The organism is Cupriavidus sp. D39 (assembly GCF_026627925.1).
GTDB lineage: Bacteria > Pseudomonadota > Gammaproteobacteria > Burkholderiales > Burkholderiaceae > Cupriavidus > Cupriavidus ulmosensis.
The window spans coordinates 4115345-4230687 of sequence record NZ_JAPNLE010000009.1; the positions used below are offsets into that span (position 1 = coordinate 4115345).

Sequence of the window (115343 nt, forward strand, 5' to 3'; positions counted from 1 at the left end):
CTGCGCCTGCCGCCAGAAGGCCAGGCCCGCGTCGGTGGGCACGACCCCGCTCGAGGTCCTTTGCAGCAGGCGGGTCGACAGCTCGCTTTCGAGCCGGCTGATCTGCTGGCTCAATGCCGAGGTCACCACCCCCAGCTTCTGGGCTGCCTGCCCCATGCTGCCCAGTTCCACTACCTGCACGAAGTAGCGCAGCTGCCGAAGTTCCATGTTCCTTTCCCGCTTTCCATGCCCGTAAGACCGCCGTATTGTGCCTCGCGCGTGCGGCCGGGCGATAGGCATCTCGTGTCTGTTGCCGTTTTCATCGAATCATATAGATGAGTTAGTTGACTTGGGTAGGCGTTGCCTCCTATGATGGGACTGCCCCCGCATCGCTTCTTGCACGCCTATCTTGCTGATCGAATCCCTGCTGTCGCAGACCCAGCTGACTCCCCTCGAGCTCGCCTGCCTGGCGCCGATCGTGCTGTGGGCCTATACGATCTTCGGGCTCACCGGCTTCGGCTCTTCCATCATGGCGATGCCGCTGCTCACGCAGATCGTTCCGCTGCGCACCGCGGTGCCGATGATCCTGTTCTTCGATCTTGTCGCGGGAACCCTGCTGGGCATGCGCAGCCGTAGCCACGTGCATGTGGGCGAGTTGCGCAGGCTGATGCCGAGCGTGCTGGTGGGCATGATCTCGGGCCTGGCGCTGCTGATGTTCGCGCCGGAGCGTCCGCTGCTGCTGTTGCTCGGTTTGTTCGTGCTGCTGTATTCCGCATGGAACCTGCTGTTCAAGCGCGGCTTCAGCGAGCTGGACCCGCGGCTGTCGGTGCCATTCGGCGTAGTAGGGGGCATGCTGACCGCGATGTTCGGTACCGGCGGCCCGCTGTACACAATCTACCTGGCAGGACGGTTGCGGGACGCCGCGCAGTTGCGGGCCACTACCAGCACGCTGATCGTGCTGACGGCGTTCGGCCGGCTGATCCTTTTCGCGGTAGCGGGACTCTATGCCAATGCCGCGATCTTCATGCTGGCGGCGATGCTGATGCCGTGCGCCATCGCCGGCTACTTCATGGGCGGCTGGCTGCACCGGCGCATCGCCCCGGCCAAGGTCATCCGCGCCGTATGGGCCATCCTGATCGCTGCCGGCTTCGGCCTGGTTTATCGCAGCGCGCTGGGATAAGGCCCGGCGCGCCGCGCTTTTCACTTGCGTGCCACGACCGGCGCGGGCAGACCTTCCATTTGTACATTGACGCAGGCCGGCCGGCCCGATGCGATGGCGCGCTGCACGGCTGGCAACAGCTGCTCCGGCGCCTGCACGAATTCACCGTGTCCGCCAAATGCCGCGCAGACCTGGTCGTATCGCGTGGGCAGCAGTTCGCATCCCACCAGCCTGTCCTTGCCGTAGCAGTTGAGCTGGATCTGGTACTCCGCGTTCCAGCGCGCGTCGTTGCCGACCACGGCGACGAAGGACAGGCCGTAGCGGACCGCCGTGTCGAACTCGGCGATATGAAAGCCCGTGGTGCCATCGCCCATCATGGCGATGACCGGCGCGTCCGGCTTGGCCACCCGCGCCGCCAACGCCATTGGCAGGGCGCTGCCGATGGCGCCCGCCGGCCCGTTGATGACGCGGTGCGGCGCCTGCAGGCAGGCTTGCGCCCACTGCCCGAATTCGCCGCCGTCAGAGATCAGCACCGCCTCCGGATGACTGTCCAGGACCGGCTGCAGGGGACTGCACACCTGGACCGGGTGCAGCGCGCCCGTCGACGATGCGGTCTTCCATGCTTCGGGACGATAGCGGATGGCAGCCTTCACATCCTCAAGCCATGCGTCATGCTGCTTCCGGCCGGCCGCGCAGGCGATCAGCTGCGCGATGGCGCTGCCGACGTCCGCGCGCCGCGCGAGCTGCAAGCGGGCGCCAGCCGCACGGCGGCTGCGCTCCAGCTCGGCATCGTCCGCATCGATCTGCAGGAAGCTGCAGTCGGCCGCGAAGGAGGGAGACTGGCCGAACTTCAGCGTGAAGTCGAGGCGCTTGCCCAGCAGCAATATGCAGTCGGCCTGCGCCAGCATCTGCCCGAACGCGCCAAGGCTCGGATCGTGATTGCCGCGTGGGCTTTCCATGCCGACGACGGGAATGCCGGTGCGCGCTTCCAGCTCCGCCGTGCAGCTGCGCCCGCGCGCGGTGAGCCAGGCGGGGCCGGCGAGGATCAGCGGGCGCCTTGCCGCTGCCAGTGCCGCCAGCACCTCGGACGCTGTCCGCGCATCGAACGCAGGCGCTTCCTGCGGCGTAGCGATCGAGGCAAGTTCACCGGCGCGGGTCGCGGCATTCTCCAATGCATCGGTGGGCAGGCTCAAGTGCACCGGGCCGGGCCGCCCGGATTGCGCGATGCGCATGGCCAGCGCGATATCGGCAGCAACGGTGTCAGCGCTGGCGCTGGCCCACGACGCCTTGGTGACTGGTGCGGCCATCTCGGCCTGCCGCATTTCCTGGAAGGCTCCAAAGCCGCGCTGGCTGTTCGGCGCATGGCCCGACAGCAGCACCAGCGGCGACTCCGACATCTGCGCGGTGTAGAGCGCGGATACCGCGTTGGCGTGGCCGGGCCCGCCGGTGACCATCGCCAGGCCGACTTCGCCCGTGATGCGCGACCACGCATCGGCCATGTGCACGGTGGCGGCTTCATGCCGCGTGTGGATCAACGCGATTTCCGCGTCCAGGCAGGCGTCGAACACCGGCATGATGTGATTGCCCGACAAGGTGAATATGCGCCTGACGCCGGCCTTGGCCAGCGTGCCTGCCAGCGCATCGGCGCCGCGATGGGACTTCGCCATTGGAGTTCCTATTTGAGCTGGATGTTGAGGGACTTGCCCAGTTGCTCGTACATCGCAACCTGGGCTTCGACAAACTTGTGCGTCTCGGATGGCGACATGACCATGGGGATCGAGGCAATGGTCAGGACCCCGGTCTTCCACTGCGGATCGCTCGCGACCTTCGGCAGCACCGTCGCCCATTTTTCCACCAGGCGCGGGTCCATGCCAGGCGGGCCATACAGGGCGCTCCAGCCGTTGAGCGCTTCTAGCCGGGGATGGCCGGTCTCGCTCGCGGTCGGCACGTCGGGCAGGTCCGGCAGGCGCTGCGGCGAGGTGGTCACCAGCGCGCGCAGTTTCCCGCCCTTGATATTGCCGATCAATGCGGTCAAGTTGTTGCAGGTGAAATCGACCTCGCTGGAGAGCACCGCCGCGGTAGCTTCCCCGCCGCCCTTGTAGGCGACCTGTACCACGGCCTGTTTGTCGAGCCGCGCCGATTGCAGCAAGGCCTGGGTGGTCAGGTTCAGCACCGTGCCGGGGCCGGAGGTGCTGTAGTTCAGCTTGCCGGGCTGGCTGCGGATGGCGGCGAGCAGGTCGTCCAGCGTCTTGTAGGCGGCTGCCGTCCTGACCACGCAGACTACCGGGTTCAACTCCAGCAGGCCAAGCAGCGTGAATTCATTCCACTTGTAGCCCAGGTCGGCCTGCAGCGCCGGCAGGATCGCCTGCGCGCCGACGCGCCCGAGCAGTAGCGTCTGCCCGTTTGGCCTCGCGTCGCGCACGAACTGCGAGCCGATGGCGCCGCCGGCCCCGGCCTTGTTGACGACGACCAGGGTTTCGCCGGTCACGTTCCTGACCCCGACGGAGAGGTTGCGTGCCGACAGGTCCGCATCCCCGCCGGCGCTGTAAGGCACCACAACGGTAATCGGCCGTGCGGGGGCGCTATCGGCCGATGCAAGGCTGCCGACGCAGAGCAGCATCGCGGCGAATGCCGCCGCGCGTAATGTCTTCTTTTTGTTCATTGAGTCTCCTCCACCTGCGCACTACATCAGGCCGCCTCCTCCAGGATCGTCTCACCAGGAGCCACGCGGGTAAATTGCACGGGAGAGCGGGTCAGCTGCAGCATGCCGTCGCGCTGGCGCACCACGGTGAAGCTGGACCCGGGCAGGTCGCCCGTGGCCGGGAAATCCTCGCGGAAATGCGCGCCGCGCGAATCCTCGCGGGAGAGGGCGGCTTCCACGATGACCTGGCTCACGCCGATCAGGCTGCTCAGGTTCATCCAGTCGTGCCAGGTGACGTTGAACGCGCGATGGCCATCGGCGACGCCGGTTGCCTTCAGCATCTGCTCCAGTTCCGCCAGGCGTTCGCGAGCCCGCATCAGGCCGTCGCGCGTGCGCATGACGCCAACGTGGTCCCACATGCAATCGAACAGCGCCTCGCGGATCGGTTCGAGACTGCCTGCCTGTTTGCCGAACGGGGCCTCCATGGCACTGATGGCGGCGGCGATCGCGGCTTCGTCGGGCGCGCGCAGCGTGTTGTTGCGCCGCGTCCAGGCGGCCATGCTGTCGCCGGCGATGCCGCCGAACACGGTTGAGTTGGCGACGCCGTTGCCACCCAGGCGGTTCGCGCCATGCACGCCGCCCGTGTCTTCGCCGGCGGCAAACAGGCCGTGCAGCTCGGTGCTGCAGTCGGGGCGGAACTGCACGCCGCCCATCATGTAGTGCGCGGTGGGTACCACCTCGACGAGATCGCCGGCGAGGTCGAAGCCGCAGTCGCCGCAGCGCTCGACCATGCCCTTGAACTGCTTGCGCACCTTCTCAGGGCCGAGGTGCCCCATCTGGATATACACGCCGCCATTGGGCGAAATCCGGCCCGCGCGCATCTCGGCATAGATGCCGCGCGATACGATGTCGCGCGTGGCGCGTTCGCCGCGCGGATCGTAGTTGTGCATGAAGCGTTCCTTGTCGCCGTTGAGCAGGTAGCCCCCGGCGCCGCGCAAGCCCTCTTCCAGCACGGTGCCGGTCATGCGCGTGTCCTTGCCCGCCAGCAGCCCGGTGGGGTGGAACTGCACCATCTCCATATCGCGCAGGGGCAGGCCGGCGCGCAGCGCCATCGCCAGGCCGTCGCAGCTCTTGTCGCCCGAGGGCGTGTGGAACTTGTACATGGTCGGCCCGCCGCCGGTGGCCAGCAGCACGGCCTTGGCCTGCACGAACACGAATTCGCCGCTGCGCATGTCGATCATCAGCACGCCGGACAGTGACCTGCCATCCGGCGTCCTGATCAGCTCGACCGCGCGGTGTTCTTCCAGCCGGTTGATGCCGCGGCTCCAGACCTGCTCGGCCAGGCGGTTGATGATCTCGATGCCGGTCAGGTCGCCCTTGTGCACGGTGCGGTCGAAGGTCTGCCCGGCGAAGGCCTTCTGGTGGACCGTGCCGTCCGGGTTGCGGTCGAAGAAGCAACCCAGTTCGTTCTCGAGTTCGTGGATGCGCTCGACCGCCTTGGTGACCAGCGTCCACGCCAGCTCCTGGTCGGACAGCCACTTGCTGCCTTCCACGGTGTCCATGAAATGGCGCTCGACCGAATCGCCCTGCGCCAGCGCCACGTTGTAGCCGCCCTGGACCATGCGGGTGCAGCCGCACTTGCCAAGCAGCCCCTTCACGGCCACGGTGATGGACAGTTCCGGCGCCTGCTGGTGCGCATGCAGCGCGGCGAACAGGCCGGCGCCGCCGGAGCCGAGGATCAGCACGTCGGTCTGCAGCCGCTTGATGGTCTTCATGGCTTTGCCACTCCCAAGCTGGCCAGCACGGCGGCGCGCTGGTCGGCGGTGTTCTGTTTGACAGCCGTGTAAAGGCTGTTGCCGTGGCTGTCCATGGCCACCAGCAGCGGGCCGAAATCGCGGATGCGCAAGCGCCACAGCGATTCGGGATTGAGGTCGTCCAGATCCACGTCCTCGATCTGCTCGATCCACGTGGTCTCCAGCGCCGCCGTGCCGCCGATGATCGCCAGGTACACGCCGCCCAGTTCCTGGAATGCCTCCAGCGAGCCTTCGCGCATGCCGCCTTTGCCGACGATCATGCGTACGCCGTTGCGCGTCATCAGCGGGCGGGTGAAGCGCTCCATGCGGTCGGAGGTGGTGGTGCCGATGCAGACCGGCTGGTAGCCGGCGGGATGCTCGGCGCTGGCGGGCACCTTGCGCACATTGGGCGCGGTGTGGATCACCGCATGGCCGCAGAGATCGAAGCGCGTCTTGCGGCCGCGGTCGAACATATGGATCTGCGTGGCGTCGCGGATGCCGAACAGCGTCTGCTGCAAGGTCACGGTGTCGTTGACGCGCAGTTGACGGATCTGTGCCTCCGTCACGGGCGTGGAGAGTTCGTAGTGCGCCATGGTCAGAATCCGTAGCTGATGCCGCCAGCAGTGAAGGTGGCACTTGCGCGCCGCGCGGAATGGCACTGCATGTTGACGGCAATGGGGTTCATCGTGATATGCGTCGAGGCCAGCTCGATATGCACCGCGAAGGCAGTCGCATCGCCGCCCAGGCCCTGCGGGCCGACCCCGAGCTGGTTCACGGCGCGCGACAGCTCCGCTTCCAGCGCGGCGCCGTCGGGGTCGGCGCATTGCGTGCCGAGCGCGCGCGTGGCGGCGCGCTTGGCCAGCGCCACGCACAGGTCCGAGGTGCCGCCCAGGCCCACGCCGACGATGGTCGGCGGGCAGGTCTTGCCGCCGGCGGCGATCACGCTGTCGATGACGAAGGTCTTGATGGCATCCATGCCTTCGGCGGGGATCGCCATCTTGAGAAAGGAGTTGTTCTCCGAGCCGCTGCCCTTGGGCACCATCTCCAGCGTCATGCGCCCGGGCGTGTCGTCGAAGTCGATGTGGATCACCGGCACCTCGATGCCGCAAGACGTGTGGTTGTTCTTGCGGGTCAGCGGATGCACCACGGAAGACCGCAGCGGGTGCTCGCGCGTGGCGCGCTCGCAGCCGCGGCGGATGGCCTGCTTGAAGGCATGCCCGTCGACCGCGATGCCGGTGCCGATCGTCATGTTGTAGATGGGCACGCCGGTGTCCTGGCACAGCAGGTTGTCGGTCTCCTCCGCGATGCGGATGTTCTTGCTCATGGTGGCAAGGACACTGCGTGCCGTGGCGGAGGTTTCGTTCTCCTGCAGTTGTGCGATGCCGTCCTTGACGTCGGGCGGCAGTATTTTCAGCGCGCGGATATACAGTTCCCTGGCCGCGTTTTCCAGTAGGGAGAGATCAATGTTCATGCCTGTCCTCGATGCTCGGCTTGGATGTGTCTGGCTGGCGCTCAGTTGGCCGTCAGGTTGCGGTTCTTGACGATCTTTTCCCATCGCACTGATTCCGTGGCGATGGCCGCGGTCAGTTGCTGCGGGGTATTGCCGACCGGCTTCATGCCCTGTGCGAGCAGCCGTGCCTGGGTGTCGGGATCCGCCAGCACCTTGACCGTGTCCTGCTGCACCTTGCTGACGATCGCCGGCGGCGTGCCAGCCGGCATCACGAAGCCGAACCAGCCGGTTACGCTCTCCATGCCCGTGAGGCCGGCCTCAGCCACGGTCGGCACATCGGGCAGCATGGGCGAGCGCTCGGTGCCGGTGACCGCGAGCGCGCGTAGCTTGCCGCCCTTCACGAACTGCGAGGCCGCCGCGATGTTGCCCACCATCAGCTGCAGCTGGCCCGCCATCAGGTCGTTGTAGGCTAGCGATTCGCCCTTGTAAGGCACGTGCGCGATGTCGATGCCGGCGGCATCGGCAAAGGCCTCGCCCGCCATGTGCACCTGGCTGCCGGTGCCCGCGGAGCCGAAGTTGAGCTTGCCCGGCTGGGACTTCGCCAGGCTGATCAGCTCCTTCAGGTTCCTGGCGGGAACACCGGGATTGACGACGACCAGCATCGGGCCGCTGGCCACGTTGGTGATAAAGGTGAAGTCCTTGGCGCTGTAGGGAAGACGCTGGTAGATGAACGGGTTGACGGTAAACATGCTGCCCGAGGCCAGCATCATCGTATAGCCGTCGGCCGCCGCCTTGGCGGTGACCTGCGCACCGACGGCACCGCCCGCGCCCAAACGGTTCTCGACCACCACGGTCTGCTTCCACATCTCGCTCAGCTTCTGCCCGATCACGCGGCCGAGTACATCCGTGCTGCCGCCTGCGGCGAACGGGACGATCATCGTGACCGGGCGAGTCGGCCATGGATCCGCCTGCGCGGTGCCGGCTGCGAGCACGGCAGCTGCGCCGAGGCAGAGGGCAAGGCAGCGCCTGCGGCTGGCGGACTTCGGGGAAGGTGTCATGGTGGTCTCCTTTGGTGTTGTGGGAATGGCGCCGCTTCAGCCGGCGGCGCTCATCGTTGCGAACCTATGAAAACAGCGAGAGCATGAAGGCCAGCCCGGTGCACAGCCCGGCACCGAGACTGAATGCGACCCAGTCCTTGCGCAGGCCCGTCCACGGCCGGAACTCGATCAGAAGGAGCCGGATGCCGCCCATCATGTGCAGCGAGAGCAGGATCACCAGCCCCCACTCGGCGGCCTCGAACAGCGGGTTGTCGGTGAGTTTCAGGAAGCCGTCGAGCGCCGCCTCGCCCCGGATGGCATGGCCGAGCGCCCAGAAATGCACTGGCAGGAACAGCGCCAGCGCGAGGCCGGAAAGCCGGTGGATCAGGAAGGCCCAATAGGCGGCATGGTTGCGCGCGCGCATGTCGTTTCTCTTGTTTCTCTTCATGGCATCACCACCGCGTAGACGGCGCGCAGGCCCGCCAAGCCCAGCACGGCGGCAAACAGCCATGCCGCCGTCACCACGCTGCGCGCACGCCATGCCAGCCATTCCTCTGCGACCCGCATCAGGCCGATCGGCACATGCACCGCGCAGGCCAGCACGAAGCAGGCGTAGAAGACGCCGAAGGCCCAGTTGCCACGCGTGCGTGCCAGCACCTCGGCGCCGGAGAGTCCGCCGCGCACGGCGACCATGATGACGATGAGATGCCCCACCACGCACAGCGCCAGCACCATGGCGCTGATGCGCTGCCAGTACCACAGCCTGGCCTGGGTACCGACCGATATGGCTTTGTTCATAGCTCCCCCTTGATTGCGGCCTTGGCGACAATGCGCTTGAGCCCGGCGATGCCCGCTGTCGGCGCAAGCTGCTTGGGGCAACGCTCCGTGCAGGAGCCCTGCGTATGGCAGCTGTGGCAGCCGGCGTCGCCGGCAACGGCACGCAGGCGTTCGGTGCCCACCACGTCGCGCACATCGTTGACCAGCGTCCACGCGCGGTTCATTGCTGCCGGACCGAGATAATCGGGACGCCAGCCGACCACATCGCAAGAGGCGTAGCAGACGCCGCAGCCGATGCACTCGATACCGGCATCCGCGGCCTTGCGCGCGGGGAGGCTGGCTCGACGCTGGCGAATGCATCGTGGCGCGTGGCAGCGCCCTTGAACTGCCCCTTGGCGGCGGCCCATTTGTCGAAGAAGGCCGTCATGTCGGTGGCGAGGTCCTTGATGACAGGCAGGTTCGACAGCGGGGCGATCTCGAGTGCGCCGCCCTGCACGACCTTGGCGACGTGCGTGCGGCAACTCCAGCGCGCCTTGCCGTTGACGGTCATCGCGCATGAGCCGCACATGCCGACGCGGCAGGCGAAGCGGTAGCCGAGGTCCGGCTCGAGGTGACGCTGGATGTAGGTCACCACGTCCAGTACCGTCTGGCTGGCGTTGCGCGGCACCTGGTAGGAGACGAATTCGCCGTCCTCATTGCCGCGCCATACACGAACGTTGAGAGTAGTCATGGGGTCGATTGGGGGAGTTTTCGGTGCGCCGCTGCGGTGTCTGCGGCGCTTGTCGATACGGGCGGTCCGCTCGTATTGTTCCGGATTGCGCGGCAAGCAAAAAGCTAGTAATTCTCTTGTCCAGATAAAGAATTCCTTTCCCTGCTCGCGTGCCGGACCTGGCGCGACCGCTTCCCCGCACTGCCATCCCGGAGCCGCAATGCCTTCCATCCGCACCCTCAAGACGTTCCTCGCTGTGGCACGGTGCGGGACGTTTGCCGCGGCGGGCAAGCAGATCGGGCTGACGCCCGCCGCGGTCGGATTGCAGATCCGCGCGCTGGAAGAAGACCTGAACTGCCAGCTGTTCGACCGCAACGCGCGCGCGGCCATTCTCAATCCCGCCGGCCGCGGCCTGGTGCCGGAGCTGGAGGCGCTGGTGCAACGATACGAAGCACTGGCCTGCGGACGCGATGACGGCCTCTCGGGAACGGTAGCGATCGGCGCCCTGGTGTCGGTACTGATGGGCGCGTTCGCCGATGCCTTGTGGGCGATCAAGCAGGAGCATCCGCGCCTGGACGTGCGGCTCTTCGCCGGCCTCTCGGCCGATTTCGCGCTCAAGGTGGAACACGGCGAACTGGATGCCGCGGTGGTCACGCGCTCGCCGCGCCCGCTGGCAAGGAATCTGGTGTGGACCGAGCTATATACCGAGCCGATGGTGCTGATCGTGCCGCGCCACCCGCATTTCTTCCTGCCCGACGATAGCCGCGAGATGCTTGCCGAGGCGCCATTCATCCGCTTCGAGCCGGGCACGTGGACCGGCAACCTGGTGCAGGAGGTGCTGGACCAGTGCGGCGTGACCGTGAACGAGAGCATGCAGCTCAATTCGAACGAGGCGATCATCGAACTGGTGCGGCAGGGCTTCGGCGTCTCCATCGTGCCGCAGCTGGCCAACGTCACCTGGGAGGGCGACAGGCTGTTGCGCCTGGTGCCGCTCGACGGTGTCGACGTGCGTCGCCGCGTTGGCTTGCTGGAACGCACGACGCATGCGCGCCTGGCATTTACGGATGTCATCAAGGGATACTTCCGGCAAAGCGGTGCGATTCGCGGCGGCAGGCAGCCGGAGGCCGCACGCGATGAGCGTGCAGCCTCTTGATGGAGACTGAAGACTGAAGGACGAAGGCGCCGCGGGTCTTAGTCGGCGTGGATGTCCTGTTCCTTGATCAGCTTGGCCCAGCGTGCCACTTCGCCATTGAAGTAGGTGGTGAACGCCGCGCTGGCCATCGGTGCCGGCGTGAATCCGCTGGCGATGATGCGCTCGCGCACGCCCTTGACCTCCAGCAAGCTGGTCACCGAATTGCCAACCTTGTCGATCACGGCCTGCGGCGTGCCGGCCGGCATCATCAGGCCGGTCCAGTTCTCCACGATGAGATCGGGAAAGCCGGCCTCGGCCACCGTCGGCACATCCGGCATCAGCGGATGGCGCTCGCGCGTCGTCACCGCTAGGGCGCGCAGCTTGCCACCTTTGACGTTCTGCAGCGATTCAGGGAAGTTGGAGAACACCACGTCGATCTGGCCGCCGATCAGGTCGGTCATGGACTGCGTGCCGCCCTTGTAGGGCACGTGGGTGATGGTGGTCTTGGTGAGTCGTTCGAACAGTGCCAGCGCCAGGTGCGGCGGCGTGCCATTGCCGCTGGAGCCGGCGGTCAGGCGGCCCTTATGCGCCGCTTCCGCCAGGTCCTTCAGCGACTTGATCGGCGAGTTGGCAGGCACCACCACCATCATCGGCGACGAGGCGATGCGCGCCACCGGCACCAGGTCCTTCTGCATATTGAATGACAGGCGGGGAAACAGCGTGACGTTGGACGAATGCGCCAGCGTGACCGCCAGCCAGGTGTAGCCGTCGGCGCTGGCGCGGGCGACCTGCTCGGCACCGATATTCGCATTGCCGCCGGGCTTGTTCTCCACCACCACCGGCTGCTTCCATTCCTCGGCCAGGTACTGGCCGACCTGTCGCGCCGAGATATCGGTGAGGCCTCCGGCGGCAAATGGAACGACATAGCGGACCGGCTTGGCCGGGAAGGCTGCAGGTGTGCTGCTGGCTGCGGCCGGTCCGGCAAGCAGCGTGAGCATAAGCAGCGACGGGCCGGCTATGCGCCGGAGGAAGGTGCAATGCATGGTGTCTCCTTAGGTGGGACCGGCGCCTTCTGGCGGGCGCCGTGGATGCGGTGCGGTCAGGCTGCGGTCAGGCTTTGGCTAGCGTGCGCAACTCCTTTTCCAGGGCTTCGGGGATCTCGATGCCGCGCTCGCGCGCCTTGGCCCGCGCGTCGATGCGCCGTGTGCCGGGCAGGCGGGTGCCGCTGTCCGACAGCATGGCGGCGATCAGGGCTTCGAGGCGGGCGTGGTAAGCGGCATCTCCTGCGAAGCTGCCAGGATTGAAGGCCAGGAACAACTGGCCGATACGTGGCTGGTTGCCGGCGTCCTCGAAGAAGGAATCGGCTTCCGCGCCGAAGTGGGCGCCGGCCAGCGACACGATCAGCGTTTCCACCAGCAGGGCAAGCATCGCACCCTTGATGCCGCCCGCGGGCAGCATCGAACCGCGCAGTGCCGCCTGCGCATCGGTGGTGGGCTTGCCGTCGGCATCGAGCGCCCAGCCCAGCGGGATGGGCTTGCCTTGCTTGGCGGCGACCATGATCTTGCCGCGCGCGACTTCCGAGAGCGACAGGTCGATGACCAGTGGATCGGCGTCCTTGCGAGGAAACACTGCCGCGATCGGATTGGTGCCGAACAGCGGCGTGCGGCCGCCCCAGGCCGGCATTGCTGCCGGTGAGTTGCCCATCGCGATGCCGATCATGCCGGCTTGCGCCACCGGGTCCAGATGCAGGGCCGCAGCGCCGAAGTGGTGGCTGTTGGTCACCACGCCGGCGCCAATGCCGCATTCGTGGGCGCTGGCGATGGCGGCCGAGACCGCCTGCGCGCAGGCGGGAAAGGCGAAGCCCGCTTGCGCGTCGATCAGCGTGGTGCCGGGCGTCTGTCGCGCCACCGTGGGCTGGGCATCCCCGTTCACGCGCTGGTGGCGCAGGTGCGCCACATACATCGGCACGCGCGATACGCCGTGCGACGGCAGCCCGGCGAGGTCGGCCTGCACCAGCGCGTGCGCGGTGGGGCCTGCCTGCGCCGCGCTGGCACCCGCGCTTCTCAGCGCGTTCGCGGCGAGTTGTTCCAGTTCTTCTGCCCGAAAGGCGGTCATCCCTGCACTCCCAATGCGTTCTTGACTGCGTCCGCAATCATCATGGAAACGCGCACGTTGGCCTCAAAACTGACGCCGGCGATATGCGGCGTCAGCACCAGGTTCGGCGCGTCCGCCAGGATACCGCCCGCACCTAGCGGTTCCGCTTCAAAGACATCGAGCGCGGCGCCCGCCAGCGATCCCTGGTGCAACGCCGCGGCCAGTGCGGTCTCGTCGACCACGCCGCCGCGCGCGGTGTTGATAAGAACCGCGCCGCGCTTCATGCTGCGCAGGCGCTCCGCATTGATGAGATGGCGCGTGGCCGGCACCAGCGGCACATGCAGGCTCACCGCATCCGCGCTAGCCAGGAGTGCTTCCAGACTCATCGGCGCCACGCCGGTTTCGTGCCACACCGGATGATCGGCCGGCAGTGCCGGATCGTGCGCCACCACCTGCATGCCCAGCGCCTGCGCAAGCCGCGCGGTCAGCCGGCCGATATCGCCAAAGCCGATCAGGCCGAGCGTCTTGCCCAGAGTCTCATGCCCCTCCGACAGGCGCGCGCGCGGCCACTTTCCCGCCACCATGGCGGCGCCGCTCTGATAGGCGCCGCGCAACAGCATCAGCGCGCTCGTGACCACATACTCGGCCACCGAGCGCGCGTTGGCGCCGGTGGCCGGAATCACACGGATGCCACGCGCCTCGCAGGACTTGACGTCGATATTGTCCAGTCCCACCCCAAGCCGGCCGACCACCTGCAGCGCGGGCGCGGCGTCGAGCAGTTCGGCGTCGACCCGGGTGCGGTTGCGCACGATCAGCGCATCGGTCTGCGCCAGGGCGACGAGCAGGGCATCGCGCTGGTCGACCCAGGCTGGCTCGTAGCGCAGCCGGACGCAAGCGTCCAGCACCGCCACGGCATCGGCGTCCATGAACTCGCTGATGCAGACCTGTTTCATCAGGCGGACTCGTGGATGCGCGTGAGCACGAACTCGCGGTGGCCCAGCGCTTCCGCGGCGGTCCAGCGGCCGTTGATGGTGGCCATCATGCATTCGAGCAGCTTGTCGCCGGTCTGGTCCAGCGTCTGCTCGCGCTGCAGCAGGCCCGAGCAGTCCACGTCCATATGCTCGCTCATCAGGCGCACGGTGCGCGGATTGGCGCACAGCTTGATGACCGGCACGATCGGGTTGCCGATGACGTTGCCCTGGCCGGTCGGGAAGAAGTGCACGACATAGCCCGATGCCGCGCACAGCGTGACCATTTCAGCGGCGGCCGAGGACGAGTCCATGAACCACAGGCCGGGGCCGGTCGGCTCTTCGGCTTTGTCCAGCACGCCGTCGACGGTGCATTTCTTGCCGATCTTCTGGATGTTGCCGAGCGCCTTTTCCTCGATGGTGGTCAAGCCGCCGGCGATATTCCCCTTGGTCGGCTGCGATTCGGACAGGTCGGTGGTCTTCCAGCGGTCGATCATGCCCTGATAGCGGTTGAACATCGTCATGAAGTCGTCGCGCACCTTGTCGTTGACGCAGCGCGCGGCCACGATATGCTCGCCGCCGGTGAGTTCCGAGGTCTCGCCGAACACCAGCGTAGTGCCCAGCGGATGCAGCTTGTCGAAGGCGTTGCCCACGGTCGGGTTGGCGCCGCAGCCGGAGGTGGTGTCGGATTCGCCGCACTTGGTCGAGATCCACAGGTCGCTGATCGGGCATTCCACGCGCTGCAGGGCGGTGGCGTACTGCACGAATTCCTTGGCGGCCTTGGAGGCTCGCATGATGGTGTCGTGGTCGCCGTGGCCTTCGATGCCGAAACCCACCACCGGCTTGCCGGTCTTGGCGATGCCGTCCACCACCTTCTTGGTCCAGCCATCCTCGATGCCGATCACCACCACAGCCGCCACGTTGGGGTTGCTGCCCGCGCCGATCAGGGTGCGAAAGTGCAGGTCGAGGTCGGGGCCGAACTGCAGGCGGCCGTATGGGTGCGGGATCGCCATCGTGCCCTTGATGGCGACGGCAACGGCTTCGGCAGCGGCGTTGGAGAGGTCGTCCAGCGGCAGGATGATGACGTGGTTGCGCACGCCGACGCGGCCGTTGTCGCGGCGATAGCCTCGGAAGGTGGTCTGGTTGTCGATGACGGACATGGATGTTTTCTCAGTTTGGGGTATTGGGGGACGGGGCGCGGCGCGGCTTACCAGCGCTTGGTCTTGATGTTGTGGACGTGGGCGTGGTCGCCGGCCGTGATGGGCGCAACCACCTTGCCGATGTCGATGCCGTACTTGAAGACGGTCTGGCCCACTTCCATGTCGCGCAGCGCGACCTTGTGGCCAATCGGAATGGGCTGCTTGGCAACCACCGTGATGACCTTGTCCTCGTCCATGATCCAGGCGTTCAGCTCGGTCCCGGCCTCGATCCCCTCGACCACCGCTACGGCGACCGTGTCTTTTGCATCGTGCAGCACTACGTGAATCATTGCTCCTCCTTGGGTTTTTGTTACGGCGCAGCATGCGGTGAGCGGCAACCGATGGAACAAAGAATAGGTTCTGAATTCCTTCATGTCAACTATGTCATATGTATGAGATGGATGAGTTAATCTCTGGTACATTGCGGTCATTCAGAAAGAGTGCCAAGCCATGAGCAACCTACGAGAGATCCCTCCGCCGGGCGGCGTCCTGTACAAGGACGTGAAACGGCATGCATTGCAGGCGCTGGCCGATGGCGAATGGAAGCCCGGCGAGGCGATACCGTCGGAAAAAAACTGACCGAACGCTTTGGCGTGTCGATCGGTACGCTGCGCAAGGCCATCGACGAACTGGTGGCGGAAAACCTGCTGATCCGGCACCAGGGGCGGGGCACCTTCGTGGCCACGCACCGGCGCGACGATCATTTCTTCCGCTTCTTCAAGGTGGCCCACCTGGACGGCCATCGCGGCTACCCGACCGTGGAGCTGGAGTCGTTCCGCAAGATCAAGGCCGACAAGAGCGTGTGCACGCTGCTTGGGCTGGAGGCCGGCGCGCGCGCATTTCAGCTGACCAACGTGCTGTCGCTGGATGAGCGGCCGGTGATGATCGACGACATCGTGCTGCCGGAACGGTTGTTTGCCGGGCTCACTGAGGCGCAGTTACGCGGGCGGCCCAACACCTTGTACAACTTCTACCAGGAAGCGTTTGGCGTCAACGTGATCCAGACCGAGGAGCGGTTGCGCTCGGTGCTGGCCACGGAGCGGGAGCAGGCATTGCTCGGCGTGGAGCCGGGCGCGCCGCTGATGCGCATTCACCGCGTGGCGTTTTCCTACCACCGGCAGCCGGTGGAGTGGCGGGTGTCGACATTGAACACGGCGGAGCACGAGTTCATCGTGTCGCAGATGCCGAAGGATGAGAGCTGAGGGCAAACCTGACGCATCAGTCGAAGCCGACGGATGGGCCAACACCGCGCGTCACGAGGACGGCTGTCTCTCCCTCTCCCCTCAGGGGGAGAGGGCCGGGGAGAGGGGTGGCTTAGCCAGGAGCCACTTGAAGCGGAGCCTTCGGTTTTGTCCAGCACGATGGCGTAACGAGCGCCCGCCCTCTGCCCCGGCCCCTCTCCCACAAGTGGGAGAGGGGAGCTAACCGGCGGTCTGGAAAGGCGCCGACGGATTGGCCAGCGCCGCTGCTATGACGACGGCTGTAGCGCTTTCAGTGCGCCATGGCCGTGAAGTCCAGCGCGTTGGTCAGGTCGCCCATGGCCTTGCCCTTGTTGGCGAGCAGGGCGGTATCGCGTTGCTGCAGGCCCGGCAGGGTCGGCAGGACAAAGCGGCGGGTGATGAAGCGCAGGGCCGAGGCCGTGTCGTATTGCGTGTGGTCGACAAAGCCCTTCTTCACGTACGGCGACACCAGGATCGCCGGGATGCGCGTGCCCGGGCCCCAACGGTCGCCGGTGGGCACTTGCGCGTGATCGTAGAAGCCGCCGTTCTCGTCGTAGGTGACGAGGATCAGCATGTTCTTCCACTGCGGGCTCTTTTGCAGCTGCGCGATCACGCTGGCGATATGGGCGTCGCCGTCGGTCACGTTGGCATAGCCGGGGTGCTGGTTCAGGTTGCCCTGCGGCTTGTAGAACGCGACAGCGGGCAGGTTGCCGGCGGCGGCGTCCTGCAGGAACTGGCTGTCGAAGTCCTTCAGGTGCGCGCTGCGGTTGGCGGCCTGGCTGACCGGGTCGAAGTTGGCGTAGTAGTTGAACGGCTGGTGGTGTGGCTGGAAGTTGGGCACCGTGTTGTTGTAGATGGCGGTAGGGTCCTGCGTGGCCTTGGCCCAGGCGCCGGCGTACCAGGCCCAGCTCACGCCGCGTGCGTTCAGCAGGTCGCCGATGGTGGTCTGCGTCTGCGGCGGCAGCGTGGTTGCCTTGGTGGGATCGGCGTAGAGGCCCGTGGTATCGGTGGTGGCGGGCTTGTTGCCGCTCGGCTGGTAGTCCGGCTGCATGGTGTTGACGGCGTAGAACATGCCGCTGGCATCCTTCGGCGTCAGCGTGCTGTCGTTCTGGTACACGGCCTTGCCGGAGAGCACGGAGGTGGGATTGCCGGTGCCCGGGGTCAGGCGGACGAAGTTGCCGTTGGCGTCGACATCGATCGCCGAGATCGAGGCCTTGGCCGGCGAGGTGGCCGCGTCGGCGTTCGGGTACTGCGGCGCGCAGGCGCAGATCAGGTACTGGTGGTTCAGGAACGAGCCGCCAAAGGCACCCATGTAGAAGTTGTCGGCCAGCACGTACTGCTTGGCGAGTTGCCACATCGCCATATTGCTGCCGTCGTAGTAGCCCATCGACAGGCCGCCGGCGTCGGAGAACGCGGTGTATTTGTCGTTCTTGCCGCCGTTGATCTGCATCTGGTTGTTATAGAAGCGATGCACGAGGTCGCGCGTGGTGACCGATTGCGAGACCACCACGCCGGTGCCGTTGACGCCGGCCGGGTTATCGATCTGGAACGGCTTGTTTGCCCAGTTGGCGGTATTGGCCTGCGGCAGCTGCACGGTTTGGCCTGCCGCGGTGAGCCCGCCCCAGGTTGGCGGCAGCACCGGCAGCGCGGAGCCGTCGAAGTCCTTCTGCGGCTCGGCGGTGCCGGTCGAGGTGGGGTTCACACCGGGAACGCCGTTGGCGCCCGGGAACAGGCCGTAGAGGTTGTCGAAGCCGCGGTTCTCGGCATAGATCACCACCACGGTCTTGATGTTGTCGAGGGCGACGCGCTTTGCCACGCCGTCGCGCAGTGCCTGGGCGATGTCGCCGCCGCCGGCGACCGAGTCCGCGATCAGGTCGATGGTCTGGTCGATCTCTGCCTGCAGGGTTGCCTTGACGGTCTTGTCGGTTTCCTTGTTGTGGTCGGCCAGCAGCTTGTCCGCCGTCACGCCGATGCGGGTGGCCAGGCGTGCCTTGGCCGCGTTGAGGTCGCCGCCGTTGGACTCCATGATCGCGACCAGCTCGGTCGTGATGGCGCTGATCACGCCGTTGGCGCTGGCCGGTGCGCGGAACACCAGCGGGCGCGTCACGGCCGCGTGGCCGCCGGCGTCATCGTTGCGGAAGGCGTCGCTGCCGATCTCGGCGGCGATCGCGCCCTGGCCGGTCAGCGTAAAGGCGCCGTTCTTGTCGGTGTAGGTGCTGGTCTCGGTGCTATCGCACTTGCCATTGCTGTTGGCATCAATGCAGACCTTGGCGTGCTCGAAGTAGCTGCCGGTCACCACGCCCGAGGTGGTGACGGCGCTCCCGCTGCCGGAGTCGCTGCCGCCACAGGCGGCCATGGCAGCGGCGGCCACCGCTGCAAGGGGATAAAGTCTCAAGGCTCGGCGCATGGAGTTTCCTGTTTCGTTATTTGCGAGGCGGTTTTTCTTGTACAGCCGCGCGATTTTCGCGCTGCTCCATGTCAGATTGATGATGGCGCGGGGACGAAAGGAAGACATCCGGCCATGGATGACACGCCGTTGTCATGCATGCGTGCTAGCTTGGCGGCCCGTTTCCTGAATCTCCTGTGCCTGGGCTGGCGTAGCCATCCCGCCCTCGCCATTCACTTCGCCGCACAGATGCCACTGCGCTCCGTCCTGCCGCCAGTTCCTTCCCCGATCCCCCGTCTTGCCACCGGAGCCCTGCTGCTGGCTTTCGCGCTGGCTTTGGCGGGCTGTGACAAGTCCGGCCAGGAGGGAGCGGCAGTGGCTGCGGCACCGGCATCCGCGCCGGCTGCCAGCCAGGCCGCCGCGCCCGCGCGGCCGGCCTACGCCGATGCGTTCTACAACATGATGGCAACGCGCCGGCCCTCGGTGCCGGCGATGGCCGCGCTTGGCAAGGCGTTGTTTTTCGATCCCGCCTTGTCGGCGTCTGGCCGGCTAGCGTGCGCGAGCTGCCACAGCCCGGCACACGCTTATGGGCCGGCCAACGATCTCTCGGTGCAACTGGGCGGCCGCGACATGCTGCGCACCAGCGCGCGCGCGGCACCGTCGCTGCGCTATGTGCAGAACGTGCCGCCGTTCTCCGAGCACTTCCACGAGAACGACGGCAACGACAGCGAAGACCAGGGCCCCACCGGTGGCCACAACTGGGACGGGCGGGCGTCGTCCACGCACGAGCAGGCCAGTATTCCGCTGCTGTCGCCGCATGAGATGGCGAACGCGGACGCGGCGACGGTGGCCGCCAGGCTGCGCGCCGGCAAGCACGCGCAAACGTTGCGCGAGGTGTTTGGCGCCGACATCCTGGAGCGCGACGAGGTAGCCTTCCAGGCCGCGCTGATGGCGCTCGAGGTGTTCCAGGAAACGCCGTCCGAGTTCTATCCCTACAGCAGCAAGTACGATGCGTTCCTGCGGCGGCAGGTCAAGCTGAGCGAGCAGGAAGCGCGCGGCCTGCGCCTGTTCAACGACCCTGCCAAGGGCAACTGCGCGGCCTGCCACCCGAGCGCGATCAGCGCCGACGGCGTGTTCCCGGCCTTCAGCGACTTTGGTTTTATCGCGCTGGGCGTACCGCGCAACCGCAAGCTGGCGGTCAATGCCGATCCGGCCTTCTTCGACATGGGCCTGTGCGGGCCGGACCGTCCCGACCTGAAGGAGCGGGCCGAGTACTGTGGCTTGTTCCGCACTCCCGGGCTGCGCAACGTGGCGCAACGCAAGACCTTCTTCCACAATGGCGCCTTTCATTCGCTCGAGGAGGTGTTGCGCTTCTACGTGCAACGGGACAGCAATCCCGGCAAGTGGTACCCGCGCAAGGCCGACGGCAGCATCGACAAGTTCGACGACCTGCCGGCGCGGTATCGTGACAACGTCAATATGGAACCCCTGTTCGGCGGCGCGCCCGGCAGCAAGCCGGCCCTGTCGGAGGCGGAGATCCGCGACGTCATCGTGTTCCTGAAGACCCTCAACGACGGCTACCGGATTCCGGCGGCGCACTGAGCGTTCTGAACGGGAATGGCGCGCCCGGCTTTGCTCGGCGCGGGCAGCGCGGGGTGGCGCGACGGCCCCCGGCCTTGCCCGGCATGCGCCGCAAGCTACGCCGGGCCTTTCCTTTTCCGGATCCGTCCCCATTTCCTCCTGACAGCGTACTGTCAGGAGATGTCAGCGCCACACTTCGTCGCGCGGCACGCTGCCGTCCTTCGGGATAGGATAGCGGCCTGACCGTATCCATACCGCGACTTGCGGCGGCTTTTCACCGCGCTCCCGGCGCCCTGTGCCCAGCCCGCCCGCCCCGCAAGCCGCACGCCGCACGCAAGCAACCAGCTAGCCACTCGCAAGCCAAAAAGGACGCATCCCATGTCATCCGGTGTCATCCGTATCCGCGGAGCCCGTCAGCACAATCTCAAGAATCTCGACCTCGACCTGCACACCGGCGAAATGACCGTGGTGACCGGGCCGTCGGGCTCGGGCAAGTCGAGCCTGGTGTTCGATACGCTCTACGCCGAAGGGCAGCGGCGCTATGTCGAGACCTTCAGCGCCTACGCGCGCCAGTTCCTGGACCGCATGGACCGGCCGCAGGTGGACCGGGTGGACGGCGTGCCGCCGGCCATCGCCATCGACCAGACCAACCCGGTGCGCAGCTCGCGCTCCACGGTCGGCACGATGACGGAACTCAACGATCACCTGAAGCTGCTGTACGCGCGCGCCGCCGAACTGTTCGATCGCCAGACCGCGCAGCCCGTGCGGCATGACTCGCCGGAGACCATCTACGCGGAGCTGCAGGCACGTGCCGCGGACGCCGATCCGCGCCTGGTGATCACCTTCCCGGTGGAGCTGCCGGAATCCACCACCGAGGCCGAGATCGAGCAGTGGCTGTCGGTCAGCGGCTACACGCGGGTGCAGGCGCAGCGCGTGGTGGCGTCGCCCACCGGGCCGCGCAAGGTGCTCGACGTGGTGGCCGATCGCTTCCGCCTGGGCAATACAGAGAAGGTGCGGGCCCTGGAAGCCATCGAGGCCTCGCTCAAGCGCGGCAGCGGCCGGGTCAACGTCTACGTGCTCAATACGACGGACGAAGCCGCGGAACCGCAGGTGTGGCGCTTCTCCACCGGCCTGCACAGCCCTGAGAGCGATATCCGCTACGCCGATCCGCAGCCCGCGCTGTTCTCGTTCAACTCCGCCTACGGCGCCTGCGAGACCTGCCGCGGCTTCGGCCGCGTGATCGGCGTCGACCTCGGCCTGGTGATCCCGGACGAGCGCAAGACGCTGCGCGGCGGCGCCATCAAGCCGATGCAGACGCCGGCCTGGAAGGAATGCCAGGACGACCTGATGCGCTACGCCGCCAAGGCGGGCATCCCGCGCGACGTGACGTGGTCCAGCCTCACCCCGGCCGAGCGCGCCTGGGTCATCGACGGCTCGCCGGACTGGAACGGCAAGTGGAATACGCACTGGTACGGCGTCAAGCGCTTCTTCGACTACCTGGAGTCGAAGGCGTACAAGATGCACATCCGCGTGCTGCTGTCCAAGTACCGCAGCTATACGCCGTGCGAGACCTGCGGCGGCGCGCGGCTGAAGACCGAAGCGCTGTTGTGGCGCCTGGGCAGCAAGCCGGGTGCGGACGCCGTGTGCGCGCCCGGGAAGCGCTTCCTGCCGCGCGGTGTCGATTGGGACCGCACTCAACTAGAGGCGCTGCCGGGCCTCACCGTGCACGACCTGATGCTGATGCCCATCGAGCGCATCCGCAAGTTCTTCGACGACCTCACGCTGCCGAGCCTGATGCTCGACGACGCGCTCAAGCTGCTGCTGGCCGAAGTGCGCACTCGCCTGAAATACTTGTGCGACGTGGGCCTGGGCTACCTCACGCTGGACCGCCAGAGCCGCACGCTGTCCGGCGGGGAGGTGCAGCGCATCAACCTGACCACGGCGTTGGGTACCTCGCTGGTGAAGACGCTGTTCGTGCTCGACGAGCCCAGCATCGGCCTGCACCCGCGCGACCTGAACCGCATCGTCGAGGCCATGCATCGCCTGCGCGATGCCGGCAACACGCTGGTGGTGGTCGAGCACGATCCTTCGGTGATGCTCGCGGCTGACCGGCTCATCGACATGGGCCCCGGCCCGGGCGAGCGCGGCGGCAACATCATCTTCGACGGCACGCCTGCCGATATCCGTAGCTCGGGCACGCTCACCGGTGAGTACCTTGCCGGGCACCGCCAGGTGACCGATCTCTCTCGCTGGCAACCGCGCGCGGTGGACGCCAACACGCCGCGCATCGTGCTGGAAGGCGCGACCGAGCACAACCTGCGAGACGTCACGGTGGAGATCCCGCTGCAGCGCCTGGTGTGCGTGACCGGCGTCTCCGGCTCGGGCAAGTCCACCTTGCTGCAGGACGTGCTGTATCCCGCCATGGCGCGCCAGTTCGGCAAGTCCACGGATGCGCCCGGCGCTTTCCGCAGCCTGACCGGCGCGGAACAGGTGGCGGATGTGGTCTTCGTCGACCAGTCGCCCATCGGCAAGACCGCGCGCTCCAACCCTGCCAGCTACGTAGGCGCCTTCGACGAGATCCGCAAGCTGTTCGCCAAGGCGCCCATGGCGCTGCAGCGTAGCTATACCGCGGGCATGTTCAGCTTCAACTCGGGCGACGGGCGCTGCCCCACCTGCGGCGGCTCGGGCTTCGAGCACGTCGAGATGCAGTTCCTCTCCGACGTCTACCTGCGCTGCCCGGATTGCGATGGCCGGCGCTACCGCGCGGAAATCCTCGAGGTGAAGATCGAGCGCGCATTGCCGGGCCAGCCGCCGCGCGCGCTCAGCGTGGCCGATGTGCTTGAGCTGACAGTGAGCGAGGCCGTGGCGCATTTTGCTGGCGACGCAGCCGTGCTGCGCGTGCTGCAGCCGATCGTCGACGTGGGCCTGGAATATGTGAAGCTGGGCCAGCCGGTGCCGACACTGTCCGGCGGCGAAGCGCAGCGGCTGAAGCTGGCCGGCTACCTCGCCGAGACCGCGCAGGCGAGCACTGTACGCGTCAAGCCGATGCCGTACGAATGCAAGCTGTTCATGTTCGACGAGCCCACCACGGGGCTGCACTTCGACGATATCGCCAAGCTGATGCGCGCCTTCGGCAAGCTGCTGGATGGCAGCCATTCGCTCATCGTGATCGAGCACAACCTCGACGTGGTGCGCGCTGCCGACTGGATCATCGACCTAGGCCCCGAAGGCGGCGACGCCGGCGGTGAAGTGCTGTGCGTGGGCACGCCGGAAGATGTCAAGCGCTGTGCGCACTCGCATACCGGCAAGGCCCTGCTGCAGTACGACCGCGCCGTGGGCCACGCTTTCGTCGCGGAAGATGCGGGCGTGCCGCTGCAGGCCGCCTTGCGCGCCGCCCGCGCGCGCCGCGCCATCGAGGGCGAGGACGTGGTGCGCATCGTCAACGCGCACGAGCACAACCTGAAGGCGCTCAACGTCGATATCCCGCATGGCAAGTTCAACGTCATCACCGGCGTGTCCGGCTCGGGCAAGTCCACGCTGGCTTTCGACATCCTGTTCCATGAAGGGCAGCGCCGCTATCTCGAATCCCTCAATGCCTACGCGCGCTCCATCGTGCAGCCCGCCGGGCGCCCGGAGGTGGATGCGGTGTATGGCATTCCGCCCACGGTGGCCATCGAGCAGCGCCTGTCGCGCGGCGGCCGCAAGAGTACGGTGGCGACCACCTCCGAGGTCTGGCACTTCCTGCGGCTGATGTATGTGAAGCTGGGCATCCAGCACTGCATCCATGACGGAACGCCGGTCACTTCGCAAAGCCCGGAGTCGATCGCCGCGCAGTTGCTGCGCGACTACAAGGGCCAGCATGTGGGCCTGTTGGCGCCGCTGGTGGTCAACCGCAAGGGCGTCTACACGGACCTGGCCAAATGGGCCAAGGCGCGCGGCAACACGCACCTGCGCGTGGACGGTGAATTCCTGCCGGTGGACCCGTGGCCGCGCCTGGACCGTTTCCGCGAGCACACCATCGAGTTGCCGGTCGGCGACATCAACGTATCGGCGGACAACGAAGCCGCATTGCGCGCGATGCTCGGGCAGGCACTGGAAGCCGGCAAGGGCGTGATGCACCTGCTGGCCCCGCTCGATGGCCTGCAGCATGCGATGGGCAACGGCGGCACCGCCCGCGTCGGCAGCACCACCGTGTTCTCGACCAAGCGCGCCTGCCCGGTGTGCAGCACCAGCTATCCGGAACTGGATCCGCGCCTGTTCTCCTACAACAGCAAGCACGGCTGGTGCACCAGCTGCGTGGGCACTGGCCTGACCCTCACCCGTGAGCAGCGCGCCGTCTACGACGATACCGTGATGGCCGACGACAACCGCGGGCGCGAGCAGACCCTGCCCTCGGAGCAGCAAGAGCCCGATGACGTGGCCGATACGCCGTGCGCGGACTGCGGCGGCACACGGCTGAACCCGGTGGCGCGCGCGGTCACCTTCGACGCGCACCCCATCGTGGAAGTGGCGCAGTGGACGGTGTCCGACACGCACCGCTGGGTGCAGGGCCTGCACCTGGCCGGCCGTGAAGGCGAGATCGCGCGCGACGTGGTGAGCGAGATCCGCAGCCGCCTGCAGTTCCTTGAGGAAGTCGGCCTGGGCTACCTGAGCCTGGACCGCGCCGCGCCCAGCCTGTCCGGCGGCGAGGCGCAGCGCATCCGCCTGGCCGCGCAGCTCGGCAGCAACCTGCAGGGCGTGTGCTATGTGCTGGACGAGCCCACCATCGGCCTGCATCCGCGCGACAACCAGATCCTGCTCGACGCCCTGCGCAAGCTCGGCGAGAAGGGCAACACGCTGGTGGTGGTGGAGCACGATGAAGACACCATCCGCCGCGCCGACCACATCATCGACATCGGGCCCGGCGCCGGCAAGCGCGGCGGCACGCTGGTGGCGCAAGGCGGCGTGGCGGCATTGTCGGCCAGCCCCGATTCGCTCACCGGCCAGTTCCTTGCGCAACCCATCCTGCATCCGCTGCAGCCGCGCCGCGTGGTCAAGCCGGAGGGCAAGAACAGCGAGGCCGTGCCCGAGCGCTGGCTGACCGTGCATAACGCCACGAAGCACAACCTGCGCAACGTCACCGCCAGCATTCCGCTGGCGCGGCTGGTCGCCATCACGGGCGTCAGCGGCTCTGGCAAGTCCACGCTGGCGCGCGACGTGCTGATGGCCAACCTGCTCGACGCGGTGGGCCGCTCGGTGATGTCCTCGCCGGCCACGCGCCGCGCGCGCAAGGCCGCCGGCAGCGAAGCGCCCGCGCGCTCGCAGGCCACCGCGCGCGCCGAGCCGCGCCGCAAGCTGGAGGTCACGCACAACTGGCAGGGCTGCGAGTCCATCACCGGCTATGAAAGCATCGACCGCGTGCTGGAGGTCGACCAGACCCCGATCGGCAAGACGCCGCGCTCCTGCCCGGCCACGTATATCGGCGTGTGGGACACCATCCGCAAGCTGTTCGCGCAGACGCTGGAGGCCAAGGCGCGCGGCTATTCCGCCTCGCGCTTTTCCTTCAACACCGGCGACGGGCGCTGCCCGGCCTGCGAGGGGCAGGGCGTGCGCACCATCGGCATGAGCTTCCTGCCGGACGTGAAGGTGCATTGCGATGTCTGCCACGGCCAGCGCTTCAATCCGGAAACGCTGGCGGTCACCTGGCGCGGCAAGAATATCGGCGACGTGCTGACGATGGAGATCGACGAGGCGGTGGAGTTCTTCTCCGCCATGTCCAATATCGCGCACCCGCTGCAGCTGATGAAGGACGTGGGCCTGGGCTACCTGACGCTGGGCCAGCCCTCGCCCACGCTGTCCGGCGGCGAGGCGCAGCGCATCAAGCTGGTGACCGAGCTGTCCAAGGTGCGCGACGACATCACCCGCCGTGGGCAGCAGGCGCCGCACACGCTGTACGTGCTGGATGAGCCTACCGTGGGCCTGCACATGGCCGACGTGGCCAAGCTGATCCGCGTGCTGCACCGGCTGGCCGACGGCGGGCACAGCGTGGTGGTGATCGAGCACGACCTCGATGTGATCGCCGAGGCCGACTGGATCCTCGACCTGGGCCCGGAAGGCGGCGTGGCGGGCGGCGGGATCGTGGCCGCCACCGACCCCGAGGGGCTGGTGCGCGTGCGGGCCAGCCACACCGGCGCGGCGCTGGCGTCGGTGCTGGCGCGCGGCAAGGAGCAGGGCAAGGAGGCGGCCGAGAGTGGCAACGGCGGCAGGCGCCGCCTCGCGGCGGCGCAGTAAAGCCGCCGCGGCGGCCTCGCCACCCTCCCGGAAGGCGAGGCTGCAGGCCGTTTTCACCTGGCGGCCCCGGTAGCTGACACAATGACGGATTCAGCAACTGGCGGCCGCCGCCGGTCCAGCCGTGCGCCGCAGAGGTGGCGGCCGGGCGGGCCATGCGTAGCCGCCGCATGACAGCGTGACAGCAAAACCCCTTTTCTCCCTCCTCTCCATCGTGACGGCGCTATGGCTCGCCCTGGCCAGCACGTCCGTGCCGGCGGCGGCCGCTGGCGCATCGGACGCCAGCGGCGCACGCGCGCCTGCCAAGGCGGGCAAGCGTGCGGCCTCCGCGCCGACGCCAACATCCCGGGCTGCCCAGCAAGCCGCTGCCTTGCCGCAAATCAACCACGACCAATACGCACTGCGGCCCGAACGCGACGTGCAGCCGCGCAGCAGCTTCGGTCTGCGGATGAAGCCCGGCTGGCAGCCGCAGGACGATTCCGCCGGTCCCGGGCGTTAGCAACCCGGGGTTGCCTCAACGCGCGCCCGCGGCGCGCAGCAAAGCACTGACGGACTGGTAGCCGCGGCGTTGCGCCATTGGAGAGCAGGATGGCTTCGAGCAACGCGGTACGGCCTTCGGCGTCGCGCGCTTCCAGCACATCCAGCAGGTCATCCGCACGCACGGCTTGCGCGGCTTCTGCAACCCTGAGGCCTGTCATGCCGCAAGGCAGAAATTTCCGCAGCGCAGTGCAGCACGGGCGGCCGCCATGCTGCCGGGCATACCGGCGGGAGTGCCTTTGCGGTACGCTCTATGGATTCCGCAGTCCGACCCGCAGTCCGACCCTTACACCGCAAGGAGCTCAGATGTCCACCAGCCAGTCCGGCTTTGCGTCCGCCCCGGCCGCAGCCCGCGCCACCGTCCATCACCTGCGCGCATCGCGCATCCGCGAGGTGGCCAATGCCGGCATCGGCCTGCCCGACGTGCTGCCCTTCTGGTTCGGTGAGTCCGACCAGGTCACGCCCGCCTTTATCCGCGACGCCGCCAGCCGCGCCTTGGCCGGCGGCGCCACCTTCTACACGCATAACCTTGGCATTGCCCCGCTGCGCAGCGCGCTGGCCGGCTATGTCAGCGCGCTGCATGGCGCAACCGCTCTGGACAACGTGGTGGTAACCAGTGCCGGCGTCAACGCGTTGATGCTGGCGGCGCAACTGGTGGCGGGTCCGGGCGACCGCGCGGTGGCCGTCACGCCGCTGTGGCCCAACCTGGTGGAGATCCCCAAGATCCTTGGCGCCGAGGTGGAGACCGTCTCGCTCGATTACGGTGCGCACGGCTGGACCCTGGACCTCGACAAGCTTCTGGCCGCGCTCACGCCGGACACGCGGCTGCTGATGATCAACTCGCCCAACAATCCCACCGGCTGGGTGATGTCCCGCGCGGACCAGCAAGCAGTGCTGGCGCATTGCCGCCGCCATGGCATCTGGATCATTGCCGACGAGGTCTATGAACGGCTGTACTACGGCGACGGCGGCGGCGAAGCCGCCGTCGCCCCGTCCTTCCTCGACATCGCCAGCCGCGACGAGCGCGTGATCTGCGTGAACTCCTTCTCCAAGGCCTGGCTGATGACCGGCTGGCGGCTGGGCTGGATGGTGTTGCCCGCGGCACTGACCGACGATCTCGGCAAGCTGATCGAGTACAACACGTCCTGCGCGCCTTCCTTCGTGCAGGAGGCCGGCATCGTGGCGGTGCGCGAGGGCGAGGCCTTTACGCGCGAACTGGTAGGGCGGCTGCGCGCCGCGCGCGATCACCTGGTGGGGGCGCTATCCGAGTTGCCGGGCGTGGATGTGCATGCGCCGGACGGGGCCATGTATGTGTTCTTCCGGCTGGCCGGTGCCGGCGACAGCCTCGCGCTTTGCAAGCGGCTGGTGCGCGAGGCGCGGATCGGGCTGGCGCCCGGGAGTGCATTTGGGGAGGAGGGGGAGGGGTTTGTCAGGTGGTGTTATGCGTGTGATTTGGGGAGGTTGGAGGAAGGGGTCAGGAGGTTGAGGGGAGGGTTGGGAGTTTGATGCTTTGTAGTCCCGCTTGACGCGGGGGGTGTCTCTTGTTGGGTGGGGTTTTATTGCTTCTAAATTTTAGCTGCTGGCGCGGCTGGGCGATTTTGATGGTTGATGGGCTGGACGTGTTTTGGCGCTTCTAGCTGCTGTCGCGGCTGTACGGTGTTGCCGTTTTAGAACGTGTGAGATGTCACTTTTCTTTACTCGTAAAGAAAAGTAACCAAAGAAAGCGATCCTTGCAGGAGGCTGGCGTGGCGTCATTGGGGACCCCAATGATTTCGTCGTACGGCCCCGGGTTCTAATGACCTCGTGCCGTTACCAGTTTAGATCATCACGACGCTGCCAATGCCCAGGGTTTCGTGGTGGCCCCCACCGGTAGCCACCACCACGAATTTCAAGCCGTCTGTCGCTCGCGGCGCGGGCGGCCACAAGTTGCAAGCGTCCCGTTTTCGTCGTGGGCGCGGTGGCACCGAAAAAATAATGCCGAGGAGATTACCACCGCGCCCACCCCACCACGAAACCATCACGGCGTGATATATCGTGGCGCTTCGCACCGGTACCGGCAGATGGGTGAATTGGCAGGGATGCTGCTACCGAGCAGCCTCACCACGAAACCAGCGTGCTCCGCTGGATCGTGGCCTTTCAAACCGGTAACGGCATGAGGCCATTAGAACCCAGGGCCTGACGACGAAACCACCGGGCTACGCAACCCCGACACGCCAGCCTCCTGCAAGGATCGCTTTCTCTTGGTTACTTCTCTTTACGAGTAAAGAGAAGTGACATCTCACACGTTCTAAATCGGCCAACCCCGTACAGCCGCGCCAGCAGCTAGAAGCATCAAAATCCCGCCCACAAACGAGACCCCCGCGTCAGCGGGGCTAGTGGCGTGAAAACCCCACCATCCCACATGTTCCAAAACGGCAACACCGTACAGCCGCGACAGCAGCTAGAAGCAATAAAACCCCACCCAACAAGAGACACCCCGCGTCAGCGGGCTGCTGCATCCACCTGCCACCATCCACCCCCCAGCGCCTGCAGCAACGCCGCGGAATCCGTAAATCGGCTGGCGGTCGCCTGCGACAGCGCGAGAGCAGCCTGCCGGTACTGCCGCTCGGCATCGAGCACCGCAAGCTGGCTGACGCCGCCGAGACGGTACTGGCCGGACACGATGGACAGCGTGGCGGCCGCCTGCTTCGCACTCTCGGCGCGCGCCTGTAAGGTGTTGGCGTCGGCTTCCAGCGCGCGCAGTGAATCGGCCACTTCGCGCAGGCCCTGCAGCACCACTTGCTGGTAGGCCGCGAGCGATTGCTCGTAGGCCGCCTCGGCCGCACGCTTGCGCGCCACCAGTTCGCCGCCGCGGAACACCGGCTGCACCAGCCCCGCGGCCAGCGACCATACGTTGAGGCTGTCAAACAGATTGCGCGCGGACAGCGCCTGCGTGCCGGCGCTGCCGGATAGCGTGAGCTGCGGATAGAGCTGCGCGGTGGCGACGCCGATATTGGCCGATGCCTGGTGCAGGAGCGCTTCGGCCGCGCGGATATCCGGGCGCCGCCGCGCCATGGCGGAGGGCAGGCTCACTGGAAGCGTGGTGGGCAGCGTGAGATCTTCCAGCCGGAATTCGGGCAGCTCGGCGCTGGCGGGCGCCTGTCCCAGGTACACGGCAAGCTGATGCCGCGTGGCCGCAAGCTGCTGAGCCAGGCCCGGCAGCAAGGCCTGGCTCTGCGCCAGTTCATTGCGCTGGCGCTGTGCATCCACCTGCGCCACGCCGCCGACGCGCAAGCGCTGCTCGGTGATGGCGAGCTGGCGCTGCTGCGCCGCCACGATGGCCTCGGTGTCGGCAATCTGCGCGCGCAAGCCGGCTTCGCGGACGGCGGCCGTGGCCACGTTGCCGGCCAGCGTCAGGCGTGCGGCCTCCAGCTCGAAGCGTTGGTAGTCCACCGCTGCGCGCAGGCCTTCCAGCTCGCGGCGCTGGCCGCCGAACAGGTCGAGCGTGTAGGAGACTCCCACGCTGGCGCCGTACAGCGTGAACGGCCCGGGGCTGGGGAAGGCGGTGATGCCGAGCGAGTTGAAATCGACCTGTTGGCGCGTGGTGTTCAGCTTGGCGTCCACGCGCGGGAGCAGGCGCGCGCCGGTGGTGGCTACCAGCTCCTGGCGCGCCTGTTCGATGCGGGCCTGTGCCTGCGCCAGCGTTGGGCTTGCATCCAGCGCCGCGCGGATGGTGCGGTCCAGCGCCGGGCTGCGGAACAGCGCCCACCATTGCGCAGGCACTTCGGCGCCGCTCTCCAGCGTTTGCGCCTGGCCGTGCGGCACGTCGGCGGCGCTGGTGCGGGTGGGCTGCGTGCCGGCGGTATAGGACGGCGCGGCGGGCGTGGCCGGCTCGGTGAAGTCCGGGCCCACTGCGCAGGACGAAAGCATGGCGGCCGCCAGTGCGGCGAGGACCGTGTGGGATGTGGGCTTGCCCGGTGGCGAGGCTTGCATAGCAGGCTCCTCAATCCAGCGTGCGGCGATAAAAGCGCACTGCGATGGTCATGACGATTACCGTGAACAGCGCCATCGGCCACACGTTCGGCCAAAGCTCAGCCCAGCTGTTGCCCTTGAGCAGGATGCCGCGGATCAGGCGGTTGAAGTAGGTCATCGGCAGCACGTTGCCGATCGCCTGCGCCCAGCGGGGCATGCCCTGGAACGGGAACATGAAGCCCGACAGCAGCAGGTTCGGCAGGAAGTAGAAGAACGTCAGCTGCACCGCCTGCAACTGGTTTTGCGCAAGTGACGACAGCGTGATGCCCACCGTCAGGTTGGCGGCGATAAACAGCAGCGCCGCCAGGTAGACCGCCACCACCGAGCCGACGAAGGGCACGCCGAAGACCCAGCGCGCGGCCAGCAGGATGATGGTGGACTGGATCAGGCCGATGAAGATGTGAGGGACGATCTTGCCGCTGATCACCTCCAGCGGCCTGACCGGCGTGGCAAGCAGGTTTTCCATGGTGCCGCGCTCACGTTCGCGCGTCATCGCCAGGCCCGTCATCATGACCATCGTCATGGTCAGGATCACGCCCATCAGCCCGGGAATGATGTTGTACTGCGTGAGCCCCTCCGGATTGTAGAGGCGCTGCACCTGCACGTCGAACGGCGGCTTGCCGCCCGCCAGGTGCGCCAGCGCGCCCTGCAGGTCCTTGTCCGCGACCGAGACTGGCAGCTGCGCCAGCGCGGCGATGGCCGAGCCGGTGGCGGACGGGTCGGTGGCATCGGCCTCGACCAGCAGCGCGGGGCGCTCGCCGCGCAGCAGCCGGCTGGTGAAGTCGGGCGGGATGGTGAGCACGAACTGCACCTCGCCCTTCGTCAGCGCTTCGCGCCCGGCGGCTTCGTCGGGCAGGGTGCCGACCACGTTGAAGTAGGTGGTCGCCTGCATGCCGGCCACGAAGGAGCGGGTGAACTCGCTCTGGTCCGCGGCGATGACCGCGGTGGTGAGGTGGCGCGGATCGGTGTTGATGGCGAAGCCGAACAGCATCAGCTGCACGATGGGCAGGCCAACGATCATGCCGAAGGTGACGCGGTCCCGGCGCAGCTGCAGGAACTCCTTGAGCACGATGCTCCACCAGCGCTGCAGGGAGAGCGGGAAACGCGCGCCGTTGGTGGCCTTGGCAGGTGCGCCTGCGTCGCGCGTCATGCCCGGGCCTCCTTGCCGTCCTGCTTCTGTCTTTGCTTGCCGGCGCGCATATTGTCCTCAGCGCCGCTCATCATGTGGATGAAGACGTCCTCCAGGCTGGTCTCGATCGGCTCGATCCGGTGCTGCGGGCCGGCGATGCGGCGCAACGTGGCTTCCAGTGCGGGCGCATCGTGCCCGGTGACGTGCAGCGCGCTGCCGAACACCACGGTCTGCTCCACGCCCGGTGCGCCCCTTAGCTGATCCGACAGCGCGAAGAGCTGCTCGCCCTGCACGCTCCAGGTGACGAGCTGCTGGCTGGCCACCACTTCGCTCGCGGTGCCCTGCGCCAGCAGCTTGCCGTAGGCGATATAGGCGAGCTTGTGGCAACGCTCGGCTTCATCCATGTAGTGCGTGCTGACCAGCACCGAGATGCCGCGCGCGGCGAGCTGGTGCAGTTGCTCCCAGAAATCGCGGCGCGCCTTCGGGTCGACCCCGGCGGTGGGCTCGTCGAGCAGCAGCAGCTCCGGCTCGTGCAGCAGGCAGGCGGCCAGCGCCAGGCGCTGCTTCCAGCCGCCCGAGAGCGCGCCGGCCAGTTGCTGCGCGCGGCTGGCGAGGCCCAGGTCCTCGAGCGCCCGGTCCACCACCTCGCGGCGCCTCGGCATGCCGTACACGCGCGCCACGAAATCCAGGTTCTCGCGGATGGACAGATCGTCCCAATAGGAGAACTTCTGCGTCATATAGCCCACGCGCCGCTTGATCTCGGCGGTCTCGCGCAGGATGTCGTAGCCCAGGCAGGTGCCGGTGCCGGAGTCCGGCGTGAGCAGTCCGCACATCATGCGGATGGAGGTGGTCTTGCCGCTGCCGTTGGGGCCGAGGAAGCCGAAGATCTCGCCGCGCGCGACTTGCATCGTCAGGTTGTTGACGACGTGCTTGTCGCCGTAGTGCTTGTTGATGTCATGCACGTCGATGACCGGGGCGCTGGCATCGCCAGGCACGCCGTCCTGGGGAGCAACGGTTGCGTTCATGGCCTTGCCACCTCGACCGGCTGGCCCGGGTGCAGCTTCGGCGCGTCGGCCGCCGCGGGCCGTGCCTCCACCAGGAACACCAGCTTGCGGCGCGTTTCATTGCTGTAGATCACCGGCGGCGTGTACTCGGCCTGGCTGGAGATGTAGGTGACCGTGGCGGCAATGGGCGCGGCGCAACCATCGCAGCGCACGCGCACGGACTCGCCGTTCTTGAACGCGCCGAGCACGGTTTCCGGCACGTAGAAACGCACCTTGACGTTGCCCGGCGGCAGCAGCCGCACCACCGGGCTGCCCGCGGGCACCCAGTCACCGAGGCGGAAGGGCGTGTCATAGACCAGGCCCGCCTGGGTCGCGCCCACGGTCTTGCGCGACAGCTTCCACTCGGCCTGCGCCAGCGCGGCGCGCGCGGCGGCCACCTGGGCTTGCTGGGCCGCTTGCTGCGCGGTGCGTCCCGGCAGCCGGGCCACGTCGATATCGCGCTGCAGCTCGCGCACGCGGGCGGCATCGGAGGCGGCGGTGGCGCGGCTGTCTTCCAGCTGCGCCAGCGCGATTCCGCCGATGGCGTACTGGGCTTCATCGCGCTGGCGTTGCGCGGCGCTGCGCGCGGCGGCGGCTTGGGCCTGTGCCAGCTGCGCGCGGCTCACATCGATTTCCGGCACGCGCTTGCCGGTTTGCAGGTCGGCCAGCTGGGACTCGGCCGCGCGCACTTGTTCTGCCGCTTGTTGCCGGGCGGCGCGCTCGTCGTCGGCCTCCAGCGCGAACAGCGGCGCACCACTTGCCACCTGCTGCCCGCGCTGGACGGAGATCTGGTCCAGCCGGCCAGCAAAGGGCGAGGCCACGCTGACGAACTCGCCCTCGACATAGCCTTGCCAGGAGGTGGGCGCCGGCTCGCCACAGGCGGATAGCAACGCCACGCCGATCAGGGCGGCCGACGGCCAACCTGTACCCGGGCTCGGGGCGGGGCGGGGTGAATCAGGCTGAGCGTGGCGAGGCATGGGGGCTCCGTGGCGGGCAGGCTGGATTCAGGCAGACGGCGGCGCGGCCGACCCGGGCTGCAGTACCGGCGGTACGCCCAGGCCGTGCGCCAGCAGCGCGCTCACGTGGCGCACCAGCGCCTCGCTGTCGATGGCGCCGGCGCCGGGCAGGCGGCGCCAGATATGGGTGGTGGCCAGCGGCAGCGGCGTCAGGCCGATCAGCGACACCATCAGCAGCGCCGGCTCCAGGCCGGCGTTGATCTCGCCGCGCGCGCGCGCCGCCGCCAGCGGGCCGAGCACAAGGCCGGCGCGCTGCAGCGCGATCTTCTGCAGCACGCGCTGGTGCAACTGCCCGTTGGCGCCGACGATCTCGCGGATCCACAGCCCGGGAAACCACGGCGTGGCGGCAGCGGTGCGGATCAGCCTCCCGGCAATGCCCACCAGCATGGCGGCCGGGTCCGCGCTGTCGGCGGCGGCCGGCGCGAATACCCGTTCGACCAGGGGCTGCAGGCGCTCGTCGACCACGGCATCGAGCAACTGGTCGCGGTCGCGGAAGTAGTAGTGCACCAGCGCGGGCGTGACGCCCGCGTGGCTGGCAATGGTCTTGATCGCTGTGGCGGCAACGCCACGCTGGGCGAATAGTTCGGTGGCGGCGTCGAGCAACTGCTCGCGCTGGCCAGCGCTACCCGCATCCCCGGCGGCGGGCCGGCCCGGGCGTCGGCTTGGGGGCGGGTGGTCGGCAGCAGGTGGCATGGCGGCTCCTGAATCTGCAAATAATATTAATTTATGAATTAATTAATTCAAGGCCGATTACAACGTAATGTTGTGGCCACCCGCCTTTGCATCATGTTGCATCGCAGCAATACAAGGTAGACATGTCATAAAGGCTTGGCTATGCTTCGTCCGCCCGTCAGCCGGGCTTGACCCCTATTGCGCCCGCTGCCGTTCCCCGGATTTTTCATGCTGCTTTGTCGCTTCCCAGCCGCCCCAGTGCGGCCACGCCTGTTTTTTGCCACTCGCCTTGCGGGTGTGGCCTTGTCGCTGGCCGGCCTTGCCGGTATGGCGGCCATGCCCGCCCTGGCGCAGGAACAGGCCGGGGCAAGCAGCGACGCACCGGTGCAGGCCGAGGCCCCTGAGGACTATGCCTTCCACGGCCAGACCACCTATATCTGGCAGCGCAAGCCGTCCTTCGGCTCGGCCTACTCCGGCGCCAACAGCCTGACGGCGGACCGCGCCAAGAGCTACTCGTTCAGCACCACGCTCGATCTTGGCTTGCGCCTGTGGCGCGGCGCGGAGTTTCACTTCAACCCGGAAGTGACCCAGGGCGTGCCGTTCTCCGAGCTGCACGGCCTGGGCGGGCCGACCAACGGCGAGCTGGCCAAGGTATCGAGCACCAACCCGGTGTTCTACCGGGCGCGCGCGTTTATCCGCCAGACCTGGGGACTGGGCGGCGGCAGCGAACAAGTGGACGCCGATTTCAACCAGCTGGCGGGCAGTGTCGACAAGCGCCGCGTGGTGCTGACCGCCGGCAACTTCGGCGTGCTCGACGTGTTCGACCAGAACGAGTACGGCTCCGACCCGCGCACCCAGTTCATGAACTGGTCGTTCATGGCGCACGGCTCCTTCGACTACCCGGCCGATGCGCGCGGCTACAACTGGGGCGTGGCGCTGGAATACATCGGCGACATGTGGTCGGTGCGGCTTGGCCGCTTCCTGCAGCCGCTGGAGTCCAACGGGCTGGAGCTCGATACGCGGATGTTCCAGCACTATGGCGACATCCTCGAATTCGAGAAGCGCTACAACCTGGCCGGCCGGCCTGGCGTGGCGCGCCTGATGCTCTGGCGCAACAAGGCGCGCATGGGCGCGTTCAGCGATGCGCTGCAGCTCGGCGCCGCCACCGGCACCACGCCGGACGTGGCCAATGTGCGCGAGGAGCACGCCAAGCTCGGCGCGGGCTTGGCGCTGATGCAGCGGGTCAACGATTCACTCGGTGTGTTCGCGCGCGCCAATATGTCGGACGACAAGACCGAGACCTACGCCTTTACGGAAATCGGCCGCCAGGTCGCCGCCGGTGGCGTGCTCAATGGCAATGCCTGGGGCCGCCCGCGCGATGTGGTGGGGTTGGCGATGTCGGTGAATATGCTGGGGTCGCGGCACCAGGCTTACCTGGCTGCCGGCGGGCAGGGCGCTTTTCTTGGCGATGGCGCGTTGCGGTATGGGCCTGAGCAGATCGTTGAGCTGTTCTATAGCTTCCAGCCGGTCAAGTACCTGAGCATCAGCCCGGACTTCCAGTACATCCGCAATCCCGGCTACAACCGCGATCGCGGGCCGGCGAAGTTCTATGGGGTGCGCTTCCATGCTGAGTTTTGAGCAGGCCAGGATCTTTGCGTAAATAAAAACCCCGGCGTGCGTGCCGGGGTTTTTATTTGCTTCACGCCTTCGCGTTGCTCACTGCCGCGCGTTGCGCCGGTTGTCCGGCCACGGCGTGTTGAAGTTGGTGCGGAACGGATTGATATCCAGCCCACCGCGCCGCGTGTAGCGCGCATAAACCGCCAGCTTCACCGGCTTGCACTGCCGCATCACGTCGGTGAAGATGCGCTCCACGCATTGCTCGTGGAACTCGTTATGGTTGCGGAACGAGATCAAATACTTGAGCAGCCCTTCCTGGTTGATCGGCGCACCCACGTAGCGGATCTGCACGCTGCCCCAGTCGGGCTGGCCGGTCACCAGGCAGTTGGACTTGAGCAGGTGCGAGACCAGCGTTTCTTCCACCGGCGATTCGTCCTGGGTGGCATGCAGCAAGTGCGGCGCGGGCTCGTAGATGTCGGTCTCGATGTCGAGCCGGTCCAGCTGCACGCCGTCCAGCTCGCCCATCTTCTGCGTGCCGAGATCGGCCTCGGTCACCAGCCGCACCTGCACCGTGCCGCCGGTGGCTTCGGACAGGTCGTGGTGCAACAGTTGCTGCAAGGCTTCGGGCGAGGCGATCTTGCTCTGGTTGAACGAATTCAGGTAGAGCTTGAACGACTTGGACTCGACGATGTTCGGCGTGTCGGCCGGAATGATGAAGCTGGCCAGCGCGACCTGCGGCTTGCCCTTCAAGTTAAGCCACGATAGCTCGTAGGCGTTCCAGATGTCCACGCCGAAAAACGGCAGGGCGCGGCCTTCCGCCAGCCCGATCTCGGTGCGCTTGGGCTGGCGCGGGATCGGGAACAGCAGCGTGGGGTCGTACTCGGTCTTGTAGGCCGAAGGCTTGCCTAGCGGCGAATGTTCGGGAAGGCTCATGGTTGCCTCGGATGATCAGGACAAGAACAGCTTGTACACGGGGTTCTCGGTCTCTTCCCAGTGTACATAGCCCAGCGTGGCGAGGAAGGCGCGGAAGGCGCGCTTCTCGTTCTTGGGCACCTGGATGCCAACCAGGATGTTGGAGGTGTCGCCACCCTGGTTGCGGTAGTGGAACAGGCTGATATTCCAGTTCGGGCTCATGCTCGACAGGAAGCGCATCAGCGCGCCCGGACGCTCCGGGAACTCGAAGCGGTACAGCAGCTCATCATGCGCCAGCGCCGAATGGCCGCCGACCATGTAGCGGATATGCTGCTTGGCCAGCTCATCGTTGGACAGGTCCAGCGTATCGAAGCCGTGCCGGCGGAAACCGGCGGCGATCTTCTCGTTATCCGCGCGGCTCGCGATCTGCACGCCCACGAAGATGTGCGCCATGCTGTTGTCGGCGATGCGGTAGTTGAACTCGGTCACGTTGCGCGTGCCGAGCTGCTCGCAGAAGCGCTTGAAGCTGCCGCGTTCCTCGGGGATGCTGACCGCGAAGATCGCTTCGCGCGCCTCGCCCACCTCGGCGCGCTCGGCGACAAAGCGCAGGCGGTCGAAGTTCATGTTGGCGCCGCAGGCAATGGCTACCAGGTGCTGGCCCTTGAGCTTCTCGCGCTCGGCGTAGAGCTTCAGGCCGGCCACGGCCATGGCGCCTGCCGGCTCCAGGATGCTGCGGGTGTCCTGGAACACGTCCTTGACGCCGGCGCAGATGGCGTCGGTGTCCACCAGGATGATCTCGTCGACCAGCTCGCGCGTGATGCGAAAGGTTTCCTTGCCGACCAGCTTCACGGCGGTGCCGTCCGAGAACAGGCCCACTTCCTTGAGTTCCACGCGCTTGCCCGCGTCCACCGAGCGCTTCATCGCGTCGGAGTCCACGGTCTGCACGCCAATCACCTTGATCTCCGGGCGCACGGCCTTGATATAGGACGCAATGCCGGAGATCAGGCCGCCACCGCCGATCGCCACGAACACCGCGTGCAGCGGTCCCGGGTGCTGGCGCAGGATTTCCATGGCGATGGTGCCCTGGCCGGCGATGACTTCGGGATCGTCGAAGGGGTGGATGAAGGTCAGCTTGTGCTTTTTCTCCAGCTCCGCGGCGTGGTTGTAGGCGTCGCTGTACGAGTCGCCGTGCAGCACGATTTCCACCCACTCGCCGCCGCGCTCTCGCACCGCGTCGATCTTCACCTGCGGGGTGGTGACCGGCATCGCGATCAGCGCCTTGCACTTGAGCCGCGCAGCCGATAGCGCCACGCCCTGCGCATGATTGCCGGCCGAGGCGGCGATCACGCCACGCTTGAGCTCCTCCGGCGACAGCGAGGCCATCTTGTTGTACGCGCCGCGCAGCTTGAACGAGAACACCGGCTGGGTGTCCTCGCGCTTGAACCACACCTTGTTGCCGGTGCGCGCGGAGAGCAGGTTTGCGTAGGTGAGATCGGTCTCCTGGGCCACGTCGTACACCTTGGCGGTCAGGATCTTTCTCAGGTAATCGGGTTTGCGGGTCATCGTGGACAGCCGGGGCGGGGATTGGCGGAAACCGCTAATGATAAAGGATGGCGGGGTGCGTCGATGACTGCACCCCTGCGCAAGCGGCTGCGAAGGGCAGGCAAGTGCACCTTCAGGCGCTGGCGCGCGCTGCGCACCGCCGCGGCGCAGGCACCGTCGTGGCGCGCCGAAGGGGCGCTTGCGCACCTTGTAGGACGAAGCCCGGTGGACGCTGCCGGAACACTCGTGATACGGTGTAGCGCAATGCCTCCCCTACCTCTTATCGAACCGAACACCGCGCTGTTCCTGGATTTCGACGGTACGCTGGCCGACCTTGCGCCGCGTCCTGACCTCGTGCAGGTCGAACCGGAACTGGTGGGGACGCTGCGCGCCCTGCATTTGTATCTGGGTGGCGCGGTAGCCCTGGTTTCCGGCCGGCCGATCGCCGAGCTGGATCATTTCCTGCAACCGCTGCAACTGCCGTGCGCCGGCGTGCACGGCGCGGAGCTGCGCGACGCGGGCGGCCACCGGCTGCGCCAGCCCGACCCGGGCGTGCCCTTGCTGCTCCCGCCGCTCGAATTGCTGGTCGGCGCGCATCCGGGCTTGCAGCTCGAGCGCAAGTCGGTCGCGGTTGCGGTGCACTACCGCGCCGTTCCCCATCTTGAAGGCATGGTGCGCAACTTCGCGGCCGAGCTGGCGAGCGGCGTGCCCGGCATCGAGGTCCTGCACGGCAAGATGGTGGTGGAGCTCAAGCCGGCGGGCATCGACAAGGGCGGCGCCATCGATACCTTTATGCGCGGCCCGCCATTTGCGCGGCGCACGCCGCTGTTTGCCGGCGACGATATTACCGACGAGGCTGGCTTTGCCGTGGTGCGGCGCCTCGGCGGCGTCGGCGTGCTGGTTGGCGAGCGGCCCAGCGCCGCCACCGTCAGCGTGCCCGGCCCGGCCGCGCTGCGCTGCTGGCTGCATCGCTCCGCCAAGGCGCTCGAAGTCATGGCCGCCACGCAGGGCGCGCAGATTTCCGGAGCTACATCCACAACGACGTCTTGAGGGGGATTCGCTGTGAGCAACCCATCCACCGAGGGTATTCCGGCGCGTGCCGGAGGTGCCGGCCGCTACGCCGACCCTTCGCTATCGCTGGGCATGATCGGCAACTGCGCGATCTCCGCGCTGGTCGACGGGCGCGGCCGCATTGTGTGGTGCTGCCTGCCGCGCTTTGACGGCGACCCGGTCTTCAATGCCTTGCTCGATCCGGGCGAGAACGCTGGCCACTTTGCCATCGAGATCGAGGACTTCCAGGAAGCGCACCAATGGTACGAGCCCAATACGGCCGTGCTGCGGACCCGACTGACCGACCAGCATGGCAACTCCCTTGAGATCACCGATTTCGCGCCGCGTTTTTTCCGCCTCGGGCGTTACTTCCGCCCCACCTCGCTGATCCGCCGCATCCGGCCGATACAGGGCGCGCCGCGGGTGCGCGTGACGGTGGCGCCGCGTTTCGACTGGGGGCGCATCAAGCCCGAGATCACGCGCGGCAGCAGCCACGTGCGCTATATCGGCGACGGCACCACGCTGCGCATGACCACCGACGCGCCGCTCACCTATGTGCTGTCGCGCACGCCTTTCCTGCTCACGCGCGACCTCAACTTCATCCTCGGGCCCGACGAAACCCTGCAGGGTGGCGTGGAGGAAACCGCGCGCGACTTCGAGCAGGAGACCACCGCTTACTGGAAGATGTGGAGCCGCCGCCTCGCGGTCCCGCGCGAGTGGCAGGATGCGGTGATCCGCGCCGCCATCACGCTCAAGCTCTCGCTCTATGAAGAGACGGGCGCCATCGTCGCGGCCATGACCACCAGCATTCCCGAGGCGCCCGGCAGCGGGCGCAACTGGGATTACCGCTTCTGCTGGCTGCGCGACGCGTTTTTCGTGATCCGCGCGCTCAACAGCTTGGCCGAGGTCGGCACCATGGAGGACTACCTGCGCTGGTTGTCCAACGTGGTGATGCAATCCAAGAACGGCCATATCCAGCCGTTGTACGGCATCGGGCTTGAGCTCGAATTGCCGGAGAGCGTGCTCGATCACTTGTCGGGCTACCGCGGCATGGGCCCGGTGCGCGTGGGCAACCAGGCGCAGGAGCACTTCCAGCATGATGTCTACGGCAACGTGGTGCTGGGCGCGGCCCAGGCTTTCCACGACCATCGCCTGTTGCACCGGGGCGGGGCGGCCGAGTACCACGTGCTGGAAACCGTGGGCGAGCAGGCGGTACGCGTGTTCGGCACGCCCGATGCGGGCATGTGGGAGCTGCGTACCCGCGCCCGGGTGCATACCTCGTCCGCGCTGATGAGCTGGGCCGCCTGCGACCGCCTCGCCAAGATCGGCGATGCGCTGCGCCTGCCCGATCGCGCGGCCTACTGGCGCCAGCATGCCGACGTCATGAAGGAGCGCATCGTGCGCGAGTCCTGGAGCGAGGAGCGCCAGGCGTTCGCCGAGAGCTTTGGTGGGCGCGAGCTCGATGCCAGCGTGCTGCTGATGGCCGAAGTCGGCTTTATCGCGCCGCGCGACGAGCGCTTCATGTCCACGCTCAAGGCGATGGAAGCCTCGTTGTGCGACGGGCCGTACATGCGCCGCTACGAGGCGCCAGACGATTTCGGCAAGCCCGAGACGGCATTCAATATCTGCACCTTCTGGCGCATCGACGCGCTGGCCCGCGTCGGGCGCGCCCAGGAAGCGCGCGAGATCTTCGAGGCCATGCTGGCGGCGCGCAACCCGCTCGGGCTGCTGTCCGAGGATACGCACCCCGTGACCGGCGAGATGTGGGGCAATTTTCCGCAGACCTACTCGATGGTGGGCCTGATCAACGGCGCCGTGCGCCTGTCCGCGCCGTGGGATTCCGTGATTTGAAGGCGCGCGAGGCAAGGCTAGCGCAAAGGAATGTATGGGCAGACTAGTAGCGGTATCCAACCGCGTCGCCGATCCGCGCAACGTCGCCGCGGGCGGCCTCGCCGTGGCACTGGGCGAAGCGCTCAAGGCTACCGGCGGCATGTGGTTTGGCTGGAGCGGCAAGATCGTGGAAGCCGCGCAGGGCGGCACGCCGGGCGAGGGGAGCTGCATATCCAGCAAGCCGGCAATGTCACGCTGGCCACGGTCGACCTGTGCCGCGAGGACCACGACGCGTACTACCAGGGCTACAGCAACGGCGTGCTGTGGCCGGTGTTCCACTATCGCATCGACCTGGCGGATTTCGACTCCGGCTATCTCAACATCTATCGCCGCGTCAACCAGCTCTTTGCGCGCAAGCTCGCGCCGCTGCTGCGCCCGGATGATGTGATCTGGATCCACGACTACCACCTGATCCCGCTTGCTTCGGAATTGCGCGCCATGGGCTGTGGCCAGCGCATGGGTTTTTCCTGCATATCCCGCTGCCCCCGCCGCTGATCCTTGCCGCCATCCCGCAGCACGAATGGCTGATGCGGGCGCTGTTCGCCTATGACCTGGTCGGCTTCCAGAGCCAGCTCGACCTCGAGCATTTTTCGCGCTACGTGCAAAGCGAAGCGCAGGCCGAGCCCATGGGCGAGTATCGCTTCCGCGCCTTCCACCGCACCGTGCGCGCGCAAGCGTTCCCGATCGGCATCGACGTCGACGAATTTGCCGCGCTGGGCCAGTGCGAGGAATCGCGCGAGACGTACGAGATGATGCGCGGCCAGTATTCGACCCGCCGTCTGCTGCTTGGCATCGACCGGCTCGACTACTCCAAGGGGCTGCCGCAGCGGCTCAAGGCGGTCAGGACGCTGATGGCGCAGTATCCCGAGAACCGCCGCAGCGCCACGCTGATCCAGATTGCCGCGCCATCGCGCGAAACGGTGGATGCCTATGCGGATCTGCGGCGCGAGCTGGAAGGGTTGTCCGGGGCGATCAATGGCGAGTATGGCGAGCTGGACTGGATGCCGGTCCGCTACATCCATCGCACCACGGCGCGGCGCCGCTTGCCCGGGCTGTGCCGGGCGTGCCGCGTGGCGCTGGTTACGCCGCTCCGCGATGGGATGAACCTGGTTGCCAAGGAGTTTGTGGCTGCCCAGGATCCGGATGATCCTGGGGTCTTGGTGCTATCGCGGTTTGCTGGCGCTGCTGAGCAGTTGCGGGAGGCGCTGTTGGTGAATCCTTACGATATCAATGCTACTGCGCAGGCGATTCAGCAGGCTTTGCATATGCCTTTGGCTGAGCGGCAGTCTCGGCATCAGAAGCTGTTGGAGCGGATCCGGGCGCAGGATGTGCATTGGTGGAGGCGGGAGTATTTGAGGACTTTGGCGGAGACGGATGGGGGTAGGGGGAGGGGGGTTAGCTGCAACTGCAACTGCAACTGCAACTGCTTAACGTCAAAGTCAACTGCAGTTTCACCACCCCTGCGGGGCGGCGACCTACTTTTTTGTCTTGCCAAAAAAGTAGGCAAAAAAGGCGCGCCATACGGCCTAGGTAAACCTTTACGGCTCGCTTCGCATCGCGCATGGGTGATTCCCGCCTGACGGGCGGGAATCACGGCTAACCCACGGCTAACCCACGGCTAACCCACGGCTAGCCCAGATCTCCGGGGGTATCCACGTCCCTGAACGCGCCCTCGTCTTCCGTCAGAATCCGCATCACGGGCTGCGTCTTCAGCAACTCCCGGGCGCCTTCATCGCCATCGAGCTTCAGCAGCGCGTCTCGCCAGGCGGAGCCGAATCCAACCGGGTGCCCGCGGCGTCCGTCCCGCCACGGCGCGGCAATTGCGTCACGCGTCGTGATCGTCAACGCTACCGCTTGCACCAGTTCCGCCGGCAGCCAAGGCATGTCGGCGAGTGCCACCACCCAGCCGCTTGCGTCTGGCGTGGCGGCCACAGCCGCTGCCAGCGCGGCGCCCATGCCGGCCTGCGCAGCAGGGGTTTCAAGGACTTTGCAGCCTGCCGCTCGCAATTCGGCGGCCAGCGCGGGATTGCCCGGACGGATGACGGCGAGCGTGCCGGGCAGCACCGAGACCAGCGTCCTGGCGCTGCGGCCGGCTACGGTGCGGCCGTCGGGCAGTGTGGCCAGCAGCTTGTTGCGCTGGCCGGCGGGATCGAAGCGGCGGCCGTAGCCTGCTGCCAGCAGGATGCCGGTGGGGGGCTCGGCGCCGTTGGTGGCGCCGTTGATGGCGCCGTTGATGGGACCCGTCAGCGGGCTGGTCACGGGGAGGTGCTGCAGCTGCTGCCTTCGTTGGCGGCCAGCTCGCGCGCGGCCTTGGCGCCTTCTACCTGCAGGATGTCGGGCAGCGAGACGTGGTTCTTGGCGGCGATGACTTCGGCCAGGATCGAGATGGCGATCTCGGGTGGGGTGCGGCTGCCGATATAGATGCCGACCGGGCCATGCAGCCGCGCGAGCTGCAGGTCGTTGAGATCGAATTCCTTGAGCCGCTCGCGGCGCGCCTGGTTGTTGCGGCGCGAGCCGAGCGCGCCGACATAGAAGGCGCGCGTGCGCAGGGCTTCCATCAGCGCCAGGTCGTCGAGCTTGGGGTCGTGGGTGACGGCGATCACCGCGCAGCGCTCGTCGAGCTTCATGTCGGTCACGGTGTCGTCCGGCATGGTGCGCACCATGTTGACGCCGGGGATGTCCCAGGTCTCGGTGTATTCCTCTCGCGGGTCGCACACGGTGACCTGGAAGCCCAGGCCAACAGCGATCTGCGACAGGTACTTCGATAGCTGCCCCGCGCCGATCACCAGCATGCGATAGCGTGGCCCGTGGATGGTGAGCAGGGTGGCGCCGTCGAAGGCGAGGCCGTCGGTGGCCTCGGCCGGGCCGAGGGTGGCGCGGCCGCTCGCCATGTCGAGCGTGCGGGCTACCAGCTTGCCGTTTTCCACGGCGGCCAGCAGTTCGTCCAGGCGGCTGTCGGCGCTGAGCGGCTCGGTCACCAGTTCGATGGTGCCGCCGCAGGGCAGGCCGAAGCGGTGTGCCTCCTCGGCGCTGATGCCGTACTTGACGGCCTCGGGGCGCGCGCCGGCAATGCCTTCGCGCCGTACCCGGTCGATGATGTCATCCTCGATGCAGCCGCCCGAGACCGAGCCGACCACCAGGCCGTCGTCGCGCACGGCCAGCATGGCGCCTTCCGGCCGGGGCGAGGAGCCCCAGGTTCTGACTACCGTCACCAATAGCGTGCGATGGCCTTCTGCCAGCCACCGCACACTGCTCTTCAGGACTTCGAGATCCACGCTGTCCATGATCGTTTCCGCTTTGTTTCACCGTTTTGTTCATCGGGCGCGCTGCCTTCGCCGGCCGCCGCTCCGTCCTTGGCGACATTGTCATCGGTGCCTGGCTCGTCACCCTGCGCGCCGGACCCGCTCACCGCCGCCGTGAAGCGGTCGAAGAACGTATCGGCCATCTTGCGCGCGGCGGCGTCGACCAGGCGCGAGCCGATCTGCGCGATCTTGCCGCCAACCTGGGCGTTGACCGTATAGGTCAGCACCGTCGCGTCGCCTTCGGGCGCCAGGGTGACAGCCGCGGTGCCCTTGCCGAAACCGGCGACCCCGCCTTGTCCGTCGAACTGGATGGTGTAGCTGTCGGGCGCCTGGATGTCCTGCAAGGCCATGCGTCCCTTGAAGCGCGCCTTGACCGGGCCTACCGCGGCAGTCAGCGCCACCAGGTAGGCGTTGTCGCCGTCAGGCTCGATGCTCTCACATCCTGGGATGCATTGCTTGAGCAGCTCCGTGTCGTTCAGGGCTTCCCAGGCGGTTTGCTGCGCTATCGGCAGTTGCCGCGTCTGTGTCATTTCCATGGTGGGGCAGTCTCCTTGGGGTTCTTGATGTCCCTACGCGCCGAGGTGCCTTTTCGGGGATGCGGGCGATGGGAAGACGGGCATGGCCAGCGGCTCGCGCGCGGCCAGCAGGGATTCGAGCGCGAACAGGCTGTCCAGGTTATGGGCCGAGCGCAGGGCGTCCACGTGCGGCAGGATGGCTTGCACGCCACGCGCCTGCGGCACGAAGCCGGCATAGCGCAGCAGCGGGTTGAGCCAGACGATGCGATGGGCGAAGCGGCGCAAGCGAGCCATTTCGCTGCCCAGCAGGTCGATGTCTTCATGGTCGAGCCCATCGGTGACCAGCAGCACGGTGGCGCGACCGGACAGCGTGCGGCGCGCCCATTGGCGGTTGAACGTGGCCAGCGCGGTGCCGATGCGGGTGCCGCCGGCCCAGTCGCGCACCTGCCCGGTGATGGCGCCAACGGCTTCGTCCGGGTCGCGCTCGCGCAGCCAGCGGGTGATGTTGGTCAGCCGGGTGCCGAACAGGAACACGGACAGCCGCTCGCGCGATTGCATCAACGCATGGCAGAAGTACAGCACCGCGCGCGAGTACTGGCTCATCGAGCCGGAGATGTCGAGCAGCAGCACCAGGGGCGGGCGGCGCTCGGCGCGGCGGCGGTATTTCCAGCGCAGCCATTCGCCTTGCTGGCGCACCGCCAGCCGGGCGCTGGCGCGCAGGTCGGCATACGGCCCGCTGGCGGCGGCGCGCAGGCGGCGCGTGCGCTCCGTGGCCAGGCGCGCGTGGCGGGCGCGGATCATGTGCTGCAGCGCCCGCCATTCTTCCGCGCCGAGGGTTTCAAAGTCGCGTTGCGCCAGGCGCTCCTGCGCGGAGAAGGTGAGCGGCGCGGTGAAGCGCTCGATGTGGTCCTCGCCACGTCGGCCGGACCCGGGAGGGCGTTGGGCGGCGAGCGCGTCGGCCAGCCGGTTGTTGCGCGGCGGCGGCGGCGCGCCGGAGTCCACGCGCGGCAGCAGCAGGGCGCGCAGCTTGCCCTCCCAGTCCGGGTCGCGCCAGAACAGGTCGAAGGCGGCGTCGAACAACATGCGCTGGTCGGGCCCGTTGACCATCAGGGCTGCCATGGCCGCGCGTACCTCGTCGCGCCTGCCGATGTCCACGTATTGCAGCGCCAGCAGCGTATCCACAGCATGTGCGGGCGACAGCGCGAAGCCGGCATCGCGCAGCAGCCGCACGAAGTGCGTGACGTTGCGCGCCAGCATGGGCAGCGTGCCGGCGGGTGGCGCGGCGGCCAGCGGGGCGTCCGGATGGAGCCGGGGCATGGCTCAGGCTCCCGGCGCCCGGCTGGCGAGCAGCTCGGCCACGGTGGGGCCATCTACCCGGGCCAGGTCGTCCTGGTACTTGAGCAGCACACCCAGCGTGTCGCGCACCGATTGCGGATCCAGCTCGCTGACGCCCAGCGCGGCCAGCGCGCGGCACCAGTCGATGGCCTCGGCGATGCCGGGGGACTTGAACAGGTCAATGCCGCGCAGCCGGTGGATAAAGTCGATGGCCTGGTGCTGCAGCGCGGCGGCGGCCTCGGGCGCGCGCGCGGCCACGATCTGCAGTTCGCGCTCGCGTTGCGGATAGCCCATCCACTGGTACAGGCAGCGGCGCTTGAGCGCGTCATGCACCTCGCGGGTCCGGTTGGAGGTGACGATGATGAGCGGTGGTTGTTCGGCCCGGATCACGCCGATCTCGGGGATCGATACCTGGAACTCGGACAGCACCTCCAGCAGGAAGGCTTCGAAGGGCTCGTCGGCGCGGTCGATCTCGTCGATCAGCAGCACGCGTGGAATGCCGGGCGCGGCAGGGTCCGGCAGCAGGGATTCCAGCAGCGGGCGCTTGAGCAGGAAATCGTCGTGGTACAGCGATTGCGTGTCGGGGCGCTCGCCGCGCGCCTCCGCCAGGCGCAGCGCCATGATCTGGCGCGGGTAGTCCCATTCGTACAGCGCGCTGGAGGCATCGAGCCCCTCGTAGCATTGCAGGCGCAGCAAGCGCGTGCCGAGCGCGTCGGCCATGGCCCGCGCCAGCGCGGTCTTGCCCACGCCGGGCTCGCCTTCGAGGAAGAGCGGCCGCTGCATGCGCAGCGCCAGGTAGAGCACGGTGGCGGTTTCGCGATCGGCGAAATACTGCTGCGCCTCCAGCAGGGCGGCGGTCTGGTCGATGGACTGGGGGAGCATGAAGGATGGCCGGATGGTGCTATGTGCGGATAGGGTGGGCGCAGGTAAAAAAACCATTGGCTTCGCTGATTGCGGCTCCTGGCCAAACCGCCCCTCTCCCCAACCCTCTCCCCATGAGGGGAGAAGGAGCGACAGCCGTCGTCATTCCAGACAGCGTTGGCGCATCCTGTGGGCTGCGGCCAATGCCGGGGGATGAGGGGGCGGGCTTGGACTGGATGGCTTGGCGCTAGCCCTTCAACGCCTGCTCCACCGCGCGTGCCGCCAGCACCGGGATCAGGTGCGCGCGGTACTCGGCCGAGGCATGCAGGTCGGTGTTCAGCTTGCTTGCATCGACCACCACCGCGCGCGCTGCCGCCGGCGTGAAGCTGGCCGCCAGCGCCTGCTCCAGCGGTGCGCTGCGGAACACGCTGTCGGCCGCGCCGGTGACCGCCACCCGCACGACCTTGCCGAACTGCGCCACCATCACGCCCACCAGCGCGAAGCGCGATGCCGGGTTGCGAAACTTGATGTAGGCGGCCTTGTCCGGCGTGGGAAAGCGCACGGCGGTGATCAGCTCATCGGGTTCCAGCGCGGTTTCGTAGAGACTCTTGAAGAAGCTATCGGCGGCGATATTGCGGCGGTCGGTGACCACGGTGGCGTTGAGCGCGAGCACCGCCGCCGGGTAGCAGGCGGCCGGATCGTCGTTGGCGAGCGAGCCGCCCAGCGTGCCCATCGCGCGTACCTGCCGGTCGCCGATGCCGTCGGCCAGCGCGGCCAGCGCGGGGATGCGCTTGCGCACGTCGGCGTTGGCCGCCACGTCGGCATGGCGTGCCGCCCCGCCGATCACCAGCTCGTCGTTCTCGACACGGATATCCTCCATGCCGGGAATGCGGGATACGTCGATCAGCGCGGACGGCGCGGCGAGGCGCAGCTTCATCGCGGCCAGCAGGCTCTGTCCGCCGCCGAGGAACTTGGCGTCGCTGTCCGCCTTGAGCTTGGCCACCGCCGACTTGGCATCGGCGGCGCGTTCGAAATGGAATGCGTACATGGTGTGCCTCCAATCTCAGTTAGGGGCCTGCGCCTGGCGGATGGCCTGCCACACGCGATGCGGCGTGGCGGGCATCTGGATGTCGTGCACGCCAAGCGGCGAGAGCGCATCCACCAGCGCGTTGATGAACGCAGGCGGCGAGCCGATCGCGCCGGCCTCGCCGCAGCCTTTCACGCCCAGCGGGTTGTGCGTGCAGGGCGTGCCCTTGGCGGTTTCCACCGTGAAGTCCGGCAGGTCGCCGGCGCGCGCCATGGCGTAGTCCATGTAGGAGCCGGTCAGCAACTGGCCGCTGTCATTGTCGTACACGCACTGCTCCAGCATGGCCTGGCCGAGGCCCTGGCCGATGCCGCCGTGCACCTGGCCTTCGACGATCATCGGGTTGATGATGTTGCCGAAATCGTCCACCGCGGTGAACTTGATCACCTTGCTCTCGCCGGTGTCAGGATCGACCTCCACCTCGCAGATGTAGGCGCCCGATGGATAGGTGAAGTTGGTCGGGTCGTAGAAGGCGTTTTCGTTCAGGCCCGGTTCCAGCTTGTCGAGCGGGTAGTTGTGCGGCACGTAGGCGGTGAGCGCCACTTCGCCAAAGGTCTTGCTGCGGTCGGTGCCGGCCACGCTGAACGTGCCGTTCTTGAACTCGATGTCGGCGTCCGAGGCCTCCAGCAAGTGGGCTGCGATCTTCTTGGCCTTGGCTTCGATCTTGTCGAGCGCCTTCATGATGGCCGAGCCGCCTACCGACAGCGAGCGCGAGCCATAGGTGCCCATGCCGAACGGCACGCGGCCGGTGTCACCGTGCACCACTTCCACGGCATCCAGCGCAATGCCGAGCCGGTCCGCCACGATCTGCGCAAAGGTGGTTTCATGCCCCTGGCCGTGGCTGTGCGAGCCGGTGAAGACGGTCACGGTGCCGGTCGGGTGGACACGGATCTCGCCCACCTCGAACAGCCCCGCGCGCGCGCCCAGCGCGCCGGCGATATTCGACGGCGCCAGCCCGCATGCCTCGATGTAGCAGGAGTAGCCCAGGCCGCGCAGCTTGCCACGCTGCTTGGCTTCATCGCGCCGCGCGGGGAAGCCTTTGACATCCGCGAGCTCTTGCGCGCGTGCCAGGCACGGCTCGTAGTCGCCGGTGTCATAGGTCAGGCCGACCGGGGTGGCGTACGGGAAGTCGTGGATAAAGTTCTTGCGGCGGATTTCCGCCGGGTCCATCTTCATCTCGCGCGCCGCGGTTTCCACCAGCCGCTCCACCACATAGGTGGCCTCCGGGCGCCCCGCGCCGCGGTAAGCGTCCACCGGCGCGGTGTTGGTGAACACGGCGCGCACCTCGGCATAGATCGCCGGCGTGGTGTACTGCCCGGCCAGCAGCGTGGCGTACAGGATGGTCGGCACGCTGGACGCAAAGGTCGACAGGTACGCGCCCATGTTGGCGGTGGTGTGCACCCGCATGGCCAGGAACTTGCCGTCGGCGTCCATCGCCAGCTCGGCCTTGGTGACGTGGTCGCGGCCGTGCGCATCGGTCAGGAAGGACTCCGAGCGCTCGGCGGTCCACTTGATCGGGCGCTTGATCTTCTTCGAGGCCCAGGTCAGCGCCACGTCTTCCGCGTACAGGAAGATCTTGGAGCCGAAGCCGCCGCCCACGTCCGGTGCGATGATGCGCAGGCGCGACTCCGGCAGGCCGAGCACGAAGGCGCCCATCAGCAGGCGTTCCACGTGCGGGTTCTGGTTCGACACATAGACGGTGTAGCTGTCGTCCTGCCGGGTGTAGCTGGCATTGACGGCGCGCGGCTCGATGGCGTTGGGGATCAGCCGGTTGTTGATGATCTCCAGCGTGGTCACGTGGGCGGCCTTGGCAAAGGCGGCGTCGGTGGCGGCGCGGTCGCCGTGGCCCCAGACATAGCTGGTGTTCTCGGGCACGTCGTCATGTACCAGCGAGCTGGCGGTGGCGGCCTGCGCGGTATTCACCACGGCGGGCAGTTCGTCGTATTGCACGTCGATCTTCTCGGCGGCGTCCTTGGCTTGCTGCAGCGTTTCGGCCACCACCAGCGCGACCTGGTCGCCCACGTGGCGGGCCTTGCCCTGCGCCAGCACCGGGTGCGGCGGCTCCTTCATCGGGCTGCCGTCAATGCTGTGGATCAGCCAGCCGCAGGGCAGGCCGCCGACCTTGTCGGCGGCAACATCCTCGCCGGTGAAGATGGCGACCACGCCGGGCGAGGCCAGCGCTTCGGTCTTGTCGATGGAGACGATGCGGGCGTGCGCGTGCGGCGAGCGCAGGAAGTAGCCGTAGCTTTGCTGCGGCAGCACGATGTCGTCCGTGTACTGGCCGTTGCCGGTGAGGAAGCGGTAGTCTTCCTTGCGCTTGACCGAGGCGCCGATCAGGTGTTGGTTGTCTGGTGCATTCATGGCGGTCCCCTTATTCAGCGCTGACGCCATGCATCGCGGACTGGCCTTCCTGCACCGCGCGCACGATGTTGTGATAGCCGGTACAGCGGCACAGGTTGCCCTCGAGCTGCTCGCGGATGGCGGTGGCGTCGGCATTGGGCTGCTGCCTGACCAGCGCGATGGCGCTCATCACCATGCCGGGCGTGCAGAAGCCGCACTGCAGGCCGTGGCAGTTGCGGAAGGCTTCCTGCATGGGGTGGAGCTGGCCCTCCGGGGCGATCCCTTCGATGGTGGTGATGCTGGCGCCATCCGCCTGCAACGCCAGCATGTTGCACGACTTGACCGCGCGGCCGTCCATGTGCACGGTGCAAGCCCCGCACTGGGCGGTGTCGCAGCCGACATGGGTACCAGTCAGGCGGAGTTGTTCGCGCAGGAACTGGACGAGAAGGGTGTGGGGTTCTACCTGCGCGTCGACGGCGCGGCCGTTGACGGTCAGGCGGATAGGAATCGCCATGCTTGTCTCCATGTGGGTGGACACGTGCACGACCAATCCCTGAATCCCGAAAAGCTGCGCGGGACTGGCCACGACGCGTTACTGCCGTTTGTTGGGTACGGCTATTTCGTGATGTTGGTACTGCGGTGCTGCCGGGTATTTATTGCCGGGTATCGCCGGGTATCGCCGAACAATGCCGCGCCGTGAACGTTCGGCTGCGGCAGGCTCTAACAGTTAATCACAAATCTCCGGTGCATGCCATGCGGGTTGCCCCTGCGCCACCTGACGTGGCCAGAGGGCGCAGCCGGCGTCGGGTGCGGGCGCGCAAGAGGGCGCTGCTAGAATGGCCCGCCATCCGATTGCCGCAGTGTGGCCGCACCGCATTCACACCGCCCGCATTCATACCGCATTCATACCGCATTCATACCGCACCGGCACCAACTCTCTCTATGGAAGGCTTCATCGACTGGCTGTTCGAAACCGTTGCCCTGCCCAAGGTGGGCCTGCCGGCTATCTTCGTGGTCAGCCTGGTGTCCGCCACCTTGTTGCCCCTGGGCTCCGAGCCAGCGGTATTCGGGTATATCAAGCTCAATCCGCATCTGTTCTGGCCAGCCATCATCGTCGCCACGCTCGGCAATACCGCGGGCGGCGCCATCGACTGGTGGCTGGGCTACGCGGCCAAGCTGGCGCTGGTGCGGTTCCGCAAGCGGCGCCAGCAGCGCGCGCACGAGGAGGAGCATGCCCAGCACCGCCGCCATCCCCGCCAGCCGCGCAAGCCGGCGCTGGACGCGCGTTATTTCCGCTGGATGCGCCGACTGGGGCCGCCGACCCTGCTGGTCTCGTGGTTACCGGGAGTTGGTGATCCTTTGTGCACTTTGGCGGGCTGGCTCCGGCTGCCGTTCTGGCCGAGCCTGGTTTACATGGCGATTGGCAAGTTTCTGCGCTACCTTGCGATGACGATAGCCCTGCTCTGGGTCCCGGATAGTTTCTGGCACGGCATCGCTGCCAGCCTCAAAAGCCTGTTCTAGCCTGCGTCTCCGGCGCCACGGCAGGGGTAAGGCAACCCTTGTCCAAGCAAGGTCCTGTCATGTTGCGGTGCGGCGAAAGCAGGCCTTGAAGTACAATTGCCCTTTAAAGACGATCCGGCGCACCGTCCCCGTGCGCTACAGGAAGCGGTCCCCTCCCCATGAACGCCCCACTCGTGCTCGATGCCAAACTCGCCGCGCAGGACGCGCCCGCGCGCCTGCGAGAGATCCCTTATAACTACACGTCATTCTCGGATCGCGAGATTGTCATCAGGCTGCTAGGCGAGGAAGCCTGGCGCATCCTGGCCGAGCTGCGCGGCGAACGCCGCACCGGCCGCTCCGCCCGCATGCTGTATGAAGTGCTGGGCGATATCTGGGTGGTACGCCGCAATCCCTACCTGCAGGACGACCTGCTGGAGAACCCGAAGCGCCGCCAGATGCTGGTCTCGGCACTGCACCATCGGCTCGCCGAGGTGGAAAAGCGCCGCGCCGCCGACCGTGCCGAACACGCCGAGCCGGCCGCCGAGGACCGCTCGCACAGGGTCGAGCAGCTGGTCAGCTTTGCCAAGCAGGCCATCGAGGACTTCAAGCAGGAGTTCGCCGACGCCTATGACCTGCGCAAGCGCACCCAGCGCGTGCTGGGCCGCGTCACGCAGAAGGACAACATCAAGTTCGACGGCCTGTCGCGCGTCTCGCATGTGACCGACGCGACCGACTGGCGCGTGGAATATCCCTTCGTGGTCCTCACCCCGGACACCGAGGAAGAGATCGCCGGCATGGTCAAGGGCTGCTTCGAGCTGGGCCTGACCATCATCCCGCGCGGGGGTGGCACCGGCTACACCGGCGGCGCCGTGCCGCTGACGCCGATGAGCGCCGTGATCAACACGGAAAAGCTTGAGCAGCTCGGGCCGGTCGAGCAGACCGACCTGCCGGGCGTGGCGCACAAGGTCGGCACCATATTCTCCGGCGCCGGCGTGGTGACGCGCCGCGTGGCGGATGCGGCCGACAAGGCAGGGTTGGTGTTCGCGGTCGACCCGACCTCGATCGATGCGTCCTGCATCGGCGGCAACGTGGCCATGAATGCCGGCGGCAAGAAGGCCGTGCTGTGGGGCACCGCGCTGGACAACCTGGCCTGGTGGCGCATGGTGGATCCGGAAGGCAACTGGCTGGAAGTCACGCGCCTGGACCACAACCTGGGCAAGATCCACGACGTGCCCGTTGCCACGTTCGAGCTGAAGTGGTCGGACGGCAACCGCGCGCCCGGCGAAAAGCCGTTGCGCACGGAAACCCTGGCCATCGAAGGGCGCAAGTTCCGCAAGGAAGGCCTGGGCAAGGACGTGACCGACAAGTTCCTGGCCGGCCTGCCCGGCATCCAGAAGGAAGGCTGCGACGGCATCATCACCAGTGCGCGCTGGATCCTGCACCGCATGCCGGCGCACGTGCGCACGGTCTGCCTGGAGTTCTTCGGCCAGGCGCGCGACGCCATTCCCAGCATCGTGGAAATCAAGGATTACCTCGACGCCGAATCGCGCACTCCCGGCGGCGCCATCCTGGCCGGCTTGGAGCACCTGGACGAGCGCTACCTGCGCGCGGTGGGCTATGCCACCAAGAGCAAGCGCAACGCCTTCCCGAAGATGGTGCTGATCGGCGACATCGTCGGCGACGACCAGGACGCGGTCGCCCGCGCCACCTCGGAAGTCATCCGCATGGCCAACGGCAAGAGCGGCGAAGGCTTCGTCGCGGTCAGCCCGGAAGCCCGCAAGAAATTCTGGCTGGACCGCTCGCGCACCGCCGCCATCGCCAAGCACACCAACGCCTTCAAGATCAATGAAGACGTGGTGATCCCGCTGCCGCGCATGGGCGAGTACACCGACGGCATCGAGCGCATCAATATCGAGCTGTCGATCAAGAACAAGCTCCAGCTGACCGATGCGCTGGAGACCTTCTTCGCGCGCGGCAACCTGCCGCTGGGCCGCAGCGACGACGCCAACGAGATCCCCAGCGCCGAACTGCTGGAAGACCGCGTGCAGCACGCGCTGCAGCTGCTGCGCGAAATCCGCTCGCGCTGGACCTACCTGCAAAACCACCTCGACACGCCGCTGGCCACCGCGCGTGCGTCGCTGATCGGCCACGGCCTGGGCCTGCTCGGCCAGGCTTTCGAGGCGCGCCTCGAGCAGCAGCCGGACGCCACCGTGTTCCACTTGCTGCAGGACCGCACCATCCGCGTGTCGTGGAAGAGCGAAGTGCGCGCCGAGCTGCGCAATATCTTCAACGGTGGCGAGTTCAAGCCCATCCTCGACGAAGCGCAGAAGATCCATAAGCAGGTGTTGCGGGGCCGCGTCTTCGTGGCGCTGCACATGCACGCCGGCGACGGCAACGTCCACACCAATATCCCGGTCAACTCCGACGACTACGACATGCTGCAGGACGCCCACCGCGCGGTGGCCTGCATCATGGCGCTGGCGCGCTCGCTCGACGGCGTGATCTCCGGCGAGCATGGCATCGGCATCACCAAGCTGGAGTTCCTGACCGAGGACGAGATCGGCGAATTCCGCGAGTACAAGCAGCGCGTGGACCCGCAGGGCCGCTTCAACAAGGGCAAGCTGTTGCCCGGCGCCGACCTGCGCAATGCCTATACGCCGTCGTTCGGGCTGATGGGGCATGAGTCGATCATCATGCAGCAGAGCGATATCGGCGCCATTGCCGACAGCGTCAAGGACTGCCTGCGCTGCGGCAAGTGCAAGCCGGTGTGCGCCACCCACGTGCCGCGCGCCAACCTGCTGTACAGCCCGCGCAACAAGATCCTGGCGACGTCGCTGCTGGTCGAGGCCTTCCTGTATGAGGAACAGACCCGCCGCGGCATCTCCATCAAGCACTGGGACGAGTTTTCCGACGTGGCCGACCACTGCACGGTCTGCCACAAGTGCGTGACGCCGTGCCCGGTCAAGATCGACTTCGGCGACGTGTCGATGAACATGCGCAACCTGCTGCGCAAGATGGGCCAGAAGAAGTTCAATCCCGGCACCGCCGCGTCGATGTTCTTCCTCAACGCCACCAGCCCGCAGACCATCAACATGACCCGCAAGGTCATGATCGACTGGGGCTACAAGGCGCAGCGCCTGGGCAACGACGTGCTCAAGAAGTTCGCCAGGAAGCAGACCGCGCATCCGCCCGCCACGGTGGGCCGCGCGCCGGTGCAAGAGCAGGTGATCCACTTCATCAACAAGAAGATGCCGGGCAACCTGCCCAAGAAGACCGCGCGCGCGCTGCTCGATATCGAAGACAACGAGATCGTGCCGATCATCCGCGACCCGAAGCGGACTTCGCCTGAGACCGAGGCGGTGTTCTACTTCCCGGGCTGCGGCTCGGAGCGGCTGTTCTCGCAGGTTGGCCTCGCCACGCAGGCCATGCTGTGGCATGTGGGCGTGCAGACCGTGTTGCCGCCGGGCTACCTGTGCTGCGGCTATCCGCAGCGCGGCAACGGCCAGTACGACAAGGCCGAGAAGATGGTCACCGACAACCGGGTGCTGTTCCACCGGGTCGCCAACACGCTCAACTACCTCGACATCAAGACCGTGGTGGTGAGCTGCGGCACGTGCTACGACCAGCTGGCCGGGTATGAATTCGACAAGATCTTCCCGGGCTGCCGCATCATCGACATCCACGAATACCTGCTGGAGAAGGGCGTCAAGCTGGAAGGCGTGACCGGTACGCGCTACATGTACCACGACCCCTGCCACACCCCGATCAAGACCATGGACCCGACCAAGCTTGTCAACGAGCTGATGGGCGGCAACGAGGGCGGCGGCAAGATCGAGAAGAACGAGCGTTGCTGCGGCGAGTCCGGCACGCTGGCGGTATCGCGGCCCGACGTTTCCACCCAGATCCGCTTCCGCAAGGAAGAGGAAATGACCAAGGGCGCAGACAGGCTGCGCACCGACGGCTTCGTCGGCGACGTCAAGATCCTGACCAGCTGCCCGTCCTGCCTGCAGGGTTTGTCGCGCTACAACGAAGACGCCACGGTCACGGCGGACTACATCGTGGTGGAAATGGCCAAGCACCTGCTGGGCGAGAACTGGATGCCGGACTACGTGGCCAAGGCCAACTCGGGCGGCATCGAGCGGGTGCTGGTGTGATGGAGGGGGCGAGGGTGGTGCCACTGGTTTCTCCCCTCTCCCGCTTGCGGGAGAGGGGCCGGGGAGAGGGCGGGCGGTCGCCAGCCCGCGGGCTCTCACTTCGAGCTAGCTCCCGCCCTCTCCCCAACCCCTCTCCCGCAGGGCGGGAGAGGGGAGCCAATTCTGGACGATCGGTTGACGCATCGGGAGCGCCCGCATGAATCTCGTCCCCAACTGCCCGCTGTGCGAGACCGACGGCGGCGAACTGGTCTGGCGCGGCGAGCGCGCCCGGGTCATCCTGGTCGAGCACGAGCGCTTTCCCGGCTTTTGCCGGGTGGTGTGGAACGGCCACGTGGCCGAGCAGACCGACCTGCCCGAGGACGACCAGGCCTGGCTGATGCGGCTGGTGGCGCGAGTGGAGCGCGCGGTGCGCGAGGCCATGGCGCCGGACAAGGTCAACCTGGCCGCCTTCGGCAATATGGTGCCGCACCTGCACTGGCACGTCATTCCGCGCTACCGCTGGGATACGCATTTTCCCGAAGCCGTCTGGGCGGCTGCGCAGCGCGAGCCCGATGTGGCGCGCCTGGCCGGCCTTGTGCAGCGCCTGCCGGCATTGCGAGCGGCCCTGGCGAAACTGGACGAAGCAGGCTGACGCAAGGCGTGCCAGTGCCCGTGCCGTGCTGGCGTTACTGTCGGTTTTTTGAGTTTCCGGAACCAGCAAGGCAGCGCCGTCTTCTAACATCCGTTGTCTTCATTCCCACAAGAGCGGGCCGGTGGATCAGCCCTGGCCCGCCTGCGCGAAAGGTGCCATGTCCACACCGACTTCCGTTACTGTTCCAGGCCCGGCCGTGCCGGCCCGTGCCCTCAAGATCCAGAGCCGCCTGCGGGTGGCCGAGACGTGGGACCTGATCAAGCCTTACTGGAAATCCGAGGACCGCAAGGCCGGGCTGGGGCTGCTGGCCTTCGTGGTCGCGCTCAACCTCGGCATCGTCTACATCAACGTGCTGCTCAACGAGTGGAACCGCGTGTTCTACAACGCGCTGGAGCAGCATGACTACACCTCCTTCAAGGCGCTGCTGATCCGCTTTTCCTGGATCGCCGGCTTCTTTATCGTGGCGGCCATTTCCCGGCAGTACTACACCATGATGCTGCAGATGCGCTGGCGTACCTGGATGACCGACCGCTTCATGGACCACTGGCTCAGCCACCAGGCTTACTACCGCATCGAACAGACGCACGCCACGGACAACCCCGACCAGCGGCTGGCGGACGATCTGCGCTCGTTTACCGATGGCGCGCTGTCCCTGTCCCTCGGCCTGCTCAATTCGGTGGTGACGCTGGTGTCGTTCGTCGGCATCTTGTGGGCCGTTTCCGGGCCGATCAGCTTCATGCTGGGCGGCACCGAGATCACGATTCCCGGCTATATGGTGTGGTTCGCGGTGGGCTATGCGGTGATCGGTTCGCTGATTGCCCACGTGGTGGGCCGGCCGCTGATCGGCTTGAGTTTCCAGCAAGAGCAGTATGAGGCGGATTTCCGTTTCATGCTGGTGCGCTTGCGCGAGAACAGCGAGCCCGTGGCGCTTTACCGGGGCGAGCCTACCGAACAGGCGGGCCTGCGCTCGCGGTTTGACCGCATCCGCGCCAACTGGAAACAGTTGATGCGTTATACGCGGCGCCTGACCTTCGTCAGTTCCGGCTACGGCCAGTTCGCCATCATCTTTCCGCTGCTCGTGGCCGCGCCGCGCTACTTCGCCGGCAAGATGACGCTGGGCGGGCTGATGCAGGTGAGCCAGGCCTTCGGCCAGGTGCAAGGTGCGCTGTCGTGGTTCGTTGACAATTACTCCACGCTGGTCGGCTGGAAGGCGGCGGCCAACCGGCTGATCGATTTCCGCGACGCCATCCGCGTTGCCGAGCGCCAGGATCAGGAGCACACCGGCGTGCGCGACATCGAGGTCGTTCAGGCCGGTGCCGGTGCCGATTCCGACGGCATCCGCATCGACACCCTCGCGCTGGCGCTGCCGGTGCGCACCGGCAACGGCGGCGAGATCCAGCAGCGTCCGCTGGTGGCGCCGTTCTCGCTGGAGATCGCGCCCGGCGAGCGCTGGCTGGTCAGCGGCCCCTCGGGCTGCGGCAAGAGCGTGCTGTTCCGTGCGCTGGCTGGCATCTGGCCTTATGGCAGCGGCACGGTAGCCATGCCGCGCGCGGCCCGGATGCTGTTCCTGCCGCAGCGCAGCTACCTACCGATCGGCTCGCTGGCCGATGCGCTGGCCTATCCCGACGCCGGCACCGTGCATAGCTGCGAGGCCTTGCAGAAGGTGCTGCGCGAAGCCCGGCTCGGCGCCCTGACCGAGCAGCTCGACGTGTTCGACAACTGGTCGCTGCGGCTGTCGCCGGGCGAGCAGCAGCGCCTGGCCTTTGCGCGCGCTGCTGCAAAAGCCCGATTACCTGTTCCTGGACGAGGCCACCAGCGCGCTCGACGAGGAAACCGAAAGCGCGATGTACGGCCTGATGGTGGACTCCCTGCCCGGCGCGGCCATCATCAGCATCGCCCACCGCAGCACGGTAGCCGCCTTCCATGGCCGCCGCCTGCGCTATGTCGCGGCCGACGGCGCGCACTGGGAAACTGAGCAAGATGGGCAAGGCGAGGCGGCTGCGGTAAGCTATCGGGTCGTACACGAAGCGTAAAGGCCGGTGTGGCCGCAACCTGCGGCTCGCCCTCAGCCGCACGCCACCCATCATGGCAGGCCTCGAAAAAGATACTCCGCATCCCACCGCCCTTACCGTGCACACCCAGTCGCGCGTGCTGGAGGTGGGTTTTGACAACGGATCCAGCTTCCGGCTGCCGTTCGAATACCTGAGGGTGAACTCACCCTCGGCCGAAGTGCAGGGCCACGGCCCGGGCCAGGAAGTGCTGCAGACCGGCAAGCGCGACGTCACCATCGCCGCGGTGGAGCCTGTCGGCAACTACGCCATCCTGATCCGTTTTTCCGACGGTCACGATACCGGCATCTATTCCTGGGAACTGCTGTACCGCCTGGGCGCCCAGCAGGACGCCATCTGGCAGTCCTACCTGGAGCGGCTGGAAGCGGCCGGCGTCGATCGCGACACCCCCATGGTGGCCCCCGGCGGCCATGCCTGCGGCAACCATTGAGATTGCGTGCCCCCGCGGGCCATTACTGAATTCTGGAGCGAGTTATGAGCGAGACCCACTTCGGGTTCGAAAAGGTCAAGGAAGAAGAGAAGGCCGGCAAGGTGGCCGAAGTCTTCCATTCGGTGGCCAACAAGTACGACGTCATGAACGACCTGATGTCCGGCGGCATGCACCGGCTGTGGAAGATGTTCACCATCGCCCAGGCCGGCGTGCGGCCCGGCTTCAAGGTGCTTGACATCGCCGGCGGCACCGGCGACCTGGCCAAGGCCTTCGCGCGCCAGGCCGGGCCCACCGGCGAGGTCTGGCTGACCGACATCAATGAGTCGATGCTCCGGGTTGGACGCGATCGCTTGTTGAATAAAGGCATCGTCACCCCCACTTGTCTCTGTGACGCGGAGCGGATTCCCTTCCCGGACAACTACTTCGACCTGGTCACCGTGTCCTTCGGGCTGCGCAACATGACGCACAAGGAGGTGGCCCTGTCCGAGATGCGCCGGGTGATCAAGCCGGGCGGCAAAGTCATGGTGCTGGAGTTCTCCAAGGTGTGGAAGCCGCTGGAAAAGGCCTACGACATGTATTCGCTGAAGTTCCTGCCGTGGCTGGGACAGCGGGTGGTACAGGATTCCGATAGCTATCGCTATCTGGCTGAATCGATCAGAATGCATCCAGACCAGGCTTCACTTGTACGTCTTATGGAACATGCGGGCCTGGAGAATGTCGAATACTTCAACCTGACAGCAGGAGTGGTGGCACTCCACGTCGGGCGAAAGTACTAGACTGATATAGGCTCAAAGAAAAATGAGCGAACTTAACAGGGGAAGCACTGATATGTCGCTATTTCGCGCAAAATTCATGGCGGGTGTGCTGATTGGCACGCTTGCCCTCGGCATGGCGCTCGACGCCAATGCCAAACGCCTCGGTGGGTCGCGCAGCATTGGCAAGCAATCGTCCGCCGTGACACAACGCCAGCAGGCGCCGGCACAGCAATCGCCCAACCAGACGCCCGCGCAGCAGGCACCGGCCCAGCAAGCCGCACCGGCCGCCGCAGGCGCCGGCGCGGGTGCAGCCGCTGCTGCCGCACCCAAGCGTAACTGGGGCGGCATGCTCGGCGGCATCGCCGCCGGCCTGGGCATTGGCTGGCTGCTGTCGCACTTTGGCCTGGGTGGCGCCGCCATGGGCTTCCTGTCCAACCTGATCCTGATTGCCCTGGTGGCATTCGCCGCCATCTGGCTGATCCGCAAGTTCCGCGGCGGCTCGAAGGCTCCGGAGCAACCGGCCTATGCCGGTGCAGGCGCCGGCAGCGGCTCAGGCAACGGCTTTGGTGGCAGCAACGAACCGGTACTGCGCCAGCAAGTGCCGGTTGGCGCACCCAACCCGGTCATGCCCACGCCCGGCTCCGCCTCCTCGATGCAGTCCGCCGCACCGGTGATGGCTGGCGCGGCCGCCGGCGCAGCAGCGGGCGCGGCCCAGCCCTGGGGCGTGCCGGCTGACTTCGACACCGCAGCCTTCCTGCGCAACGCGAAGGTTTATTACGTACGCCTGCAGGCAGCCTGGGACGCCGGCAACCTCGACGACATCCGCGAGTTCACCACCCCGGAAATGTTCGCCGAGATCAAGATGGACCTGTCCGAGCGCGGCACCGAGGTCAACAAGACCGACGTGGTCACGCTGGAAGCCGAACTGCTCGGCATCGAAGACAGCCCGGCCCAGCATCTGGCCAGCGTGCGCTTCTCCGGCATGATCCGCGAAAAGGCCGGCGATCCGGCCCAGCCCTTCGCCGAAGTCTGGAACCTGGCCAAGCCCGTAACCGGCCCCGGCGGCTGGCTGCTGGCAGGGATCCAACAGAGTTCCTGAGTGCAGGAAGTGCCTCGCCGGCAGGTTCAAGGCCGGCAGGTGGCATAGAATGGAGGCCCACGTGAAAACGTGGGCTTTTTTGTATGGTGCGCCCGGCAGGGCGCACTCACTTGAGGGTGCAAGTCCCTTACACACCCGGCAAGGGGAAGTGTTAGCCAGAGACAAGGGTTTCCCGGGCGACTGGGAGTCTGAAGGAAGTCCGAGGCAAAGCGCTGGCCTGACGAACAGGAAGCGGATGAGGCGTCGTATCGGGGTGAGGTAGCCATAATTGCCAAAGCCCGATACTTGCACGGAACGATGCGGCGTAGATCCGACAGGCATAAGCGTGAAGGTGGGTGCGTCATACCCGGGGAGATCTGCACCGCTGCCACGGTGCTACCGACGTCGAGAGGCGTCGGGACGGCGGTGCAGAAGTCAGCAGAGGCCATATTAGGTGCGCGGTTGGCACTGAAGGGCCAAACATGAATGAGCGCGATTAGGACGACAGACCTCGATGCTTACCGACGAAGCCCAAATGCACGAACGAGTGCAGCCCACAGCGGAGGAAGGCGGGCGGAACCTGCCTGGGGCCGATGGGGGTGCGGAGGCTGGCACGGCGGCTGTCGGGCAAACGAAAGCGCGGGCGCCATCGCTGATGGAGGCGGTGGTCGAGAAGGGCAACATGTGGCTGGCGTACCGGAAGGTGGTCAGGAACGGTGGCGCGGCCGGGGTGGATGCCCTGGCGGTGACGGCGTTGCGGGACTGGCTGAAGGTGCACTGGCCGAGCGTCAAGGCGGCGCTGCTGGCCGGCCAATACATCCCGCAGGCGGTGCGCGCGGTGGACATCCCCAAGCCTGCGGGCGGGGTGAGGACACTGGGCATCCCGACGGTGATGGACCGGCTGATCCAGCAGGCGCTGCTGCAAGTTCTCCAACCGATCTTTGAGCCGGGATTCTCCGAGTCGAGCTACGGCTTCAGGCCGGGGCGCAGCGCTCAGCAGGCGGTCTTGCAGGCACAGCGGTATGTGCGGGAAGGCCGGCGCTGGGTGGTGGACATCGACCTGGAGAAGTTCTTCGACCGGGTCAACCACGACATCCTGATGTCGCGGGTGGCACGGCAAGTGAGGGACGCCCGGGTGCTCAAGCTGATCCGGCGGTATCTGGAAGCGGGGCTGATGCGTGGCGGGATGGTCGAGGCAAGGAGGCAAGGCACGCCGCAAGGCGGGCCGCTGTCGCCGTTGCTGTCGAACATCCTGCTGACGGATTGGGACCGTGAGCTGGAAAGGCGGGGCCTCGCGTCCTGTCGTTACGCGGACGACTGCAATATCTATGTGCGTAGCAAGACGGCAGGACGGCAGGTGTTGGCTGGCATGACAGCGTTCCTAGCGGAGCGGCTGAAGCTGCGGGTCAACGAGGCCAAGAGCGCGTGTGCGCGGCCGTGGGCGCGCAAGTTCCTGGGCTATAGCCTGACAATGCACCGTCAGGCGCGGTTGCGCATTGCGCCGGACAGCCTGCAAAGGCTGAAGGAGCGTGTGCGGGAACTGGTGCGTCCGGGACGAGGAGGGAACCCGGCCCACACGATAGCAGTGTTGAATCCGGTACTGCGCGGGTGGATGGGGTACTTCCGCTGGACCGAAGGCAAGCGTGCGCTGGAGGAGTTGGACGCCTGGATCAGACGGCGGCTGCGCTGCTTATTGTGGCGGCAAGCCAAACGTCGTCGGACCCGGGTGGTGATGCTGCGTCGGCAGGGGCTATCGGACGAGCGAGCGTACAAGTCAGCCTACAACGGGCGCGGCCCGTGGTGGAATGCTGGCGCGATGCATCTGCGCGATGCCTTCCCGAAACGCTACTTCGACGCCATGGGGCTGGTCTCGCTGCTGGATACTCAGCGGCGCTTGCAGTCTCGTTCGTGAACCGCCGTATGCGGAACCGCACGTACGGTGGTGTGAGAGGGCTGAGGGGTAACCCCTCACCCTACTCGATCGGGGATGAATCCCGAGGGGAAGTCGCCCCATCCGGCGCGCCTTCTTTGCCCACTTTCTTGGCAAGACAAGAAAGTAGGTCGCCGCCCCGCAGGGGTGGTGAAACTGCAGTTGCTTTTGACGTTAGCCTTTGAATTTAAGCAGTTGAAGTTGCCCCTAAAACCGACCAACCCATCACTCCCCGAAAGGCCCGCGCCCAGCCGCATCCCATCATGACCACCCTCCCCATCCCCCTGGCTACGCCCCCATCACCGCCCTGAACCACCTGCTGGAGCAAGAACCCTGGGCAACCTCCATGCTCCAGCCCTTCGCCGGCCGCATCATCCGCTTTGACGCGGCTGCGTTCACGCTCGCATTGAAGGTGACGGGGCAGGGCCTGACGGAACTGGCCCCGGTGGATGAAACCCCGGCGGTCACGCTGACGGTGCCGCTGCAGCAGTGGCCGCTGGTGGCGTCGGACGTGGCGGGCGGGGGGCAGGCGGCGGCGATGAAGCATGTGCGCATCGAGGGCGATGCCGAACTGGCCAATACGGTCTCCACGCTGGCCCGCAGCTTGCGCTGGGATGCGGCCGAGGACCTGTCGCGCGCATTGCGCGGCATCCTGGGCGGCACGCTCAGCGACAGCGTGGCGCAACGGGTGGTGGACGGCGTGCAGCAGGTGCATGCGCAGGCCACGCGGGTGGGCCGCGCGCTGGTCGATAACGTGACCGAGTACCTGCTCGACGAGCAGCCGACCCTGGTGCGCCATGCCGCGCTCGACGAGTTCGGCGCCGGCGTGAGCGCGCTGCGCGACGACCTCGCCCGGCTGGAGAAGCGGCTGGAGAAGCTGGAGCAGCGCACCCGCTCCGAGCGTGGCGCCGGCACGCTGCCGTCCGCCCATCGCTGAGCGCCCGCTGCCTGCCACCGCCAGACCCTTGCTCCTCTATGGCTTCATCCATTGCCAGACCGGCCAATCAGCACGGCCCCAACACTGAAGAACCTGCATGACCCGCTTCCTGCGCCTTTGCAAGATCGTTTTCGTCATCCTCTACTACGGCCTCGACGAACTCGTGCTGTCCGGTTTCAAGAGCCGCCGCATCCGTTTCCTGGTGCGTGTCATTACCATTGGCCGCAAGCTCGACATGCCCCGCGGCGAACGCCTGCGGCTGGCGCTGACGCGCCTGGGGCCGATTTTCGTCAAGTTTGGCCAGGTGCTCTCCACCCGGCGCGACCTGATGCCCGAGGACATCGCCGACGAGCTTGCCAAGTTGCAGGACCAGGTGCCGCCGTTCGATTCGGTCGTGGCGGTCAAGATCATCGAGCGCTCGCTGGGCCGGAAACTGACGACGCTGTTCGAGAGCTTCGATCACAAGCCGGTGGCCAGCGCGTCCATCGCCCAGGTGCACTTCGCCATCCTGAAGGGCGGCCCCAACCACGGCCGCGAAGTCGCGGTGAAGGTCCTGCGCCCGGGCATGCTGCCGGTCATCGACAGCGACCTGGCGCTGATGCGCGACCTGGCCGCCTGGCTTGAGCGCTTCTGGGCCGACGGCAAGCGCCTGAAGCCGCGCGAGGTGGTCGCCGAGTTCGACAAATACCTGCACGACGAGCTCGACCTGATGATCGAGGCCGCCAACGCCAGCCAGCTGCGCCGCAACTTTGCCGATACCAAGCTACTGCTGGTGCCCGAGGTGTTCTGGGACTGGTGCAGCAGCGAGGTCTTCGTGATGGAGCGCATGCACGGGATCCCCATCTCGCGCACCGAGTCGCTCAGGGCAGCCGGCGTCGACATGCACCTGCTGGCCGAGGAGGGCGTGGAGATCTTTTTCACGCAGGTGTTCCGCGATGGGTTCTTCCACGCCGACATGCACCCGGGCAACATCCTGGTGTCGGTGGCGCCGCAGACTTTTGGGCGCTATATCGCGCTGGACTTCGGCATCGTCGGCGCGCTGTCCGAGTTCGACAAGAACTACCTGGCGCAGAACTTCATCGCCTTTTTCCGCCGCGACTACCATCGCGTGGCCTTGCTGCACGTGGAGTCGGGCTGGGTGCCGCCCAATACGCGGGTGGAGGAACTGGAGAGCGCGGTACGGGCGTGCTGCGAGCCCTATTTCGACAAGCCGCTCAAGGAGATCTCGCTGGGCATGGTGCTGATGCGCTTGTTCCAGACCTCGCGCCGTTTCAATGTCGAGATCCAGCCGCAGCTGGTCCTGTTGCAGAAGACCTTGCTCAATATCGAAGGGCTGGGGCGCCAGCTCGATCCGGACCTGGACTTGTGGAAGACCGCCAAGCCCTTCCTCGAGAAGTGGATGCACGAGCAGGTCGGCTGGAAGGGCGCCTGGGAGCGCATCCAGGTGGAGGCCCCGCAATGGGCCAAGATGCTGCCCGACTTCCCGCGCCTGGCGCACCAGTTCCTCGAGCGCCGCGCGCTGGTCGACAATGGCCAGCAAGAGAAGCTGCTGGCCGCCCTGGTTGCCGAGCAGCGCCGCACCAATCGCCTGGTTGGCACGGCCTTGCTGCTGGTGGGCGGATTCATCGCCGGCGTGGTGTTGACCGAACTGCTGGCCTGGGTTGGTTACTGGTAACGGTAACGCGCCGAATCGCCTGGGTGGCGTGGGCAAGTGTGATTCAATGCAGTGGAGGTTAGCTTGACCAAATCCGACAACGCCGCGAACAAGACCGGGGTCCCGCCAGCTTTTGCCACGCGCAACGCGGCCGATCCGGCTTTCTGGGATGAGCGCTTCGAGAAGGGCTTCATGCCCTGGGACCTGGGCGGCGTGCCGGCCGATTTCGAGGCCTTCGCCAGCGCGATGGCGCCGTGCCCCACGCTGGTCCCTGGCTGCGGCAACGGCTGGGAAGCGGGTTGGCTCCATGCGCGCGGCTGGCCGGTGACCGCCATCGATTTCTCGCCCGAGGCCGTGGCCAGCGCGCGCCGCGCGCTGGGGCCGGCCGGAGCCGTCGTGCATCAGGCGGATTTCTTTGCCTTTGCGCCCGAGCCTGCCTGCCAGTGGATCTACGAGCGGGCTTTCCTGTGTGCCTTGCCGCCAGCCATGCGGGCCGACTATGCCGCTCGCGTGGCGCAACTGCTGCCGCCGGGCGGCCTGCTGGCCGGCTACTTCTTCCTTGACGAGATGCGCGGCGGGCCACCTTTCGCCATCCCCGAGGCAGAACTGCGCGCGTTGCTTGCGCCGGCCTTCGAGCTGGTGGAGGCGAGGGCCGCCACTGGCTCGCTGCCAGTGTTTGCCGGCCGCGAGCAGTGGCAGGTCTGGCGCCGCAGGCCTCGAGTTCCGGCCCTGAGCTTCAACCCTGAGCTTCATCGCCAAGCGCCAGGCTTTCCTCAGCCGCGCACGCGGGCGTTGTGCTTGTCATGGTAGATCGCCCGGCTGTCGCGGTTTTCGGCGCGCTGGATGCCGCGCCGCTCGCCCGCGCCGACATGGCCGCTGGCGCCGGCACGCGCTTCGCGCCGATCCACGTGAGCCTGGCCGCGTTCGAGGCTGCCGGCCTCGCGGTTGGTGAGCGAGCCGTTGGCCACGCCGTTCTTGATGCGCTGTTCCTGGTTGATATTGCGTTGCACGTCAGCCTGCATGCGCTGCGACGAGGCGCTGGCGGGGTTGCCGGTGATGCCGTTGTGCGTGTCGTGCGCGATATCGCGGCTCACGTTGTTCTCGGCACGCTGGATCGACGCCTGCTCGCGCGGCGAGACCGAGCCGTTGGCCAGGGCGTGCGCTTCCATGTGGTCCACCCGTGCGGTCTGCCTTTCCAGGCTGGCCGCTTCGCGCGTGCTCAGGCTGCCGGATTTCAGGCCGTTTTCGATGCGCTGTTCCTGGTTGACGTTGCGCTGCACGTCCTGCGAGACCGCCGCGGTCTGGGCGCTGGCCAGGCCGGCACCGAGCAGGCCAGCGGCAATCATCAGGGTCTTGAGCATCTTGGTTTGGCGGCTGGACATGGTGTTTTCCTTTTCCTCGTTGGGTCGTGGGCGGCAGCCTGGCTCGTGGGCGGTGCGCCCGATGTTGCTGCCTTGCTCCCTTAATGCCCGGCGCACACGGCCCGCTGACGCGGGGTTTGTAAGCTGTGTAACCGCGCGTAAGCCGCAAGTCTCCCGCACCACGGCGGGGCGCCGCGGCCGCGGCGGGCATCCTCGGCGCCGGGCACGTCACCTGTGGCGCCAGGGCTGCACCGTCCCGCGCAATTTCCGGGTGGCAGGGATATTTTTCCTCGCCGGGCGGCAGGCGTCGCTATAATCCGCGTTTTGATTCGGCTACGACCGCAGGCTAGATCGGCCACCCATGCGGCCCCGACCGATGAATTGGACTCCGGGCAAGGCTGGCCGCAAATCCCGCCTCACCGGCAACCGGTTTCTCGCCGCAAGGGCACTTTGGGATAGGGCAGCAGCATGCTGATCTGGTTCGTCATCATCTACTGGGTAATCTCCGTCGGCATTGGCCTGTGGGCCGCATTGCGCGTGCGCAACGCCACCGACTTCGCGGTAGCTGGCCGCAGCCTGCCGTTCTATATCGTCACCGCCACCGTGTTCGCTACATGGTTCGGCTCGGAGACGGTGCTGGGCATCCCCGCGGTCTTCCTCAAGGAAGGCTTGTCCGGGGTGGTGTCCGATCCCTTCGGTTCTTCGCTTTGCCTGATCCTGGTCGGCCTGTTCTTCGCGCGCCCGCTGTACCGGATGAACCTGCTCACCATCGGCGATTACTATCACAACCGCTACGGGCGGCTGGCCGAGGTGCTGACCACGCTGTGCATCGTGATGTCCTACCTGGGCTGGGTGGCCGCGCAGATCAAGGCGCTCGGGCTGGTGTTCTTCACGGTCTCGGACGGCGCGCTGTCGCAGGAAGCCGGCATGATGATCGGGGCCGCCAGCGTGCTCGTGTACACCCTGTTCGGCGGCATGTGGGCCGTGGCGGTGACCGACTTCATCCAGATGATCATCATCGTGATCGGGATGCTGTATATCGGCTATGAAGTCAGCGGCCAGGCCGGCGGCGTGGCGGCGGTGGTGTCGCATGCGGCGGCGGCCGGCAAGTTCGAATTCCTGCCGTCGCTGGACCTGATACAGATCATCGGCTTCGCGGCCGCGCTGTTTACCATGATGCTCGGGTCGATCCCGCAGCAGGACGTGTTCCAGCGCGTGACCTCGTCGCGCACCGAGAAGATTGCCGGGCGCGCTTCGGTGCTCGGCGGCGTGCTCTACTTCTGCTTCGCCTTCATCCCGATGTTCCTGGCCTACTCGGCCACCATGATCGATCCGGAGATGGTGCAGAAGTACATCAACACCGATTCGCAGCTGATCCTGCCCAAGCTGATCCTGACGCATGCGCCCATGTTCGCCCAGGTGATGTTCTTCGGCGCGCTGTTGTCCGCCATCAAGAGCTGCGCCTCGGCGACGCTGCTGGCGCCGTCGGTCACCTTTGCCGAGAATATCCTGCGGCCGTATTTCCGCCATCTCGACGACCGCCGCTTCCTGCGCGTGATGCAGGCCGTGGTGCTGGTGTTCGCCGTGCTGGTGACGCTGTTCGCGCTGAACTCGCATCTTTCCATTTTTCATATGGTGGAAAATGCCTATAAGGTCACCTTGGTGTCGTCGTTCGTCCCGCTGGCCTTTGGCATGTTCTGGAAGCCGGCCACGCGCCAGGGCGGCCTTGCCGCGATCATCCTCGGGCTGGTTTCCTGGCTGTGCTGCGAAATCGCTTTCGCCGACGCGGCGGTGCCGCCGCAGATGGTCGGCCTGCTGTTCTCCATTGGCGGCATGGTGTTCGGCTCGCTGCTGCCGCAGTGGATCGGCGATCATCCGCGGGTCGAGGAAGCGCATCTGGCCTGAGCGTTGCGGGCACCTGACGCCTCGCGCGTGGCTTCGAAGGCATTTCCAGTCCTTTTTCCGCCGGCCCGGCGTTCTCAGAACGGTTTATAATTCAAGGCTTTGCACCGCAAGGTGGCGCACGGGGGTGGCAACTTCCCGGTCGGCGCGACCACGCGGTTTCACCCAATTTCCGTTCCAGAATCCTCGCGGAGAGCCACTATGCCGATCTATGCCTATCGTTGCGAAGCCTGCGGCCACGGGCGCGATGTACTGCAGAAAATGAGCGATGCCCCGCTCACCGACTGCACATCCTGCGGCGCCAAGGGCACGTTCAAGAAACAACTGACCGCTGCGGGCTTCCAGCTCAAGGGGTCGGGCTGGTACGTCACCGATTTCCGCGGCGGCAGCGGCGGCACGGCCGCGGCGCCTGCCACGGCGGCAGCCGGCAGCGCCACCGAAGGCAAGAGCGAAGCCGCCGCACCGGCCTCGTCCGGCGCGGCCACTGACTCTTCCAGCACCGCCAGCACGGCGTCGACGAGCACTGCCGGCGGTTCCGGCAGCGCCGTCGCCAGCCATTGAAGGCAGAACGCATCGTGCCGGCGAAGAAGACTTCCGCCCTCAAGACCTGGTTCCTCACCGGGCTATTGGTGCTGGTGCCGCTGGGCATCACGCTGTGGGTGTTGAACCTGGTCATCAGCACCATGGACCAGAGCCTGGCCCTGCTGCCTCAGGCCTGGCAGCCTGTCGAGCTGTTCAAGGTGCGCATCCCGGGCCTGGGCGCCATCCTGACGGTGGTGTTCATCCTGCTGGTCGGCCTGCTGACCCACAACTTCATCGGCCAGCGCCTGGTGCGCTGGTGGGAAGCGCTGCTGCGCCATATCCCGGTGGTCGGGCCGATCTACACCAGCGTCAAGCAGGTCTCGGACACGCTGCTCTCCTCGTCGGGCAATGCCTTTCGCAAGGCGCTGCTGGTGCAGTACCCGCGTGAGGGCTCGTGGACCATCGCCTTCCTGACCGGCCGTCCCGGCGGCGACGTGCAGAATCATTTGCAGGGCGAGTATGTCAGCGTCTACGTGCCGACCACGCCTAATCCGACCTCGGGCTTCTTCCTGATGATGCCCAAGGCCGATACCATCGAACTCGACATGACCGTCGACGCCGCGCTGAAGTACATCGTCTCGATGGGCGTGGTGGCGCCGACCGAGCTGCCACGCAAGAGCGGCTCGGTGCGCGCCGGCGAAGCGCAGGCAGAAACCCTCGCCGAGTCCGCCGGCTCATCGCATTCAGATTGATCGCCGGCCGCATCGGCGGCCGCGTTATTCCGGGAATTCTCTTATGTCCATGCGTACTCACTATTGCGGTCTCGTGACCGAAGAACTGTCGGGCCAGGAAGTGGCCCTCACCGGCTGGGTGCAGCGTCGCCGCGATCACGGTGGCGTGATCTTCATCGACCTGCGCGACCGCGAAGGCCTGGTGCAGGTGGTGTGCGATCCCGATCGCCCGGAAATGTTCAAGGCTGCCGAAGAGATCCGCAACGAGTTCTGCATCCGCGTCACGGGCAAGGTCCGCCCGCGTCCGGCCGGCACCGAGAACGCCAACCTGACCTCGGGCAAGATCGAGGTGCTGTGCCATGAGCTGACCGTGCTCAACCCGTCGGTGACGCCCCCGTTCCAGCTCGACGACGACAACCTGTCCGAGACCACCCGCCTGACGCACCGCGTGCTGGACCTGCGCCGCCCGCAGATGCAGTACAACCTGCGCCTGCGCTACAAGGTGGCCATGGAAGTGCGCAAGTACCTGGACGCGCAAGGCTTCATCGACATCGAGACCCCGATGCTGGGCAAGAGCACGCCCGAAGGCGCGCGCGACTACCTGGTGCCGTCGCGGACCAACCCGGGCCACTTCTTCGCGCTGCCGCAATCGCCGCAGATCTTCAAGCAGATGCTGATGGTGTCGGGCTTCGACCGCTACTACCAGATCACCAAGTGCTTCCGCGACGAGGACCTGCGCGCCGACCGCCAGCCCGAGTTCACGCAGATCGACTGCGAGACCTCGTTCCTGAACGAGCAGGAGATCCGCGACCTGTTCGAGGACATGATGCGCACGGTGTTCAAGAACGCCATCGACGTCGACCTGGACGCCAGCTTCCCGGTGATGGAATTCCGCGAAGCCATGGCCCGCTTCGGTTCGGACAAGCCTGACCTGCGCGTCAAGCTCGAATTCACCGAACTGACCGACGCCATGAAGGACGTCGACTTCAAGGTGTTCGCCGGCCCCGCCAACAGCGAGAACGGCCGCGTGGTCGGCCTGTGCGTGCCGGGCGGCGCCGCCATCTCGCGCAGCGAGATCGATGCCTACACCCAGTTCGTCGCCATCTACGGTGCCAAGGGCCTGGCCTGGATCAAGGTCAACGAAGTGGCCAAGGGCCGCGACGGCCTGCAATCGCCGATCGTCAAGAACCTGCACGACGCGGCCATCGCCGAGATCCTGAAGCGCACCGGCGCCAAGGACGGCGACATCATCTTCTTCGGCGCGGACAAGGCCAAGGTCGTCAACGACGCCATCGGCGGCCTGCGCCTGAAGATCGGCCACTCCGAGTTCGGCAAGACCCACGGCCTGTTCGAGGACGTGTGGAAGCCGCTGTGGGTGATCGACTTCCCGATGTTCGAGTACGACGAGGAAGATGCCCGCTGGGTCGCCATGCACCACCCGTTCACCAGCCCCAAGGATGAGCACCTGCAATACCTGGAAACCGATCCGGGCAAGTGCATCGCCAAGGCCTATGACATGGTCCTGAACGGCTGGGAAATGGGCGGTGGCTCGGTGCGGATCTTCCGCGAGGACGTGCAGAGCAAGGTGTTCCGCGCCCTGAAGATCGGCGAGGAAGAAGCACGTGCCAAGTTCGGCTACCTGCTGGACGCGCTGCAATACGGCGCGCCCCCGCACGGCGGCCTGGCCTTCGGCCTGGACCGCATCGTCACCATGATGGCCGGCGCCGATTCGATCCGCGACGTGATCGCCTTCCCCAAGACCCAGCGCGCGCAAGACTTGCTCACGCAAGCGCCGAGCTCGGTCGACGAGAAGCAACTGCGCGAGTTGCATATCCGCCTGCGCGCTGCAGAGCCGAAGACCGCCTGAGCCGGGCTTTCGCCTGCTTGAGAAGGGCCGCGCGCAAGCGCGGCCTTTTTGTTTTATCCCTATCGCCCTAAACGCTCGCCGCGGTTGCGGGTAGGCCTGCCTCTCGCGCCCGCCCCACCCACACCACGCACACCAGCGATAGCGCCGCAGAGCCCGCATAGAACACCGCCATCGGCCACCACTGCGGGAAGAACCTGTCCGCCAGCAGCGTTGCCAGCAGCGGCGTCAGGCCGCCGGCGAAGGCGCCGCACACCTGGTACGACAGCGAGATGGCGGTGTAGCGGATGCGCGCGGCGAACATGCCGGTGACAAAGCCGGCAATGACGGCGTAATAGCCCGATTCGCATAGCGTGGCGATGGCGATGCCCAGGAATACCGTGTGCGGCTGCCCCATGCGCACCAGGGGCAGCATGACGAACGGCACCACGATGGCGAAAGCGGCGACGATGGCGAGCACGCGCCGGGTGCCGAAGCGGTCGGCCAGATGCGCTGCGCCCAGCTGTACGAAGAACTGCAGCACCGCCACCCAGAACATGCAGTCGAGAATCATTGCCCGGTCCAGCGCCAGGTACTGCGTCGCATACGAGATCATGAAGATGTTGCTGAAGTACACGCCGGCGATGCCGTACACGTTGGCGCCGATCGCCAGCACGATCAGCGGCCACGCGCGTAGTGCTTCGGCCAGTGGCTGGCCGGCCACGTCGCCGGTGGCCTGCATGGTCTCGAACTCAGGCGATTCATTGACCGAGCGCCGGATCACGAAGCCGACCGCCAGCAGCACCGCGCTGGCCAGGAAGGGCAGGCGCCAGCCCCATTGCATGAGGGCGTCGTGATCGAGCCGGCCCACGGCGCTGAAGGCCAGCATCGCCAGGATCAGCCCGCCCGCGCTGCCAAGCTGCGCGAACGAGGCGAAGAAGGCGCGCCGGCCGGCCGGCGCGTGCTCGCCCGCCAGCAACACCGCGCCGCCCCACTCGCCGCCGACCGCAATGCCTTGCAGCACGCGCAGCGCCACCAGCGCCACGGGCGCGATCCATCCGGCCTGCGCATACGTCGGCAGGCAGCCGATCAGCACCGTGGCGATGGCCATCAAGGACAGCGTGCCCATGAGCGCGCGCTTGCGCCCGAGGCGATCGCCGATGCGGCCGAACAGCACGCCGCCAATGGGCCGCGCCAGAAAGCCGATGGCGAACGAGCCGAACGAGGCCAGCAGGCTCAGCAGGCGACTCTCTCCGGGGAAGAACAGCGGCCCGAACACCAGCGCCGCGGCGGTGGCGTAGCTGTAGAAGTCATACCACTCGATGGTGGTGCCGACAAACGATGCCAGGGCCGCGCGGCGCGGCTGGGGAGCAGGCTGGGTAGTCTGCATGGTGGGTCTCCTGATTATTGTCGGGGAGGGATTCAGGCGCCGCGGTACTCGACGCCGGGCAGCACGCACAGTAGTTCGAACGCCAGATTGGCCCCGAGCAGCGCCGTGGTGCCGAACGGGTCGTACGGCGGCGATACCTCGACCAGGTCAGCGCCGACGATATCCAGCCCGCGCGCGCCACGTACGATCTCCAGCGCCTGCGGCACCGTCAGCCCGCCGATCTCCGGCGTGCCGGTGCCAGGCGCGTAGGCTGGGTCGATGCCGTCGATGTCGAAACTGATGTAGACCGGGCCGCCCTGCAGGCGCGCGCTGACTTCCTCCATCAGCGGTGCCAGCGACCGGTACCAGCATGCTTCGGCCGTGATCACGCGAAAGCCCTGCTGGCGGCACCAGTCGAAATCCTCGGCGGCATAGCCGGTGCCACGCAGGCCGATCTGCACCACACGGCCGCAATCGAGCAGCCCCTCCTCCACGGCACGACGGAACGGCGTGCCGTGCGCGATCTTCTCGCCGAACATGGTGTCGTTCACGTCGGCATGCGCGTCGACATGGATCAGCCCGAGGCGGCCATACCTGGCGTGCATGGCGCGCAGGATCGGCAGCGTGACAGTGTGGTCGCCGCCCAGCCCGACCGGGCGGCAACCCGTGGCGATGATGTCGCGGTAAGCCGCCTCGATGCGCGCGATGGAGTCATGCAGGTTGTATGGATTGGTCGCCACGTCGCCGATGTCGGCCACGCGCAGCGAATCGAAGGGGCGGCGCGCGTGGCCATGTTGTAGGGGCGCAGCAGCACGGATTCGGCCCGGATCTGGCGGGGCCCCAGGCGCGCGCCGTTACGGTTGGACGTGCCCAGGTCGAATGGCACGCCGACGAAGCAGGCATCCAGCCCGGCGGTGCTCGCGGCGGCGGGCAGCCGCATCATGGTGGCGATGCCGCCGAAGCGCGGCATGGCGTTGCCGGACATCGGCTGGAAGGGTTCGGCCTCACCGGCCGGGTGGGGTAGCGTGTTTGCATGCATGGCGATCGATTCATCATGCCGCGTTCGGCGGCACATTCTGGTAGAGACACCCGCATTCTTTCCGATTGCTCCAACGCGTAGAATGCGAAATCTCTGAACCAAACATTGATTCGGCTCGATGTATCGATCATGCTGGGACAACCTTCCGATCTTGACCTGCGCCTGATTCGCGTTTTCCTGGCGGTGGTGGATGCCAATGGCATCACGCCTGCGCAGGCGACGCTCAACGTCAGCCAATCCACCATCAGCACGCAGCTTTCGACGCTGGAAACGCGGTTGGGCTACCGGCTGTGCGAGCGGGGGCGCAGCGGTTTCCGGCTGACCCCGCGGGGTCAGCAATTTGTCGAGTCCGGGCGCAAGCTGCTGACGGCGCTGGATGTCTTTGGCGCGGAAGCGCGCAAGGTGGGCCGCACATTGGTGGGCACGCTCAGCCTGGGCTTGATCGGGCATACGCCGGTGAGCGCCAATGCACGTATCAGCCAGGCAATCGAGCGCTTCCGCCAACGGGACGAATCCGTGCATTTCTCCGTGTTGGTGCGCTCGCCGGGAGAGCTGGAAGGGCTGCTGCTGGACGGCAAGATCCACATGGGCATCGGCTACTTCTGGCACCGTGTGCCGGCGCTGGACTACACGACCATCTTTCACGAGACGCAGCTCGCCTATGCCGGACGCAGCCATCCGCTCTTCGCCGAGGCCGGGCGCGTCGACCCGGCGGTCGCGCTCGGCCATGCGTGGGCCTGGCGCAGCTATCCGCTGCCGGAGGCGGCGGGTTCGCCGGGAGACCGGCTGGTGACGGCAGTGGCGGACAATATGGAAGCGGTGGCGATGCTGGTGCTGTCCGGCCGCCACCTTGGGTACTTGCCGGCGCATTTCGCGGCGCCCTATGTGCAGCAGGGACAGCTGGCCCCGCTCGCGCCGGACGCGATGCGCTATGACGTACCGTTCGACATGGTGGTGCGCCGCAAGCCGCACCGCAACGACCTGCTGGACGCCTTCATTGCCGACATGAAGGCGGCGCACGCCTGAAGCGCGGAAGATCCGCTCAAGTTCGGCGGCGCGGTCTCTGACGCGCCACGTGCCACAGCCGGCACCAATGGCTGGTTTCCAATTGTTACATCGCGGAACGAAGCCCCCTCCGGGCCAGTCTTCTCCCTTTATAGCGCCAAGCCGCAAGCCCATTTCGAAGGCACGCCGGCCGCGCGGGAGGAATCTGCCGTGTCCCTGGATGTTGAACTGATTCGCCAGTTTTTACTGGCTCATGCCGAAACCATCGTCACCTGGCTGGTGGCCGGGCTGGTGATGATGCTGCTGGCGCGTTTCGAGCTGCGCCGCGCGGTGCGCCGCTCGGCGGTGGCCATGTCGGAGTCCGTGGCGACCACGGTGGCGGCTTGCGTGCCGGATATCGCCCATGCCGCGCAGACCGGCGGCGGTGGCGCGCCGATGCTGGAGCCGGTGGAGATGCAGCGCGCCGAGGCCCTGCGCCGGGTGGCGCTGGATACGGTGGGCACCGTCATGGCGCGCGGACGCTGGCTGGAGGACCTTGGCAACCTGAGGCTGGCCGACGAGGCCCTGTTGCAGGGCAGCCGCGCCGGCGGCGCGGATCCTTTGCTGGTGGTGGCGCCGCAGCCGGTGGTGCAGGCTTACCTGACGGCCCAGCGCGGCTTCGATGCGTACGCCGCGCAACTGCGCGACGAGCGCCGCGAGGCCTTGCGCCTGCAGGACGGCTTGCAGGCGCTGGCTGCGGAGGCCACGCATATCGAGCAGGAAACCGGCAGCATCGTGATGCGCTTCGAGCAGGTCAACGCGCAGGCGGCCCAGGGCATGGAAGGCGGGGACTACCAGCGCTTCCTGATCCAGAAATACAACGCGCTGGGTGTGCGCGAGAAGGAGATCGCACAGGAGCGCGCGAAGTTGCAGGCGCAACTCCAGCAATGCGCCGACCGCCTGGCGGCGCATGCCCAAGCGGCTTCGCGCGAGTACACGCAGGCGCTCACCCCGTTGATGCAGCAACTGCGCGCCGCGTGGGGCCACGGCGACTCGCCGGGCGTGTTCGAAACCTGGTTGCGCGAGACGCCGGTTCAGCCTAGCGCCTACGCTGCATGACTGGGTCGGGCCCGGGAGGCTGTCCCGGCGGCCATGTTTCCCATGGCGCCCGGGCGCATCTGCGGTAAGCTTGGGGACGCCGTCTGTCCTATCCCCATGCCCTACAAAATTCCTGAATCCGTCCTGGTTGTGATTCACACGCCGGACCTGCAAGTGCTGTTGATCGAGCGCGCCGACCGGCCGGGCTACTGGCAGTCCGTCACCGGCAGCCTGGACACGCCGGATGAGCCGCTGGCGCTGACGGCCGCGCGCGAGGTGGCCGAGGAAACCGGGCTGATCGCCGCCGAGCACCAACTGCAAGACTGGCAGCACACCATCGATTACGAAATCTACCCGCAGTGGCGCCACCGCTACGCACCCGGCGTGACGCGCAATACCGAGCACTGGTTTGGCCTGTGCGTGGCGCAGCCGCAGCCGGTGACGCTAGCGCCACGCGAGCACCTGCAGTATCAGTGGCTGCCGTGGCGGGAAGCCGCCGTGCTCTGCTTCTCGACCAGCAACGCCGAGGCGGTGCTGCAGCTGGGCTGGCGGGTGCAGGGGCAGCGTACGGCCTGTGGAGCGGACCTATGAGGCTGCGCGTCGTCACCTACAACATTCACAAAGGCGTGACCGGCATCAAGGGCAAGTCCCGGATCCACAACGTGCGCGACGGCCTGCACGTGGTCAACGCCGACATCGTCTTCCTGCAGGAAGTGCAGGACCGCAATGACCGCCTGGTGGCGGCGGCGTTGTTCGATCCCGATTACACCCAGCTCAACTACCTGGCGACCGACGCGTATCCGCATTCGGTCTACGGGCGCAATGCGGTGTACGACCACGGGCACCACGGCAATGCCATCCTGTCGCGCCATCCCATCCTGATGTCGGAAAACCTCGACATCTCCGATCATCGCTTCGAGCAGCGCGGCCTGCTGCACGCGGTGGCGGACATGCACGGGGTCGAGGCCCACCTGATCTGCGTGCATTTCGGCTTGTTCGCGCGCAGCCGCGCGCGGCAGGCGGAGGCGCTGGTCAAGCGGGTGCAAGATGTGGTGCCAGCGGAGGCGCCGCTGGTGATCGCCGGAGATTTCAATGACTGGAACCACCGGCTCGACAACCTGATCTGCACCACGCTCGGGGCGACGGAGGTGTCCTCCGCCGGCGGCGCGCGGCTGCATACCTTTCCCAGCCACATGCCCTGGTGGCAACTCGACCGCATCTATGTGCGCGGCTTCGAGATCGAGCACGCCAGCGCGCTGACCGGCCGCGACTGGGCCCAGCGCTCGGACCACGTCCCCTTGATGGCGGAGCTTGCCCGCATTGCCGTGCCGGAACGGCCGGTTGCCCACAAGGTCAAGGTGGGCACGTCTTCCTGAGGGCTGTCCTCAAGCCCCCATTTTCTCCAGCATGATGTCAACAAAACAGGCCTGCTTGGGCAGCGGCCGCGGGTCGCGCGGATAAAGCAGGTGCACCGGCCTTGGCGCCGGCATGGTGTCCTCCAGCAGCGGCACCAGCAGTCCGGCGGCGATGTCTCGCCGCCAGCAGCACTTCCGGCTGCATCACCACCCCACAGCCAGCCAACGCCGCGCGCCGCAGCGCCTGGCCGTTGTTGGCCGTCAGCGGCGCGGATGGTACCGCCGCCGCACCGTCTCCGGGTGCCGGCCACCCCATGCCTTGCGGCCACAACAGATGATTCAGGCAACGGTGCCTGGCCAGGTCCGCCAGCGTGCGCGGATGGCCCGCTTGCGCCAGGTAGGCCGGCGCCGCGCAGATCGCCATGCGATACGGCCGCAACGGCCGCGCCACCAGATGGTCGGAGCTGGCTAGCGCGCCGATGCGCACGGCGGCGTCGAAGCCATCGGCAATCAGGTCGTTAAAGGCGTCGTCAAGCACCAGTTCCACCGTGACTTCCGGATATCGCAGCAGGTAGGCCGATACCGCCTCGGCCACCGCCGTCTCGCCCAGCGTCACCGGCGCGGTCAGGCGCAGGCGGCCGCGCGGCTGGCTGTGCAGGCGTTCCGCCACGGTCTCCGCGTTGCGCACGCGTTCCAGGATCTGCCGGCATTCCTCCAGGAACAGGCGGCCGGCTTCGGTCAGGCTCTGGCGGCGCGTGCTGCGTTGCAGCAGGCGCACGCCTAGATGCCGCTCCAATTGGCCGACATGCTTGCCCACCATCACCGCCGACAGGCCGAGCGCATCGGCGCAGGCGCTGAAGCTGCCGGCTTCGGCAGCGGCGGCAAACACTTCCATGCTGCGCAGCTTGTCCATCGATTGCTAATTAATTATTAGGGATGCGCGAAATCCTAGCCCATTTATCTGCCATGAATCCACTTTCACAATGCATTCCTGATGATACGGGAAGGAATTCCATCATCCCAAACAATCGGAACCATGGGGAATGCGATGAAAATTGTTGTGATCGGAGCCAGCGGAACGCTCGGCCAGGCGGTGGCAAAGAACCTGTCGGCTCGCCATGAAGTGGTACGGGTGGGAAAGTCGCGCGGCGATCACCGGGTCGACCTGACCCGGCCGGAGTCGGTGCAAGCCTTGTTCGAAGGCATTGGCCGGGTGGACGCGATCATCGCCACCACCGGGAGCCTGTTCTTCGGGCCGCTTGCGCAGATGCGGGCCGAGGATTTCGAGATCGGGCTGCAGGACAAGCTGCTGGGGCAGGTGCGGCTGGCGCTGGTTGGCCAGCACTTCCTGAGCGATGGCGGCTCGATCACGCTCACCAGCGGCATTGTCGGCAGCGAGCCGATCCGCATGGGCGCCAATCCCGGTAGCGTCAATGCGGCGCTGGAAGGGTTCGTGCGCAGCGCGGCGCCGGAGCTCGAGCGTGGCCTGCGCATCAATGTGGTCAGCCCGACCGTGGTGCAGGAGTCATGGGCCGCTTATGGCGATTTCTTCCCCGGCTACGAGCCGGTGCCGGCCGCGCGCGTCGCGCTGGCCTTCCAGCGCAGCGTGGAAGGGCCGCGCAGCGGGCATGTCTATCGCGTCTGGTGAGGCTGCGCCAGGGCAGCAGCCAGTGCAGGCGTGAGCTCGAGCGCACTGTCTCGGATCAGCTGGCAGATCGCGTCGAGGTCCGCCAGGTCCAGCACGGGCAGGGCGGTGAGCGCGGCCACCGCCTGCGGCTGGTCGCTGGCGACGGCCATGATGCTCGGCACCTCCGGCCATAGCGGCGGCGTGCCCAGGTCCGGCCGGAACACTTCCAGCTTGGGGAAGTCGCTGCGCTTGTAGCCTTCCACCAGCACCAGGTCCATGTCGGCGGGCAGCACGGCCAGCGCGTCGGCCAGCTCCGGCGAGGCCTCGGCTTCCGGGTAGTGGCGCATCAGCGTGAGGTGCCGCGCGCCTACCAGCACGACATTGGCGCAGCCGGCCTGGCGCATGCGCCAGGAGTCCTTGCCCGGGGTGTCCGGGTCAAAGCCATGATGGGTGTGCTTGACGCCGGCCACGCGCAGGCCGGCGGCGACCAAGCGCGGGATCAGTTGATCCAGCAACGTGGTCTTGCCGCTGCCGGACGTACCGGAGATGCCGAAAACCTTCACGATGTCGGGGGCTGCGAGGGGATAAAGCGGCGACGATAGCAGAGAATGGCCGCGGCGGCGCGCATGGCCCCACACGTTGTGCGCGCCGCGCGCGTCGCCTGGCGCACGCACAGGACATCGGCGTGCCTGATAATGTGGCTCATGTCATCGATTCCGCTCCCACGCCCGCCGAAGCACGCCGGCCCGCTGCGCTCCGAATGGCGCCGCGGCAGGCCTCTGGGCGGCAACGCGGTCCGCTTGCTGCGCGGCGGCAACGAGTTCTTCCCGGCCCTGGTTGCCGCGATCGACCAGGCTGCATTCTCGGTTTCGCTCGAGACCTACATCTACGCCGACGATGCGGTCGGCATGGCGGTGAGCGACGCGCTGATCCGCGCTGCCGGGCGGGGCGTGGCCGTGCACCTGGTGGTGGACGGCTTCGGCGCCGGCGACATGCCGGCGGGGCTTGCCGCGCGGCTGCGCGAAGGTGGCGTGTACCTCAAGATCTTCCGTCCCCTGCGCCGTTTCAGCCTGGCGCGGCGCAACTTGCGCCGGCTGCACCGCAAGCTGGCCGTGATCGACCAGCAGATCGGCTTTGTTGGCGGCATCAACATCATCGATGACCACAACCACGGGCCCCTCGAGGGCGCCGGGCTCGGCCCCCGCTACGACTTCGCGGTGGAGGTGCGGGGCCCGCTGGTCAACCAGATCGCGCTGACCGCCGAGCGCCTGTGGTGGCAGCTATCGCTGCGCGGCGAAATGCGCAGCGTTGGCCTGGCGGGGGTGGCGGCGGAGTTTCCGCTGATCACCGACCTGCCGCTGGCGCGCCAGGACCAGGCCGGCGGCATGCGCGCCGTGCTGCTGCTGCGCGACAACCTGCGCAACCGCCGCGCCATCGAGCGCCAGTACCTGCAAGCACTGGGTGGCGCGCGGCGGGAAGTGATCATTGCCAACGCGTACTTCCTGCCTGGGCACAAGATGCGCCGCGCCCTGCTGGCCTGCCGCAAGCGGGGGTGCGCGTGCGGCTGTTGCTGCAGGGCATGGTGGAGTATCGTTTGCAGCACTATGCGACCCACTCGCTCTACGCGACCTTGCTTGCGGCCGGCGTGGAGATCCACGAATACGCCGATAGTTTCCTGCACGCCAAGGTAGCCGTGGTAGATGACGCCTGGGCCACGGTGGGCTCCAGCAATATGGATCCATTCAGCCTGCTGCTGGCGCGCGAGGCCAATGTGGCCGTCTATGACAGCGCGTTTTGCGCTGAGCTGCGCCAGGAACTGGAGCATGCCATTGCCTCGCGCAGCGTCGAGGTCAAGGCCGCCACGCACGCGCGCCGCTCGGCGGTGCGCCGGATGGCGAGCTGGACCGCCTATATGGTGCTGCGTGTCGGCGTGATCATCGCCGGCGTGACAGGGCGCTACTGATCGCGGGACAATACTGCGCGGGGCGATGTTGCTGTGCATCACGCGCGGCAACAATGATCGCTATCTTGCTGCGTCGCGGCATGTTGCAGCGCAGGAGCGCTGCCGCTGCGTTTAGAAACCCCGATCTAATTAAAAGCTTGCTGCCAGCGGGCGCGATCACAATAATCTGAACGGTCGTTCTTTTTGCCTTAGACTGCGTGCATTCGGGTCTGCCAGGCGGTGAAGCAGCCAGCCGGGTAGCGAAAAAATGCATTAAGTCAGGGTCATACGCGGTGCGATCCGTTTCGCGCCGCGAAGAACGGAGAAAAAATCATGCGACACCAGTCAGCTCGTCTCGAATCCGCCACTTCCGCGTCCCCCGCGCCCATGCGCAAGGGGAAATGACGCGCGTGGCCATTCTGGATGCCGCGCTGGAATTGTCGTCCCGCGACGGGCTCGAAGGCTTGACCATCGGGCTGCTCGCGGAACGCATGCAGATGAGCAAAAGCGGCGTCTTCGCGCATTTCGGTTCGCGCGAGGACTTGCAGGTGGAAGTAGTGCGCGAGTATCACCGCCGGTTCGAGCAGGAGGTTTTCTATCCTTCGCTGCACGAGCCGCGCGGGCTGCCGCGCCTGCAGTCCATGGTGCGCCGCTGGATGGAAAAGCGCATCCAGGAAGTGACCACGGGATGCATCTACATCAGCGGGGCGGTGGAGTACGACGACCGCGCGGAAAGCCCGGTGCGTGACGAACTCGTCAAGAGCGTCACCATCTGGCGCGCCGCGCTCACGCGTGCCATCGACCAGGCACGGGAAGAGGGGCACCTGTGCGCGGATTGCGATCCGCGCCTGATGCTGTTTGAAATGTACAGCCTTGAACTAGGCTTGCATCATGACGCCCGCTTCCTGCGCTTGCCCGCGAGTGCCGAGCTCGCCATGGTCGCGCTCAATAAATTGATTCAGTCCTACCGTACCTGACGCCGCCGCGGCGTCCCGTGCCGGATCGTGCACGGGCGGCGTAGCGGCTTTGCAAACCTCCAAGGAGTCTTTGATGGGCCAGTACACCGCACCGTTGCGCGACATGCAGTTCGTGCTCCATGAATTGCTCGGCGTGGAAGCCGAACTCAAGGCGCTGCCGAAGCACGCCGACGTTGACGCGGACACCATCAACCAGGTGCTTGAGGAAGCCGGCAAGTTCTGCTCCGAGGTAGTATTCCCGCTCAACCAGAGCGGCGACCGCGAAGGCTGCACCTACGTCGGCGACGGCGTGGTGACGGCGCCCAAGGGCTTCAAGGAAGCGTACAAGCAGTACGTGGAAGCCGGCTGGCCGGCCCTGGGCTGCGACCCGGAATACGGCGGGCAGGGCCTGCCCATCCTGGTCAACAACGCCTTGTACGAGATGCTGAACTCGGCCAACCAGGCGTGGACCATGTACCCCGGCCTGTCGCACGGCGCGTATGAAGCGCTGCACGCGCACGGCACGCCCGAGCTGCAGAAGCTGTACCTGCCCAAGCTGGTCTCCGGCGAATGGACCGGCACCATGTGCCTGACCGAGCCGCATTGCGGCACCGACCTGGGCATCCTGCGCAGCAAGGCCGAGCCGCAGGCTGACGGTTCCTACACCATCACCGGCACCAAGATCTTTATCTCGGCCGGCGAGCACGATCTCTCCGCCAACATCATTCACCTGGTGCTGGCGCGCCTGCCGGACGCACCGCAGGGCACCAAGGGCATCTCGCTGTTCGTGGTGCCGAAGTTCGTCCCCGATGCCAACGGCAACCCGGGCGAGCGCAACGGCATCAAGTGCGGCTCGATCGAGCACAAGATGGGCATCCACGGCAATGCCACCTGCGTGATGAACCTGGACGGCGCGCGCGGCTGGCTGGTGGGCGAGCCCAACAAGGGCCTGAACGCCATGTTCGTGATGATGAACGCTGCCCGCCTGGGCGTAGGCATGCAGGGCCTGGGCCTGACCGAAGTGGCCTACCAGAACTCACTGGCTTACGCCAAGGACCGCCTGCAGATGCGCGCGCTGACCGGTCCCAAGGCACCGGACAAGCCGGCCGATCCGATCATCGTGCACCCGGACGTGCGCCGCATGCTGCTGACGCAGAAGGCCTTTGCCGAAGGCGGCCGCGCGTTCAGCTACTGGACCGCGCTGCAGATCGACCGCGAGCTGTCGCACCCGGACGAGTCCGTGCGCAAGGAAGCGGGTGACCTGGTCGCGCTGCTCACGCCCGTGATCAAGGCCTTCCTGACCGACAACGCGTTCACCGCCACCAACGAAGGCATGCAGGTCTTTGGCGGCCACGGCTACATCGCCGAGTGGGGCATGGAGCAATATGTGCGCGACGCGCGCATCAACATGATCTACGAAGGCACCAACACCATCCAGGCACTGGACCTGCTGGGCCGCAAGATCCTGGGCGACATGGGCGCCAAGATGAAGGCCTTCGGCAAGATCGTGCAAGCGTTCGTCGAGGAAGAGGGCACCAACGAAGCCATGCAGGAGTTCGTCAACCCGCTGGCCGACCTGGGCGACAAGGTGCAGAAGCTCACCATGGAAATCGGCATGAAGGCCATGGCCAACCCCGACGAAGTCGGTGCCGCCGCGGTGCCTTACCTGCGCGTGGTGGGCCACCTGGTGTTCTCGTACTTCTGGGCCCGCATGGCCAAGATCGCGCTGGAGAAGGAAGCCGGCGGCGACAAGTTCTACACCACCAAGCTGGCGACCGCACGCTTCTACTTTGCCAAGCTGCTGCCGGAGACGGCTTCGCAGATCCGCATGGCGCGCGCTGGCTCGGCCACGCTGATGGCGCTGGACGCGGATTTGTTCTGACGCATTGTTTGTCCTGAATTAATGCGGTTGTCTTAGCGCGGGCGCAGGCTACTGGCTCTGACGGTGTCGATGCCAATGGTGTGCTCCCTCTCCCGCAAGCGGGAGAGGGGAGCACACCGGCAGCAGCAGGAACGACAGCAGAACCGGCGCCAGCGCGCAGCCAACCCACCTCATCTCAACGCTCACTTTCCTAGGAGCGCGCATGTCCAATTTCATCGTCAAGAAGGTCGTCGTGCTGGGTGCCGGCGTCATGGGGGCGCAGATCGCCGCCCATCTCGTCAACGCCCGCGTGCCCGTGGTGCTGTTCGACCTTCCCGCCAAGGAAGGCCCCAAGAACGGCATCTCGCTGCGCGCCATCGAGAACCTGAAGAAGCTTTCGCCGGCGCCGCTCGGCATCAAGGACGAAGCCGGCCTGATCCAGGCTGCCAACTACGAAGACGACCTCGCGCTGCTTAAGGAGTGCGATGTGGTGATCGAGGCCATCGCCGAGCGCATGGACTGGAAGCACGACCTGTACAAGAAAGTTGCGCCGCACCTGGCTTCGCACGCGATCTTTGCCACCAACACCTCGGGCCTGTCGATCACCGCGCTGTCCGATGGCTTCGACGCGGACCTGAAGTCGCGCTTCTGTGGCGTGCACTTCTTCAACCCGCCGCGCTACATGCACCTGGTGGAGCTGATCCCGACCGCGACCACGCAGCCCGCGATCCTGGACCGCCTGGAAACCTTCCTGACCTCCACGCTCGGCAAGGGCGTGGTGCGCGCCAAGGACACGCCGAACTTCATCGCCAACCGCGTCGGCATCTTCTCGATCCTGGCCGTGTTTGCCGAAGCCGAGAAGTACAGTATTCCCTTCGATGTGGTCGACGACCTGACCGGCTCCAAGCTGGGCCGCGCCAAGTCCGCCACGTTCCGCACCGCCGACGTGGTGGGCCTGGACACCATGGCCCACGTGATCAAGACCATGCAGGACACCCTGCAGGACGATCCGTTCGCCCCGGTGTACAAGACGCCTGCCGTGCTCAAGGGGTTGGTGGATGCGGGCGCATTGGGCCAGAAGACCGGCGCCGGCTTCTACAAGAAGGAAGGCAAGGCCATCAAGGTGCTGGATCCCAAGACGGGCCAGTACGTCGACTCGGGCAAGAAGGCCGACGAGATCGTGGTGCGCATGCTGAAGAAGGATGCGGCCGAGCGCATCAAGCTGCTGCGCGAATCCAGCAACCCGCAGGCGCAGTTCCTGTGGGCGGTGTTCCGCGACGTGTTCCATTACATCGGCGTCTACCTCGAGCAGATCGCCGGCTCCGCGGCCGACATCGACCTGGCGATCCGCTGGGGCTTCGACTGGAATTCCGGTCCCTTCGAGGACTGGCAATCGGCCGGCTGGAAGCAGGTGGCCGAGTGGGTGAAGGAAGACATCGACGCAGGCAAGGGCTTGGCCAATGTGGCCTTGCCGGCGTGGGTGTTCGCAGGTCCGGTGGCCGACAACCAGGGCGTGCACGGCGCGCAGGGCTCGTGGTCGCCCGCCGCGCAGGCCTTCGTGCAGCGCAACGCGCTGCCGGTGTACGCGCGCCAGGTGTTCCGCGCCGCGGTCAAGGGCACGGCGGCTGCCGATCCGCGCAAGGCCGGCCGCACCGTGGAAGAGAACGATGCGGTGCGCATCTGGGTGAGCGAAGGCCAGGACGATGTGCTGGTGGTCTCGTTCAAGAGCAAGATGAACACCATCGGCCCAGACGTGATCGACGGCCTGACGCGCGCCATCGACCTGGCGGAAACTGAGTACAAGGGCCTGGTGGTGTGGCAGCCCACGTCGCTGCAACTGGGCGCGCCGGGCGGCCCGTTCTCCGCGGGCGCCAACCTGGAAGCCGCGATGCCGGCCTTCATGATGGGCGGCGCCAAGGGCATCGAGCCCTTCGTCAAGAAATTCCAGGACGGCATGATGCGCGTGAAGTACTCCGCCGTGCCGGTGGTGTCGGCGGCGTCCGGCATTGCGCTGGGCGGCGGCTGTGAGCTGATGCTGCATTCGGCCAAGCGCGTGGCCGCGCTGGAGACCTATATCGGCCTGGTGGAGGTGGGCGTGGGCCTGGTGCCGGCGGGCGGCGGCCTGAAGGAAGCCGCGCTGGCGGCAGCACGGGCAGCACAAGCCGCCGGCAGCACCAACTACCTGCCGTTCCTCACCAACCGCTTCCAGGCAGCGGCCATGGCCAAGGTCTCGTCCTCGGCGCTGGACGCGCAGAAGATGGGTTACCTGCAGCCGTCGGACACCATCGTGTTCAACGTGCATGAGCTGCTCTACGTGGCGCAAAACGAAGTGCGCGCCCTGTCCAACGCCGGCTACCGCGCCCCGGTGCCGGGCACGCTGGTGCCGGTGGCGGGCCGCTCCGGCATTGCCACTATCAAGGCATCGCTGGCCAATATGCGCGATGGCGGCTTCATCTCCGCGCACGACTTCCTGATTGCCAGCCGGATTGCCGAGGCAGTGTGCGGCGGCGATGTGGAAGCCGGCTCGCTGGTCAGCGAGGAATGGCTGCTGGCGCTGGAACGCAAGGCCTTTGTCGACCTGCTCGGCACGGGCAAGACCCAGGAACGCATCATGGGCATGCTGCAGACCGGCAAGCCGGTGCGCAACTAAGGCAAGCGAGGAACCGACATCATGAAACAACTGCAAGACGCATACATCGTTGCCGCGACCCGCACGCCGATCGGCAAGGCTCCCAAGGGCGCGTACAAGAACACCCGCCCGGACGACCTGCTGGCCACCATCCTGCGCGCGGCCGTGGCGCAGGTGCCTAACCTCGATCCCAAGCTGATCGAGGATGCTATCGTTGGTTGCGCCATCCCCGAGGCACAGCAGGGCCTGAACGTGGCGCGCATCGGCGCGCTGCTGTCCGGCCTGCCGAACACCGTGGGCGGCATCACCGTCAACCGCTTCTGTGCCTCCGGCCTGTCGGCTGTGGCCATGGCCGCTGACCGCATCCGCGTGGGCGAGTCCGACGTGATGATCGCCGCCGGCGTGGAATCGATGAGCATGGTGCCGATGATGGGCAACTCGCCGTCGATGTCGCCGGCTATCTTCGAGCGCGACGAGAACATCGGCATCGCCTACGGCATGGGCCTGACCGCCGAGAAGGTCGCGCAGAAGTGGCAGGTCAGCCGCGAGGACCAGGACGCCTTCTCGCTCGCTTCGCACCAGAAGGCGATCCGCGCCCAGCAGGCCGGCGACTTCAAGGACGAGATCACGCCGGTGGACATCGTCGAGAAATTCCCCAACCTGGCCAGCGGCCAGGTCGACGTGAAGACGCGCACCATCTCGCTGGACGAAGGCCCGCGCCCGGAGACCTCCATCGAAGGCCTGGCCAAGCTGCGCCCGGTGTTTGCCAACAAGGGCAGCGTCACCGCAGGCAACAGCTCGCAGACCTCCGACGGCGCCGGCGCGCTGATCCTGGTTTCGGAAAAGATCCTCAAGCAGTTCAACCTGGTGCCGCTGGCGCGCTTCGTTTCGTTCGCGGTGCGCGGCGTGCCGCCGGAGATCATGGGCATCGGCCCCAAGGAAGCGATTCCCGCGGCGCTGAAGGCAGCCGGCCTCACGCAGGACCAGATGGACTGGATCGAGCTGAACGAAGCCTTCGCCGCGCAGTCGCTGGCGGTGATGCGCGACCTGCAGCTGGACCCGGCCAAGGTCAACCAGATGGGCGGTGCCATCGCCCTGGGCCACCCGCTGGGCGCCACCGGTGCGATCCGTTCGGCCACCGTGGTGCACGCACTGCGCCGTCATAACCTGAAGTACGGCATGGTCACCATGTGCGTCGGTACGGGCATGGGCGCGGCAGGTATCTTCGAGCGCGTCTAAACGCGGCACAACCGTATCGGTGGGGTTGGGGGAGGGGGCGGGCATTGGATGTGGCGTTGGTCCGCGAAGGCCTACTTGTTCGCCATCCGCGCGGCTTCACTGCAAAATCAACTGCTTAACGTCAAAAGGTCAAGAGCTCAAAAGCTTAAAGTCAAAGGCAGTTTCACCTCCCCTGCGGGGAGGCGACCTACTTTCTTGTCTCGCCAAGAAAGTAGGCAAAGAAGGCGACCCGGATGGGGCGAAAGACTCCTCGTCGTCAGTCCAAAAGAGCGGCCGGAGGCCAAACTCGCATCGCCTTAAGGCGATACTCAGACATGGCCTCCTCTTTTCCGCTCTTTTGGCCTGCCGACGAGGCGCCCCATAACGGGAGATTCACACCTTCACGGCTCGCTTCGCATCGCGCGTGGGTGATTTCCGCCTGGGGGCGGGAATCACGGCTACACCGAGTGATGCTTTGACTCTACCGCGGGTTTGCTCCCTCTCCCGCGCAGCGGGAGAGGGGCCGGGGAGAGGGCGGGCGCATCAGGTGGCGCCGGCGCTTAAACACCACCGGACCCTCTATCAGGTGAAGAAAGCAGTGCCATAGCAAGGAGACAGCTGCCGCCTCGATGCGGCTCACCTGACAGGGAGGAAACAACAAGATGCAGGAGACACTCATCCTGGCCGACGCCGCGTGCGACATGCCGCGCGCACTGATGGCCGAGCTCGGCGTGCAGACGGTGCCGTTCCGCATTCGCGCGGGCGACCGCTTTGTGGCCGATGTGCGCGACGAGCCGGCCTTGCCGTCGCTCTACGCGCAGTACCTGGTCGGCAAGCAGGACCACTATGCCGAATCCGTTCCCTTGCTCGAGCGCGAGATCGAAGACCACATGCTCAAGCATGTGGTGACCTCATGCGACCGCGCGCTGCTGCTCACCATCGCCAGCAGCCGCAGCAAGCTGTACGCGCATGCCTCGGGCGCCGTGGTCGGTACCGTGGCCAAGAGCTTCAAGGCGCGCAAGGATGCGGGGCGCACGGGGTTGTTCGAGCTGACGGTGATCGACACCGGCGCGATCGGCCCGGGCCAGGCGCTGATCGTGCGCGAGGCCGCGCGCATGCTGGGCGGCGGCGCCAGCGCGCAAGCGGTGGTGGAAGCGGTGGAGACACGCCTGCGCGACGCCGCGCATATGTTCCTGGTGCCCGACGAGTTGCTCTACATGTACACGCGCGCCAAGCACAAGGGCGAGAACAGCATCACCTGGGGCCGCTACATGCTCGGCAGCGCGTTCAATATCCGCCCCATCGTGCATATGCATCGCGGCCAGACCGAGCCGGTGGCCAAGGCGCGCGGCGCGGATGAAGGCATCCGCCGCGTGATGGCGCACGCGCAGCAATGCATCCGCAGCGCCCGCTTGCTGAGCCCGGCAGTATCGCTGAGCTATGCGGGACCGCCCGAGGCGATTCAAGCGTTGCCGGCCTACCAGTCGCTCGCGCGCACCGCGCAGCAGCATGACGTGGAGCTGATGCTGGCGCCAATGAGCCTGACGGTGGCGCTCAACGTCGGCGCAAAAGCGTTCGGGATGAGCTATCTTTGCGAGAATCCGCCGGCGTTCGAATGAGCGGCCCACTTGCTTAAGCGAAGGGCAAGGCAGACCAGCCAACCAAGCAGTAAGGAGAAGACGATTTCATGAGCATCCTGACCACCATCGAACAAGGCATCCTGACCCTCGAGTTCGATCGCCTCGACAAGAAGAACGCCATCACGGCGGCGATGTACCAGGCCATGGCCGACGCGCTGCGCGCCGCCGAGACCGACCCTGCCGTGCGCGTGATCGTGATCCGCGGCAAGCCGGAAGTGTTCACCGCCGGCAACGACCTGGAAGACTTCATGCAGCGTCCGCCCACCTCGCTGGAAGGTGATCAACCGGCGCCGGTGTTCCAGTTCCTGCAGCAGATCAGCCAGGCCAGCAAGCCGCTGGTGGCCGCGGTGAGCGGCCCGGCGGTGGGCGTGGGCACCACCATGCTGCTGCATTGCGACCTGGTCTATGTCTCCGAGACGGCCAAGCTGTCGCTGCCGTTCGTGCAGCTGGGCCTGTGCCCGGAAGCGGCATCGAGCATGCTGTTGCCGCGCCTGCTGGGCCACCAGCGCGCTGCCGAGAAGCTGATGCTGGGCGAAGCCTTCAGCGCGCAGGAAGCGCTGCAGATCGGCCTGGCCACGCGCGTGCTGCCGGTGGCGGAGCTCAACGAGTTCGCGCAGCAGCAGGCGCGCAAGCTGGCCGCGCTGCCGGCTTCGTCCCTGCGGGAGACCAAGCGGCTGATGAAGGGCGGCGACAAGGCTGCCGTGCAAGCGAAAATGGCGGAGGAGGGCGAGGTGTTCCGGCGCATGCTGCAGGCGCCGGAAGCCAAGGAGGCGTTCAAGGCGTTCTTCGAGAAACGCCGCCCGGACTTCTCGCAGTTCAACTAACGTGCATTGAAACCGCCGCTGCGCACTCAGGCCAGCGGCGCGTCCTTTCCTTCGGCAGCACGCGCGGCTGGCGTGTATCGTCGGTGGCGACGTAGGTCAGGGTGGCTTCGGTCACCTTGACGATCTCGTTGCTGTGGCGCATGCGTTGCGCATAGACCTCCACCGACACGGTGATCGAGGTGCGGCCGGTCTTCTCGATATCGGCATAGAAGCTCACGAGGTCGCCGACAAAGACCGGATGCTTGAACAGGAAGGAGTTCACCGCCACGGTGGCCACGCGGCCCTGGGCGCGTTCCACTGCCGGGATCGAGCCGGCAATGTCCACCTGGGCCATGATCCAGCCCCCGAAGACGTCGCCATGCACATTGGCATCCGCCGGCATGGGGACCACGCGCAGTGCGGGATTCTTGCCAGGGGGCAGGCAGGGGAGGACGTTGGCTTGATTCATGATGGCTGCTTGATGAGACTGGATCGGGTTGGGGCGGGGCAGGGCGGGCAGCGAAGGAGTGACCTTGCCGCCGCGCGGCCCGGACGTGGCGGCGCTGCCGTGACGCGCGATTGCGGCGTGGCGCCGGCTAATTATGTCGATCTCTGCCACAATCGCATATTCGCCCGAATTCTAACGTATGCGACGCTACTCTACGTCGGCCGAGCCGTCCCCCGCCCAGCCTTCTTCCCTCTTCGGCAAATCCAACGTTCCCCGCAGCGATTGGCAGACCGTGCGCAACCTGTTGCCCTATGTCTGGCACTACAAGTGGCGCGTGATCCTGGCGCTGGTGTGCCTGGTGGCGGCCAAGGTGGCCAACCTGGGCGTGCCGGTCCTGATGAAGAAGCTGGTGGACAACATGAATGTGCCCGCCGGCAGCGCGACCGCGCTGCTGGTGGTGCCGGTGGGGCTGATCGTCGCCTACGGGATATTGCGCTTGTCGGGCACGCTGTTTACCGAGCTGCGCGAAATCCTGTTCTCCAAGGTCACGCAAAGCGCGGTGCGCGAGATCGCGCTGCAGGTGTTCCGCCACCTGCACGCGCTGTCGCTGCGCTTTCACCTGGACCGCCAGACCGGCGGCATGAGCCGCGACATCGAGCGTGGCACGCGCGGCATCCAGTCGCTGATCTCCTACTCGCTCTACAGCATCCTGCCGACCCTGGTCGAGATGGGGCTGGTGATGGGCTTCTTCATCCTGCACTACGACATCTGGTTCGCCGCCATCACGGGCTGCGCGCTGGTGAGCTATATCGTGTTTACCATCGTGGTGACCGAGTGGCGCACGCACTTCCGGCGCAAGATGAACGAGCTGGATTCGCGCGCCAATCAGAAGGCCATCGATTCCCTGCTCAACTTCGAGACGGTCAAGTACTTCGGCAATGAGGAATATGAGGCCGGTCGCTATGACGAGAACCTGCGCAAGTACCGTACCGCGGCGATCCGCTCCCAAAACTCGCTGTCGTTCCTGAACTTCGGCCAGCAGGCCATTATCGCCACCGGCCTGATCCTGATCCTGTGGCGCGCCACCGTGGGCGTGGCGGCGGGCAAGCTCACGCTGGGCGACCTGGTGCTGGTCAACACGCTGATGATCCAGCTGTACATTCCGCTGAACTTCCTCGGCGTGATCTACCGCGAGATCAAGCAGGCCACCACCGACATGGATCGCATGTTCGTGCTGCTGGGCACAAACCGCGAAGTGGCCGATGCGCCGGGCGCCGGCGCCTTGCGCGTGCAGGGTGCGGCGGTGCGTTTCAACCATGTCGGCTTTGGCTACGAGAGCAACCGCGTGATCCTCGACGATGTGGAGTTCACCATCGCCGCCGGCACCACTACCGCGGTGGTGGGCCACAGCGGCTCGGGCAAGTCCACGCTGGCGCGGCTGCTGTTCCGCTTCTATGACGTGAGCAGCGGCGGCATCGAGATCGACGGCCAGGATATCCGTTCGATCACGCAGGACAGCCTGCGCCGCGCCATCGGCATCGTGCCGCAGGACACCGTGCTGTTCAATGACAGCATCTACTACAACATCGCCTACGGCCGCCCCGACGCCACCCGCGACGAAGTCATCGAGGCCGCGCGCGCGGCCCAGATCGACGGCTTTATCCGCGAGCTGCCGCAAGGCTACGACACGCCCGTGGGCGAGCGTGGCCTCAAGCTGTCGGGCGGGGAGAAGCAGCGCGTGGCCATCGCCCGCACGCTGCTGAAGAACCCGCCGATCCTGGTCTTCGACGAAGCCACCTCGGCGCTGGATTCCCGCACCGAACAGGCCATCCAGGCCGAGCTGATGCGGCTGGCGCAGAACCGCACCACGCTGCTGATCGCGCACAGGCTCTCTACCGTGGTGCATGCCGACCAGATCCTGGTGATGGACCACGGCCGCATCATCGAGCGCGGCACCCATGCCGAGCTGATGCGGCTCGATGCCCGCTACGCCGAGATGTGGCACATCCAGGCGCGCAGCGCGGCCGAGAACGAGGCGCCCGTGGAGGATGCCGCACTGGCCATCGAGGCGGGCGACGCGACGCAGGACGCCTGACACGCCAATAGCCAGGGCCGCGATGGATTGTTGACAATCCATCGCGGCAAACCGTCCCGAAATATCCGATTGCACGAATTTGGTTCGACAATAGGTGGCGTATCCGCCCCATCGCGGTGCGTGTTTGCATGGCACGCGCCTTGCGGACGAACTATCCAGGAAGACGACTAACTGGAGAGAGTTCAATGCCGCTATTCCGTGCCGCCACCCCGTTCGCCACCCCGTTCGCCACCCCGTTCGCCACCCCGTTCGAAGTCCCGGCCGCTCTCGCAGGCGCCCAGCCGGCCCATGCCGTGTCCGGCGCTGCCGCGTCCCCCGCACGCCGCCGCTGGATGCAGCTTGGCATGGCGCTAGGCACAGCACTGGTGCTGTCGACACAATTTGCCGGCGAGGCGCACGCCCAGACCAAGGTCCGCTTCCAGCTCGATTGGCGCTTCGAAGGCCCGTCCGCGCTGTTCCTGCTGGGCGAGCAGAAGGGCTACTACAAGGCCGAGAAACTCGATGTGGCGATCGACGCTGGCAACGGCTCGGGCAACGTGGTCAACCGCGTGGCTTCCGGCACCTATGACATGGGTTTTGCCGACCTTGCGTCGGTGATGGAGTTCTACGGCAACAACCCCGATGCCAAGAACAAGCCGGTGGCCGTGATGATGGTCTACAACAACACGCCCGCCGCCGTGCTGGCGCTGAAGAAGTCCGGCATCAAGACCCCGCACGACCTGGCCGGCAAGAAGCTCGGCGCACCGGTGTTCGACGCCGGACGCCGCGCCTTCCCGATCTTCGCCAAGGCCAACGGCCTGCAGGCGTCGAGCTTCAACTGGCAGGCGATGGACCCGACCCTGCGCGAGACCATGCTCACGCGCGGCGACCTCGACGCCATCACCGGCTTCTCCTTCACCTCCATCCTTAACCTGAACGCGCGCGGCGTGAAGGACGAGGACATCGTGGTGCTGCCTTACCCGCAATACGGCGTGAAGCTGTATGGCAACGCCGTGATCGCCTCGGAAGACTTCCTCAAGAAAAACCCGGAGGCGGTCAAGGCCTTCCTGCGCGCCTTCGCCAAGTCGGCCAAGGACGTGATCGCCAAGCCGGAAGAGGGCATCAAGGCGGTCAAGGCGCGCGACGGCATCATCGACGAGAAGCTCGAGACCAAGCGCCTGAAGATGGCGCTGGACAGCGTGGTCAAGTCGCCCGACGCGCGCGCCGAGGGCTTTGGCAGGGTCAACAAGCCGCGCCTCTCGCTGATGGCTTCGCAAGTGGCCGATGCCTTTGGCACCAAGGGCCGCATCAACCCCGACAACCTGTGGACCGATGCCTACCTGCCGTCCGCTGCCGAACTGGATGTGCTGCGATGACGATGGGCGCGACTTCCCAGCCTTCCCTGCGTGTGGGGGCCGCGGCCCCGCGGAATTGCCGGCCGAGCCGGCGGCGCGACCCTTGTCGAGTTCAATCGCGTCTGGCTCGCCTATAACGACGAGCTTGCCCGCCAGGGCGAGTTCGCCATCGAGGACATCTCTCTGCAGGTCGAGCCGGGCGAGTTCATCGCCATCGTCGGGCCCTCCGGCTGCGGCAAGTCCACCTTCATGAAGCTGGCGACCGGCCTCAAGCCGGCCACGCGCGGCGTGGTCAAGATCGCCGGCGAGAAGGTCACCGGCCCGCTCAAGATGGTGGGCATGGCCTTCCAGGCCCCGACGCTGCTGCCCTGGCGCACCACGCTGCAGAACGTCATGCTGCCGCTGGAGATCGTCGAGCCGTACCGCTCCACGCTGCGCCAGAAGCGCGAGGAATACACGGCGCGGGCGCGCGAACTGCTGCGCACCGTGGGCCTGGCCGGCTACGAGGACAAGTATCCGTGGCAGCTCTCCGGCGGCATGCAGCAGCGCGCCTCGATCTGCCGCGCGCTGATCCACGAGCCGCGCATGCTGCTGCTCGACGAGCCCTTCGGCGCGCTCGACGCCTTTACCCGGGAGGAGCTGTGGTGCGTGCTGCGCGACCTGTGGCAGGCGCAGCGCTTCAACGTGATCCTGGTCACCCACGACCTGCGCGAGGCCGTGTTCCTGGCCGACACCGTCTACGTGATGAGCCAGCGCCCGGGGCGCATCCTCACGCGCAAGGAGATCAACCTGCCGCGTCCGCGCGACCTCGACCTGACCTATACCGAACCCTTTGCCGACCTTGTGCACTCGCTGCGCGAGAAGATCGGGCACGTACGGCAGCACTGACCATGAGCACTTTCTCTTCTTCGATGAGCGCGGCCCAGCAACGCCGCGTGCAGCGCGTGGCGCCGTGGCTGTTGCTGGGCACGTTCCTGCTGCTGTGGCAGGGCGCTTGCCTTGTGTTCAATGTGTCGGACTTCATCCTGCCCAGCCCCAGCGCGATCGTCACGTCGCTGTTCGAGTACTGGGATGTGATTGCCGGCCATGCCTGGCGTACCTTCTGGACCACCATGGTCGGCTTTGGCCTTGCCATCATCGTGGGCGTGGTGCTGGGTTTGCTGATGGGCTCGTCCAAGCTGGCGTACGCGGCCGGCTATCCGCTGATGACGGCGTTCAATGCGTTGCCGAAAGCGGCGTTCGTGCCGATCCTGGTGGTGTGGTTCGGCCTGGGCGCCGGCCCGGCGATCCTGACCGCGTTCCTGATCTCGTTCTTCCCGATCATGGTCAATATCGCGACCGGGCTGGCTACGCTGGAGCCGGAACTGGAGGACGTGCTGCGCGTACTTGGTGCGAAGCGCACCGATGTGTTGCTCAAGGTCGGGCTGCCGCGGTCCATGCCATATTTCTTTGCTTCGCTGAAGGTGGCGATCACGCTGGCATTCGTTGGCACTACCGTGTCGGAGATGAGTGCCGCTAACGAGGGCATTGGCTATCTGCTGGTCTCGGCCGGATCGGCGATGAAGATGCCGCTGGCGTTTGCCGGGCTGGTGGTGATTGCTGTGATGGCGATGGTGATGTATGAGTTTTTTGCGGTTTTGGAGAGGAGGGTGACGGGGTGGGCGAATAGGGGGTGATAGGGGGTGATAGGGGGACGGGGGGGTAGCGCTTCTGGCCCCGCTGGCGCGGGGGTGTCTCTTGTGGGCGGGGTTTTGGCTCTTCTAGCTGCTGTCGCGGCTGTACGGTGTTGGCCGTTTTAGAACGTGTGAGATGTCACTTTTCTTTACTCGCTCGCGGCGTGTGTCAAGGTAGTTGTCGGTGTGCCAAGAAGGAAAGCGACAGTACGTCGTCGTACATGCTGTATCTGTGATGAGGGTAGGCCCCTCGGTTTCGCCGATCAGGCGGTGATACCAAACCACCCTGAGCTGCAGCCGTTAAGAGCGGTTGTGGTGAGCGTCAAGGGAAAAGGCGGGATGAATCTCGTCAGGTAGGCAAGGAGGAGGCGAACGCAAGTGAACCATCGAAGAAGTGTCGAGAATTGCAATGATGTCAAAACCGAGGGCTCGACAACACCTCGGGATAAGTCAGACGGCAACCTGGAGGTGGGTCTGACGGCATCCGGCATAGAGATGGCGCGACCTTCCTGCAGGCATGGATACGGAACTTGGGAACCTGTCGTCTCGATGCTAAGGGAGAAACTCAAGCGGAGAACCCGTGAGAGTCAGAGTACCAATGCGAGGCACAGGGGCGGAGTCATGCGTAGTAGCGGTGAAAGGGTTGTAATGACCTCTGGAGCGAAGGCATGACCTTGTCCGGCAGAGACCATAGAACAACCGCGATGCGGGAGGATTCCAGGGTCGACGCCAAGTCGTTCGAGATACCCAAGCGGTTGATTTGGGAAGCCTGGAAGCGTGTGGCCGCCAATCAAGGCGGGCCGGGCGTGGACAGCGAAAGTATTGAAATCTTCCGAAATCGTTTGGCAAGGAATCTATACGCCCTGTGGAATCGAATGAGTTCGGGGAGTTATTTTCCCCAGCCGGTCAAAGAGGTGCTGATTCCGAAGGGGAGCGGGTTTCGTCCTCTCGGGATACCGACCATCACTGACCGAGTGGCGCAGATGGCGGTCAAGTTAATGGTGGAGCCGAGAATCGATGCGATATTCCATGCATCATCGTTCGGTTATCGGCCGAACAAATCGGCGAAGCAAGCTGTGGCGCAAGCGAGAAGGAACTGTTGGCGCTACGATTGGGTAGTCGATATTGACTTGAAATCCTTCTTTGACACCATCGACCACGAGCTTCTCAGGCGTGCGGTAGAAAAGCATGTCACGGAGCCATGGGTACGACTCTACATTAGACGCTGGCTAGAGAGCCCGGTGCAGAAGCAAACCGGGGAATTGGTTGCTCGGGATAGAGGCACTCCGCAAGGCGGGGTGATCAGTCCATTGTTGGCTAACCTCTTTCTTCACTATGCGTTTGATCGATGGGTCCAGACCGAGCATCCGGAGGTGCCGTTTGAACGGTATGCCGACGATGTGGTTTGTCATTGCAGGACGAAGCATCAGGCGGAACAGTTCTTGTCTGCCTTGAGGGAACGGCTTACCGATTGTGGGCTTTCGCTACACCCGGAAAAGACGCGCTTGGTTTACTGCAAAGATGGACGACGTCGAGAGGACCATATCCATACAAAGTTCGACTTCCTTGGATTCAGCTTTCACGCTCGGACGGTACAGGACCGAGCGGGAAATTTGTTCAACGGATTCGGACCTGCGGTAAGTCAAAAGGCACTAACGCGCATGTCTCAGGCCATCCGAAGCATGAGTCTCAATCGAAGTACCTCAATGACGCTGCGCGAACTGGCGCAGCGCATAAACCCAATGGTACGGGGATGGGTGAATTACTACGGTGCTTTCTATCCAGAGCGGCTGAAACAGTTCTTGATCAGAATAGACTTACGGCTTGGCAGGTGGGCGCGAAATAAGTACAAGCGGTTGAGAGGACATAAACGAGGATCTTGGGCGTGGCTCAAACGATGTCGGGAAAGTCTTCCTCAGCTGTTCGCGCACTGGGATTTCTGTTTCGAAGAACGGCGGACAAGAAGAGCCGTATGAATCGAGAGATTCACGTACGGATCTGTGAGAGCCTGAGGGGGCAGTTCCCTCGGGCCACTCGACCCTCAGCCGTTACGCTGCTTTCTTGCAATCCCCCACGTTTTGCTGCGCTCGTTCCGGGTTCAGGTACACGGCATCGACTAGCTGCCAGTTACGGATGCCCGCAGCCCAACGCTGCGGGTTCCGGGCTCGCGCGGCCTGATACAGCGCCGTGCGCTGCGCCAGCAGGGCAGTGGCTTTGCCCTGATGCCGCTGGCTTGGCGTGACGTATTTCAGGCTGCTGTGGCGGTGCTCGTCGTTGTACCAACGCACGAAGCTCAGCACCCAGGCACGCGCTTGCTCCAGGCTCTCGAACGGGCGCTCCGGCCACAGCGGGCAGTACTTCGCCGTGCGGAACAACGCTTCGGCATAGGCGTTGTCGTTGCTCACCCTGGGCCGGCTGTAGGACGGCACCACGCCCAAGTCATACATCGTTGCCAGCATGCTCGCCCCCTTCATGGCCGTGCCATTGTCCGAGTGCAGCACCAGCGGGCGGCCCGCCGTCTGCTCGCGCAAACAACCGTGCATCAGCAGACGGCTGGCATGCTCGGCCGACTCGCTCTCATGCACCTCGTTGGCGACCAGTTTGCGGCTGTAAATGTCCTTCATCATGTACCAGTAGAAGAACCGTCCCTTGACTGTGGTCGGTAGCCAAGTGATGTCCCAGCACCAAACCTGATTCGGACCTTCCGCCCGGTGCGTCGTCAACGGACGAGCGCTCGGGGCCTTGCTGCGGCCACGCCGTCTGCCTTGTCCCGCCGCCTTCAGGATCCGGTAGAACGTCGATTCCGACGCCAGGTAGATCCCTTCGTCCGCCAGCTTCGGCACGATCTGGTGCGGCGTCAGGCTGGCATAGCCAGGCTGGTTCGCCGCCGTCAGCAATGCCTGCCGTTCCGCTTCGCTGAGCTTGTTGGCAGGCGCGTCGCGACGCGCCTCAAGCCGCTTATCGGCAGGGGCATGCCGCCAGCGCTGCAAGGTTCGCTCGGTCAAGCCCAGCGCTTCGCAGGCCATTGCCTGTCGCGCCCCGGCGCTCACCGCTTCATCGATCAACTGTATGGCTTCAAAGCGATCCGGGGTGCTGATCAGTCTTCCTCGTCCCGTCCCCAGATCGCTGCGGCTTTTTTGCAGTACCAGCAGCGCTGCCGTTTCCGCCAGCGCCGCATTCTTGCGCTTGAGCTCGCGCTCCAGTTCTCGTACACGCTTCTGCGCCGCTTCGTCTTCCCGGCGCTGCGCCAGGCTTCGCTTGGCCGGTGCCACCGCATTAGCCTGCTCGCACGCCTCGCGCCATTGCCGGATCTGCTCCGGCTGGATGCCCTTCATCCGGCAGTATTCCGACAGTTCCGCCTCACTCAGTGGCGCCGTCTGCAGCACCACGCGAAACTTGTCCGCACTGGACCATTGATCACTTTGCTTCCCGTCACCCGGCACAATTCTTCCTGCAGCTCTCGCCATCTCGCGCCAAGTCCGCAAGGTCACTGTCGTGATCCCCGTGGCCTTGGCCAACTCCACTACCGATCGGTTAAGCGGAGGCATCATCTGCTCGACCGCCCACTCCCGGCGCTCGGCCGTATATCGTTTCATCTTCCAGTCGCACACCACCCTCCATTTTGCTTCATCAAAGAAGACGGAGACGACAAGTATCCTGACATGGAGGGCTCGCCCGTAAAGAAAAGTAACCAAAAGAAAGGGATCCTTGCAGGAGGCTGGCGTGGCGTCATTGGGGACCCCAATGATTTCGTCGTACGGCCCCGGGTTCTAATGACCTCGTGCCGTTACCAGTTTAGATCATCACGACGCTGCCAATGCCCAGGGTTTCGTGGTGGCCCCCACCGGTAGCCACCACCACGAAGTTCAAGCCGTCTGTCGCTCGCGGCGCGGGCGGCCACGAAGTTGCAAGCGTCCCGTTTTCGTCGTGGGCGCGGTGGCACCGCCGGAATAGTTTTGAGGGATTCGCCACCGCGCCCACCCCACCACGAAACCATCACGGCGTGATATATCGTGATGCTCCGATCCGGTACCGGCAGATGGGCGAATGGGCAGGGATGCGGCTACCGGGGGCCTCACCACGAAACCAGCGTCATTAACAGGATCGTGGCCATTCAAACCGGTAACGGCACGAGTGAATTAAAACCCGGGGCCTGACGACGAAACCATTGGGCTACGCAACCCCGACAAGCCAGCCTCCTGCAAGGATCGCTTTCTTTGGTTACTTTTCTTTACGAGTAAAGAAAAGTGACATCTCACACGTTCTAAAACGGCCAACCCCGTACAGCCGCGACAGCAGCTAGAAGCATGAAAACCCCACCCAGCAAGCGCCAAAACCCGCGTCAGCGGGGCCAGAAGCGCCAAATCCGAATCCCCACCCATTCCCCACCCTACACATAATCCAACGGCAACGCCGTAGTGTACTTAATCTGTTCCATAGCAAAACTAGAACTCACATCCGCCAGCTCCGCCCCCTGTATCAGCTTCTTGTAAACGCGATCATAAGCAGCAATATCCGGCACCACCACGCGCAGCAGGTAATCGGTATCCCCGGCCATGCGGTAGAACTCGGTGACTTCGGGAATGGAGGCGACAAGATCATGAAAAGTCTTGAGCCACTTGACGCTATGCTGGCTGGTACGAACCGATACGAATACCGTCACGCCCACATTCAGCAGCGCGGGATCCAGCAGCGCCACGCGCTTGCGGATCACGCCGCTTTCCTCCAGCTTCTGCACGCGCCGCCAGCACGGCGTGGAGGTGAGGCCTACCCGCTCCCCAAGCTCCGCCACAGGCACGGTGGCGTCCTCCTGAAGGGCGGCGAGTATCTGGCGGTCGTAACGGTCCATGGCAAATCCTGTTGGCGCGCAGCGTTTCCCTGGTGCCTGGCCGCACGCCGGCCGCAAGACTCAGGCCGCGTCCACCAGCAGGTTCACACCGCTGCAGATGTGTTCCTGGTCCACCCCATAGATATGCAGCGACACGGCCACCGCGTCGCTGTCGTTGCCGAGCGCATGGATATGGCGCAGCCCGGCCGGCACGCTGAAGGTGTCGCCCGCCGTGCGCGTGATCTCGCCGCACGGATGTGCCTGGCGCTCTTGCGCGTCCCAGCGGTAGTGGCGCTCATGCAGCGTGCCGCGCAGCACCCGGTAGGCGCACCAGGTCTGGTGCCCGTGCACCGGGCTGTGCTGCCCCGGCCGCCAGACGATCAGCATGGCGGAGAAGCGCGCCAGCGGATCGGCGTGCACCAGGTGGCGCACATAGCCCTGGGCCGAGCCCTCGCGCAGCGATTCCGGCAACAGTGCCAGCAGCGTCGCGGCATCCGGCAGGCTGGCTTCGATGCCTTGCGCCACCATGCGCGCGCTGGCGGCAAAGGCGGACGACATGCCGTCGGATAGCGGGGCAAAGAGATCCGGCTGGCCGCCGACCGCGTCAAGGGTGCCAAGGACACCGGCGCTACGTGCGTGGCTGGCAATATCGGTAACGGCGGCTTGCTGGGTGGCCATGAAGGGCTCCTTGTTGGTTTGCGACCATCATAGCGTCCAGCCCGTAGCAAGCACGTGCGTCCTGTCGTGCAAATCTGGCTGTAAGTGTAATCTAATTCTAATAAAAATCAATAAAGTAGAATATTGTTCCTGGCGGTGGCGAAACCGCAAGCAGCCGGTGGATAATGCCGCCTCATGGAAATCAAGTGGCTTGAAGACTTCGTCAGCCTGGCCGAGACGCACAGCTTCTCGCGCTCGGCCGAGCAGCGTCATGTGACGCAGCCCGCGTTCTCGCGCCGGATCCAGTCGCTGGAGTCCTGGGTGGGCACGGAGCTGATCGATCGCTCCAGCTATCCCACCAGCCTCACGCCGGCGGGCAAGGTGTTCTACGAGCAGGCCCTGGCCATGCTGGCGCAAGTCAGCGAGACCCGGGCGCTGATGCGGGGGCAGCGTTCGGCCAATGCCCAGGTGCTGGAATTCGCGGTGCCGCACACGCTGTCGCTGACGTTCTTCCCCGAATGGCTCAAGGCGGTGGAACGCGAGATCGGCACGCTGCCGTGCCGGCTGCGCGCGCTCAACGTGCACGACGCCGTGCTGGCGCTGGTCGATGGCGGCTGCGACCTGGTGATGGTCTACCACCATGCGCGCCAGGCCATCCAGCTCGATCCCGCGCACTACGACATGATGGTGCTGGGCACCGAGCGGCTGTCGCCATACAGCGTGCCGGACGCCGCCGGCAAGCCCCTGTACCGGCTGCCGGGCACGGACAAGAAGCCGGTGCCCTTCCTCAGCTATACGCCCAATGCCTTCCTCGGCCGCATGGTCGACATGCTGCTGTCAGAAACCACCGACGCGCTCAAGCTCGACAAATGCTACGAGACCGATATGGCCGAGGCGCTCAAGGTGATGGCGCTGTCCGGGCATGGCATGGCCTTCCTGCCGGAGAGCGCGGTGCGGGAGGAACTGGCCCAGCACCGGCTGGTGCGTGCCGAGGCCGCGCGCGGCGTGCCGCTGTCGATCGACATGGAAATCCGGCTTTACCGGGAGAAGCCGGGCGAACACGTCAGCGAGCGGCGCAGCGCACAGGTTCGCAACAAGCGCCAGCTGGTGGACCGCGTCTGGTCTTCGCTGGCAGCGCAGACCTTGCCCGCACTGCCGAAATCCTGAAGGCGCGCGGCTGGTGCGCCGGGCGCACCGCCAAGTAGCCGGGAGGGGCGGCACAGGGCGCTCGTCAAAGGTTATGCTAACCATGCATAACAGGATAATCAAACGGCATTGGCTTCTGCAGGGCTGCCTCCCCTAAGCTGGCGGCACCTTCACACCGGAACCAAACGATGTCTTCCGCAGCGCCGTCCAATCCTGCCGTCAAGAACCATTCCCTGCCTTCCTACCTGAACGCCGATGCGCTCGGGCCCTGGGGCATCTACCTGCAGCAGGTCGATCGTGTCACGCCGTACCTGGGCTCGCTGGCCCGCTGGGTCGAGACCCTCAAGCGCCCCAAGCGCGCGCTGGTGGTCGATGTGCCGATCGAGATGGACAACGGGACCATTGCCCACTTCGAAGGCTATCGCGTGCAGCACAACATGTCGCGCGGCCCGGGCAAGGGCGGCGTGCGCTTCCACCAGGACGTGACCTTGTCGGAAGTCATGGCCCTGTCGGCCTGGATGTCGGTCAAGAACGCCGCGGTCAACGTGCCTTACGGCGGCGCCAAGGGCGGCATCCGCGTCGATCCGCGCACGCTCTCGCGCTCGGAGCTGGAGCGCGTGACGCGCCGCTACACCAGCGAAATCAATTTCATCATCGGACCCAACAAGGACATCCCGGCGCCCGACGTCAACACCAACGAGCAGGTGATGGCATGGATGATGGACACCTACTCGATGAATTCCGGCAGCACGTCCACCGGCGTGGTCACGGGCAAGCCGATCTCGCTGGGCGGCTCGCTGGGACGGCGCGAGGCAACCGGCCGCGGCGTGTTCGTGGTGGGTTCCGAAGCGGCGCGCAACCTCGGCCTTGAGATCAAGGGCGCACGGGTGGCCGTGCAGGGCTTCGGCAACGTCGGCGCCGTGGCCGCCAAGCTGTTCCATGAGGCTGGCGCCAAGGTGGTGGCGGTGCAGGACCACCGCACCGCGCTGTACAACCCGGCCGGCCTGGATGTGCCCGCCATGATGGAATATGCTTCGCACAGCGGCACAATCGAAGGCTTCCAGGGCGAGACCATTTCCGGCGAGCAATTCTGGCAGGTGGATTGCGAATTCCTGATCCCGGCCGCGCTGGAAGGCCAGATCACCGCCCAGAATGCGCCCCACATCAAGGCACGCATGGTCATCGAAGGTGCGAACGGCCCGACCACGCCCGAGGCCGACGACATCCTGCGCGAGCGCAATATCCTGGTGGCGCCCGACGTTATCGCCAATGCTGGCGGCGTTACGGTTTCCTATTTCGAGTGGGTACAGGACTTTTCCAGCTTCTTCTGGACCGAAGAGGAAATCAACCAGCGCCTGGTACGAATCATGCAAGAGGCTTTCCGGGCGATCTGGCAGGTTGCTCAGGACAATAAGGTTACCTTGCGCACGGCCGCCTTCATCGTGGCGTGCACGCGGATTCTGCAGGCGCGCGAAATGCGCGGTCTCTATCCCTGATGCTTGACGCGGCTTGGCGCCGCAGCGTCGCTCCCTGGCGATGCTGCGGCGCAGCAGGCCCATCCAGGATTGGTAACGCGGCTGCCGGGCTTCCCGGCAGCCGCGTTGTCGTATGCGCTCGCTGTCCCCCCACGCACGAGGGGGAGCCCGTGCTGACAAGGCATTGCCGCAAGGCCGGCCCGGCGCGTTGGCGCAGGGGCTTTACAGGATTGAGTCAGACCTCGGTTTGCCCCGCAAACCATGCCTGAAATGACGCTGTTAGGGGAAAAACCCGTTGTCTTGAGTGCCTGCCTGCGCAATACTATTTCGTCGGCGGGTGGTTTTTTTGTTAGAGTCCCGCCTTTCTCTTCATGGTCAAGGAGATTTTATGAATGTTGCCAAGTTGGCTTCCCTGATGATTGCTGCTGGCGTGCTGTGCGGTACCGCGCAAGCTGCCGAGCAACTGACGGGCACGCTGCAGAAGATCAAAGACACCGGTGTGATTACGCTTGGCGTGCGCGAGTCGTCGATTCCGTTCAATTACAACCTCGGCGGTGTGCGCCAGGTCGGCTATTCCTACGATATCAACGTCAAGATCGTGGAAGCCATCAAGGATCAGCTGAAGCTGCCGAACCTGCAGGTCAAGGAAATCCCGATTACCTCGCAGAACCGCATCACCCTGCTGCAGAACGGCACCATCGACATCGAGTGCGGCTCGACCACCAACAACCTCGAGCGCCAGAAGCAAGCATCGTTTACCAACAGCATCTTCATCATCGGCACCCGCATCATGGTGAAGAAGGATGGCGGCATCAAGGACTGGGCCGACCTCAAGGGCAAGAACGTGGTGACCACTGCCGGCACCACCTCGGAACGCCTGCTGCGCAAGATGAACGATGACCAGAAGCTGGGCATGAACATCATCAGCACCAAGGACCATGGCCAGTCGTTCCTGACGCTGGAATCGGGCCGCGCCGTCGCCTTCATGATGGACGACGCGCTGCTGTACGGCGAGCGCGCCAAGGCCAAGAACCCGGCCGACTGGATCGTGGTTGGCAAGGCGCAATCGCGCGAGTCCTATGGCTGCATGATCCGCAAGGATGACGCACCGTTCAAGAAGCTGTCCGACCACGTCATCACCGGCATGATGAAGGATGGCTCGATCAACACGCTGTACACCAAGTGGTTCCAGCAACCGGTGCCGCCCAAGGGCCTGAACCTGGACTTCCCGCTGTCGGAAGACATGAAGGCGCTGTTCAAGACGCCGAACGACAAGGCACTTGACTGATACTGGGATTCCGGTTGTGTGAAACGGAAGGCATGTCCTTCCGTTTCTTTTTGAGGACACATCATGAACTACAGCTGGCATTGGGGTGTATTCCTCGAACAAGCGGCCCAGAACGAGACCTACCTGGACTGGATGATTTCCGGCCTGAAGGTCACCATTGCACTCGGGCTCTCGTCGTGGATCATCGCCCTCGTCATCGGCTCGGTACTCGGCGTACTGCGCACGGTGCCCAACAGGTGGCTGTCCGGCCTGGCCGCCACCTACGTCGAGATCTTCCGTAATATTCCGCTGCTGGTGCAGTTGTTCATCTGGTATTTTGTCATGCCCGAGCTGTTGCCCGGCGGCGAGACCATCAAGCAGATGAACCCCTTCGCCCAGCAATTCCTGGCGGCCATGTTCTGCCTGGGCACCTTTACCGCGGCCCGGGTTTGCGAGCAGGTGCGCTCGGGGATCAACTCGCTGCCCCCGGCCAGCGGAATGCAGGCCTGGCGATGGGCTTTACGCTGGCCCAGACCTACCGCCACGTGCTGCTGCCGATGGCGTTCCGCGTCATCGTTCCGCCGCTGACCTCGGAGTTCCTGAACATCTTCAAGAACTCCGCGGTGGCGTCGACCATCGGCCTGCTGGAGCTGGCCGCGCAGGGGCGCCAGCTGGTGGACTACACGGCGCGCCCGTATGAGTCCTTCATCGCGGTGACGTTGATGTACGCGCTGATCAATATCGTGGTCATGCTGCTCATGCGCTGGGTGGAAGGACGCACCCGCGTGCCCGGCTTCATCGGCAGCAAGTAAGGGGACACGTCATGGCATATTCATTCGATTTCACCTCGATCAACCCCACCACGCTGGAAGTGCTGGGCGAGGGCATGCTGGTCTCGCTCAAGATCACCGTCACCGCGGTGGTGGTCGGCATCGTCTGGGGCACCATCCTGGCGATGATGCGGCTGTCTTCCGTCAAGGTGCTGAACTGGTTCGCGCAGGGCTACGTCACCATCTTCCGGTCGATCCCGCTGGTGATGGTGCTGCTATGGTTCTTCCTGATCATCCCGCAGCTCCTGCAGAAGACGTTCAACCTTTCGCAGGCATCCGACCTGCGCATGACCTCGGCGCTGATCGCCTTTGCCTTGTTCGAGGCGGCGTACTATTCCGAGATCATCCGCGCGGGTATCCAGAGCGTGTCGCGCGGCCAGATGTTTGCCGCGCAGGCCATGGGCATGACCTACGGACAGTCGATGCGGCTGGTGATCCTGCCGCAGGCCTTCCGCAACATGGTGCCGCTGCTGCTCACGCAAGGCATCATCCTGTTCCAGGATACGTCGCTGGTGTACGTGAGCGCGCTGGCGGACTTCTTTGGCCAGGCCTACGGCATCGGCGAGCGTGACGGCCGCATCGTGGAGATGCTGCTGTTCGCCGGGCTGGTGTATTTCATTATCTGTTTCTCCGCATCGCTGCTGGTCAAGCGTTACCAGAAAAAGGTGGCCGTATGATTGAAATCAACAACGTCTCCAAGTGGTACGGCGCCTTCCAGGTGCTGACCGATTGCACCACCAAGGTCGCCAAGGGCGAAGTCGTGGTGGTGTGCGGCCCGTCGGGGTCGGGCAAGTCGACGCTGATCAAGACCGTCAACGCGCTGGAGCCCTTCCAGAAGGGCGACATCACGGTGGACGGCACTTCGGTGGGCTCGCCCAAGACCAACCTGCCCAAGCTGCGTTCGCGCGTGGGCATGGTGTTCCAGAACTTCGAGCTGTTCCCCCACCTGTCGATCACCGAGAACCTGACCATCGCCCAGATGAAGGTGCTCGGCCGCTCCAAGGAAGAGGCTACCGCCAAGGGCCTGAAGTACCTGGACCGCGTGGGCCTGAAGGCGCAGGCGGCCAAGTTCCCGGGCCAGCTGTCGGGCGGCCAGCAGCAGCGCGTGGCAATTGCCCGCGCGCTGTCGATGGATCCGATCTGCATGCTGTTCGACGAGCCGACCTCCGCGCTGGACCCGGAAATGGTCAACGAAGTGCTGGACGTGATGGTGCAGCTGGCGCAGGAAGGCATGACCATGATGTGCGTGACCCACGAAATGGGCTTCGCGCGCAAGGTGGCCAACCGCGTGATCTTCATGGACCAGGGCAAGATCGTCGAGGACTGCGCCAAGGAAGAGTTCTTCGGCAATATCGAAGCGCGCTCCGAGCGGGCCAGGCAGTTCCTGTCGAAGATCCTGCATCACTGATGCGGGACAAATCAGGGGGCGTTGGTCGAAGTCGACAGGATGCGCCAACACCGTCTGGAATGACGACGGTTGTCTCTCCCTCTCCCCTCAGGGGGAGAGGGCCGGGGAGAGGGGTGGCTTTGCTAGGAGCCACTTGGAGCGAAGCCTTCGGTTTTCTCCAGCACGCAGGCGTATCGAGCGCCCGCCCTCTCCCCAGCCCCTCTCCCACAAGTGGGAGAGGGGAGCACGACAACCCAGCTCCGGCTTTGTCGGCAAGCTGAAGGGACGCTCCGGCGTCCCTTTTTCATGCGGCGTATTCCCGAAGCCTCAGGTGCAGGCGCTGTTGGCCGCGTTCTTGGCCTGGACTTCCGGCGGGATCGGCACCGTCAGCGTCATCACCGAGCGGCCTTCCTCGAACATCATCAGCTCGCCGGGCGCGAAGGCGGTCCAGGTTTCGTTGTCGGTCAGCGGCGCGGTGGCGATCACCGCCACGCGGTCGTCGGGCGTGGTGACCTGGGCGAAGTCGATCGACAGGTCGGCATCGATCAGGTGGGCGGTGGAGAACGGCCACTGGCGCACGATGTAGTACAGGCGCGTGGAGCAGTGGGAGAACAATGCCTGGCCGTTGGAAAGCAGGTAGTTGAACACGCCGTGCTGCGTGATCTCGCGCGTGATGTCGGCGAGCGCGTGGCACAGCTCGTTGAGCGGCGGCTGCGAGCCGGGGAAGCGCTTGCGCAGCCCTGCATCAGCGTGCAGAAGGCGAGTTCGCTATCGGTGTCGCCGACCGGCTGGTAAACCCCTGACAGGAAGGGCGAGAAGTCCTTCAGGTCGCCGTTGTGGGCGAAGATCCAGTGCCGCCCCCACAGCTCGCGCATGAAGGGGTGGCAGTTTTCCAGCCGCACCGTGCCCTGGGTCGCCTTGCGGATATGCGAGATGACGTTCTTGGACTTGATCGGGTAGCGCTTGACCAGCTCGGCCACCGGCGAGGTGCCGGCGGACTGGTTGTCGATGAACAGGCGGCAGGCCTTGTCCTCGAAGAACGCCACGCCAAAGCCGTCGGCATGGTGATCCGTGACGCCGCCGCGGGCGGCGAAGCCGGTAAAGGAGAACGTCACGTCGGTCGGCGTGGCGCAGTTCATGCCGAGCAGCTGGCACATGGCGGGCACCGGAGCGGCAGCAGGCTGCCGGATTGCAATAGAATGTTCCATTATCCGGCCTGCCCGGGTTATCTGCCAAGCGCAGCGCGCCTTGCAGTGCGTTTCCCCCGATTTCAATACCATTCAGCGGGCCCTCGAGACATGAGCAAATACAAGATCGCAGTCATTCCCGGCGATGGCATCGGCACTGAAGTGATGCCTGAGGGCCTGCGCGTGATGGACGCCGCCGCGCGCCGGTTCGGCATAGACATGCAGTTCGACCACTTCGACTTCTCCAGCTGCGACTACTACGCCCGCCACGGCAAGATGCTGCCGGACGATTGGTTCGACACCCTGGTCAAGTACGACGCCATTTATTTTGGCGCGGTGGGCTGGCCGGACGCCGTGCCCGACCATGTCTCGCTATGGGGTTCGCTGCTGCAGTTCCGGCGCTCTTTTGACCAATATGTCAACCTGCGCCCGGTGCGGCTGATGCCCGGCATCCGCAGCCCGCTGGTGGACCGTGATGGCAATGCGCGCAAGCCGGGCGACATCGATTTCTACGTGGTGCGCGAGAACACCGAGGGCGAATACTCCAGCATCGGCGGGCGCATGTTCCCCGGCACCGACCGCGAGGTGGTGATCCAGGAAACGGTGATGACGCGCACGGGCGTGGACCGCATCCTCAAGTTCGCCTTCGAACTGGCGCAAAAGCGCCCGGCCAGGCATCTGACCTCGGCCACCAAGTCCAACGGCATCTCCATCACCATGCCCTACTGGGATGAGCGGGTGGAGGCCATGGCCACCAACTACCCCGGCGTGAAAGTCGACAAGTACCACATCGACATCCTGACCGCGCACTTCGTCCAGCACCCGGACTGGTTCGACGTGGTGGTGGCCAGCAACCTGTTCGGCGACATCCTGTCCGACCTGGGCCCGGCCTGCACCGGCACCATCGGCATTGCGCCCTCGGGCAATATCAACCCGGACCGCACCTTCCCCAGCCTGTTCGAGCCGGTGCACGGCTCCGCGCCCGACATCGCCGGGCGCGGCGTGGCAAACCCGATCGGCCAGATCTGGTGCGGCGCCATGATGCTGGAGCACCTGGGCCAGCCGGAAGCCGGCGCGGCCGTGCTGGGCGCCATCGAGAAGGTGCTGTCGGCCGGGCCGGAGCATGCTCCGCTGACCCGCGACATCGGCGGCAAGGCCGGTACGGCGGACCTGGGCCAGGCCATCGCGGGCGCGCTATGAGCACGGGCGCCCAACCTGTCCCGGCCACGGCGGCCGACGCGCGCAGCCTGCTGCTGGATAGCTTCCGTGCCGCGGTAGCGGCAGCCGATCCGCTGCGCATCGTGGCGGACCACCTGCCGCCGCCCCAGGCTGGCGGACGCACCCTGGTGGTCGGCGCCGGCAAGGCCGCGGCCTCGATGGCGCTAGCCGTGGAGCGGGCTTATGCCAGCCAGAACAGCGCGGTGCAGCTCGACGGCCTGGTGGTGACGCGCTACGCCCACGGCCTGCCGACCGAACACGTCCGCGTGATCGAGGCTGGCCACCCGGTGCCGGACGAGGCCGGCGAGCGCGCCGCGGCCGAGATCCTCGCGCGAGCGGGCGAGCTCGGGCCGGATGACAGGCTGATCGTGCTGGTGTCCGGCGGCGGTTCCAGCCTGCTGTCGCTGCCTGCGGAGGGCATCGCCATGGCGGACCTCAAGGCCACCACGCATGAGTTGCTGCGCTGCGGCGCGCCCATCACGGACATGAATATCGTGCGCAAGCACCTGTCGCGCATCCAGGGCGGGCGCCTCGCCCAGGCCTGCCGCGCGCCGGTGACCACGCTGATCGTGTCGGACGTGGCCGGGGACGACCCCAGCGCCATCGCCTCCGGCCCCACCGTGCCCGACGCCAGCACCTACGCCGATGCGCTGGCGATCCTGCGCCGCTACGGTGCGGCGGTCCCGCCGGTGGTGCAGGCTTACCTCGAGCGCGGTGCACGCGGCGAAGTGGCGGAAACGCCCAAGCCGGGCGATCCGCTGTTCGCGCGGGTGGAGAATCGCGTCATTGCCACCGCCCACGGCAGCCTGGTGGCGGCAGCGGATCACTTCCGCGCGCGCGGCATCCAGCCGGTGGTGCTGGGCGACACGGTGACCGGCGAGGCGCAGGAAGTTGCCCGGGTCTACGCGGCACTGGTGCGCGAGATACGCGCGTACAATGCGCCATTCGCGGCGCCCGTGGTGCTGATTTCCGGCGGTGAATGCACCGTCACGCTGCCGCAGGGCGGTGGCGGGGCGGCTGGAAAGCCCCGTGGCGGGCGCTGCTCGGAGTTCCTGCTCTCGCTCGCCCTGGAACTGGATGGCGTTGATAATGTGTATGCCATCGCGGCGGACACCGACGGCATCGACGGCTCCGAGGACAACGCCGGCGCGTTGCTGGACCCGTCCACGCTCGCGCGTGCGCAGGCTGCCGGCGCACCGGCGCGCGCCCGGCTCGACGCGCATGACGCCTGGGGCTTCTTCGAGGCCGCCGGCGACCTCGTGGTCACGGGCCCCACGCGCACCAATGTGAATGACTACCGCGCCATCCTGATTCTGTAATCCAAAGCAAGCGCCAGCCGCGACTGCCGGCCGGCCCCCCGAAAGCCATGACCCAGACTCTCACCATCACCCGCCCGGACGACTGGCACCTGCACCTGCGCGACGGCACGGCTCTGGCCGCCGTCCTGCCGGATACCGCCCGCCAGTTCGCCCGCGCCATCATCATGCCCAACCTGAAGCCGCCCGTGACCACGGTAGCGCAGGCCGCGGCTTACCGCGACCGTATCCTGGCCGCGCTGCCGGCCGGCATGGCGTTCGAGCCGCTGATGACGCTGTACCTGACCGACAAGACCACCGCCGAGGAAATCATCGCGGCCAAGGCCAGCGGCTTCGTGCACGGGGTCAAGCTGTACCCGGCCGGCGCCACCACCAATAGCGATGCCGGCGTGACCGACCTGCGCCACTGCGCGGCAGCGCTGGAAGCCATGCAGCGCGTGGGCCTGCCGCTGCTGGTGCACGGCGAAGTGACCGATCCGGCGATCGATATCTTCGACCGCGAGGCCGTCTTCATCGACAAGGTCATGACGCCGCTGCGCCGCGACTTCCCGGGCTCAAGGTGGTGTTCGAGCACATCACCACCAAGGACGCGGCCGAGTATGTGCGCGACGCCGACGGCCCCGTCGCCGCCACCATCACCGCGCATCACCTGCTGTACAACCGCAACGCCATCTTCACCGGCGGTATCCGCCCGCACTATTACTGCCTGCCGGTGCTCAAACGCGAGACGCACCGCGAAGCCCTGGTGGCTGCGGCCGTGTCCGGCAGCGAGCGCTTCTTCCTCGGCACCGACAGCGCGCCGCACGCGCGCGGGCTGAAGGAACATGCCTGCGGCTGCGCTGGCTGCTACACCGGGCTGCACGCCATGGAGCTGTACGCCGAGGCGTTCGAAGCCGCCGGTGCCCTGGATAAGCTGGAGGCCTTTGCCAGCTTCAACGGCCCGGCCTTCTACAGCCTGCCGCGCAATAGCGGCACGCTCACCCTGGTCCGCGAGGAATGGGAACTGCCGGCCGAACTGCCGTATGGCGAAACCACGCTGGTGCCGCTGCGCGGTGGCGAGACGCTGCACTGGAAGGCCCGCTAAGCCGCGCTGGCGAAGTGGACGCGGCAGTGGAAGCGGCAGTGAAAGCAAAAGGTCATGTCCGGCCGGTGCCGGCGTCACAGGATGCCGACGCCGTAGCCAGGCTGGCGCTGGTCGCCGCGGTGGCGCAGATCGACTGGGCACAGCCGTGGTTCCGGCCGTTCGCCACCATCGGCACGGCGCTGGATAGTGCGCTGAAGGTCGGCGCCGACCTGCGCGCCGTCCTCAGCACAATGGCCACGCAACGTGCGCTGCGCAATGCCCGCGGCGTGCCGCTGCGTTTCGTTGCGCAAGCCGAACTGCCCGCCGGCACGGCCTACGAGGCACATATCTACGCCACCGGCGCCGTGCCGACGCGCGACAACCTGCACGATTTCTTCAATGCGCTCATCTGGCTGCATTTCCCCCGTTCCAAGCGGGTGCTGAACCGGCTGCAGGCCCACGCCATCGCGGCGGCAGGCGTGCAGGGCCGCCGTGGCAGCCTGCGCGACGCCGCTACCTTGTTCGACGAGAACGCCATCCTGTTCCTGAGCGCCGACAGTGGCCTGGAGTCCGTGTTGCGCGGCTTCGGCTGGGAGCATCTGTTCGTGGCGCGGCGGGATGTCTGGGACGGTAGCGAGCACGCCGGCAGCCGCGACGGCACAGCCCGCTGCAGCGTGGTGCCCTTCGGCCACGCCCTGCTGGAAAAGCTGGTGCGGCCCTACAAAGCGCTGACCGCGCATGCGTGGCCGCTGGCCGTCCCGCCGGCCGCCGGCGCTGCCCTGCCTGGCTCGCTCGACGATTCCGTGTGCGCCTCGCTCGAGGCGGCCGAGTTGCACAGCGGCCGCTTTGCGCCATTGCCGGTGCTGGGCATCCCCGGCTGGTGCGAAGCCAATCGCGATCCGGCCTACTACGCGGATACCACGGTGTTTCGTCGTGGGCGCCGCGCGCAGGCTGCATGAGGGTGGCCGGTTCGTGGTCAAACGGTGTTAGACTGCGGGCCGCAAAGCAGGCCAGACAATCGCTGCTTGCACCCTCGCGGTGCAAGGGGAGGAAAGTCCGGACTCCACAGGGCAGGGTGTTGGCTAATAGCCATCCACGGCAACGTGCGGAATAGGGCCACAGAGACGAGTCTTGCCATCGGGTTCGCCTGATGGGAAGGGTGAAACGCGGTAACCTCCACCTGGAGCAATCCCAAATAGGCAGGCATTGAGGCGGCCCGCTGAGCCTGCGGGTAGGGAGCTTGAGCCGGTCGGTAACGACCGGCCTAGAGGAATGATTGTCACGTGCCGGCAACCGCAAGGAAGCCGGCGCGCACAGAATCCGGCTTATCGGCCTGCTTTGCTTCTGATTCTTTAGTGTGGCGCGCACCCATCCCCAATGGGAGCGCCACAACCGGCCCTCCGGGGCTGGCCAGGCGCCAGGCGCCTACACCTCTACAATTTCCACCGTGTGCGTGATTTCCGCGGTCTTGGCCAGCATGATCGAGGCCGAGCAATACTTGTCGTGCGACAGGTGGATGGCGCGCTCGACAGCCCCGGGGTTCAGGTTGCGGCCGCTCACCGTGAAGTGGAAGTTGATCTTGGTGAACACCTTCGGGTCTTCGCTGGCGCGCTCCGCTTGCAGCTTGACGCTGCAGCCGCGCACATCCTGCCGGCTCTTCTTCAGGATCAGCACCACGTCATAGGCGGTGCAGCCGCCGGTACCCAGCAGGACCATTTCCATCGGACGCGGGGCCAGGTTGTGGCCACCGCCCTCGGGCGCACCGTCCATCGCCACAATATGGCCACTGCCCGTCTCGGCCACGAAGCTCATGCCGTCGGTGCCCATCCAAGTTACTTTGCATTCCATTTTGTTCGATCCTGCGTTCTGGTGAGTGCGTATTCGATCATGAACACGCGATTTCGAAGCTTGCTTTTTGAGTATAGGCCACTTGCTGGTAAGTGCCGTAACTCGGCTATTTTCCCGAAAACTGAAGCTTTCTTCTAAGATGACAGTACTGTGACAGTGCTGTAACCTTCTAAGCTATTGACTTTATTGAGTAAAATATTTTCATGTGCGGCTTCATGATTTTTTACAATACGGAATACAATTTCGCACTGCAAATTTCCTTGCGCTGGGAGGGCGCCCGTGTATAATTTGAATTATTGAACGAC

General features: G+C 66.1%; 85 protein-coding genes, 1 other RNA gene and 11 pseudogenes (1 of these 97 cut by a window edge). 54 read left to right on the top strand and 43 right to left on the bottom strand.

Features of this window, described 5'->3' with window-relative positions; all coding sequences use genetic code 11:
* Positions 1-207 carry the 5' portion of a LysR substrate-binding domain-containing protein gene (locus OMK73_RS31265; RefSeq protein WP_267605436.1) on the bottom strand. It extends 732 nt beyond the left edge of the window, so 207 of the gene's 939 nt are visible here — the first part of the coding sequence; its start codon is at positions 205-207; its stop codon lies beyond the left edge, outside the window.
* A gap of 181 nt (positions 208-388) precedes the next feature.
* Between OMK73_RS31265 and OMK73_RS31270 the strand changes: the two genes are divergently transcribed.
* Positions 389-1159 (top strand): sulfite exporter TauE/SafE family protein, encoded by a 771-nt coding sequence (locus OMK73_RS31270; protein WP_267605437.1) that lies wholly within the window; start codon positions 389-391, stop codon positions 1157-1159.
* A 20-nt stretch (positions 1160-1179) separates the two neighbouring features.
* Here OMK73_RS31270 and OMK73_RS31275 read toward each other — a convergent pair whose 3' ends face one another.
* The 9 genes and pseudogenes from OMK73_RS31275 to OMK73_RS31315 all read right to left on the bottom strand — a co-directional run bounded on the left by OMK73_RS31275 (position 1180) and on the right by OMK73_RS31315 (position 9566).
* Positions 1180-2805, bottom strand: a complete 1626-nt coding sequence (locus tag OMK73_RS31275; RefSeq protein ID WP_267605438.1) for a thiamine pyrophosphate-binding protein — start codon at positions 2803-2805, stop codon at positions 1180-1182.
* An 8-nt stretch (positions 2806-2813) separates the two neighbouring features.
* Positions 2814-3800, bottom strand: a complete 987-nt coding sequence (locus tag OMK73_RS31280) for a Bug family tripartite tricarboxylate transporter substrate binding protein (protein WP_267605439.1) — start codon at positions 3798-3800, stop codon at positions 2814-2816.
* A 26-nt stretch (positions 3801-3826) separates the two neighbouring features.
* Entirely contained in the window at positions 3827-5554 is a 1728-nt protein-coding gene (locus tag OMK73_RS31285) for an L-aspartate oxidase (protein WP_267605440.1), read from the bottom strand.
* Positions 5551-6165, bottom strand: coding sequence for a fumarate hydratase C-terminal domain-containing protein (locus OMK73_RS31290; protein WP_267605441.1), 615 nt, complete (start codon positions 6163-6165; stop codon positions 5551-5553). The genes OMK73_RS31285 and OMK73_RS31290 overlap by 4 nt, the downstream gene beginning before the upstream one ends.
* Before the next feature lie 2 nt (positions 6166-6167).
* On the bottom strand, positions 6168-7043 hold the full coding sequence (locus tag OMK73_RS31295) for a fumarate hydratase (RefSeq protein ID WP_267605442.1): 876 nt from the start codon (positions 7041-7043) through the stop codon (positions 6168-6170).
* Between the two features lie 41 nt (positions 7044-7084).
* Positions 7085-8080, bottom strand: coding sequence for a Bug family tripartite tricarboxylate transporter substrate binding protein (locus OMK73_RS31300; protein ID WP_267605443.1), 996 nt, complete (start codon positions 8078-8080; stop codon positions 7085-7087).
* Between the two features lie 64 nt (positions 8081-8144).
* Positions 8145-8483 carry a succinate dehydrogenase, cytochrome b556 subunit gene (gene sdhC, locus OMK73_RS31305; protein WP_267605444.1) on the bottom strand — a complete coding sequence of 113 codons (339 nt, stop codon included), beginning with the start codon at positions 8481-8483 and terminating at the stop codon, positions 8145-8147.
* Positions 8484-8503: 20 nt separating this feature from the next.
* On the bottom strand, positions 8504-8857 hold the full coding sequence (locus OMK73_RS31310; protein WP_267605445.1) for a succinate dehydrogenase: 354 nt from the start codon (positions 8855-8857) through the stop codon (positions 8504-8506).
* Positions 8854-9566 (bottom strand): annotated as a pseudogene (locus OMK73_RS31315) (succinate dehydrogenase/fumarate reductase iron-sulfur subunit). The gene OMK73_RS31310 and the pseudogene OMK73_RS31315 overlap by 4 nt, the downstream one beginning before the upstream one ends.
* Positions 9567-9765: 199 nt before the next feature.
* Between OMK73_RS31315 and OMK73_RS31320 the strand changes: the two are divergent.
* On the top strand, positions 9766-10698 hold the full coding sequence (locus tag OMK73_RS31320; RefSeq protein WP_267605446.1) for a LysR family transcriptional regulator: 933 nt from the start codon (positions 9766-9768) through the stop codon (positions 10696-10698).
* A gap of 38 nt (positions 10699-10736) precedes the next feature.
* Here the strand turns inward: OMK73_RS31320 and OMK73_RS31325 are convergent, their stop codons facing one another.
* The 5 genes from OMK73_RS31325 to OMK73_RS31345 all read right to left on the bottom strand — a co-directional run bounded on the left by OMK73_RS31325 (position 10737) and on the right by OMK73_RS31345 (position 15228).
* The gene (locus tag OMK73_RS31325) at positions 10737-11720 is read right to left on the bottom strand and encodes a Bug family tripartite tricarboxylate transporter substrate binding protein (RefSeq protein WP_267605447.1); all 984 of its coding nucleotides are present in this window, start codon (positions 11718-11720) and stop codon (positions 10737-10739) included.
* Positions 11721-11787: 67 nt separating this feature from the next.
* The gene (locus tag OMK73_RS31330; protein ID WP_267605448.1) at positions 11788-12792 is read right to left on the bottom strand and encodes an Ldh family oxidoreductase; all 1005 of its coding nucleotides are present in this window, start codon (positions 12790-12792) and stop codon (positions 11788-11790) included.
* Positions 12789-13724: a hydroxyacid dehydrogenase gene (locus OMK73_RS31335; protein ID WP_267605449.1), complete on the bottom strand. Its 936-nt coding sequence runs from the start codon at positions 13722-13724 to the stop codon at positions 12789-12791. Before OMK73_RS31335 ends, OMK73_RS31330 begins: the two co-directional genes overlap by 4 nt.
* Positions 13724-14899 (bottom strand): UxaA family hydrolase, encoded by a 1176-nt coding sequence (locus OMK73_RS31340; RefSeq protein WP_267605450.1) that lies wholly within the window; start codon positions 14897-14899, stop codon positions 13724-13726. The genes OMK73_RS31335 and OMK73_RS31340 overlap by 1 nt, the downstream gene beginning before the upstream one ends.
* Positions 14900-14946: 47 nt before the next feature.
* Positions 14947-15228, bottom strand: a complete 282-nt coding sequence (locus OMK73_RS31345) for a UxaA family hydrolase (protein WP_006159396.1) — start codon at positions 15226-15228, stop codon at positions 14947-14949.
* A 160-nt stretch (positions 15229-15388) separates the two neighbouring features.
* Between OMK73_RS31345 and OMK73_RS31350 the strand changes: the two are divergent.
* A pseudogene (locus OMK73_RS31350) lies at positions 15389-16140 on the top strand (GntR family transcriptional regulator).
* A 289-nt stretch (positions 16141-16429) separates the two neighbouring features.
* Here the strand turns inward: OMK73_RS31350 and acpA are convergent.
* Complete coding sequence (gene acpA / locus OMK73_RS31355) at positions 16430-18565, bottom strand: acid phosphatase (protein ID WP_267605451.1); 2136 nt, start codon at positions 18563-18565, stop codon at positions 16430-16432.
* Positions 18566-18793: 228 nt separating this feature from the next.
* Between acpA and OMK73_RS31360 the strand changes: the two genes are divergently transcribed.
* The 4 genes from OMK73_RS31360 (at position 18794) to OMK73_RS31375 (ending at position 28435) form a co-directional block, all read left to right on the top strand.
* Positions 18794-20146, top strand: a complete 1353-nt coding sequence (locus OMK73_RS31360) for a cytochrome-c peroxidase (protein WP_267605452.1) — start codon at positions 18794-18796, stop codon at positions 20144-20146.
* Between the two features lie 357 nt (positions 20147-20503).
* Complete coding sequence (gene uvrA, locus OMK73_RS31365) at positions 20504-26395, top strand: excinuclease ABC subunit UvrA (RefSeq protein ID WP_267605453.1); 5892 nt, start codon at positions 20504-20506, stop codon at positions 26393-26395.
* A gap of 175 nt (positions 26396-26570) precedes the next feature.
* Entirely contained in the window at positions 26571-26891 is a 321-nt protein-coding gene (locus OMK73_RS31370) for a hypothetical protein (protein WP_267605454.1), read from the top strand.
* A 344-nt stretch (positions 26892-27235) separates the two neighbouring features.
* Positions 27236-28435, top strand: coding sequence for a pyridoxal phosphate-dependent aminotransferase (locus OMK73_RS31375; protein WP_267605455.1), 1200 nt, complete (start codon positions 27236-27238; stop codon positions 28433-28435).
* Between the two features lie 975 nt (positions 28436-29410).
* Here OMK73_RS31375 and OMK73_RS31380 read toward each other — a convergent pair.
* The 5 genes from OMK73_RS31380 to OMK73_RS31400 are packed head-to-tail and all read right to left on the bottom strand — an operon-like array spanning position 29411 to position 34821.
* Entirely contained in the window at positions 29411-30901 is a 1491-nt protein-coding gene (locus OMK73_RS31380; RefSeq protein ID WP_267605456.1) for an efflux transporter outer membrane subunit, read from the bottom strand.
* A gap of 10 nt (positions 30902-30911) precedes the next feature.
* Positions 30912-32090, bottom strand: a complete 1179-nt coding sequence (locus OMK73_RS31385; RefSeq protein ID WP_267605457.1) for an ABC transporter permease — start codon at positions 32088-32090, stop codon at positions 30912-30914.
* Positions 32087-33094, bottom strand: a complete 1008-nt coding sequence (locus OMK73_RS31390) for an ABC transporter ATP-binding protein (protein WP_267605458.1) — start codon at positions 33092-33094, stop codon at positions 32087-32089. The genes OMK73_RS31385 and OMK73_RS31390 overlap by 4 nt, the downstream gene beginning before the upstream one ends.
* Positions 33091-34089 (bottom strand): HlyD family secretion protein, encoded by a 999-nt coding sequence (locus OMK73_RS31395; RefSeq protein WP_267605459.1) that lies wholly within the window; start codon positions 34087-34089, stop codon positions 33091-33093. Before OMK73_RS31395 ends, OMK73_RS31390 begins: the two co-directional genes overlap by 4 nt.
* A 27-nt stretch (positions 34090-34116) precedes the next feature.
* Positions 34117-34821, bottom strand: a complete 705-nt coding sequence (locus OMK73_RS31400) for a TetR/AcrR family transcriptional regulator (RefSeq protein WP_267605460.1) — start codon at positions 34819-34821, stop codon at positions 34117-34119.
* Between the two features lie 207 nt (positions 34822-35028).
* Between OMK73_RS31400 and OMK73_RS31405 the strand changes: the two genes are divergently transcribed.
* A complete protein-coding gene (locus OMK73_RS31405; protein ID WP_420715615.1) occupies positions 35029-36438 on the top strand; it encodes a carbohydrate porin in 1410 nt (469 codons plus the stop codon).
* A gap of 78 nt (positions 36439-36516) precedes the next feature.
* On the opposite strand, the gene queF is transcribed toward OMK73_RS31405, so the two are convergent.
* Together queF and ilvA are read right to left on the bottom strand one after the other, a co-directional pair.
* Positions 36517-37350, bottom strand: coding sequence for an NADPH-dependent 7-cyano-7-deazaguanine reductase QueF (gene queF / locus OMK73_RS31410; RefSeq protein ID WP_267605461.1), 834 nt, complete (start codon positions 37348-37350; stop codon positions 36517-36519).
* Positions 37351-37365: 15 nt separating this feature from the next.
* Positions 37366-38892, bottom strand: coding sequence for a threonine ammonia-lyase, biosynthetic (gene ilvA / locus OMK73_RS31415; protein WP_267605462.1), 1527 nt, complete (start codon positions 38890-38892; stop codon positions 37366-37368).
* Between the two features lie 243 nt (positions 38893-39135).
* On the opposite strand from ilvA, the gene otsB reads away from it, so the two are divergent.
* The 3 genes and pseudogenes from otsB to OMK73_RS31430 form a co-directional block, all read left to right on the top strand.
* Entirely contained in the window at positions 39136-39921 is a 786-nt protein-coding gene (gene otsB, locus OMK73_RS31420; protein ID WP_267605463.1) for a trehalose-phosphatase, read from the top strand.
* A 36-nt stretch (positions 39922-39957) separates the two neighbouring features.
* Positions 39958-41772 carry a glycoside hydrolase family 15 protein gene (locus tag OMK73_RS31425; protein ID WP_267606582.1) on the top strand — a complete coding sequence of 605 codons (1815 nt, stop codon included), beginning with the start codon at positions 39958-39960 and terminating at the stop codon, positions 41770-41772.
* Between the two features lie 34 nt (positions 41773-41806).
* Positions 41807-43190 (top strand): annotated as a pseudogene (locus tag OMK73_RS31430) (alpha,alpha-trehalose-phosphate synthase (UDP-forming)); the annotation flags it as partial.
* A gap of 250 nt (positions 43191-43440) precedes the next feature.
* On the opposite strand, the gene OMK73_RS31435 reads toward OMK73_RS31430, so the two are convergent.
* From OMK73_RS31435 to OMK73_RS31470, 8 genes are all read right to left on the bottom strand, one after another.
* Positions 43441-44034: a nucleotidyltransferase family protein gene (locus OMK73_RS31435; protein WP_420715685.1), complete on the bottom strand. Its 594-nt coding sequence runs from the start codon at positions 44032-44034 to the stop codon at positions 43441-43443.
* A gap of 32 nt (positions 44035-44066) precedes the next feature.
* The gene (locus OMK73_RS31440; protein WP_267605465.1) at positions 44067-45095 is read right to left on the bottom strand and encodes an XdhC family protein; all 1029 of its coding nucleotides are present in this window, start codon (positions 45093-45095) and stop codon (positions 44067-44069) included.
* Complete coding sequence (locus tag OMK73_RS31445; RefSeq protein WP_267605466.1) at positions 45068-45649, bottom strand: CoxG family protein; 582 nt, start codon at positions 45647-45649, stop codon at positions 45068-45070. Before OMK73_RS31445 ends, OMK73_RS31440 begins: the two co-directional genes overlap by 28 nt.
* A 33-nt stretch (positions 45650-45682) precedes the next feature.
* Positions 45683-46945, bottom strand: a complete 1263-nt coding sequence (locus OMK73_RS31450; protein ID WP_267605467.1) for a vWA domain-containing protein — start codon at positions 46943-46945, stop codon at positions 45683-45685.
* Positions 46946-46948: 3 nt separating this feature from the next.
* Positions 46949-47845 carry an AAA family ATPase gene (locus tag OMK73_RS31455; protein WP_267605468.1) on the bottom strand — a complete coding sequence of 299 codons (897 nt, stop codon included), beginning with the start codon at positions 47843-47845 and terminating at the stop codon, positions 46949-46951.
* A 226-nt stretch (positions 47846-48071) separates the two neighbouring features.
* Positions 48072-48872 (bottom strand): FAD binding domain-containing protein, encoded by an 801-nt coding sequence (locus OMK73_RS31460; RefSeq protein ID WP_267605469.1) that lies wholly within the window; start codon positions 48870-48872, stop codon positions 48072-48074.
* Positions 48873-48887: 15 nt separating this feature from the next.
* A complete protein-coding gene (locus OMK73_RS31465) occupies positions 48888-51269 on the bottom strand; it encodes a xanthine dehydrogenase family protein molybdopterin-binding subunit (protein WP_267605470.1) in 2382 nt (793 codons plus the stop codon).
* A 10-nt stretch (positions 51270-51279) separates the two neighbouring features.
* Complete coding sequence (locus OMK73_RS31470) at positions 51280-51762, bottom strand: (2Fe-2S)-binding protein (RefSeq protein WP_267605471.1); 483 nt, start codon at positions 51760-51762, stop codon at positions 51280-51282.
* Between the two features lie 428 nt (positions 51763-52190).
* Between OMK73_RS31470 and OMK73_RS31475 the strand changes: the two genes are divergently transcribed.
* The 11 genes and pseudogenes from OMK73_RS31475 to OMK73_RS31525 all read left to right on the top strand — a co-directional run bounded on the left by OMK73_RS31475 (position 52191) and on the right by OMK73_RS31525 (position 67196).
* A complete protein-coding gene (locus tag OMK73_RS31475; RefSeq protein WP_267605472.1) occupies positions 52191-52769 on the top strand; it encodes a YqaA family protein in 579 nt (192 codons plus the stop codon).
* Between the two features lie 158 nt (positions 52770-52927).
* Positions 52928-56902 carry an FAD/FMN-binding oxidoreductase gene (locus OMK73_RS31480; RefSeq protein WP_267605473.1) on the top strand — a complete coding sequence of 1325 codons (3975 nt, stop codon included), beginning with the start codon at positions 52928-52930 and terminating at the stop codon, positions 56900-56902.
* Positions 56903-57098: 196 nt separating this feature from the next.
* Complete coding sequence (locus OMK73_RS31485; RefSeq protein ID WP_267605474.1) at positions 57099-57533, top strand: HIT family protein; 435 nt, start codon at positions 57099-57101, stop codon at positions 57531-57533.
* A gap of 157 nt (positions 57534-57690) precedes the next feature.
* Positions 57691-59566 (top strand): annotated as a pseudogene (locus OMK73_RS31490) (ABC transporter ATP-binding protein/permease).
* A gap of 52 nt (positions 59567-59618) precedes the next feature.
* Complete coding sequence (locus tag OMK73_RS31495; protein WP_267605475.1) at positions 59619-60032, top strand: DUF971 domain-containing protein; 414 nt, start codon at positions 59619-59621, stop codon at positions 60030-60032.
* 44 nt (positions 60033-60076) lie between these two features.
* Positions 60077-60808 carry a bifunctional demethylmenaquinone methyltransferase/2-methoxy-6-polyprenyl-1,4-benzoquinol methylase UbiE gene (gene ubiE, locus OMK73_RS31500; protein WP_267605476.1) on the top strand — a complete coding sequence of 244 codons (732 nt, stop codon included), beginning with the start codon at positions 60077-60079 and terminating at the stop codon, positions 60806-60808.
* Between the two features lie 52 nt (positions 60809-60860).
* Complete coding sequence (locus OMK73_RS31505; protein ID WP_267605477.1) at positions 60861-61886, top strand: Tim44 domain-containing protein; 1026 nt, start codon at positions 60861-60863, stop codon at positions 61884-61886.
* A 493-nt stretch (positions 61887-62379) separates the two neighbouring features.
* A complete protein-coding gene (gene ltrA, locus OMK73_RS31510) occupies positions 62380-63777 on the top strand; it encodes a group II intron reverse transcriptase/maturase (protein ID WP_267602818.1) in 1398 nt (465 codons plus the stop codon).
* 281 nt (positions 63778-64058) lie between these two features.
* Positions 64059-64732 (top strand): annotated as a pseudogene (locus tag OMK73_RS31515) (ubiquinone biosynthesis accessory factor UbiJ).
* A gap of 97 nt (positions 64733-64829) precedes the next feature.
* The gene (gene ubiB / locus OMK73_RS31520) at positions 64830-66407 is read left to right on the top strand and encodes a ubiquinone biosynthesis regulatory protein kinase UbiB (protein ID WP_267605478.1); all 1578 of its coding nucleotides are present in this window, start codon (positions 64830-64832) and stop codon (positions 66405-66407) included.
* 63 nt (positions 66408-66470) lie between these two features.
* Positions 66471-67196: a methyltransferase domain-containing protein gene (locus OMK73_RS31525; protein WP_267605479.1), complete on the top strand. Its 726-nt coding sequence runs from the start codon at positions 66471-66473 to the stop codon at positions 67194-67196.
* Here OMK73_RS31525 and OMK73_RS31530 read toward each other — a convergent pair.
* A complete protein-coding gene (locus OMK73_RS31530) occupies positions 67160-67768 on the bottom strand; it encodes a hypothetical protein (RefSeq protein WP_267605480.1) in 609 nt (202 codons plus the stop codon). The two genes, OMK73_RS31525 and OMK73_RS31530, sit on opposite strands and share 37 nt — an antisense overlap.
* 447 nt (positions 67769-68215) lie before the next feature.
* Here OMK73_RS31530 and OMK73_RS31535 point away from each other — a divergent pair, with 447 nt between their 5' ends.
* The 4 genes from OMK73_RS31535 to aspS all read left to right on the top strand — a co-directional run bounded on the left by OMK73_RS31535 (position 68216) and on the right by aspS (position 72769).
* Positions 68216-69652, top strand: coding sequence for a sodium:solute symporter family protein (locus OMK73_RS31535; RefSeq protein ID WP_267605481.1), 1437 nt, complete (start codon positions 68216-68218; stop codon positions 69650-69652).
* A gap of 198 nt (positions 69653-69850) precedes the next feature.
* The gene (locus tag OMK73_RS31540; RefSeq protein WP_267605482.1) at positions 69851-70210 is read left to right on the top strand and encodes an FmdB family zinc ribbon protein; all 360 of its coding nucleotides are present in this window, start codon (positions 69851-69853) and stop codon (positions 70208-70210) included.
* Positions 70211-70224: 14 nt separating this feature from the next.
* Positions 70225-70923, top strand: a complete 699-nt coding sequence (locus tag OMK73_RS31545) for a DUF502 domain-containing protein (RefSeq protein ID WP_267606583.1) — start codon at positions 70225-70227, stop codon at positions 70921-70923.
* Between the two features lie 49 nt (positions 70924-70972).
* Positions 70973-72769, top strand: a complete 1797-nt coding sequence (gene aspS / locus OMK73_RS31550; protein WP_267606584.1) for an aspartate--tRNA ligase — start codon at positions 70973-70975, stop codon at positions 72767-72769.
* A 67-nt stretch (positions 72770-72836) separates the two neighbouring features.
* On the opposite strand, the gene OMK73_RS31555 is transcribed toward aspS, so the two are convergent.
* Entirely contained in the window at positions 72837-74135 is a 1299-nt protein-coding gene (locus OMK73_RS31555; protein ID WP_267605483.1) for an MFS transporter, read from the bottom strand.
* 32 nt (positions 74136-74167) lie between these two features.
* Positions 74168-75153, bottom strand: a pseudogene (gene speB, locus OMK73_RS31560) (agmatinase).
* 129 nt (positions 75154-75282) lie between these two features.
* Between speB and OMK73_RS31570 the strand changes: the two are divergent.
* The 4 genes from OMK73_RS31570 to OMK73_RS31585 all read left to right on the top strand — a co-directional run bounded on the left by OMK73_RS31570 (position 75283) and on the right by OMK73_RS31585 (position 78611).
* A complete protein-coding gene (locus OMK73_RS31570; protein WP_267605484.1) occupies positions 75283-76179 on the top strand; it encodes a LysR family transcriptional regulator in 897 nt (298 codons plus the stop codon).
* 189 nt (positions 76180-76368) lie between these two features.
* On the top strand, positions 76369-77256 hold the full coding sequence (locus tag OMK73_RS31575) for a hypothetical protein (RefSeq protein ID WP_267605485.1): 888 nt from the start codon (positions 76369-76371) through the stop codon (positions 77254-77256).
* Positions 77257-77352: 96 nt separating this feature from the next.
* Entirely contained in the window at positions 77353-77826 is a 474-nt protein-coding gene (gene nudB, locus OMK73_RS31580; protein ID WP_267605486.1) for a dihydroneopterin triphosphate diphosphatase, read from the top strand.
* Positions 77823-78611: an endonuclease/exonuclease/phosphatase family protein gene (locus OMK73_RS31585; protein ID WP_267605487.1), complete on the top strand. Its 789-nt coding sequence runs from the start codon at positions 77823-77825 to the stop codon at positions 78609-78611. The genes nudB and OMK73_RS31585 overlap by 4 nt, the downstream gene beginning before the upstream one ends.
* Before the next feature lie 9 nt (positions 78612-78620).
* On the opposite strand, the pseudogene OMK73_RS31590 reads toward OMK73_RS31585, so the two are convergent.
* Positions 78621-79503, bottom strand: a pseudogene (locus OMK73_RS31590) (LysR family transcriptional regulator).
* 135 nt (positions 79504-79638) lie between these two features.
* Between OMK73_RS31590 and OMK73_RS31595 the strand changes: the two are divergent.
* Positions 79639-80238 carry a short chain dehydrogenase gene (locus OMK73_RS31595; RefSeq protein WP_267605488.1) on the top strand — a complete coding sequence of 200 codons (600 nt, stop codon included), beginning with the start codon at positions 79639-79641 and terminating at the stop codon, positions 80236-80238.
* Here the strand turns inward: OMK73_RS31595 and mobB are convergent.
* Both mobB and OMK73_RS31605 read right to left on the bottom strand, forming a co-directional pair.
* The gene (gene mobB / locus OMK73_RS31600) at positions 80223-80780 is read right to left on the bottom strand and encodes a molybdopterin-guanine dinucleotide biosynthesis protein B (protein ID WP_267605489.1); all 558 of its coding nucleotides are present in this window, start codon (positions 80778-80780) and stop codon (positions 80223-80225) included. The genes OMK73_RS31595 and mobB overlap by 16 nt on opposite strands.
* On the bottom strand, positions 80777-80923 hold the full coding sequence (locus OMK73_RS31605; protein WP_267605490.1) for a hypothetical protein: 147 nt from the start codon (positions 80921-80923) through the stop codon (positions 80777-80779). The genes mobB and OMK73_RS31605 overlap by 4 nt, the downstream gene beginning before the upstream one ends.
* Between OMK73_RS31605 and clsB the strand changes: the two are divergent.
* The 7 genes and pseudogenes from clsB (at position 80922) to OMK73_RS31640 (ending at position 91287) form a co-directional block, all read left to right on the top strand.
* Positions 80922-82180 (top strand): annotated as a pseudogene (gene clsB, locus OMK73_RS31610) (cardiolipin synthase ClsB). The gene OMK73_RS31605 and the pseudogene clsB overlap by 2 nt on opposite strands.
* 380 nt (positions 82181-82560) lie before the next feature.
* Entirely contained in the window at positions 82561-83136 is a 576-nt protein-coding gene (locus OMK73_RS31615; protein ID WP_006156439.1) for a TetR/AcrR family transcriptional regulator, read from the top strand.
* Between the two features lie 73 nt (positions 83137-83209).
* Positions 83210-84997: an acyl-CoA dehydrogenase C-terminal domain-containing protein gene (locus tag OMK73_RS31620; protein ID WP_267605491.1), complete on the top strand. Its 1788-nt coding sequence runs from the start codon at positions 83210-83212 to the stop codon at positions 84995-84997.
* A 202-nt stretch (positions 84998-85199) separates the two neighbouring features.
* Positions 85200-87626: a 3-hydroxyacyl-CoA dehydrogenase/enoyl-CoA hydratase family protein gene (locus OMK73_RS31625; RefSeq protein WP_267605492.1), complete on the top strand. Its 2427-nt coding sequence runs from the start codon at positions 85200-85202 to the stop codon at positions 87624-87626.
* Between the two features lie 18 nt (positions 87627-87644).
* Positions 87645-88844 carry an acetyl-CoA C-acyltransferase gene (locus OMK73_RS31630; protein WP_267606586.1) on the top strand — a complete coding sequence of 400 codons (1200 nt, stop codon included), beginning with the start codon at positions 87645-87647 and terminating at the stop codon, positions 88842-88844.
* A gap of 641 nt (positions 88845-89485) precedes the next feature.
* A complete protein-coding gene (locus OMK73_RS31635; RefSeq protein ID WP_267605493.1) occupies positions 89486-90442 on the top strand; it encodes a DegV family protein in 957 nt (318 codons plus the stop codon).
* 68 nt (positions 90443-90510) lie between these two features.
* Positions 90511-91287: an enoyl-CoA hydratase gene (locus OMK73_RS31640; RefSeq protein WP_267605494.1), complete on the top strand. Its 777-nt coding sequence runs from the start codon at positions 90511-90513 to the stop codon at positions 91285-91287.
* Here the strand turns inward: OMK73_RS31640 and OMK73_RS31645 are convergent.
* A complete protein-coding gene (locus OMK73_RS31645) occupies positions 91280-91735 on the bottom strand; it encodes an acyl-CoA thioesterase (RefSeq protein WP_267605495.1) in 456 nt (151 codons plus the stop codon). The two genes, OMK73_RS31640 and OMK73_RS31645, sit on opposite strands and share 8 nt — an antisense overlap.
* A gap of 178 nt (positions 91736-91913) precedes the next feature.
* On the opposite strand from OMK73_RS31645, the gene OMK73_RS31650 reads away from it, so the two are divergent.
* The 5 genes from OMK73_RS31650 to ltrA (OMK73_RS31670) all read left to right on the top strand — a co-directional run bounded on the left by OMK73_RS31650 (position 91914) and on the right by ltrA (OMK73_RS31670) (position 98792).
* Positions 91914-93809 carry an ABCB family ABC transporter ATP-binding protein/permease gene (locus tag OMK73_RS31650; RefSeq protein ID WP_267605496.1) on the top strand — a complete coding sequence of 632 codons (1896 nt, stop codon included), beginning with the start codon at positions 91914-91916 and terminating at the stop codon, positions 93807-93809.
* Positions 93810-93994: 185 nt separating this feature from the next.
* On the top strand, positions 93995-95164 hold the full coding sequence (locus OMK73_RS31655) for an ABC transporter substrate-binding protein (protein ID WP_420715616.1): 1170 nt from the start codon (positions 93995-93997) through the stop codon (positions 95162-95164).
* Between the two features lie 30 nt (positions 95165-95194).
* Positions 95195-96031 (top strand): ABC transporter ATP-binding protein, encoded by an 837-nt coding sequence (locus OMK73_RS31660; RefSeq protein WP_267605497.1) that lies wholly within the window; start codon positions 95195-95197, stop codon positions 96029-96031.
* A gap of 2 nt (positions 96032-96033) precedes the next feature.
* Positions 96034-96819, top strand: a complete 786-nt coding sequence (locus tag OMK73_RS31665; protein WP_267605498.1) for an ABC transporter permease — start codon at positions 96034-96036, stop codon at positions 96817-96819.
* 665 nt (positions 96820-97484) lie between these two features.
* On the top strand, positions 97485-98792 hold the full coding sequence (ltrA, locus tag OMK73_RS31670; RefSeq protein WP_267605030.1) for a group II intron reverse transcriptase/maturase: 1308 nt from the start codon (positions 97485-97487) through the stop codon (positions 98790-98792).
* 72 nt (positions 98793-98864) lie between these two features.
* On the opposite strand, the gene OMK73_RS31675 is transcribed toward ltrA (OMK73_RS31670), so the two are convergent.
* The 3 genes from OMK73_RS31675 to OMK73_RS31685 form a co-directional block, all read right to left on the bottom strand.
* The gene (locus OMK73_RS31675; RefSeq protein WP_267605499.1) at positions 98865-100412 is read right to left on the bottom strand and encodes an IS3 family transposase; all 1548 of its coding nucleotides are present in this window, start codon (positions 100410-100412) and stop codon (positions 98865-98867) included.
* Positions 100413-101206: 794 nt separating this feature from the next.
* Positions 101207-101665 carry an Lrp/AsnC family transcriptional regulator gene (locus tag OMK73_RS31680; protein ID WP_267605500.1) on the bottom strand — a complete coding sequence of 153 codons (459 nt, stop codon included), beginning with the start codon at positions 101663-101665 and terminating at the stop codon, positions 101207-101209.
* Positions 101666-101725: 60 nt separating this feature from the next.
* Positions 101726-102322: a cysteine dioxygenase family protein gene (locus tag OMK73_RS31685; RefSeq protein ID WP_267605501.1), complete on the bottom strand. Its 597-nt coding sequence runs from the start codon at positions 102320-102322 to the stop codon at positions 101726-101728.
* 174 nt (positions 102323-102496) lie between these two features.
* Between OMK73_RS31685 and OMK73_RS31690 the strand changes: the two genes are divergently transcribed.
* The 6 genes and pseudogenes from OMK73_RS31690 (at position 102497) to OMK73_RS31715 (ending at position 108427) form a co-directional block, all read left to right on the top strand.
* Positions 102497-103468, top strand: a complete 972-nt coding sequence (locus OMK73_RS31690; protein WP_267605502.1) for a LysR family transcriptional regulator — start codon at positions 102497-102499, stop codon at positions 103466-103468.
* 167 nt (positions 103469-103635) lie between these two features.
* On the top strand, positions 103636-104943 hold the full coding sequence (locus OMK73_RS31695; protein ID WP_267605503.1) for a Glu/Leu/Phe/Val family dehydrogenase: 1308 nt from the start codon (positions 103636-103638) through the stop codon (positions 104941-104943).
* A 367-nt stretch (positions 104944-105310) separates the two neighbouring features.
* Positions 105311-106210, top strand: coding sequence for a glutamate/aspartate ABC transporter substrate-binding protein (locus OMK73_RS31700; RefSeq protein WP_267605504.1), 900 nt, complete (start codon positions 105311-105313; stop codon positions 106208-106210).
* 63 nt (positions 106211-106273) lie between these two features.
* A pseudogene (locus OMK73_RS31705) lies at positions 106274-107001 on the top strand (amino acid ABC transporter permease).
* Between the two features lie 11 nt (positions 107002-107012).
* Positions 107013-107696, top strand: coding sequence for a glutamate/aspartate ABC transporter permease GltK (gltK, locus tag OMK73_RS31710; RefSeq protein WP_267605505.1), 684 nt, complete (start codon positions 107013-107015; stop codon positions 107694-107696).
* The gene (locus tag OMK73_RS31715) at positions 107693-108427 is read left to right on the top strand and encodes an amino acid ABC transporter ATP-binding protein (protein ID WP_150987966.1); all 735 of its coding nucleotides are present in this window, start codon (positions 107693-107695) and stop codon (positions 108425-108427) included. The genes gltK and OMK73_RS31715 overlap by 4 nt, the downstream gene beginning before the upstream one ends.
* A gap of 306 nt (positions 108428-108733) precedes the next feature.
* Here the strand turns inward: OMK73_RS31715 and OMK73_RS31720 are convergent.
* Positions 108734-109686 (bottom strand): annotated as a pseudogene (locus tag OMK73_RS31720) (class II glutamine amidotransferase).
* An 18-nt stretch (positions 109687-109704) separates the two neighbouring features.
* On the opposite strand from OMK73_RS31720, the gene OMK73_RS31725 reads away from it, so the two are divergent.
* From OMK73_RS31725 to rnpB, 5 genes and pseudogenes are all read left to right on the top strand, one after another.
* Positions 109705-110793: a tartrate dehydrogenase gene (locus OMK73_RS31725; RefSeq protein WP_267605506.1), complete on the top strand. Its 1089-nt coding sequence runs from the start codon at positions 109705-109707 to the stop codon at positions 110791-110793.
* Entirely contained in the window at positions 110790-112130 is a 1341-nt protein-coding gene (locus tag OMK73_RS31730; RefSeq protein WP_267605507.1) for a glycerate kinase type-2 family protein, read from the top strand. The genes OMK73_RS31725 and OMK73_RS31730 overlap by 4 nt, the downstream gene beginning before the upstream one ends.
* Positions 112131-112177: 47 nt before the next feature.
* A pseudogene (pyrC, locus tag OMK73_RS31735) lies at positions 112178-113211 on the top strand (dihydroorotase).
* Between the two features lie 38 nt (positions 113212-113249).
* Positions 113250-114149: a DUF3025 domain-containing protein gene (locus tag OMK73_RS31740; protein WP_267605508.1), complete on the top strand. Its 900-nt coding sequence runs from the start codon at positions 113250-113252 to the stop codon at positions 114147-114149.
* Between the two features lie 43 nt (positions 114150-114192).
* Positions 114193-114534: RNase P RNA component class A (gene rnpB, locus OMK73_RS31745), an RNA gene on the top strand.
* A gap of 81 nt (positions 114535-114615) precedes the next feature.
* Here rnpB and OMK73_RS31750 read toward each other — a convergent pair.
* Entirely contained in the window at positions 114616-115038 is a 423-nt protein-coding gene (locus OMK73_RS31750; RefSeq protein WP_267605509.1) for an OsmC family protein, read from the bottom strand.
* Positions 115039-115343: the final 305 nt, after the last annotated feature.

Excerpts from the sequence above, each read along its gene's own strand:
- OMK73_RS31310 (WP_267605445.1), bottom strand. The coding sequence starts at position 8,857 with ATGAACAAAGCCATATCGGTCGGTACCCAGGCCAGGCTGTGGTACTGG.
- OMK73_RS31475 (WP_267605472.1), top strand. The coding sequence starts at position 52,191 with ATGGAAGGCTTCATCGACTGGCTGTTCGAAACCGTTGCCCTGCCCAAG.
- OMK73_RS31480 (WP_267605473.1), top strand. The coding sequence starts at position 52,928 with ATGAACGCCCCACTCGTGCTCGATGCCAAACTCGCCGCGCAGGACGCG.
- OMK73_RS31390 (WP_267605458.1), bottom strand. The coding sequence starts at position 33,094 with ATGAACGCAACCGTTGCTCCCCAGGACGGCGTGCCTGGCGATGCCAGC.
- OMK73_RS31620 (WP_267605491.1), top strand. The coding sequence starts at position 83,210 with ATGGGCCAGTACACCGCACCGTTGCGCGACATGCAGTTCGTGCTCCAT.
- OMK73_RS31650 (WP_267605496.1), top strand. The coding sequence starts at position 91,914 with ATGCGACGCTACTCTACGTCGGCCGAGCCGTCCCCCGCCCAGCCTTCT.
- OMK73_RS31535 (WP_267605481.1), top strand. The coding sequence starts at position 68,216 with ATGCTGATCTGGTTCGTCATCATCTACTGGGTAATCTCCGTCGGCATT.
- queF (WP_267605461.1), bottom strand. The coding sequence starts at position 37,350 with ATGAGCCTTCCCGAACATTCGCCGCTAGGCAAGCCTTCGGCCTACAAG.
- OMK73_RS31700 (WP_267605504.1), top strand. The coding sequence starts at position 105,311 with ATGAATGTTGCCAAGTTGGCTTCCCTGATGATTGCTGCTGGCGTGCTG.
- OMK73_RS31280 (WP_267605439.1), bottom strand. The coding sequence starts at position 3,800 with ATGAACAAAAAGAAGACATTACGCGCGGCGGCATTCGCCGCGATGCTG.
- OMK73_RS31615 (WP_006156439.1), top strand. The coding sequence starts at position 82,561 with ATGACGCGCGTGGCCATTCTGGATGCCGCGCTGGAATTGTCGTCCCGC.
- OMK73_RS31585 (WP_267605487.1), top strand. The coding sequence starts at position 77,823 with ATGAGGCTGCGCGTCGTCACCTACAACATTCACAAAGGCGTGACCGGC.
- OMK73_RS31605 (WP_267605490.1), bottom strand. The coding sequence starts at position 80,923 with ATGAGCCACATTATCAGGCACGCCGATGTCCTGTGCGTGCGCCAGGCG.
- OMK73_RS31685 (WP_267605501.1), bottom strand. The coding sequence starts at position 102,322 with ATGGCCACCCAGCAAGCCGCCGTTACCGATATTGCCAGCCACGCACGT.
- OMK73_RS31695 (WP_267605503.1), top strand. The coding sequence starts at position 103,636 with ATGTCTTCCGCAGCGCCGTCCAATCCTGCCGTCAAGAACCATTCCCTG.
- uvrA (WP_267605453.1), top strand. The coding sequence starts at position 20,504 with ATGTCATCCGGTGTCATCCGTATCCGCGGAGCCCGTCAGCACAATCTC.
- OMK73_RS31375 (WP_267605455.1), top strand. The coding sequence starts at position 27,236 with ATGTCCACCAGCCAGTCCGGCTTTGCGTCCGCCCCGGCCGCAGCCCGC.
- OMK73_RS31320 (WP_267605446.1), top strand. The coding sequence starts at position 9,766 with ATGCCTTCCATCCGCACCCTCAAGACGTTCCTCGCTGTGGCACGGTGC.
- acpA (WP_267605451.1), bottom strand. The coding sequence starts at position 18,565 with ATGCGCCGAGCCTTGAGACTTTATCCCCTTGCAGCGGTGGCCGCCGCT.
- OMK73_RS31645 (WP_267605495.1), bottom strand. The coding sequence starts at position 91,735 with ATGAATCAAGCCAACGTCCTCCCCTGCCTGCCCCCTGGCAAGAATCCC.
- OMK73_RS31730 (WP_267605507.1), top strand. The coding sequence starts at position 110,790 with ATGAGCACGGGCGCCCAACCTGTCCCGGCCACGGCGGCCGACGCGCGC.
- OMK73_RS31445 (WP_267605466.1), bottom strand. The coding sequence starts at position 45,649 with ATGGAAATGACACAGACGCGGCAACTGCCGATAGCGCAGCAAACCGCC.
- OMK73_RS31530 (WP_267605480.1), bottom strand. The coding sequence starts at position 67,768 with ATGTCCAGCCGCCAAACCAAGATGCTCAAGACCCTGATGATTGCCGCT.
- OMK73_RS31450 (WP_267605467.1), bottom strand. The coding sequence starts at position 46,945 with ATGCCCCGGCTCCATCCGGACGCCCCGCTGGCCGCCGCGCCACCCGCC.
- OMK73_RS31625 (WP_267605492.1), top strand. The coding sequence starts at position 85,200 with ATGTCCAATTTCATCGTCAAGAAGGTCGTCGTGCTGGGTGCCGGCGTC.
- OMK73_RS31665 (WP_267605498.1), top strand. The coding sequence starts at position 96,034 with ATGAGCACTTTCTCTTCTTCGATGAGCGCGGCCCAGCAACGCCGCGTG.
- OMK73_RS31680 (WP_267605500.1), bottom strand. The coding sequence starts at position 101,665 with ATGGACCGTTACGACCGCCAGATACTCGCCGCCCTTCAGGAGGACGCC.
- OMK73_RS31715 (WP_150987966.1), top strand. The coding sequence starts at position 107,693 with ATGATTGAAATCAACAACGTCTCCAAGTGGTACGGCGCCTTCCAGGTG.
- ubiE (WP_267605476.1), top strand. The coding sequence starts at position 60,077 with ATGAGCGAGACCCACTTCGGGTTCGAAAAGGTCAAGGAAGAAGAGAAG.
- OMK73_RS31400 (WP_267605460.1), bottom strand. The coding sequence starts at position 34,821 with ATGCCACCTGCTGCCGACCACCCGCCCCCAAGCCGACGCCCGGGCCGG.
- OMK73_RS31465 (WP_267605470.1), bottom strand. The coding sequence starts at position 51,269 with ATGAATGCACCAGACAACCAACACCTGATCGGCGCCTCGGTCAAGCGC.
- OMK73_RS31595 (WP_267605488.1), top strand. The coding sequence starts at position 79,639 with ATGAAAATTGTTGTGATCGGAGCCAGCGGAACGCTCGGCCAGGCGGTG.
- OMK73_RS31330 (WP_267605448.1), bottom strand. The coding sequence starts at position 12,792 with ATGACCGCCTTTCGGGCAGAAGAACTGGAACAACTCGCCGCGAACGCG.
- OMK73_RS31690 (WP_267605502.1), top strand. The coding sequence starts at position 102,497 with ATGGAAATCAAGTGGCTTGAAGACTTCGTCAGCCTGGCCGAGACGCAC.
- OMK73_RS31750 (WP_267605509.1), bottom strand. The coding sequence starts at position 115,038 with ATGGAATGCAAAGTAACTTGGATGGGCACCGACGGCATGAGCTTCGTG.
- OMK73_RS31440 (WP_267605465.1), bottom strand. The coding sequence starts at position 45,095 with ATGGACAGCGTGGATCTCGAAGTCCTGAAGAGCAGTGTGCGGTGGCTG.
- OMK73_RS31335 (WP_267605449.1), bottom strand. The coding sequence starts at position 13,724 with ATGAAACAGGTCTGCATCAGCGAGTTCATGGACGCCGATGCCGTGGCG.
- OMK73_RS31295 (WP_267605442.1), bottom strand. The coding sequence starts at position 7,043 with ATGAACATTGATCTCTCCCTACTGGAAAACGCGGCCAGGGAACTGTAT.
- gltK (WP_267605505.1), top strand. The coding sequence starts at position 107,013 with ATGGCATATTCATTCGATTTCACCTCGATCAACCCCACCACGCTGGAA.
- OMK73_RS31455 (WP_267605468.1), bottom strand. The coding sequence starts at position 47,845 with ATGCTCCCCCAGTCCATCGACCAGACCGCCGCCCTGCTGGAGGCGCAG.
- OMK73_RS31275 (WP_267605438.1), bottom strand. The coding sequence starts at position 2,805 with ATGGCGAAGTCCCATCGCGGCGCCGATGCGCTGGCAGGCACGCTGGCC.
- otsB (WP_267605463.1), top strand. The coding sequence starts at position 39,136 with ATGCCTCCCCTACCTCTTATCGAACCGAACACCGCGCTGTTCCTGGAT.
- ltrA (WP_267602818.1), top strand. The coding sequence starts at position 62,380 with ATGCTTACCGACGAAGCCCAAATGCACGAACGAGTGCAGCCCACAGCG.
- OMK73_RS31635 (WP_267605493.1), top strand. The coding sequence starts at position 89,486 with ATGCAGGAGACACTCATCCTGGCCGACGCCGCGTGCGACATGCCGCGC.
- OMK73_RS31495 (WP_267605475.1), top strand. The coding sequence starts at position 59,619 with ATGGCAGGCCTCGAAAAAGATACTCCGCATCCCACCGCCCTTACCGTG.
- OMK73_RS31470 (WP_267605471.1), bottom strand. The coding sequence starts at position 51,762 with ATGGCGATTCCTATCCGCCTGACCGTCAACGGCCGCGCCGTCGACGCG.
- OMK73_RS31340 (WP_267605450.1), bottom strand. The coding sequence starts at position 14,899 with ATGTCCGTCATCGACAACCAGACCACCTTCCGAGGCTATCGCCGCGAC.
- OMK73_RS31380 (WP_267605456.1), bottom strand. The coding sequence starts at position 30,901 with ATGCAAGCCTCGCCACCGGGCAAGCCCACATCCCACACGGTCCTCGCC.
- OMK73_RS31555 (WP_267605483.1), bottom strand. The coding sequence starts at position 74,135 with ATGCAGACTACCCAGCCTGCTCCCCAGCCGCGCCGCGCGGCCCTGGCA.
- sdhC (WP_267605444.1), bottom strand. The coding sequence starts at position 8,483 with ATGCGCGCGCGCAACCATGCCGCCTATTGGGCCTTCCTGATCCACCGG.
- OMK73_RS31675 (WP_267605499.1), bottom strand. The coding sequence starts at position 100,412 with ATGAAACGATATACGGCCGAGCGCCGGGAGTGGGCGGTCGAGCAGATG.
- OMK73_RS31505 (WP_267605477.1), top strand. The coding sequence starts at position 60,861 with ATGTCGCTATTTCGCGCAAAATTCATGGCGGGTGTGCTGATTGGCACG.
- OMK73_RS31540 (WP_267605482.1), top strand. The coding sequence starts at position 69,851 with ATGCCGATCTATGCCTATCGTTGCGAAGCCTGCGGCCACGGGCGCGAT.
- OMK73_RS31485 (WP_267605474.1), top strand. The coding sequence starts at position 57,099 with ATGAATCTCGTCCCCAACTGCCCGCTGTGCGAGACCGACGGCGGCGAA.
- OMK73_RS31290 (WP_267605441.1), bottom strand. The coding sequence starts at position 6,165 with ATGGCGCACTACGAACTCTCCACGCCCGTGACGGAGGCACAGATCCGT.
- OMK73_RS31300 (WP_267605443.1), bottom strand. The coding sequence starts at position 8,080 with ATGACACCTTCCCCGAAGTCCGCCAGCCGCAGGCGCTGCCTTGCCCTC.
- OMK73_RS31385 (WP_267605457.1), bottom strand. The coding sequence starts at position 32,090 with ATGACGCGCGACGCAGGCGCACCTGCCAAGGCCACCAACGGCGCGCGT.
- ubiB (WP_267605478.1), top strand. The coding sequence starts at position 64,830 with ATGACCCGCTTCCTGCGCCTTTGCAAGATCGTTTTCGTCATCCTCTAC.
- OMK73_RS31395 (WP_267605459.1), bottom strand. The coding sequence starts at position 34,089 with ATGCCTCGCCACGCTCAGCCTGATTCACCCCGCCCCGCCCCGAGCCCG.
- ilvA (WP_267605462.1), bottom strand. The coding sequence starts at position 38,892 with ATGACCCGCAAACCCGATTACCTGAGAAAGATCCTGACCGCCAAGGTG.
- OMK73_RS31460 (WP_267605469.1), bottom strand. The coding sequence starts at position 48,872 with ATGTACGCATTCCATTTCGAACGCGCCGCCGATGCCAAGTCGGCGGTG.
- OMK73_RS31345 (WP_006159396.1), bottom strand. The coding sequence starts at position 15,228 with ATGATTCACGTAGTGCTGCACGATGCAAAAGACACGGTCGCCGTAGCG.
- OMK73_RS31640 (WP_267605494.1), top strand. The coding sequence starts at position 90,511 with ATGAGCATCCTGACCACCATCGAACAAGGCATCCTGACCCTCGAGTTC.
- nudB (WP_267605486.1), top strand. The coding sequence starts at position 77,353 with ATGCCCTACAAAATTCCTGAATCCGTCCTGGTTGTGATTCACACGCCG.
- OMK73_RS31655 (WP_420715616.1), top strand. The coding sequence starts at position 93,995 with ATGCCGCTATTCCGTGCCGCCACCCCGTTCGCCACCCCGTTCGCCACC.
- aspS (WP_267606584.1), top strand. The coding sequence starts at position 70,973 with ATGCGTACTCACTATTGCGGTCTCGTGACCGAAGAACTGTCGGGCCAG.
- ltrA (WP_267605030.1), top strand. The coding sequence starts at position 97,485 with ATGACCTTGTCCGGCAGAGACCATAGAACAACCGCGATGCGGGAGGAT.
- OMK73_RS31325 (WP_267605447.1), bottom strand. The coding sequence starts at position 11,720 with ATGCATTGCACCTTCCTCCGGCGCATAGCCGGCCCGTCGCTGCTTATG.
- OMK73_RS31570 (WP_267605484.1), top strand. The coding sequence starts at position 75,283 with ATGCTGGGACAACCTTCCGATCTTGACCTGCGCCTGATTCGCGTTTTC.
- OMK73_RS31405 (WP_420715615.1), top strand. The coding sequence starts at position 35,029 with ATGCTGCTTTGTCGCTTCCCAGCCGCCCCAGTGCGGCCACGCCTGTTT.
- OMK73_RS31360 (WP_267605452.1), top strand. The coding sequence starts at position 18,794 with ATGCCACTGCGCTCCGTCCTGCCGCCAGTTCCTTCCCCGATCCCCCGT.
- OMK73_RS31725 (WP_267605506.1), top strand. The coding sequence starts at position 109,705 with ATGAGCAAATACAAGATCGCAGTCATTCCCGGCGATGGCATCGGCACT.
- OMK73_RS31285 (WP_267605440.1), bottom strand. The coding sequence starts at position 5,554 with ATGAAGACCATCAAGCGGCTGCAGACCGACGTGCTGATCCTCGGCTCC.